Below are 115,343 nucleotides of genomic sequence, written 5' to 3' on the forward strand. Positions count from 1 at the left end.
CAGAGGTCTAAGCCTCGCCGCACCAACACCGTGCAGCCAAGGCTACCTGTCGCGGGGTGGAGCAGCCCGGTAGCTCGTCAGGCTCATAACCTGAAGGTCGCTGGTTCAAATCCAGCCCCCGCAACCAATACTAACCGAACTCGATACGCCGCCCTCACGGGCGGCGTCGTCGTTTCTAGCAAGCCGCGTCAGGTTAGACAGGGCGGCAACCACGTTGGGGCGATCTACCGCAGCAATTGGGTGGGGCGAATCGCTGGTTGCGGGCGTGATCGTTAGCCGAGCGTTGCAACGGACTTTCACATCGGTAGCGTAACGGGATGGAGGCCAGAGCCTCGTTACGCGTTCCTACATCCGCCATCTCCGCGAGTTGATCATTCGCGAACACCGGCGCTGCGTTAGTCTGGCGAACACGCTGAGTATCAAGCCCGTCGAGGCGCCAGCGTTTGCGCTTACGCCGACCATGCATCGCCGTAGTAAGGCGCTAGGCAATCCCTCGCTTGGCCATGGGGTCGCTATTGTCCGAAGATTGATAGGCCTAACCTATCTGTGTGCCGTCCTCGCGGCTAGGAATGGGCTATCTTCTGCGACCGATGCACCTTGAGCCAACGCCCGAACTGCGTCAGGTCGGTCGGTAGCCGAACCGGCGCGTCTCGCCGGTGAGATTACGTGCGCGACGCCATCCATAGGAGACTGACCATGAAGACCGCGATCGTCACCGGTGCGACCTCGGGAATCGGTGCCGCGACCACACGGGCGCTCGCTGGGGCGGGGTGGCGGGTAATCGTCACTGGACGCCGCGCCGACCGGCTCGACGCGCTGGTGGAGGAACTGGGTGATGTCATCCATCCGGCGGTGTTCGACGTGCGCGACGATGCCGCGGTTGAGTCTGCGCTCGCCTCCTTGCCCGATCGGTTCCGCGCGATCGACCTGCTCGTCAACAATGCCGGACTGGCGCTCGGCACCGCGCCCGCGCAGAAGGCCGATCTGGGGCAGTGGCGTACGATGATCGACACCAATGTCACCGCATTAGTCGCGATCACGCATCACCTGCTGCCCGGATTGATCGCGCGCAAGGGCGGGATAGTCAACATCGCCTCGGTCGCGGGCACCTACCCCTATCCCGGCGGCAACGTGTACGGCGGGACCAAGGCGTTCGTGCAGCAGTTCACGCTCAATCTCCGCTCCGATCTGCACGGCACCGGCGTGCGCGTCAGCGCGATCGATCCGGGGATGGTCGAGACCGAATTCACCCTCGTGCGCACCGGGGGCGACCAGGCCGCGTCCGACACGCTTTACGCGGGGGCCGAGCCGATGACGGCCGAGGACATCGCCGCCACCGTGCTGTGGATCGCGACGCTGCCGCCGCACCTGAACATCAATCGGCTCGAACTGATGCCGGTCAGCCAGTCGTTCGCGGGCTTCCAGGTCGCGCGGGGAGATGGCTGAGATACGCCCGCTTGGCGGGTTGATCCCGCCGAGCGGGGTGCCGGCCGGCTGGATAGCCGCACGTCGACGCATCTGCTGAAGGGCGGATGCGATCATGGCAACGATCACGTTGCTGATATTCGCGACGCGGTTCGGATGCAGGTGTGAAAAACGTTGCGCTTCCACCGCGACGACGCCGTGCCCGTCGTGAGAGTATGGCGGGGTCGATATCGTCGTTTTCCGAACGGCTGACCCGGGTTTAACCGCCGCACTGCTTCTCTGCCGCGGCATCCATCGCGCTCCGGGCCCGGCTTCCTTGCTGCGACCGTGGTCCAACGCCGAAGCGATCCACGCGCCATCGATACGGTAAAAGTGCGGCTGTGGGATTACCCGATAATTAATCAACGCATGTGATTAATGCCTCATATCATTGAGGAATTTCGACAGCAACCGTTCCCCATATCCCCAAAGCCGCTGCCATCGCGATGCCGGATGCAGCAGCTAATCCGAACAGCCGAAGTCACGACCCGTAGCTGATCGACGCTACAATCCATCCAGAGATCCCATCCATGTCAGCGTTGACGTCTGCCAAAACAGTGACCCCGTCGGCGGCGATCTTTGCCCTGTTGCTGGGCTTTGCCGGTCTGACGACATATGCGAACGCCCATCGGCAGGCGGCCGTCGACGATTACCGGCAATCCTCCGTGATCAACGAGAAGAGTCGCGATGCGATCACCGCGCTGGCGTCTCAGGCGCGCGGTTCCGCGACCGGGACTGCCCAGATTGATGATGCCCACGATCCACGCGACGCGTCGCATCCTTCACTGACCGCCGTCGACGAACTGAGCCTGCTGCCGTCGCAACACGTCGAGATCACGCGGCGTATCGATATGATCGAGCGCGAGGCGGGGCGCTTCAAATCCGCGGCGGGGGCCGGTTTGGTGGACGATGCGCGCCGCGATCGGTTAATCGATCAGCTGGTCAGGCTCGCACGGGCGGCAGACGCGCGGCGGGCCGAGGCGGCATCGCGCGAGGATGCGGCAGTGGCGAACCTGGGCTGGGCCGCCGTGCTGGCGATTGTGCTGGCCGCGGTGATCCTCGCCTGGTCGGCGTCCCGCACCTATCTGTACGTGGCACGTCCCCTGAAGACGCTGGCACGCCGTGCAAAGAAGCTCGCCGACGGGGGGCGCGGGCTCGAATTCCCGGAGGCGCAGCGGTCGGACGTCATCGGCGAACTCGGTCGCTCGCTCGCACGCCTCCGGCAGGTGTCCGATGACAACGGCGATGCGCTGACGCTCAAGTCGACCTTGTCCGACCTGATGATCGCGGTGCAGCGCGAAACGACGCTGCCCGCTTTTGCCGCGGCGTTCCTGCAACACCTCGCGCCGCGCGTGAACGCCGGGGTGGCGACCTTCTACGTTCGCGACGATGCGGGCGTGCTGACGATGGTCGGGAGCTACGGCTATCGCAATCGCCGTCATGACGCGACGAGCTACGCGCCCGGTGAGGGGCTGGTCGGGCAATGCGCGATCGAGGGCAAGCCGATCATCCTCTCGCCCGTTCCCGACACCTACGTCTGCGTTCATTCCGGCACCGACGAAGCGTGTCCCGACGCCGTCATGATCGCGCCGGTCCGCGTGCTTGACCGCACCATCGGCGTGATCGAGCTCGCCGGGTTCGGCGCTTTCTCCGCACTGTCGCAGCAGATCATCGAGGAAGCCGGAGCGACCTGCGGCCTGCCACTCGACAATCTGCAGCGCACCCTCGGCGCCGCGCGGATGCTCGACACCGAACGCCAGCAGCTCGAGGATATCCGCGCTGCGGAGGAGGAGTTGCGCGCGCAGCAGGAAGAATTGCGCGCGACCAACGAGGAGCTCGAACTGCAGACGCAGCGGCTCGCCGCATCCGAGGAGGAACTGCGCGCGCAGACCGAGGACCTGCTGCACGCGAACGAACAATTGCACCAACGCTCGGAGCAACTGGTGCAGCGCAGTGCCGAACTGGAGGTGTCCGAACGCGCGACGCAGGCGCGGGCGGAGGAGCTCGAGCGGGCGAACATGTACAAGTCGCAGTTCCTCGCCAACATGTCGCACGAATTGCGCACGCCGCTCAACAGCATGCTGATCCTCGCGCAGGATCTGGCGGAGAACACGGCGGGGCATCTCGATGCCGGCGAAGTCGAGGCGGCGGGCGTCATCCATTCGAGCGGCACCAACCTGCTGCGGCTGATCAACGACATCCTCGACCTCGCCAAGGTGGAGGCGGGCAAGAGCGAGGTGAGCGAGGAGCGCTTCCTGATCGCCGAATTCCGCCGGCGGCTCGAGCAGGTGTTCCGGCCCATCGCGCAGCAGAAGGGCCTGACGCTACGGTTCGAGGTCGATCCCCGCCTGCCGACTGCCGTCATTGCCGACGAGGGCAAGCTGGAGCAGATCGCGACCAACCTCGTCGGCAATGCACTGAAATTCACCCCGCATGGTTCGGTCGACGTCGCTTTCGGTAACGCCGATGGTCGTCCCGACTTACTGGTGATCGCGGTGCGCGACAGTGGCATCGGTATCGCCGCCGACAAGCTCGATACCGTGTTCCAGGCGTTCGAGCAGGCGGATGCCAGCACGCGGCGGCAGTTCGGTGGGACCGGACTGGGACTCGCGATCTCGCGCGAACTGGCGCAGACGATGGGCGGCACGATCGACGTGGTCAGCGTTGAGGGGCGGGGTACCACCTTCACGCCGACGATCCCCGTCAAGGCGGACGCGACGCCGCGCGCGTCTGCGGCGGATGCTGGAACGCGCGTACCCACCACGCCAGCCGCCGCCGCGGCGATCGACGACGATCGCACGTCGGACGGCAGCACCGCGGCTTTCGTGCTCGCGATCGACGACGATCCGACGATCCTGCGCTCGCTGGTGAAGATCATCCGGCGCTGCGGTTACCGCGCGCTGGCGGCAGCGGACGGCGAGGCGGGCTTCGCGCTCGCACTCGCGCATCGTCCCGCGGGCATCCTGCTCGACCTGATGCTGCCCGGCACCGATGGCTGGGGCGTGCTCGACCGCCTGAAGCAGCACGACGCGACGAAGGGCATCCCGGTGCATCTGATCTCGGCGGCTGACGAATCGGCTGATCGCGCGGTCGCCGCCGGTGCGCAGGGGTTGTTGTGCAAGCCCGTCGACGACGATGCGCTCGCCTTCGCGGTGCGGTCGCTGGTGACGCGCGACGACGCGCGCTCGATGGGCGTCCTGCTGGTTGAGGACGACGAAGGCTCGCGGCTCGCGGTTAGCCGATTGCTCGCGCGCAACGGCGTTCAGGCGATCGCGGTCGGCAGCGGCGAGGAGGCGCTTGCCCGGATCGCGGACCCGCAGATCGACTGCATGGTGCTCGATCTGGGGCTGCCGGGTATTTCCGGGCTCGAGGTGCTGCGCGAGATCCGCGCGCGCAACGCGCAGCTGCCGATCGTGATCTATTCCGCGCGCGACCTGAGTACGGAGGAACAGGCCGTGCTCGACGAGGGGGCAGACGCCGTCGTGCTGAAGGGCGAGCGATCGCACGAGCGGCTGTTCGATGAAGTGTGGCTGTTCCTCAACCGGTTGAAGATGCGCCCCGGCCGCGCCGATGCCGCGGGCGACGATCTGCGCGGGCGACGCGTGCTCGTCGTCGACGATGACATGCGCAACACCTACGCGCTTGCCAAGGTACTTCGCGCCAAGGGACTCGAGGTGCAGATCGCGCAGGACGGTGCCCGCGCGATCGCGATGCTGGAGGATCACGCACCCGGCAAGCGCGCCGAAGTGGTGCTGATGGACATCATGATGCCGGGCATGGACGGCTATGAAGCGACCGCGCGGGTCCGCGAACTCGGCGGCGACCTCGCGCGCCTGCCGATCATCGCGCTGACCGCGAAGGCGATGGCGGACGACCGCGACAAATGCCTGCAGGCCGGGGCGAACGATTACATGACCAAGCCGGTGGATGTGCCGCGATTGTTGTCGCTGCTGCGCGTCTGGCTGTCGAAATGACGCCCGCCGCATCCTTGGCCGACGCCCAGTCGGTGGGCGGTTTCCAGCGCGCGCTGCGCGACCGCTATGGCATCGATTTCACCGGCTATCGGCCGGCGTCGTTCACCCGTCGGCTGCACTCGCTGACCCGGCATCTGCGGCTGGAGACGATCGACGACGCGACCGCGCTGCTGATCGATCGGCCCGACATGGTGCAGGCGGCGGTCGATCATATCCTCGTGCCGGTGTCCGAACTGTTCCGCGAGCCTGCGACGTTGCGGGCGCTGCGCGACCACGTCTTTCCGACATTGGCGGGTCGCGACCGCGTGACCGTCTGGCACGCGGGATGCGCGCGCGGCGAGGAAGTGTTCTCGCTCGCCATCCTCCTGCACGAGGCCGGGCTGTATCCACGCTGCCGCATCGTCGCGAGCGACCTGTCGGCGAGCGCGCTCGACGCGGCGCAGCGCGGGATCTACCCGATCCAGGACATGCAGGCGGCGAGCGGCCGTTACGCCGACAGCGGCGGCCGACACAGCCTGTCGCTCTATTATCACGCCGGATACGACGGGGTCCGGTTCGATCGTGATCTGCTGGCGAACGTTGAGTTCCGGCGCACGAACCTCGCGGACGCCGAACCGTTCTGTACCGCGGACATCATCCTGTGCCGCAACGTGCTGATCTATTTCGATCGTCCGCTGCAAGCGCGCGTCTACGACCTGTTCGCGCGCTCGCTCGCACCGCACGGCGCGCTGTGCGTCGGCACGCAGGAAACGCCGCGCGGGCACGATCTGCCGTTCGTGCGCAGCGCGTACAACCACTCGATCCTCTTTCCTGACGCCCCCCTCGCGCACCGATCAGCGGTGCGCATTGCCTGCCGGAGTTCGCGATGACGCTTGCCCAGCCTTCTGCCCCCGCGCGTGCGAAGATCCTGGTCGTCGACGATATCGACGCGAACCTGTTCGCGATGAACCGGCTGCTGTCGCGCCTCGACGCCGACCTGTACCTCGCCAATTCGGGCAATGCCGCATTGGGGCTAGCGCTCGATCACGACTTCGCGGTCATCCTACTCGACGCGCACATGCCCGAGATGGACGGGTTCGAGGTCGCCGCGATTCTGCGCGAGAGCGAGTGCGCGGCGCTGACGCCGATCATCTTCGTCACCGCGGCGCATACCGATGAGCTCGCGCGCCGTCGGGGCTACGGGTCGGGCGCGGTCGACTATGTCGCGAAACCCGTCGACGAGACGATCCTGCTGTCGAAGCTGAAGATCTTTCTCGAGATGCACGCGCAGCGGCGGCAGCTCTCCGACGCGCTCAACGAGGTCCATCGCCAGCACGAGCTTCTGAACGCGACGCTCGCCTCGATCGGTGACGGCGTCATCCTGACCGACGCGGCGGGACGCGTACAGTGGATCAACCCCGCGGCGGAGCGGCTGACGGGTTGGCAGCGCGCCGATGCCGAGGGGCAGGGGGTCGATACCGTCTTCAACGTCGTCGATGCCGGGCAGATGCCGCTCGCCAATCCGCTGCTGCGCGCCTTGCAGCAGGGCACGACGGTGTTCCTCGAGCGCGACGCGTCGCTGATCCGCAGCGACGGCGTGCTGTTGCCGGTGAGCGATTCCGCCGCGCCGGTTCGCGATCGCCACGGCGACATCACCGGCGGCGTGCTAGTCTTCCAGGATGCGAGTGCGGCGCGCGCCAAGAGCAGCGAGTTGAAGGATCTGGCCGAGACCGATGCGCTGACCGGCCTCGTCAATCGGCTCGGGTTCGAGCGGCGTCTGCCCGAACTGCTCGCGACCACGTGCGACGCGGGCCGGCAGGTCGCGGTGCTGTTCTGCGACCTGGACGCGTTCAAGCCGGTCAACGACCGCCTGGGTCACAAGGCGGGCGACATCGTCCTGCAGGAGATCGGCCAGCGTCTGCGACAGGTGACCCGCGCGCAGGATCTGAGCGCGCGCTGGGCGGGCGACGAATTCGTCGTCGCGATCCCTTGCGACGACCGCGGCGACGCGGTCCAGCTCTCGAACCGCCTCCGCGCGGCGGTGCGCGCGTCGATCGACATCGCGGGCAGTGACTGCAGCGTCCATGTCGGGATCAGCATCGGTCTCGCTTATGCCGCGGATCACAACTGGGACCCCGCCGTTATCCTTCCGGCGGCGGATGCAGCGCTCTACCGGGTGAAAAACCGCGGCGGGAACGATGTGCAGATCGCAGCCTGACTGCGGCGGGGGATTGGTGTCGTCTGCTAGAGCTCTTGTTCGGTGAGAATAGCCCCGTTCCCGGCTGGTCGCCTTCGTGAAGGGTTTGCGCAAGCGAGCCTGCCGATAGGGATATCCCATGCTGCGGCTGTTTAAGCGCTCGCCAGCCACGCCGGCTTCGGGTGCAAACGCGCGGTCGGCACCGCGCACGTTGACGAGCATCCCTGCCACGTTGGATTTCGGTGGCGCACGGTTCGAATGCACGATCGTCGATATCGCGACCGGGGGTGCGCGAGTCCAATTTCCTTCCTCGCACAATGCGATACGGCCCTGTTTCGGTCAGCAATTGCTGGTGACCCCGCTCAACGCCCCGCCGATTGCCGCTATCCTGCGTTGGGCTGAGGGGTCGTACTGGGGGCTACGTTTTCTGGCGCCGATCGCGGGTGACCCGATCAGCGCGATCACCCCCGTGACCGGCCCGGTGCTGCGTACCCGGCCGAGCCGCGCGAAGATCGGGATGCTCGCCGAGGCCCACATCGGCGCGCGCCAGCACAAGCTGTTGCTGATGAACCTGTCGGCGGGGGGCGCGATGCTGAAGGGCGCGCCGCCGGTGGCGATCGACGATCCCTTGTTCCTGCATTTCACCGGGATACGTCCGACCGCGGCTTACGTACGCTGGATCGACGGCGACTTCGTGGGCGTGATGTTCAACCGCCTGCTGCCGGTCGACGACGCAAGACACGTGGCGGAGCGCTGCGCGATCGGGCCGGCGTGGCTGACCGAGATCGTCGACCAGCACGCGGCGAGCGGCGGCCAGCGCTAGCGCCGGGTCTGCGACCCCGCGGCGGTCGCGTCACGCGCCAGCAGCAGCGCCGCGGTGATGTTGGCGACATCCAGCTTTCGCAGGATGTTGGCGCGGTGCATGTCGATCGTGCGCGCGCTCAATTGCATCAGGCTGGCCGCCTGCTTGGTCGAATTTCCCTGACCGAGAATGTCGAGCACCTCGCGTTCGCGCGTGGAAAGTGCCCGCAGCGGTTCATAGCGCGCCGCGTCCTTTCGGCGACGCTCGCATTCGACCACATAGGCCTCGGCGCGATCGAGTAGATCGAACAGCTCGGCCCGCTTGTACGGCTTGCGGATGAAATCGAGCGCGCCCGCGCGCATCGCGGTCACCGCGTCGGGGACGTCGCCGTAACCCGTCAGCAGCGCGACCGCGTGACAATGATCCCTCTGCGCCAGCGCAGCCTGAATCTCCAATCCGTTCTGAAGCGGCAGCAGCAGGTCGAGCAGCACGCATCCCGCCGCGAGATCTTCGCAGACGTTCAGGAATGCCTCGCCGTTTGAGAAGTGAACCGTCTGGTGGCCGGCATTGCGGAGCGTGAGGGCGATCGTCTCCGCCAGATCCCGGTCGTCGTCGACGATATAAACGAACAAGCGTGCGACTCCTCTCCGGCTTTCCGAACGATCACAACGACCGGTTTTTATTTCGGTTGCGTAACGATCCTTCCAAGCGGAAATAACGGCTCGACCGTCCAACCTGGGGTGTAATCGCGACCCCCAGATGGCACCAGATAGCGAAACTACCGTGCGCGCCGGTACGGATCGTTCAGATCCTGCCGCGTAGACTGCACCCAAGACGAAGCCGGGATTCGGTATGGATGTAGGTCAAGGTACAAGCGTCGTTCCGAATGCCGGGGCAGATTCGGCTGCCGGACCGGGCGCGGACGCGTTCGACGAGATGCTCGTCGCCGCGCAGTTCAGCGCGCTGCGTCACCAAGTGCCGAGCCTGCACCTCATCCTTCTCGTCAACGTCACCTTTCTCGAATTCATCACGTCGAAAGCGGGGTCGATCATCAGCTATCTGCCCTCGGTCCTGCTCGCCTTCGCGAGCGGTTCACGCGTGCTCAAATGGCAGCGGATGCAGTTTCCCGGCATCGAGCGCGCCACCGCGATGTTCGGGTCGACGATCCGTACCTCGATCGCGTTCGGGATGGTCCTGTCCGCGTGGAGCATCTGGGTATTGTTGTCGAGCAAGCACGAGGCCGGGCCGTTCGTTCCATTCTTCGCCGCCTTGTCGACGATCGCCTGCGCTGCGTGCATGACGTGTCTGCCGCGCGCTGCCTACGCGGTCATCTGGTCGGGCACCGTGCCGATGGTGCTGGCGATGCTCGCCTCGGGCGATCGTTCGCTGACCGCGGCGGCGATCAACCTTTCGGTGATCGCGGTGCTCCTGTTCGGGTGGATGCGTCGCCAGCATCAGCAGTTCCGGAGCATCGTTCACGCGCATGCAGAAACGCTCGACAAGGAACGCGAGGTCGCCGACCTCGCCTTTCGTGACCAACTGACCGGGCTCGCCAACCGGCGCGCGTTCGTGTCGGCCCTGACCGATCGTCAGCGCGACGCGGACGCGGCGCACGACACGACGGTGCTCCTGATCGACCTCGACGGGTTCAAGCTGCTCAACGACAAGCTCGGCCACGGTGTCGGCGACGCATTGCTGCGCGGGGTGGCGGCGCGGATGATCGCCTCTGCGCCTGCGGACGCCTTGTGCGCGCGGCTGGGCGGGGACGAGTTCGCGATCCTGCTTCCCTACGCCAAGCCGGCTACGGTCGAGGCGTCGGTGGGCCGGATCGCGGCATTGTTCGACGAACCGCTCCAGATCGACGATGCGCAACTGACGATCCGCGGCTCGATCGGCGTGTCGTCGGGCGCCGTCCGCGCCGATGAGCCGATGCTGCTGATTCGCGAGGCCGATCTTGCACTGTACGAGAGCAAGCGATCGGGTAGCGCCGAGCCTTATTACTTCCACGACGAACTGCAGGCGCGCAGCGACCGGCGGCGGATCATCGAAACTGCCTATCTCGATCCCGCCGCACTCGACGCGCTGGAGGTGTACTTCCAGCCGATCGTCCGTGTCGCGACCAACCATGTCATGGGGTTCGAAGCACTGGCACGCTGGCGTCACCCAACTCTCGGGCTGGTGCCGCCCGACGAATTGTTCGAGGTCGCTGACCGCGCGCACGTCGCGCCGCATTTCACCGCGCATCTGCTCCGGCGCGCGTTGACGACGGCGGTGGGGTGGAAGGGGGACACGGTGTTGTCCTTCAATGTAACCGCGGGCGAGGTGGACGAGGGGTTGTGTCCGCTGGTCGCGACGCTGTGCGCGGAGGCGGGTTTCCCCGCCAGCCGGTTGATCATCGAGATCACCGAGTCCGCGTTGCTGCGCGACCTGTCGATGGCGCAGCGCGTGGTCGAAGGGTTGCGCGCGATGGGTGCGCGGGTCGCGCTCGACGATTTCGGCGCGGGGTTCGCCTCGATCGGTTACCTGAAACAGATCCGTTTCGACGTGATCAAGATCGACGGCGGGCTGGTCCACGCGATCGCCGATAGCGCGCTCGCCCGCCAGCTGCTCGCCGGGGTCGTGCAATTGTGTCGCGCGATCGGCACCCCGATCGTCGTCGAGCAGGTCGAGACCGAGGCGCAGATGGCGATCGTGACATTGCTGGGCGTCGACAAGGTGCAGGGCTATCTGGTTGGACGGCCCGCTGCCACGCCGTGTTTCCAGTCGCAGTGGGCGGGGTTGCCGCTGGTCGCGACCCCCGCGGGCGTCGTCGACCAATTCGGCGCAATCGCGCGCTTCATTTAGGTACTCGATCAGAAGTGTGCAGAAGATATATTTGCGCACAACCAATTCGGACAAATATAGCCGGCGTATAACATCCGGTCCGAAGGTAGATAAGTCGAATGCGTATCGTCGATTACTGCCTGAGCATCTTGCGTCGTCGCGACATCGGCCGACAGGCCGACATCGATGCGCTGCCGCGCACGCAGGCGATCGAGATCCTGCGCCGCGCCTATGCCGGCATCCACGACATGGTCGTGATCTATTCGGCGACGGGCGAGGCGCTGTACGCGAACGACCGCGCGCTCGCCGTTCTGGGACTGCGCGATCTGGGCGAGCACCCGATCTTCCGCACCGGGCTGATCGTCCACGACCTGGCGGGCAACCGGATCGAGCAGCCCGACTGGCCGATCTTCCGCGCGCTGCGCGGCGACGATGTCGTCGATGCGAACCTGATCGTGCGGATACCGCATTTTCCCGAAGGGGAGGCGGTCCGGCACGCGCGGGTCAGCGCGATCAGGACGACGTTCGACGGGCTGTCGCGCGAGCCGATGGTCTTCGTCAGCATCAGCGACACGACGCACTACATCGAGACGCAGCAGCGGCTGCGCGACAGCGAGGCCTCGGCGCGGCGCGACGAGGCGTTGCTGTCGGCGGTGATGGATGCGTTGCCGACCGCGGTGACCGCGTGCGACACCGATGGTCGCGTCCTGCGCGCCAATGCCGCCGCGCGCGAGCTGTGGGAAACGCTCGACGATGCGTGCGAGGATGCACGCACCGTTACGCTGACGGGCGTGTCACCCGAGACGGGCGAGGCGGTCGAGGGCACCGACTGGCCGCTGATCGGCGCGATGCGGCACGGCGCGCGGATCGTGGGCAAGCGGATCGACGTGCGCGCGCGCGACGGCGCGTGGCGCAATCTCTCCTTTTCCGCCGCACCCGTGCGTGACGAAGCGGGGGCGATCATGGGCGGGGTCGTCGCGTGCGAGGACGTGTCCGATCTGGTCCAGGCGCGTCAGACGGTCGACGATCAGGAAAATCGCCTCCGCCTGCTGATCGACGGCGCGCGCGACCACGCCTTTTTCATGCTCGACCGCGACGGGCGCGTCGCGACCTGGAGCATGGCGGCGAAGCGTCTGAAGCAATATGACGAGGCCGATGTGATCGGACAGCCTTGGTCGATCTTTTTCACCGAGGACGATGCCGCGGGCGGCCTGCCCGACAAGCTGCTCGCGACGGCGCGTGCCGCGGGCACCGCCTATCATCAGGGATGGCGTCGACGCCGCGACGGCAGCTATTTCTGGGCCGATGCCGCGATTAGCGCGATCTTCGAGCAGGGCGTGCATGTCGGTTTCGCCGAGGTGGCGCGCGACCTGACCGAGCAGCGTCAGTCGGAGAGCGACCTGCGGCTGCGCGACGAGGCGCTGCGTGCCGTGTCGCAAGGCATACTGGTGGTCGATGCGCGCGACGCAGCGCAGCCGATTATCCTCGTCTCGGGTGGGTTCGAGGCGCTGACCGGGTACCGCGCCGACGAGGTGATCGGGCGGAACTGCCGTTTCTTGCAGGGCGCGCGGACCTCTGCCGACGACATCCGCCGGATACGCGACGCGATCGTCGCCAAGCAGCCGTGCTCGGTCGAGATCCTGAACTACCGCGCCGACGGATCGACGTTCTGGAATGCGCTGTCGATCAGTCCGATCCTCGATGAACACGGCGAGGTCGAGAAATTCATCGGCGTGATGGCCGACGTGACCGAGCGGCGCGATCTGGAAGATCGGTTGCGGCAATCGCTCAAGATGGACGCACTCGGTCGATTGGCCGGCGGCGTCGCGCACGATTTCAACAACATCTTGACGATCATCAACGGCAACGTCGAGGAATTGCGCGACGACTGGCCGGTGGGCTCGGTGTTGCGCGATCGGCTCGACCTGATCGGCAAGGCGGGCAGCCGGGCCGAACTGCTCACGAACCAGTTGCTGACCTTCGCGAAACGCTCGTGCGTCTCCGCGGCGGCGGTCGATCCGGCCGAGGTCGTCGCCAACATGCGGTCGCTGTTCACGACGCTGATCGACGAGCGCGCCGAATTCGACGTTCGCATGGCGGACGGGCTTCACGCGATCGCGATCGATCGCAGCCAGCTCGAGCAGGTGCTTCTCAACATCGTCATCAACGCGCGCGACGCGCTGGGCGACGGGGGACAGATCTCGCTCGCGCTCGAAAACGCGCCCAGCCGGCTTCGGGTCGGCGGCGGGAGCCGCGACGGCGTGTCGATCCGCGTCTCCGACACGGGGATCGGGATGTCGCCCGAAGCGAGCGCGCGCGCGTTCGAGCCGTTCTTCACGACCAAGGGCGAGAACGGCAGCGGTCTGGGCCTCGCGACGGTGTTCGGCATCGTCACGCAGGCAGGCGGGACGATCGACCTCGAGAGCGAGCCCGGCATCGGTACGCAGGTCGAGATTATTCTGCCCGCCAGCGACAGCACGCCCTCGACCGAGGTGCAGCCCGCGGCGCCCGCGAGCACCGTCTTCATGGACGAACTGGTCGTCGTGCTGGCCGAGGACGACGATGACGTCCGTCTGCTGATCACGCGCACGTTGCAGCGCGCGAACATGCGCGTCCACGCCTTCGCGAACGGGCTGGAGGCGAGCAACTTCATCCGCAACGACGCGGGGCCGATCGATCTGCTCATCACCGACGTGATCATGCCCTCGATCGGCGGCGTGTCGCTGAGCGAGGTCGCGCGCAAACATTATCCCGACATCAAGACGCTGTTCGTGACCGGGTACAGCCACCGGCCGATCGCGCTGAAGGAATCGATGCAGCTGCTCGAGAAGCCGTTCACGGGGCGAAAGCTGGTTGCGTCGATCAAGCGGCTGATGACGCTCAAGCCGTCCCCGGCCCCCCGCGAGAATACGCCCAGCGCGTAGTTGCCCGTCAGTCGGTCGCCTTGGTCAGATTGGCGATGATCGTGTCCAGCAGCGCATTGAGCAGCGCCATGTCGGCGTCCGACAGCCCCAGCAACGCGCGCTGGTCCTCGCGGTCGGCGAGGAGCCCCAGCGCGCCCAGCACCGGCATCGCCGCGTCGGTCGCGTAGAGGCGGCGCAGCCGGCGGTCGGACCGATCGGGACGTCGCTCGACCCAGCGCGACTCCTCGAGGCGATCGATCGTCTGCCCCGCGGCGACGGGGCCGATCTCCAGCCGCTCGGCAACCTCGCGCTGCGTCGAGCCGGCGTTCAGGTGGATCGTCGCCAGCATCCGCCACTGCGCGCGCGTCAGCGTCTCGCCGCTCGGCAGCGCCAGGCCGCGCGCGCGCTCGTCGAAGCGTTTGCGCAGCAGCCGCGTGATGAGCGCCACTTGCGACGCGAAGCTGCGTGGGCTGGCGGGCGGCTGCGTCGCGGCCGTCGTGTCGGATCGCTGTGCCGTCATCCTGTTCGTCTCATCGTCACGCAACGCAGACCCGCCCGTCCCTTCAGCAAAAGATAAGGTACCGCATTATGCGGTTGCTTTTCATCATGCATCGGCCGATGGCGATGTGCAATGACCAACGGGCGACCATCCTCCATGCGCGACCATCGGACCATGCGACGAGCGGGGCGGGCATGAGCCTCGACGATCACGCCGATCGCCACGACCGCGCGCCCGATTACCCGCATCTGGAGGATTCGGTCCCGGTCGACGATCCCGCGCCGGTGGTCGGCCCGCCGGCGGATCAACCGCGCGCGAGGCGGCGCTGGCGCACGCCGTTGCTGCTGCTCGCCCCCGTGGTCGCGATCGTCGCCGCGCTGTATTTCTACCTGAGCGGCGGACGGTTCGAGGATACCGACAATGCGTATATCCAGTCCGGGCTGACCGCGGTCAGCGCGAACGTCAGCGGACCCGTCATCGCGGTCGCGGTGCGCAACAACCAGCGCGTGAAGGCGGGCGACATGCTGTTCCGCATCGATCCCGCGCCCTATCAGGCCGCGGTCGACGAGGCGGCGGCGCAGCTCGCCAGTGCGCGGACACAAGTGTCGGCCCTTAGGGCCAATTACCGCGAGGGCGAGGCATCGCTCCAGGCCGCGCGCGACCGGCTCGCCTATGCCGAGCGCGAGGCGGCGCGGCAGAAGTCGTTGCTGGCGGAAGGAATCTCGTCGCAGAACCAATATGATCAGGCGGTGCTAGAGGCGCAGACCGCGCGGCAGGCGATCCAGACATCGGTGCAGCAGAACGCGGGCGTCGCCGCTAACCTGACCGGCGACGCCGCCGCGCCGACCGCCAGCCAGCCCGCGGTGCAGCGCGCGCAGGCGGCACTCGAGCGCGCGCGGCTGAACCTTGGCTATACCGTGGTGCGCGCGGCGCAGGACGGTGTGGTGACCAAGGTCAATCAGCTACAGGTCGGCAGTTACGTCTCGGCGGCGAAGCCCGTCTTCACGCTCGCGGGCACCCGCCTGTGGGTGGAGGCGAACTTCAAGGAAAACCAGCTCGACCATATGCGGATCGGGCAGCCCGCGACCTTCACGGTCGACGCGTTTCCCGACCTGAAGCTGACCGGGCGGCTGACGAGTTTCAGTCCCGGCACCGGCAACAGTTTCTCGCTGCTGCCGGCGGAGAATGCGACGGGCAACTGGGTCAAGGTCGTCCAGCGCCTGCCGGTCGAACTCAGCATCGATCGGCTGCCGCCGGGGGTGCCGCTCCACGCCGGGCTGAGCGTCGAGGTGAGCGTCGACACCGGCCACCGGCGCCACCTGTTCGGCGGTGCGACGCCCGCGCGATGAGCGCCCGTCCCGAGCCCGCGCGATGAGTGCGTATCCCGAACCCGCGGTCCGCAATTTCATCACCGCATCGGTGATGGCGGCGACCGTGATGAACTCGCTCGACAGCACGATCGCCAACGTCGCGCTGCCGCACATTCAGGGCAGCGTCTCGGCCTCGGGTGAGGAGATCACCTGGGTCCTGACATCGTACATCGTTGCGGCGGCGATCATGACCCCGCTGACCGGCTGGCTCGCCGGGCGGTTCGGGCGCAAGCGGTTGATGCTGTGGTCGATCATCGGCTTCACCGCCGCATCGGGGCTGTGCGGGATCGCGAACAGTATCGGTGAACTGGTCGGGTTCCGGTTGCTCCAGGGCGTGTTCGGCGCCGCGCTGGTGCCGATGAGCCAGGCGATCCTGCTCGACATCAACCCGCCCGAGCGTCACGGCCCGGCGATGGCGGTGTGGGGCATGGGCGCGATCCTGGGGCCGATCATCGGCCCGGCGCTCGGCGGCTGGCTGACAGACAATCTGTCGTGGCGCTGGGTGTTCTACATCAACCTGCCGATCGGCGCGCTCGCCTTTGCCGGGCTGTCCGCGTTCCTGTCCGAGACGAAGGATGCCGAGAAGCCGCGGCTCGACGTGTTCGGCTTCGCGATGCTCGCGCTCGCGATCGGGTCAATCCAGGTGATGCTCGACCGCGGCCAGACGCAGGACTGGTTCAGCTCGCTCGAGATCTGCGTCGAGGGCGCGCTGGGGTTGTTCTTCGGCTATCTGTTCGTCGTTCACACGCTGACCGCGCGGCGGCCGTTCATCGACATCGGACTGTTCCGCGACCGCAATTTCCTCGTCGGATCGCTGTTCGGCTTCTTTCTGGGCACCGTGCTGTTCGGGGTGCTCGCCTTGCTGCCGACGATGCTCGAGCGGTTGATGGGCTATCCCGTGGTGCTGACCGGGCTCGTCACCGCGCCGCGCGGCATCGGCACCTTGATCTCGATGATCGTCGTCGGGCGGCTGATCAAGCGGGTCGACCCGCGGTTGCTGATCTTCGTCGGTTTCTGCCTCGCCGCCTGGTCACTCCACATGATGGCGGGTTTCTCGCTGGAGATGGGGCAGGACCGCGTGATCGTCTCGGGCTTCGTCCAGGGGCTCGGCACCGGGCTCGTGTTCGTGCCGCTCACCACGATCGCGTTCGCGACGCTCGACCCGAAATATCGCAACGAGGGCGCGGCGATGTTCACGCTGACGCGCAACATCGGCTCCGCGGTCGGCATCTCGGTATTGCAGGCGTTGACGATCCGCAACGGCGCCACCGTCCACGCACGGCTGGTCGAGGGCGTCAGGCCCGACAATCCGGCGCTCGGCGCGACGCTCGGCGACGGGTTCGACTTCGACCTGCCGAGCGCGGTCGCCGCGATCAACGCGCAGATCAGCCGACAGGCATCGATGGTATCCTACGTCGATGCGTTCTGGTTGCTGTTCCTCCTCACGCTCGCGGTCATCCCGCTGCTGCTGGTGATGCGTGCGCCGCGCGCCGGAGCAGGCGATGGCCCCGCGATCCACATGGATTGATCGAATGCGTCAGTTCCTCCTCCTGACTGCGGGTGCGGCCGCGCTCGCCGGATGCACCGTCGGCCCCGATTTCGTCCCGCCGCAGCCACCCGCGGCGACCGCTTATCTCGCCCCCGGCGACACGCGTCCGCCCGCGGCCGGCAGCCCCGCGGCGCAGTTCGGCGACGGTCCCGCCGCGCGCTGGTGGACCGCGTTCGGCTCGCCCCAGCTCGACGCGCTGGTGATGCGTGCGCTCGCCAACAACCAGAGCCTCGCCGCGAGCAATGCGACGCTTGCCGCGGCGCGCAACGAGCTGCGCGGGGTCGAGGGGCTGCGATCGGTCCAGGTCGACGCCAACGCGCGCGCCGACCAGCAACAGGTCAACCTCGCCGCGTTCGGCTTTACCGGCAGCAACCCGCTCGCGCCCGCGGGCAACCCGGAATTTCACCTCTACACGGTCGGCGGCGGCGTCAGCTACGACCTCGACCTGTTCGGGGGGCTACGTCGGCAGGTCGAGCAGAGCGCGGCGCAGGTCGAGGCGCAGCAGCGCCAGACCGAGGCCGCGCATTTGTCAATCGCGGGGCAGGTGGTGAACCAGGTGCTGACGGTCGCCGCACTGCGCGCGCAGATCGCGACCGCCAACGCGCTCGTCGCCGACGACCTGCGCAACGTCGATCTGACGCAGAAGCGCCAGCGCGGCGGCGAGGGAACGCTGGTCGAGGTGCTGAACGCGCAGAGCCAGTACACCGCCGACCGCGCCGACCTGCCGCAGCTCGAACAGCAACTCGCGGAAGCGCGCCACCTGCTCGCGACGCTGGTCGGGGTCGCGCCCGCCGATCTGGAGGCGACCGACATCGAGCTCAGCCGGCTGACGCTGCCGCGCAGCATCCCCGTCGCGCTGCCTTCCGCACTCGTCCACCGCCGCCCCGACATCCTGCAGGCCGAGGCCGATCTGCACGCCGCCGCGGCGGGTGTCGGCGTCGCGACCGCGCGGCTCTACCCCGACATCACGCTCGGCGCGACGCTGACGCAGGCGGGGCCGAACACGGGCAGCCTGTTCCGCAATGCGTTTCGCGGTTACGACCTGTTCGCCGGGCTCACCGCGCCGATCTTCCACGGCGGCACGCTGAAGGCGCAGCGCGCGGCGGCGATCGACCGCGCGCGCGCCAGCCAGGCGACCTATCAGCAGACCGTGCTCGACGCGTTCGGGCAGGTCGCCAACCTGTTGTCGGCGATCGACACCGACGCGCGTTCGGTCGCGACGCAGCAGGAATCGGTCTCGGTCGCCGCGCGCTCGCGCCGGTTGTCGCGGCGCAGCTTCGAGGTCGGCAATTCGGGCATCCTCCAGGTGCTGGAGGCCGAGCGGCTGTATCAACGGTCGAGCAACGGGCTGGTGGTCGCGCGCACGCGCCAGTTCCTGAACGTCGCGCGGCTCTATGTCGCGACCGCGGGCGGCTGGACCGGGACCGCGGAGAACGCGCTACCCCCAACTATCCCGGCAGCGACGCCCGCGGGCTGATCGCTCACCGCGCTGCCGCGTGCGTGCGGTGAGCGCGCTGACTAACCCGCGCTCGCCGGTCCGGGCATTACCGCCCGGACCGGCTCCGCGTCGCGATCAGCGCGCGGGCGTACCCGCCGCCGCGACCGCCGCGGTGATCGCCGCACCACGCGCGTCGCGCAAGCTACCGCACAGCCGGATCGTCTCCAGCGTCCGCTCATAAGCGAGCAGCCCGGTGTTCGCGCGCCGGATCGCGGGGCCGACCTTGGCATCGATCGCGGCCGCGCGGTCGGCACCGCATTGCGATGCGAACGCATTGGGCAGGCGCGTGGTGATGAACACGCCGTTCGCGCCCGCGATCAGCCGGGCGTAGTTGGCGAGCACCCAGTCGGTGCCGAGCTCGCGCGTCTCCGGCGCTCCGACCACGCCGAAGATCAGGCTGACACGGTCGAACCCGCGCATCCGCGGATCGTCGAGCCCGAGCAGATACTTCGCGACGTCGCTGCGCCCGCTCGACGCCGCCGCCGACAAGGCGCTCGACCGGAGCGTCGGGTCCTCGCTCGACAAGGCGCGTTCGACGAGCGTCTTCGCGACCGGCAGCCCGCCGTCCTGCGCCAGCACGGCGAGGCCATTGAAGAGGAACCCGGGGTCGAGCGCAGCGGCGTCGCCCGCGAGATAGCGCGTCGCCGCCGCCTTCAACGTCGCGCGCGTGCCCGCGTCCTGCGCGTCGTCCGCGACCAGCCCGACCAGCCGGTGACGCAGTTCCTGCTGGCGCGGATCCTCGTTGCGATACGCGCCGACCGCGGGGTCGAAGCCGAGCTGCTTGAGCCGGGGCGTGTAGATCGCGTTCATCAGCGCGCGATAGGCGGGCAGCGCGCTCGCCCCGATCAACCCGCGCGCGCGCAGCCCCGCGATCCGCTCGCCCGGATCGACGCTGGCGGTCGGATCGGGGTTCGCGACCATCGCGCGCGCCTGCGTGATCAGCATCTCGGGCGGTGCCTTGCCGGCGCGGAACGACGCCCACAGGCTGTCGGTCGACGCGATCGCCTCGCCGCCCGGCAGCGTCGCCGATGTGGCGATCAGCGCCTGCCAGTCGGCGGGCGCGAGATCGAAGCGGTAATAACCCGTGCCGCCGACGTTGGGCATCACCACGCGCCCCGCGGGCACGGTCATCGTCGAGCTTTTCTGGTCGAGCAGGCTGCACTGTTTCGTCGCGTCGACGCGGACGCAGAACGGGATCGTCCAGTTCTGCGGCTTGGGCGACGACCCGATAAAGGCGTAGCGCGCCTGCGTCGCGGTCAGCGTGGTGCCCTGGCGGCGCACGTCGACGACCGGCACTCCCTGCTGATCGACGAAGCTCGTCAGCGCGGCGAGCACCTTGGGATCGTGCGCAGCGTCTGCGATCGAGCGGAAGAACTGCTCGGACGAGGCATTGCCGTAGGCGTGGCGTTTCAGGTGGAGCCGCACGCCCTCCTTGAACTTGTCGTCGCCCAGATAGGCGGCGATCATCGCGACGACCTGACCACCCTTGCCGTAGGTGATGCTGTCGAACGCGCTGTCGATCTGGCTGTTCTCGGTGATCGGCTGGTGGATCGGGCGCCCGACCTCCAGCGCGTCGGTGTTCATCGCGGCGAACCCTTCGGCGAGCGCGCCGACGCCGATGCCGAGCTCGGGCTTCCACTCGTTGGCGATGCGATAGCCCATCCAGTTGGCGAAGCTCTCGTTCAGCCAGATGTCGCTCCACCATTCGGGAGAAACGAGGTCGCCGAACCATTGGTGCGCCAGCTCGTGGCTGACGACCATGCCAAATTCCTTCTTGTCGCGGGTGGTCGCGTTGCGATCAAGGAAGATGATGCCGTCGCCGTAGGTGTCCGCGCCCGCATTCTCCATCGCGCCGGGCATGATCGGCGACCCGATCTGGTCGAGCTTGGGGAAGGGGAAGGCTTCGCCGAAATAGCGCTCGAGCAGCGCGACGATCGGCGGCGTTTCCGCCATCGCATAGGCCATCTTGGCCTGCTGCGCCTGCGTCGCGACCACGCCGTAGGGCATGGCTTTCGCGCGCTCGGGCGTCGGCGGCACGGTGCCGGCCTGGCGGACGAACGGCCCGGTGTCGATCGCGACGAGATAGGTCGGCAGCGGTTTCGTCGGCGCGAAGCGGTGCAGCTCCATGCCGTTCGCGGCCTTTTCGACGCCGGTCGCGGGGCTGTTGCTGACGACGGTCATTCCGGGTGCGGTCGTCACGCTGATCGTGAACGGCTGCTTGAAGCCGGGTTCGTCGAACGAGGGAAAGGCCGCGCGCGCGTCGATGCTTTCGAACTGGGTCCAGCTGTACCAGCGGTCGGCGACCTTGACGTGGTAGAGCCCCGACGCGTCGTTGCCGAACTTGCCCGAATAATCGAACACCAATGTCGCCGCCCCCGCGGGCACCGCGCGCGCGAAGTCGAGCCGCGCGGTGCCGGTCGCGTCGACCTGCGTGAAGGTCGCGGGCACGACCGTCTTGCCCACCCGCGCAACCACTTTGGCGACCGCCAGGTCGCGGCCGTGGAGGTACAGGCGCTGCGTCGCGCGTTTCAGCACGACGTCGATCTCGCCGTGGCCGGAGAAGCGGTCCTGCTCGGGCATGATGGTGAAGTCGAGCCGGTACGCCTTGGGCAGCGCCGCGTCGGGCAGGCGGCCCTTGGGCGAGGCGGGATCGGCGACGAAGCCCGCGGCGGGCGCGCCCGCCTGCGCCGCGCCCGTGCCCGACTGCGCGAACGCGGAGCTCGACAACAGCGTCGCCGCGGCCAACAGCATCATCCTCTTGCGCACGATTATTTCCTTTTTGTTTCCGCTCCTTCGCTAGAAGCAAGGCGCACGCGGGGCAAGCCGCGCCTCACGGGATCAGCCGCTCGGCGCGCAGCCGTTCGAACAAGGCGAAGAACGCATCGTCGGTCGGCTGATAGGCGGTGAACCCCAGCCGCCGGCTCTTGCCCATGTCGGTCACCACCTCGATCGGGCGGCCGAGATCGGCGTCGGTGTGCCACGGCGAGGCGAGGCGGGCGAGGTCGGGCTCGGCCAGACCCTCGCGCGCCGCGATCTCGCGCCACACGCCGGCGTCCCCCGCCATCTGCTCCTCGAGCGGGCGCACCACGCCGTCGAACGGCACCGGCTCGAGCCCGAACCATTCGGCGATCCGGCCCCACATCCACTGCCAGCGAAAGACGTCGCCGTTGACGATGTTGAACGCCTCGTCGTGCGCGGCCTCGGTCTCCGCCGCCCACAGCAATTGCCGCGCGAGCTGCCCCGCATCGGTCATGTCGGTCAGCCCCGACCATTGCGCCGCCGAGCCCGGAAAGGTGAACGGCCGCCCCGTCTCGCGGCACAGGGTCGCATAGACCGCCAGCGTCGTCCCCATGTTCATCGCGTTGCCGACCGCGAGGCCGATCACCGTGTGCGGGCGATGCACGCTCCACGTGAAGCCGTCGCGCGCCGCGGCGGCGAACAGCTCGTCCTCCTGCGCGTAGTAGAAGTTCTCGACATCCAGCCGCCCCTGTTCCTCGCGGAACGGCGTCTGCGGCAGCGTGCCCTTGCCGTATGCCTCGAACGGGCCGAGGTAGTGTTTCAACCCGGTCACCAGCGCGACGTGGCGCGGCGCGGTCGGCCTGGGCAAACCGTTCAGCAGGTTGCGGACCATCGCCGCATTGACCCGGATGTTCTCCGCCTCGCTGTCTTGCCGCAGCCACGTGGTGATGAACACCGCGTCGGGGTTCAGGTCGGCGAGTGCCGCCGCTGTCGCGTCCGCGTCCTGCAGATCGGCGACGACCGGTTGCACCCCCGCCTGCTCGACCGCGCGGCGCGCGAGCCCGTGGAGCGTCCAGCCTTCCTCCGCCAGCAACGCCGCCGTCGCGCTGCCGACGATCCCGCTCGCGCCCACCACCAATGCCGTCTTCGTCATCACCGACCTCCGTTGTCGCGCCCGAGCTAGGAACGGCTGGCATGTGCCGCCAGACGGCACCATCTGGTGCCCTGGCCACCCGGAGGTACCCACATGCAACCCGGCTCACCCGACGACCAATGGCGCGAGGATTGCGCGCCGCGGCGCGTGCTCGAACTGTTCGCGACCAAATGGACCAGCATGGTGCTCCACACGCTCCACGCCCGCCACGACGGTGCCGCGCGCGCGGGCGTGCTGCTGCGCAGCCTGCCGGGTATCTCGAAGAAGATGCTGACGCAGACGCTGCGCGAGATGGAGGCGAGCGGGCTGATCAGCCGGCTCGTCCACAGCGCGATCCCGCCGATGGTCGAATACCGGCTGACCGACCTCGGCCAGCGCTTCGTCGAGCCGGTCGAGCTGCTTTATGCCTGGGGTCGCGACAATGCCGACGCGCTCGACGGGCTCGTCCCGCGCGCGCGGTCACGGCGCGCGTGATCGGCCGGCGGTCGCGCGCTCAAGCCCGCGCGGTCACCGCGATCAGCGGATCGCCCGCGGCACCGTCAGCGAGCAGCAATGCCTCGACCGCGTCGTAGCCCGCGCACGTGCAATAGCGGGCGATCAGCCCCGCCTGACCCTGCATGTCGAGCGCGCGCCACACCGCCACCGCCTTGGTCGGGAAACAGCGGTTGGAATAGCTCGCAATCAGCACCCCACCGGGCCTGAGCACGCGGCGCAACTCGCGGAACACCGCCAGCGGTTGTTGCAGATACTGCACCCCGACGCAGATCAGCACCGCGTCGAACGTCGCATCCGGTTCGGGCAGGACCGAATCGCGGTTCAGATCCTGGACGAACCAGCGCGCGAGCCGCGGGTTGGCGGCAAGCTCCTCCGCGTTCATGCCGTGCCCGACGACGTCGAGCGGCAGGTCGTCGGGCAGGTGACTGACCCAGCTCGACATCAGGTCGAGTACCCGGTCACCCGGTCTGAGCAGCGTCGCGTAGGAGCGCGTCAGTGCCGCCACCGCACCCTCGTCGATATGCGTTACCAACCGCGCGGGCGCGTAAAAGGCGAGATCGCCGCCCTCGTCCTGTTTCGCGAATGCCGTCGGCGGCAGCCCGAGTTCGTCCGCGTCGCTCATCCCCGCCCGACGCGCGGTGCGGTGCCTGTGTTCCGCCGCCGCGGACGCTGTTCAGCCGATCGCGCCGCCGGGCAGCCGCAGCGACACGCACAACCCGCCGCCCGCCGCCTCGTTCAGCGCCAGCGTGCCACCGTACAATTGCGCCAGTTCGACCGCGATCGCGAGGCCGAAGCCGTGCCCGTCGCGTTGCTCGTCCAGCCGCGTACCGGCCTGCGCGGCGCGCGCGCGGTCGGCGGCGGGGATCCCGGGTCCGTCGTCGCTGACCGTTATCGTGACGAAGCGCGCGTCAGTGTCGGCGCGTACCCGAACGACGACACGGCGCGCCGCATTCTTCGCGGCATTGTCGAGCAGGTTGCCGAGCAATTCGTCGAGGTCGCGCGGGTCCATTGCCGCGGCGAGCGGGGCAGAGGGCAGATCCTGCTCGATCACCACGCCCGCGTCGCGGTGGATCGTCGCGATCGTGTGCGCCAGATCGGCGAGCGCGGGTGCGATCGGCGTGCGCGTGCGCGTATCCGCCACCTGCGCGCGGGCGCGGGCGAGATGGTGGCGGATCGTCTCGTCGATCCGGGCGACCTGCGCCGCCAGCGCCGGATCGCCGCGCAGCGCGAGCGACAACGCCGCGACCGGTGTCTTGAGCGCATGCGCCATGTTGGCGGCCGAACGCCGCGCGGTGTCGAGCGCGGCGGCATTGTCGCCGGCGAGCGCGTTCAGTTCGACCGCGAGCGGACGAAGCTCGCTCGGCTGATCCTCGTCGACGCGCGCGCGTTGCCCGGCGCGGATCGCCGCCACCTGATCGCGCAGCCGGCGGACGGGACGAAGCCCGACGCGCAACTGCACCAGCGCGACCGCGCCCAGCAGCGTGCCGAGCGCGGCGAGGATCAACAGCAGCGGCTCCACCGCGTCGCGGATCGGACGCCGGATCACGTCGCGCGGCGCGGCGGCGGTGATCGTGACCGGCCCGCCCGCGGTGCGCAGCGTGACGCGCCGCGCGTGTAGGACGCCTCCCTGCGCGTCGACGCCCTCGACCGGCTGGAGGTCGGAGAAGGGTCGCTCTGGCCGCTCCGGCGGCGCGGCGGGGCCGGGCGGCGGGTGCAGGCCGGGCGGGGCGGGGGGGGCGGGCGCGTCGCCGAGCGGTGGCAGGTCGCCCGAACCCAGCGTTCCACGCTGCGTCACGATCTGCCAGCGCCAGCCGCGCTCGCGCTCGAGCACGCCGGCCTGTTGCCGGACGCGGTCGCGGTCGATCTCGCCGCGCGCCGACACCGCACCGGCGAGCAGCGCCACCTCGCTGTCGAGCCGCCGGTCGATGCCGGCGACGACGAAGCGTTCGAGCACGCCCGCGATCAACCAACCCGCCAGCGCCAGCGCGATCAGCGTCGCCGCCGCCGACAGCGCGAGCATCCGCGCGTGAAGCGATCGGGGCAGCCGCACGGCGTTCATGCCGCGCAGACGAGGCGGTAGCCGCGCCCGCGCACCGTCTCGATCAAGGTCGCGCCGATCTTCTTGCGCAGCCGCCCGACGATTACCTCCAGGCTGTTCGAATCGACGTCGGCGTCGCCCTCGTACACGCGTTCGAGCAGCTCCAGCCGCTCGATCACCGCGTTGCGGCGCAGCATCAGTTGCGACAGCACGCGCCACTCGAACGCGGTCAGCCTGAGCGGCAGGCCGTCGAGTTCGAACTGCCCGGTCTGCGTCTCGAACGCGAGCGGCCCGCAGGCGATGCGTGGCTGCGCGTGCCCCGCCGCGCGCCGGACGAGCGCGCGCAGCCGCATCACCAGCTCCTCGACGCGGAACGGCTTCACCAGATAATCGTCCGCGCCCGCCTTGAACCCCGCGACCTTGTCCGACCAGCCGTCGCGCGCGGTCAGGATCAGCACCGGCAGCGTCCGCTGCGCGGCGCGCCACGCGTTCAGCACCGCGACCCCGTCCATGCCGGGCAGGCCGAGGTCGAGCACCGCGGCGTCGTACAGCTCGGTCGTGCCCAGATGCGCCGCGTCGATGCCGTCGTGCGCGATATCGACCGCGAAATGCTCGTCGCGCAGCGCGCGCGCGATCGCGGGACCGAGAGCGAGGTCATCTTCGACGAGCAGGATACGCATGCATGGGGCTCCTAGGTGCGCTCCTTAAACCGAAACTGAACCGCGAGGTTCAGCCGGGGTGGCGCCGTGCGCGGCTAGACGGTGATTCGTTCATTGCAACGGAGAAGGAAATCATGCCTCGTATGACGACGCCGCGGATCAGCCGCGGACAGAAGATCGGGCTCGCCGGGGCCGCGTTGCTCGGTATCGGTGTCGCGGGTGGAGCGGGCGCGGTGTCGCTCACGCGCCCCACGGTCGAGATGGCGCCGACGGTGCCGACCGCGATCGCGCGGCTGCCGCAATCGAGCGGCGTCGTGACCGTGAAGGGCCGCGTGGCGGAGGTCTATGGCAACCGCTTCGTGGTGCAGGACAACAGCGGCCGCACGCTGGTCGACGCCGGCCGCGAGGGGCAGGGCGCGGTCACCGTCGGCAGCCCCCTCCTGGTCCAGGGACGATATGATCAAGGTCAGCTCCGCGCCCGCTATCTCGTGAATTCGGCGGGTAACGTTCAGGAAGTCGGTGCGCCGCCCCCGCCCCCGCCGCCTCATGGTCCAGGTGCCCCGCCGCCCCCGCCGCCGGGCGCCGGTGCCCCTCCGCCGCCGCCGCCGGGTGCGGGCGCCCCGCCGCCGCCTGCGGCAGGCGGCGCGGTTCCTCCGCCCCCGCCGCCGCCCGCTGCTGCGGGATCGCGGGCCCAGGGTGCCGACCTGCCCGCGCCCCCGCCGGGTGCCGGCGCACCCCCGCCGCCGCCGCCGGGTGCTGCAGCAGCCGCCCCGACCAATCTTCGTGCACCCGACCGCCGATGATTGCCAAGGACCGGGAGCGCCGGGCGCTCTCGGTCCTTCCTGATTTCGACGCCGCGATGGTATCCTAACGCCAGACGACGCAGGCCGAAAGGCGACACGTCGCCGCTGCAGAAGGCGCCGCCCGGAACATTCGGGCCGGGGTGCTTATCGCAGTCATCACAACGGTTGAGCGGCGCGCAAGAGTCGCTATAAGCCCGCGCTCTGCTGGGGCGTCGCCAAGCGGTAAGGCACCGGTTTTTGGTACCGGCATTCGTAGGTTCGAATCCTGCCGCCCCAGCCAGATCCTGACACGATCGATGCCTACCGCGCGGCCGACGCGATCGCGGTGATTTGACCACGAGGCGGGGCCGTGGTTGCGCCTGCCGGCTGTCGATCCGCTTCACATATTCGGTGATCAGGGTGCCGCGGCACCGACCCGCCATCCCGTCGCGGGCTTGCCGCTGATCACGCCGCTATCTAGGCGGGCGCGATGACGGATCGGTCGTCTCATCCCTCTCCACGCGCGGGCGGCGTTCGCGCGGTGCTCGCCAATCTCGGCTGGTTGCTCGCCAGCCGGGGCGTGCTGGCGGTGTTGTCGCTGCTGTATCTGGGGATCGCGACACGCACGCTGGGGCTCGCCGATTTCGGCCGCTTCGCACTCGTCACGGGCGCGGCGCAGGCGCTCGCGACGCTGGTCGGATTCCAGACGTGGCAGGTCGTGGTCCGTTTCGGGATCGATCACCGGGCGCGGGGTGACGAGGCGGCGCTCGGGCGGTTGTATCGGGCCTGCATATGGCTCGACGTCGCGAGCGCCGCCGTCGGACTGGGGCTGGCGGCGCTGATCCTCCTCGTCTGGCGCGAACGGCTGGGGATCACCGCGCCATTGCTGCGCGACACGATCATCTTCACCGCCGCGCAGCTTCTGTCGATCCGCTCCGCGGCTTTGGGCGTGCTGCGGCTGACCGATCGCTTTCGCGCCGCGGCGGCGGCCGACAGCGTCACGCCCGCGATCCGGTTCGTCGGTGCGATCGCCGCGGTCGCGTTCATGCCGACCTTGCACGCATTTCTATGGGCATGGACCGCGGCCGAACTCGCCACGGCTGCGACCTACTGGATCACGCTGGGACGCAGCGGCGATCTGGCGCTCGCGCGGCGCGCCCGCACGAACTGGCGTGAGCTGTTTCGTGAAAACCCGCGACTTTTGCGCTTTCTGGTCAGCAGCAACGTGGTGTCATCGCTCGGGCTCGCGACCAAGCAGATCCCGTTGATGTTCGTGGGGGCGTTCGGTGGCCCGGCGGCGGCGGGCGCGTTCCGGCTGGCGCTGCAACTCGCGCAGGCACTCACCAAGCTGTCGCAGCTGATCTCGCGCGCTGCCTTTCCCGAGGTGGTGCGCACGATCCGCGACGTGGCACCGCGCGAGCTGGGGCGGGCGCTGCGCCGAATGTTCGTGGCGAGTGCGGGCGGCGCGCTCGTCATCCTCGTGCTGGTCGCGCTGATCGGACGGCCGGTGCTGGTCGCGGTCGGCGGCAATGCGGCGTACGCCGACGCATATCCGCTGCTGCTGTGGCTCGCGGCGGCGGGTTCGATCGATCTGGCGGTCGTCGGGTTCGAGCCGGTGCTCCTCGCCGGTGATCGCTCTGCCTCGGCGATGAGCGCGCGTGCGATCGGCGTCGCGGTGCAATTCACGCTGATGATCGTGCTGTTGCCGCGGATCGGCGCGGCGGGGGCGAGCATCGGCGTGTTCGGTGCGTCACTGGTCAGTGCGATGCTGATGGTCCTGCTGGTGTGGCGTTACGTCCGCGCGGTCGCGCGCGCCTGATCGAGGTGCGCGCGCACGAAATCGAGATCGGCGGGCTTGTCGACGTCAACCGCGGCGAGCCCGTCGGTCGCGGCGATCACCACCGCGTTGACGCCGGCGCGTTGTCCGAGGTGCGCGATCGCCGACGATAGCGGCAGCCGGCCGAGCAGATAGCGCAGCAGCAAACCGGGGCCGAGCCGGCGGACGATTCGCCACGGTCGCTTGCGATCACGCTCGACCTGCTGCCACAGCGCGATCACGCGTTCGGCGCGCGGCGTCGCGAGATAGAACAGGTTGCACCCCGACCACTCTCCGTCGGCGAAGCGCAGATAGGTGCGGCGGGATCCCGGTGCCGCGGCTTCGACCGCATCGCGCCGCGCGAGCAGCACCGCGACATCCGCCTCCGCGGGCACGCGCGCGACGAAATCGCGGATCCAGGCGGGGTCGAGCAGCGCGTGATCGCCCGTCGTGACCAGCAGCGGGGTGCCGAGCAGGCGCAGCGCGTCACCGGCGCTGGCACTCGGCCCCGCGGCGGCATCGAGCGGCGTTGCCCCCAGCCGCTCGGTCTCGTCGCGCACGGCGGGACTGTTCGCGGATACGCCGATCCTCGCGAAGCCGGCAGCGCGCACGGCGTGCACGACGCGCGCGAGCATCGTCGTCTCGCCGAGCGCGATCAGCGCCTTGTCCGACACGCCCGCATCGCGCGCGACCGGATCCTCACCACCGCGCGAGCCGGCGAGGATGAGGGCGGCACCGCTTTGCATTATCGCACCGCCTGATGCTGCCACAATTGCCAGAGGACGCCGGGCGCGGCGAGCACCGGATGCCGCTCGCGAAACGGGGTCAGCGGCAGCGCCAATCCGGTATGACGCTCGATCTTCCACAGCGCGTAACGGGTCGCGCCGTCGAAGGTGAAGGCTGCCTTGAACAGCCGCAGCACGTTCAGCTTCTTGCCCCAGCGTCGCGCGCGCGCCCACCTGCGCGACAGCGCCTGACGCTGCGCGGGGGTGAGCGTTGGGTGCAGCGCGTCGCCCCGCGCGACAAATCCGATCTCGCCGGCGGTCCACGCCAGCGGCAACAGCGTGTCGTAGCGCGCGCGGTCGTATGCGAGGATCTGATCCTCGCGCCCGGCCGCCTCGACGCGAAATTCAGTGGCATAGGTCGCGCGGAACAACGCGCGCCAGTAATCGCCCGGCGGGCCGTTTGCCGGTCCATGCAGCGCGGCGAAGCGGGCCGCGGTCACCGCGGCGTCGGCGATCGCCCGGACAATCGCGTCGTGAACGTCTGCGCCCGCGGTCCAGATGAGCGCCACGGGCTGGACGAACCGTGCCCAGATCGTCGTATCGCGGGTGTCGCCGGCCGCGGCGCGCGCGAAGGTGTCGCGGTCCATCGTGGCGACCTTCGCCCGGATCAGACGCCCGCCGACCGCCACTTCATGATAGCTGACGTCGGGCCAGATGTGGCGGCTCGCGCCCGACGCGGTTCCGGGCGGGCGCAGGACGTAGAAGTCGAGCACGCCGTCCATATCCGCGGTGCGCAGGACCGAGCCGTAGAACAGCACCGCCTCACCCGATTGCGATGCGGCGATGCGGCGTGCCGCCTCGACGATCGCGGGGGGAACCGGGCGCGCCAGTTCCGCGGTGACGAAGGCGCACAGTTCATCGGCGCCTGCTGCGGCGCTCACGGCGTGACGAAGGTGACGGGTGCGCCCGCGCGCACATCGTAACTGCCGCCGGGATAGCGTTCGCCATCGAGGACGAACCCGCCCGGAAGCGTCAGGCGCGTCGGCTTGACGTCGTGGCGATGGTGATAGCCCGCACGCGCGAGCCAGCCACCCTCTCGCCCGGCGAGGATTGCGGGAACGGCGAGCGGCAACAGACGTGGTGGCGCCTCGATCGCCAGGATGTTGAGTGCATCGCCGGGGGTGCCGAGTGGCCGCATCCCGATCGGCATGCGTCGCAACGTCGATCCGAACAGCAGGTAAAGGTCGTGTTCGGCCGTGTTGCCGTCGTCCAGATCGGTGATCCCGATACGCTCTCCCGCGCGCCAGGCGTTGTTCGTGCCCGCAAACATCGTCTGGAGCAGCGCGCCCGCGACCGACAGCCCGACCGCGGCGCCGCCGAATGCGCCGATATCGTGGGTGCGTTGTGCAAGATCGGTCGCGCGGGTGAAGGCGCTGGCGCCGAACAGGAAGCCGCGGTGGGTGATACCGTCGGCGCCGGTCAGCTCGATCGGGGAACGCGTGGTCGTGCGGCCGGCAGTCAGCGCGGCTTGCGCGGCGACCGCCGACCAGTCCCACGGGATGCCGAGGTCGAGCGCGAGCGCGTTGGTCTTGCCCGAGGGAATGACCGCGATGGGCGGCAGCGTGGAGCCGAAGACCGCCGGCGCGGCGCTCAGCACGTCGCGGACGGTGCCGTCGCCGCCATCGACGACGATCAAGGCGACGCCGCGCGCCTTGAATGTGGCGAGGGCGGCGGACAATTCGTCCTTGGTACCCGGCTCGAGCACCAGCATGTCCGCCGTCGCCCCGGCGCGGCGATGGACCGGATTGCCCTGCCGGTTCCGGCGGCTGCGCGGATTGCTGATGATCCCGATGCGCGACGCGTCGATCGCGCCGTCGGACGTGACCCGCGGAAAGGGAATGACCCTCGGTTCCCGACCATCCGCGACCCGCGGCAAGGTGAGGGGCGGCGCGAGCACCGCTGCCTCGTCAAACGCGAGGGCAGTATTTTTAAAGCAGGAATTCACTCGATCGGCGCTCCACACGCGACTGTAACAATCGACGTGTACCAGCGATCCGGCGAAATTGTGTCCCTTGCGCGCGGCAAGAGGGCAGCGCTTTGGCATCGCCCGTCAGATCAACGCGAATAACGGGTGCGCACGGGGATAGCGCTGCCGCTCGCCGGCACCGGAAAGCGCACCCGTGCCAGACTGGGCAGACCCATGGTGGTGGGGGCGTCGTTGGAGAAGCCGAAGCCTTCCTTGATCGTGAACAACGTGCGGTTGAAATCGTGGTCGCCGTTTTCGTCGTGGTAGGTCGCGACCGCGTAGGAGCCGGGGGTCACCCAGAAGCACGCCGCGGTGGCGGGTGCTTGCGCCGGCGTGCGGACGCGCGCGAGCTTGCCGCCTTTCGCAAGGAAGCGGCGCGAGTCGTCGGGGTAGAGCGTGAAGACCATGTCGCCGTGCGCGTTGCGGACGTCGGTCGCGGTGACCGACAGGCGGACTTTCCCCGCGCCGGGCGTACCCGCGCACGATGGCGTCGCCGCTGCCGCTGCCTCGGGCGCGAGCGCCGACCCGCCCAGCAACGCGGCCGCGGCGGCGATGTAGAAGAAACGTCGTGTCATGGGTGCGATATGGGTCAGCGACGCTGCCCCGCAAGCCGGCTGTTCAGGCAAGCCAGCTCGCCAGCCGCTCCCCGCCGCGCGCGCGCCAGATCGCTTGCACCAGCCGGACGCCGTGGACGACGAGCGACAGCATCGTCCACACCGCGACCGCGACGATCCCCCAGTCGGGCCGCGCGACCAGCAGTGCCGCGAACAGGATCACCATGTTGGGGTTACGCCGGGCGGTGACCAATCGGAAACGGCTGTCGAAGCGTTCCCAGACGTGGATGTGCATCCCGAAGCGGACGATGAACGCGCCCTCGATCAACCGCTGCACGACGTAGCCGAACAGCATCGCCGCCATCACCGCCCAGAAGGTCTGGTCCGACAGCGGGCGACCATAAGGCGCGCAACCCGCCGCCCAGGCCCACCACCAGATCGGCGGATGGACGAGGTCGACGCCGTGATCCCACGCATTGCCGAGCTTCGACGAGGTGATCGTGCAGCGCGCGAGTTTTCCGTCAACGGTGTCGAGCACCATGAAGACGAGCCCGGTCAGAAGCCCGGTCCAGAACCAGCCGTACCAGAAGGCGATCGTGGCGACGATGCACAGGACCGAGCCGATCGCGGTGACGCCGTTGGGCGACAGGCCGACGCGCGCCGCCAGTCTGGTCAGCGCGAGCGCCCATTCGGGCCAGAGATACTTGGTCAGGAGGTCGGTCACCCCCTTGTACGCGCCGACGTAGCTGGCGCGCTCGATCGCGGGCACCGCGGCGGGCACCAGCGCCTCGGCAAAGGGGCGCTCGCGCTTGCGCAATGCCTCGTTGAAGATGCCTTCGTCGCGCTCGGTCGCGACCTGTTCGAGGTGCGGCGGGAGCGCGGCATCGCCGGTGATCGCGCGTTCGCACGCGGCGCGGTCGGCGGCGGCGACGTGCGCGAGCACGATCTCGCCGCGGCGCGTCAGCACGGTGCCCGGGCGCGATTGAAGCCACGCGATCCAGGCGGGATCGAACACAAAGGCGAGGTTGGAGAGGATGACGGTGTCGCTCGCGCTCCCCTCGCCGAACGGCAGCGCGCGCGCGGCGGCGATGCGGCGCAACCGCTCGTGCCCGGTCATGCCCCAGAGGAGCACGGGATTGTCGCCCAGCGGCACCACCGCGGGCTGAAGGGACTCGGTCGGCTGCATCGGCGGGCCTTTAGCGGCGGGGTCGGGGGTTGGCGAGGACGCGCAGCACCGCGTCGGCCGCGCGGCGCGCACCGGCGCCGCTCGCGTCGCCGAGTGCTGCGCCGGCGATATCGCGCTGGGTCGCGGCAAAGCAGGCGTGGCGCGCGGGCGCGCGCGCGATCGCGGGGATGAGGTCGGCGAGATCGTCGACAACCTCGCCCGCGCGCCACATCGCGTAAGCGGGATCGTCGGCCCAGGCGCGGCCGAGCGCATTGAGAAAGACGGCGGGGCGCGGCCGCGCGAGGAACTCGATCAACTGGCTAGACGTGTCGCCGAGGTAGAGATCGGCCGCCGCGGTGTAGCTGCCGTCGACGGTCGCGAAACTGTCGAGATCGACGTGGACGTGCGGCAGGTCCGCGACGCGGGCGAGCGTCTCGCGCAGCTCGGGCGCACGCTCGATCAGGCGCTGATGCGGGGCGAGGATGACGTTCCAGTCGCGTTGCGCGGCGAGGTGCTCGACCACCTGCGGCCCCCAAGCCGGCCACGACGAGCGATGCGCCTGCCAGTGCGGGGTGTAGAGCAGCACCGGGCGGTCGTCGGTGAACAGCGCGCGCGCGGGCGTGCGCTGGCGGAACGCGGCCTTGACGTAGCCGGTCGCCTCGATCCGGTCGGGCGCCATGCCGCGCGCGAGATAGGTGGCGCGTTCCTGCTCGCTCGGCACCAGGGTGTAGGCAGCGGCCATGCGCCGGCGGTCGTCGCGCGCGCTCATCGAGCCGACGCCGTGCGAGGTCTTGACGAAGCGCGTGCGCATCCACGGGAAAGCGCGCGGCAGCCACAGGCTGGTCTGTTCGGCGCAGACGACAATGCTGGTGCGTGCGAGCCGGGGCGCGAGGCGCAACAGCATCGGCAGCTTGGGGGGCAGCACCGGGCGCTCGCCGGGCGTGGTCGCGGCGAGGCGGCGGAAACCCGGCGCACGGCGGATGCGGACTTGCGGCATATCCGCCGTCCAGCCGGCGAGCAGATCCTCGTGGGTCGAGGTCGACACCCACAGGTCGAGCGGCAGATCGGCGCGCGCGTCGGCCAGCGCCTCGACTACGGGGAAGAGGTGCGGGATCAGCAGCGTCTCGCCGAGGAACAGGAAGGCGACGGGTGCCGCGGTCATCGCGCGCGCGCGTTCCAGCGCTCGACATCCTCGGGCCGGTCGATCTCGACCCAGCCGCCGCTTTCCTCGACGATCGCGTGGACCGCGCCCTGGCGTGCGAGCGCGGCGACGACGTCGTGGTGATAAGCGTTGATCCCGTCGCCCGCACCCTCGGGCCCCGCGATCACGCGGTCGAGCACGGGGCGGTAGCCGCTCTGCGCGCCCGCGACGACGACGCCGAGCGAGCGGTGCGTCGCCTGCTCGGGCGGCAGCGCCTTCGACACCGCGGTGACGCGGTCGCCCGCGACGTGGACGAGCATGTCGTCGGTGTCGGCCCGCGCGATCGGTTCGACCACCAGCCCGACGCCGGCGCGGTCGTATTCGCCGTCGTGCGCCAACGCGCGCGCGAGGATCGTGCCCGTCAGTGTCGTGTCGCCGTTCAGGAGGCAGAAGGCGTCGCCCAGCATGTCGCGTGCCGCCCAGACGCTGCCGATGCTGCTCGACACCGCCCAGAACGGATTGAAGCGCAACGTGACGGCGAGCGGCGGGCGATGCGTGGCGAGGTGCGCGCCAACCTGATCGTGGCGATAGCCCGCGACGACAACCGCCTCGCGCACCCCCGCTTCGGCCAAAGCGCCCAGCTGATGGTCGAGGATCGCGCGCCCGCCGACGGGCACGAGGCATTTTGGCATCAGATCGGTCAGCGGCAACAGCCGCGAGCCGCGCCCGGCGCTAAGGATGATCGCGCGCATCAATGTGTCCAGTCAAGGATCGGCCAGCCGTTCGCCCGTGCCAGCGTTCGCAGGCGGCGGTCGGGGTGGACCGCGAAGCCTTCGTCGGCGAAGGCGAGGCAGGGGGCGTCGGTGGCGTGGTCGGTGTAGAAGCGGACGTGCTGGCGCGCGCGCGGCTCGCTACGATGCCCAAGCCAGTCGGTGATCGCGGCAAGCTTGGCCGCGCCGTAGACGTTGGCGCCCGACAGGCGGTGGGTGACGGCACCGTCGGGCGCGGACGCCGCCTCGGTCGCGATCACGTCGGCGATGCCGAGCCGGCGCGCGATGTGCGCGGCGTAGAAGCGGTGCGCGGCGGTGGCGAGGACGACGCGGTAACCCGCGGCGCGATCGGCGGCGATGCGTGCGCGCGCACCGGCGCGGACGTTGCCGCCCAGCTGTCGTTCGGCAAAGGCATCGGCGATCCGCGAAAGGTCATCGGCGGGGATCGCGCCGCCGATCAGCAGGCGGTGCATGACCTCCTTCAGACGATCGCGCTTCATCACCCCGGCCTTGTGCGCCACCGCAGCGAGCGCGGCGGCGGGGACGAGCGCCAGCCGCCACGGCGCGCGGCGCATCGCCGCGTGGAGCAGGAACGCGGACCAGGTCGGCGCCCGCGTGATCGTGCGGTCGAGGTCGTAGAACGCGTAGCGCGTCATCCCGGGCGTCGCGGGCAGGGGGCGTAAGCAGGGTTGGGGGGCAGGCGTCATCGGCGCGCCGGTTTGGCGGCGAAGCTTGGCAGCAGCAAGGCAGCGGCGTGGCGGCCGGGGGCCGGCCCGGCCCGCCGTCAGCGTTCCAGCCGGGTGACGTGCCCCATCTTGCGCCCCGGCCTTGCCTCGCCCTTGCCGTAGAGGTGGAGATGGGTGCGCGGTGCGGCGACCAGCTCGCTCCAGCGCTGCCACTCGTCGCCGATCAGATTCTCCATCACGATTGCGGGCGCGGTCAGCGCGGTGTCGCCGAGCGGCAGGCCGCAGATCGCGCGGACGTGGTTGGCGAATTGCGAGGTTTCCGCACCTTCGATCGTCCAATGGCCCGAATTGTGGACACGCGGCGCCATCTCGTTGAAGACGGGGCCGTCGGAACCAGCGAAATATTCGCAGGTGAGCACGCCGACGTGACCCAGCGCGTCGGCGATGCGGCCCGTCAGCGCCGCCGCCTCGGTCCATTGCCGCGCGATCTCGGGCGGCGCGGGGACGCTCGAGCGGTGGAGGATCGCGTCGCGATGCTCGTTCCACGGCGGGGGATAGCTGGTGATCGTGCCGTCGATGCCGCGGACGAGCAGGATCGAAAACTCGTGGGTGAAGGTAACGAACGCCTCGAGGATCGCGGGGCCGCCGATCGACTCCCACGCGGCGTCGGCATCGGCGGCGTCGTTGATCCGCGTCTGGCCTTTCCCGTCATAGCCGAAGCGCGTGGTCTTGAGCACCGCGGGCGTGCCGATCGCCGCGAGTGCGGTGTCGAGCTCCGCGCGCGAGTTGACCGCCTGCCAGTGTGCGGGGCGGCCACCGACGTCCTCGACGAAGCGTTTTTCCGCCACGCGGTCCTGCGCGACCGCGAGGCTTTTGGGGGGCGGATAGACGGGGACCCGCTCGGCCAACCACTCGACGGGGGCGACCGCGATGTTCTCGAACTCGTAGGTGACGACGTCGCATTGCGCGGCGAAGTCGGCGAGCACGACCTTGTTGTGATAATCGGCGCGCGTCAGGCTGGAGGCGGTCTGCGCGGCGACGCTCTCGCGGTCGGGGGCGAGGACGTGGGTGCGGTAGCCGAGCTGCGCGGCGGCAACCGCGATCATGCGTCCCAACTGCCCGCCACCCAGGATGCCGATGGTGCCGCCGGGGGCGAGCGGGCGGTCGAGCTGGGCGAGCGGCATGATACGTTCCGTTTGCGGAAGGGTCAGGGAGCCTCGGCGACGCCCGCGGTCTGTGCCGCGCGCCAGGCCTGGAGACGGAGCGACAGCGCGTCGTCGGCGAGCGCGAGGATCGCGGCGGCGAGCAGCGCGGCGTTGATCGCGCCCGCGCGGCCGATCGCGAGTGTGCCGACGGGAATGCCGCCGGGCATCTGCACGATCGACATCAGGCTATCCATGCCCTTCAGCGCTTTGGATTCGACGGGCACGCCGAGCACGGGGAGGTGCGTCATCGACGCTGCCATGCCGGGCAGGTGCGCCGCGCCGCCCGCACCCGCGATGACGACCTTGAGGCCGCAGTCGGCGGCGCCGGTCGCGTAATCGTACAGCCGCTGCGGGGTGCGGTGCGCGGAGACGACGCGGACCTCGTGCGCGACGCCCAATGCGTCGAGCGTCTCGGCCGCGTGCCGCATCGTGTCCCAGTCGGACGTCGAGCCCATGATGATGCCGACCTGCGTCATGCGGGCGGGCGTAACCGCGCTGGCGCGGGAGGGCAATGCCCTCCCGGTCGGTCAGGCGGCTTGGCGTAACTCCGCCATCGCGTCGGCGGTGAGCGTGAGCGAATGCTTGCGCGCGTCATGATCGTGGATCGCGCTGGTTAGCATCACCTCGTCGACTTGCGTGCGCTGAACGAAGGCGGCGATGCCGCGCGCGACCTCGTCGCGGGTGCCGATCGCGGAGCAGGACAGGACGTTGTCGAGCATCGCGGCGTGGGCGGGCGGCAGGCTGGCGCGGTAGTTCGCGACCGGGGGCTTCATCAGCCCGGGCGTGCCGGTGCGCAGCGCGATGAACGACTGCTGCTGCGAACTGGCGAGGTACTCGGCCTCGTCGTGGGTGTCGGCGGCGAAGACGTTGAACCCGGCCATCGCATAGGGCCGCGCGAGCTGGGCCGACGGGCGGAAATCGCGGCGGTAGATCGCGAGTGCGGCATCGAGCGCGTCGGGAGCGAAGTGCGAGGCGAAGGCGTAGGGAAGCCCCAGGATCGCGGCGAGCTGCGCGCCGAAGGTGCTGGAGCCGAGGATCCACATCTCAGGGGTAGCACCCGCGCCGGGCGTCGCGGAGATGCCGGTGCGGCCGTCGTCGGCGAAATAGCTTTGAAGTTCGACCACGTCGTTGGGAAACTGATTGGCGTCGCTGGCGAGGTTGCGGCGCAGCGCATGCGCGACGCGTTGGTCGCTGCCGGGCGCGCGCCCGAGCCCCAGATCGATGCGGCCGGGGTAGAGTGCGTCGAGCGTGCCGAACTGTTCGGCGATCTGCAGCGGCGCGGAATTGGGCAGCATGATGCCGCCCGCGCCGACGCGGATGTGCTCCGTCGCGCCCGCGACATGCGCGATCACGACCGCGGTCGCGGCGGAGGCGATCCCCTTCATCCCGTGGTGTTCGGCCACCCAGTAACGGTTGAAGCCGAGCGTCTCGGCGTGGCGCGCGAGATCGGCGGCGTTCGCGAGCGACTGCGACACGGTGCCGCCTTCGACGACGGGGACGAGATCGAGAAGCGAATATAGGGTCATGGAAAAGGAGATGGGGTCGCCGCCGGCGTCGCGCCAGGCAGGTGAGCTTGGTGCGCGCACAGCCCAGCTTGGGACAGGCTTTGACCTGCCGGCCAACCAGACTACAGCCGCGGCGATGCCGCCCGAACTCGTCCATATCGACACGTGGTTGTTCGACCTCGACAACACGCTTTATCCCGCCTCGGCCAATCTGTTCGCGCTTATCGACCGGCGGATGACCGCGTTCATCGCCGACCTGCTGTCGCTCGATCTCGTCGAGGCGCACCGCGTGCAGAAGGCCTATTTCCTCGGCCATGGCACGACGCTTGCCGGATTGATGGCGGAGCATGAGGTCGATCCGGCGGCGTTCCTCTCCTACGTCCACGATATCGAGATGGACGTGCTGGAGGCGAACGCGCCGATGGCGGCCGCGCTCACGAAGCTGCCGGGGCGCAAGATCGTCTTCACCAACGGCGACAAGCCTTACGCGCTGAAGGTGCTCGACCGGCTGGGGCTGGGGGAGAGTTTCGAGGCGGTCCACGACATTCACGCGATGGATCTGGTGCCCAAGCCCGCGCCCGCGGCCTATGCCGGCATCTGCGCCGCGCTCGATATCGATCCGACCACCGCGCTGTTCGTCGAGGACATGGCGCGCAACCTGAAACCCGCCAAGGCGATCGGCATGACGACGGTGTGGGTCGACAATGGCAGCGAGCAGGACCACGACGCCGACCGCAGCTACGTCGACATCCGCGTCACCGACGTGACCCAGTGGCTCAACCAGATCACGGAGACCCTATGACCGACCCGAGGACCGATCTCGCGCAGACCATCGACACCGCGTGGGACAACCGCGCCGAGATCGGTTTGACCACCACCGGCGCGGTGCGCGAGGCGGTGAACGAGGCGCTGGCGCTGCTCGACGCCGGCACCGCGCGCGTTGCAGAGCCGGACGGTAACGGCTGGCGCGTCAATCAGTGGTTGAAGAAGGCGGTGCTGCTGAGCTTCCGCCTGAACGACAATGCGCTGATCGACAACGGGCCCGGGCAGGGTCACTGGTTCGACAAGGTGCCGTCGAAATTCTCGGGCTGGAGCGAGGAGCAGTTCCGCACGGCCGGCTTCCGCGCAGTGCCGGGCAGCGTGGTGAGGCGCGGTGCCTATGTCGGCAAGGGAGCGATCCTGATGCCGAGCTTCGTCAACATCGGCGCCTATGTCGGCGAGGGCACGATGGTCGACACCTGGGCGACCGTGGGAAGCTGCGCGCAGATCGGCAAAAACGTCCATCTGTCGGGCGGGGTCGGGATCGGCGGCGTGCTCGAGCCGCTGCAGGCCGATCCGGTCATCATCGGCGACGGCGCGTTCATCGGCGCGCGGTCCGAGGTCGCGGAGGGCGTTCGCGTCGGCGAGGGCGCGGTGCTGTCGATGGGGGTGTATCTGGGCAAGTCGACGCGGATCATCGACCGCGCGACCGGCGAGACCTTTTACGGCAAAGTGCCGCCTTATTCGGTCGTGGTCGCGGGGTCGGCACCGTCGTCCACGGGCCAGGGGCCGAACCTTTATTGCGCGGTGATCGTCAAGCGCGTCGACGCGCAGACGCGCGAGAAGACCGGGATCAACGAGCTGCTGCGCGACTGAAGCGATCCGATCGACATGACGGTTGATCGGGGTTTGACGCATGACGGCGACGAAGGTGTGAGCTGATGGGGGCAGTGGAGCGGCGCGCGCACTGGTGGTCGACGGTGGGGGCGGTGGCGGTCGTGTCGCTGGGGTGCGCGACGCCCGCGATCGCCGCGGCGCAGCAGGTCGACGTCGGCGCGCCCGCACCCGCGCCCGATGCCAACAATACGCAGGTGCCCGCCCCCAAGGCCGCCGACGATGCGGTGACCGAGCAGGCGCCGACCGGATCGGTGACCGACACTCAGCACCGCGTGCGCAGCCGCGTCGGCCCGGTGCGCGACACGTCGCCGTCCGCGCTGATCGGCGACACGCAGGGCAGCCCGCCCCCCGGGCTGATCGGCGACTGGCAGAAGATCCGCTCGCGACTGGGCGAAGGCGGCATCGGCCTGTCGGCGCGCTACGCCTCGGAAAGCGGGTATAATGTCGCGGGCGGTGAGCGGAAATTGTGGCGCGAGACGGGGCAGCTCGACGCGGGCGTGCTGCTCGACCTCGAGAAAGTGGCGGGATTGCAGGGCGGCGCGTTCCAGGCGACCGTGACGTGGCGGCGCGGGCGCGACCTGGGGGCGGACGCGGGGCTGGGGACGCTGCAACAGGTGCAGGAAGTCTATGGCCGCGGGCAGACGGTCAGGCTGACGCAATTCTGGTACGAGCAGCGGATCGGCGAGCGCGTGGAGGTGAAGCTCGGGCGCACCAACCCGGGCGAGGATTTCGCGGTCTTCTCGTGCCATTTCCAGAACCTGAGCTTCTGCGGCGCGCAGCCGGGCAATCTGAACGGCGATTACTGGCAGAACTGGCCGGTCGGGCAATGGGGGGCACGCGTGCGCGTCGATCTGCCGGGCGACCTGTACGTCGCGAGCGCGGTGTACGAGGTCAACCCGCGCAACCTCGACGACAATTTCTTCCTGTGGCGCCTCCACGGTGCGACGGGGGTGCTGATCCCCGCCGAGCTCGGCTGGGTGCGCGGCGGCGATGGCGGGTCGGTGGGTTCGTACAAGGTCGGCGGCTGGCTCTCGACCGCGGACGGTGACGACGTGCTGCTCGACCGCAACCGCGGCGCATCGGTGGTGACGGGCGTCTCGCCGCTGCGCCGGTCGAGCCGGTACGGCGTCTATGTCGCGGTGCAGCAGCAGGTCACCGGTCAATCGAAGGATGGCAAGTCGCTGGCCGGGTTGAACGTGTTCCTGAACGTGACGCAGGCCGACCGGAAGACCTCGGTGACCGACAACCAGGTGTCGGCCGGATTATTCTACAAGGGGCTGTTCCCCGCGCTGCCGGGCGACGTGCTGGGGTTCGCGGTGGCGCGCACCAACGTCAACGGGCGCGCGGCGCGGGGCGACACACTGATCCCCGGCACGCCGGTGCGCGACGCGGAATATGCGAGCGAGCTATACTACAGCCTGCACCCGCTCGACTGGCTGGAGCTGCAGCCCAACGTCCAGTACATCCACCACCCCGGCGGCATCCGCGCGGCCGACGACGTCGCGGTGCTGGGGCTGAAGGCGGCGCTGGTGCTGTAAGGGGCGCTGTAAGGATGCGCCGCATCGGTGCGGCACCGTGCCTCGACACCGTCACGCAAGCCCCCTATCGCGGCGCAAAGATTAGGTAAGGGGATATACATGACGGCTGCCTCCAAGGTGCTCGACCGCGTGCTCGTGCTCGAGATGGTGCGCGTGACCGAGGCGGCGGCGATCGCCGCGTCGACGCTGACCGGGCGCGGGGACGAGAAGGCGGCCGATGCCGCCGCGGTCGAGGCGATGCGCGCGGCGCTGAACGAACTCGACATGGACGGCACCGTGGTGATCGGCGAGGGCGAGCGCGACGAGGCGCCGATGCTGTTCATCGGCGAGAAGGTCGGCAGCGGTACCGGTCCCGCGATCGACATCGCGCTCGACCCGCTGGAGGGGACGACGATCTGCGCGAAATCGGGGCCGAACAGCCTTGCGGTGCTGGCGATTGCGGAGGGCGGCGGGCTGCTCAACGCGCCCGACGTGTACATGGACAAACTGGCGGTCGGCCCCGGGCTGCCCGACGGCGTCATCGACCTCGACCGGACGCCGACCGAGAACATCGAGGCGATCGCGGCGGCGAAGGGCGTGAAGCCCGCCGACATCATCGCATGCGTGCTCGACCGTCCGCGCCACGAGGCGCTGATCGCGGAATTGCGCGGGATCGGTTGCGGCATCGTGCTGATCGGCGACGGCGACGTCGCGGGCGTGATCGCGACCACCGACCCCGACACGACGATCGACGTCTACATGGGGTCGGGCGGCGCGCCCGAGGGTGTGCTGGCGGCGGCGGCGCTGCGCTGCGTCGGCGGGCAGTTCAAGGGGCGGCTGTTGTTCCGCAACGACGACGAGCGCGCGCGCGCGGCGAAATGGGGTGTGACCGACCTCGACCGGCAATACGACCTGACCGATCTGGCGAAGGGCGACTGCATTTTCGCGGCGACCGGGGTGACCGACGGGTCTTTGCTCGCAGGCGTCAAGCGCCGCGGCAAGGTGATGACGACCGAGAGCGTGGTGATGCGCGCCTCGTCGGGCACGGTGCGCTGGGTCAAGGGCGAGCACCGGCTGGAGCGCTGACGACGCGCGCGTGCGGTGAGCGGGTGCCGCGCGGGCCGGCGCCGGATGCGTCGGCCGCGTGTCGCGTGAACGCGCGGATGGCTGATCGCGGCCGCGGCCGGCGGGCATGATCGAGCGGTTGTTCGCCGCCGTGCTGCTCGCACTCGCGCTCGCCGCGTTCGTGCATTTCGCGCGCGGGGGCGAGGTGGGCTTCCCGCCGCCGCACTGGCCGAGCGGGCGCGCGCGCTATTTCACGCGCGCGGCGTCGCGGATCGCGGTGCTGTTCGGTGCGACGTCGATCCTGTTGCTGGCGGTCGCGGGGCGGATCGACGCGCTGCGCGCGATGCCGCGCGCGTTCGCGCCACTGCGGCAGGTGACGGGCGCGGTGCCGCTGGCGGGCGAGACCGCGATGCTGCTCGCGGCGGCGGTGCTGGGCGGGGCGGCGATCGGCGCGATCGGCGCGCGGCTGCTGCGACGACGGCTGCAGGTCGGGCGGATCGGCGCGGTGCTGCCACGCGCGCGCAGTGAACTGGGCTGGGGGGTGCTGCTGTCGCTGGTCGCGGGGGTGAGCGAGGAATTGTTCTTCCGCCTGCTCGTGCCGCTGCTGGCGACGGCGGTGACGGGATCGCCGCTGATCGGTTTCGCGGCGGCGACATTGCTGTTCGGCGCGGCGCACCGTTACCAGGGGTGGACGGGGGTGGTCGCGACGATGCTGGTCGGCGCGTTGCTCGCCTACGCGTATCTGCTGACCGCCAGCTTGTGGGTGGCGATCGCGCTGCACGTCTTCATCGACCTGAACGCGTTGGTGCTGCGCCCGGTGCTGAGCGGGCAGGTCCGCCTGCGCAGGTAAGCGACCAAGTCGCCCCGCCCCGCCGACGAGGGCGGAGCGGGGCGACCTGCTGTCCGTGGGACGCGGATGCGCCCCGATTCGCAGCCATACACGTCGAAGGTGGATAAAAGATGGCGGGGAGACGGCTCCACGTCCGTGCACGTGTCATGCGCCGACGTGGAGCGTCCCCCGTAGCACCCGAAGCAAAGGGCGTCCGGGTCGGATGCGACTGTTCCCGAAAGCCGGCAGCAATACAAGGAAACATTCGACCAAGATTTGAGCGGTGCGTGCCACGCCGGGTCGACGGCTCGCGCCCGATATCGGGGATTGGGGCAGTGCTGCTGACAACGGTGGCATCGCGCGGCGCATCGGCCTAGACGCGCGGGCGATGACCCGGCCCGACGCTTCCGCTTCTCCATCCACTTCCTCCGGCGCCGGCCAGCCGCCGCGCGCGACGATGCACCCGGGCGAATTCGTCGCCTTCGTCGCGGCGCTGATGGCGGTCAACGCGCTGGGCGTCGACCTGATGCTGCCCGCGCTCGCCGATATCGGGCAGCAACTGGGCGTCGCCACCGCGAACCACCGGCAATGGATCATCACCGCGTACATGCTGGGCTTCGGTGTCGGGCAACTCGTCTACGGTCCGCTCGCTGACCGTTTCGGGCGCAAGCCGGTGCTGCTCGTGACGCTCGCGGGGTTCGTCGCGGCGAGCGTGTTCGCGGCTGGATCGCCGACCTTCGCCGCGTTGCTCGGCGCGCGCGTGCTGCAAGGGTTGATGTCAGCCTCGACGCGTGTCCTCGCAGTCGCGATCGTGCGCGACCGGTTCCACGGCCGGCAGATGGCGCGCACGCTGTCGGTCGCGCAGATGATCTTCTTCCTCGTGCCGATCATGGCACCGACGCTGGGGCAGTTGCTGCTGTCGACGCTGGGGCCGTGGCGCTACATCTTCTACGCGCTGGCGAGTTTCGCCGCATTCGTGCTCGCCTGGGCGCTGATGCGGCTGGCCGAGTCGCTCGCGGTCGAGCGGCGGCGCGCGCTGTCGCTCCCGACGCTCGCGCACGCGTATCGCGAGACGCTGACCAACCGTTTTTCGGCGGGTTACGCGGTGGCGGCGGCGATGACGTTCGGCGGCATCATCGCGTTCGTATCCTCGGCGCAGCAGATCTTCGTCGAGGAGTTCGGCATGGGCGACCGCTTCACCTATCTGTTCGCGGCCTGCGCGTTCGCGATGGGGGTGGCGTCGTTCGCGAACAGCCGGCTGGTCGAGCGATTGGGCACGCGGTTGATCTCGCAGGCGGCGGTGCTCGGGCTGATCGCGCTGTCGGCGGCGCATATCGCGGTGATCCTGGGCGGGGTCGAGACGCTGTGGACGTACGTGCTGTTCCAGGCGCTGAGCATGACGTGCATCGGGCTGTGCGGATCGAATTTCGGCGCGATGGCGATGGAGCCGGTCGGGCATATCGCGGGCACCGCCTCGTCGATCCAGGGGTTCATCACCAGCGTCGGCGCGGTGATCGTCGGATCGCTGATCGGGCAATCGTACAACGGCACCACGCTGCCGCTGCCGCTGGCGATCGGCTATCTGTGCATCGGCGTCGCCGTGCTGGGGGTCGTGCTGGTGGTGGAAGAGGGCAAGCTGTTCCACGCGCGTCAGGCGGCCTGATCCGCGCCGCTGCATTCGCGGGCGAGGGTTAATGGTGGTTAACGCCGCAACCCTTCGCGCGCGGACGGGTCGGCACTCTTCTATGTCGTTCGATTTGCTCGATATCGCGTGCCGTATCCGGGGAGAGGCGCGCACGCTCGCCTCCCGCTACGTCACGCGCTACGGCGCGGACGCGCTCGTGCTCGCGCGTATGGCGCGGGCGGACGTGAGCGAGCGCGGGCGCGCCGACCGCGCTTTGTTATACGACTCAGCGATCACGCTGCTGTCGATCCGGGGCGCGCACGACGGTTTGAGCGCGAGGCGCGATCTGTATCCGCATGTGGCGATCGCCGAGGTGTTCGCGTCGGGTCGGCAACACTTCGCGTATGATCATCGCCGGATGATTGGACTTGCTTCGTAGCGTTCATCATTGCGGCGTGACGGTCTTGATCGTCTCGGCGGGCGCGCTGTCTCCCGCTGACGTGTCGGTCAGCTGTGCTCGCGCTGGGGGAGCGGGGTGCGGGCGTGGCGGTTGCGCAGCGTGAGGTAGATCGTTGCGCCCGCGGCCACGGTCACTTGCAGCACCCACGCCCCGAGCAGCGCCCATAGCATCATATAGATTGCCATCATGATCATTGGTGAGCGCCTCCCTTCACCAACGGTTCATACGCTTCGGCCCGGGGCGGCACCAACGGCGTTGCTTACAACGGTAGCTCTTTTGTCCCATCGAGGAACGGCGCGGCGACGTCCGCGCGGATGCGGACGAGCCGGCCGGTCGCGCGGTCGATCATCGCCCAGGTCGTCACGCCCTCGACCCGGACGCGGCCATCGCCGCCGGTGAAGCGAAAATGGCGGTCGAAGCGGGCGCCGCGCGGCGGTTCGGGGACCCAGGTAGCGCCGGTGACGTGCTCGCCGACGCCGACGTTGCCGCGATAGTCGATCTCGTGGCGGGTCACGACCCAGACAAAGGCGTCGCGGTGTTCCGCAGGCGCGACCGCGTGCCAGTGCGCGACCGCCAAGTCTTGGATCCAGCGGACCCAGACCGCATTGTTGACGTGGCCAAGTTCGTCGATGTCGTCGGGCTGCGCGGTATATTGCTGTTCGAAGGTCATCGTCTGCGTCCCCGCCACCAGTGGATCGCGGCGACGATCAACCCCGCCGCGACGACGCCGCCGACGATCCACCACAGGCGCGTGTCGTGGCGCAGGCGGCCGACGAATTCCTCGACCGCGTCGCCGAACAAATAGCCGACCCCGGTGAAGACGATCGCCCAGATGATCGCGGCGATGAGGTTGATCGCGAAGAACTGCCGCTGCGAGATGTTGGTCGTGCCGACCGCGATCGGGCTGACGGTGCGCAGCCCGTAGAGGAAGCGGAACACGAAGATGAAGCTGCGGGGATGCTTCTCGAGCTGTTCCTGCGCGCGCGCGAAGGCGGCGGTGCCGCGCAGTTTCACCACCCAGCGCTGGTCGCGGAAATGGCGCCCGAACGCGAACCAGCCCTGGTCGGCGAGGAACGACCCCGCCGCCGCCGCCGCCGCCGCGCCGGGCAGCGACAAGAGCCCCTGATGCGCGAGGAGGCCGCCCGCGATCACCGCCGCCTCGCCCTCCAGCGCGGCACCGGCGAACAGGGCGGCGAGCCCGTATTGTGCGACCAGCGACTCGATCGACATCGGGCTAGGCTTCGGCGCCCAATTGCCACAGCACGAAGGCGTGTTCTTCCGCCGCCTCGCGCAGGCTCTCGAACCGGCCAGACTTGCCGCCGTGGCCCGCGCCCATGTTGGTTTTCAGCAGCAGGACGTTGTCGTCGGTCTTGGTCGCGCGCAGCTTCGCCGCCCATTTGGCGGGCTCCCAATAGGTCACGCGCGGGTCGTTCAAGCCACCCGAGATGAAGAGCGGCGGATAGGCCTGCGCGCGCACATTGTCGTAGGGGCTGTAGCCGCGGATCAGCTCGAACGCCGCCTTGTCCTCGATCGGGTTGCCCCATTCGGGCCATTCGCCCGGCGTCAGCGGCAGCGTGTCGTCGAGCATCGTGTTGAGTACGTCGACGAACGGCACGTCGGCGATCACCGCGCCCCAGAGTTCGGGGTCGGAGTTGACGATCGCGCCCATCAGCTCACCGCCCGCCGAGCGACCCGCGACCGCGATCCGTCCTTCGCTTGTCCAGCGGCCCGCGATCAGCCCGCGCGCGACATCGACGAAATCGTTGAAGGTGTTCTCGCGCTTCTCGAGTTTGCCGTCGTGATACCATTGCTGGCCGAGATCGTCGCCGCCGCGGATGTGCGCGATCGCGTAGGCGAAACCGCGGTCGAGCAGGGAGAGGCGGCCGGTCGAGAAGCCGGGCGGGATCGCGTGGCCGTAGGCACCGTAGGCGTAGAGGAACAACGGGCGGCTGCCGTCGCGTGGGAAGCCTTGCGGGTAGACGATCGAGACGGGCACCTGCGTCCCGTCGCGCGCGGTGATGTGGAGCCGCTCGGTTGCGTAGCACGCGGCGTCGTAGCGCGAGGGGATTTCCTGCACCTTCAAGGTGGTGAGCTCGCCCGTCGCGACGTCGTAATCGTAGACGGTGCCGGGCGTGACCATCGATTCGTAACCGAGCCGGATCACGCGCTGATCGTATTCGGGATTGTCGCCGGTGCCCGCGGCGTAGCTCGCCTCGGGAAAGGTGATCCGCTTCGGCTCGGCGCCGTCGTAGGAATGGATGGCGATCTGGTCGAGCCCATCCTCGCGGCCCTCGACGATGAAGAAGTCGGCGAAACACTCGACCCCGGTCATGTAGAAATGGGCTGAGGGCGCGATCAGTTCGGTCCAGGTGCCGGGTGCCGAGATCGGCGCGGTGACGAGCCGCCACATCGGGTCGGTGTCGTTGGTGTGGATGAACAACGTGTCGCCGTGCGTGTCGACGTCATATTCGCGGCCCGTCTGGCGCGGCGCGACGAGGATCGGTTCGGCGAAGGGATCGTCGGCGGGGAGCAGGCGGATCTCGCTGGTGACGTGGTCGCCGGTGCCGATCACGATCCAGCGCCGGTCGCTCGTCTCGCCGACCGCGACGCGGTAGCCCTCGTCATCCTCGTGGAAGAGTTCGACGTCGTCGGCGGGATCGTCGCCCAGCCGGTGGAAGCGCGCATTGTCGGTGCGCCATTCCTTGTTGGCGAGGCCGTAGAGGAACCCCGTATCGTCGGCAATCCAGACGATGTCGGACAGCATGCCCTCGATCACGTCGGGCAGCAGTTCGCCGGTGGCGAGGTCCTTCACCCGGACGGTGAAGCGTTCGGAACCGTTGTCATCGATCGCGTAGGCGAGCTTCGTCGCATCGTTGGAGATCGAGAAGCCGCCGAGCCGGAAATATTCGTGTCCCTCGGCGAGCGCGGGTTCGTCGAGGATAAGCTCGTCGGCCGAGCCGTCGGCGGGTGCGTCGACCGGGCGGCGCCACCATTTGCGATACTGCCCGCCGGTTTCGAACGCGGCCCAGTAGAGATAGTCGCCGTCCTTCTGCGGGACCGAGGCGTCGTCCTCCTTGATGCGCGCCTTCATCTCTTCGTAGAGCCGGTCGGTGAGCGCCTGGTGCGGCGCCATCTGCGCCTCGAAATAGGCATTCTCGGCCTCGAGATAGGCGAGCACGTCGGGGTCGTTCACTTGCGGGTAGTTCGGGTCCTTGAGCCACGCCCAGGGATCGCTGATCGTGATGCCGTGCGTGGTGAATTCGTGCGGGCGCGTCGGCGCGACCGGCGGGGTCAGATTGTCAGGTTGATCGGTCATGCGCGCGTCCTAACGTGCGACGCGGTGTTTAGTCACGCGGATGGTCCGCAATCCGCGACCTTTGGCCATCATGGACAATCGCGCGCCCAGATCATAACTGCCGTCCGCCGCTGCTCTGCGCGGCATCGGCGCAGCGCCTCTTTCGGGTTTCCGGCGGCTGTGCCCTTCGCAACGAGCCCGTGAGTGGAGAAAACCCGATGGCGTGGGTCATTCTGGGCGTGGCGGTCGTGACCGAGATCATCTGGGCGCTGAGCCTCAAATGGGCGGCGGTGCAGGGGAGCTGGGCGGCGTCGGCGGTGCCGGTGACACTGAGTTTCGTCAACATGGGGCTGCTGGCGATGGCGATGCGCGGACTGCCGGCGGGGACGGCGTACGCGGTGTGGACCGGGCTGGGCGCGGTCGGGGTCACGATTTTCGGCGTGATCCTGTTCGGGGAGAAGCTCAACATGGTGCAGGTGGGGTTCATCGCGCTGATCATCGTCGGCGTGGTGGGGACGAAGTTCTTCGCGCAGGCGTGATCCCTTGAGCGGTGGGGTTGAGCGACGCTGCGCGCGCGCACATGGGTGGCGCGATGATCACCTCCCGCTTCGCGCCGTCGCCGACCGGGCGGCTGCATCTGGGCCATGCCTTTTCCGCGATCCGCGCGCACGATCTGGCGCGTGACCGGGGCGGCGCGTTCCTGCTGAGGATCGAGGATATCGACGGCACGCGCAGCCGGCCCGAGCATGCCGAGACGATCATCGCGGATCTCGCGTGGCTGGGGCTGACGTGGGATGCGCCGGTCGTCTTCCAGTCCGAGCGGCTGGAGGTATATGCGGCGGCGCTGGCGCGGTTGCGCGCCGACGGTCTGCTCTACCCGTGTTTCTGTACGCGCGCGGAGATTGCGGAGGCGATGAGCGCGCCGCACGGAGCGACTGCGGTCTATCCCGGCACGTGCCGCGGCGTGGATGCGCGCGACCGGATGAACGAGCCGCATTGCTGGCGGCTCGACATGGCGGCGGCGGTGTCGGCGGCTGGAGCGCGCGCGGGGCCGCTCGACTGGAACGACGCTGGCGTGCGCGTGCGGGCGGTGCCCGAGCAGCAGGGCGACGTGGTGCTGGCGCGTAAGGACGCGCCCGCAAGCTATCATCTGGCGGTGACGATCGACGACGCGGCGCAAGGCGTCACCGACGTGGTGCGCGGGCGCGACCTGTTCGAGGCGACGCACATCCACCGGCTGCTGCAGGCGCTGCTCGACCTGCCGACGCCGCGTTATCATCACCATGAATTGCTGCTTGGCCCCTATGGTGAGCGGCTGGCGAAGCGCCACGGCGCGCCGACGCTGGCGAACCTGCGCGAGGACGGCGTGGACGGACCCGCGCTGGCGGACGATTTGCGGCGCGGTCAGCTTCCAAAAGGCGCGTTTCGTACCTAGATTGCGCGCATGAACACCTTTCTCGTCATCCTGCTCGTCGCGGCGATGCTCGCCACGGTGGTCGCGCTGGTCCGCGGCATCATCTCCTTTCTTCAGGAGCAGTCGGCGCAAGTGCGCGGTGGCGGAGAGGGCCCGACCGCGGGACAGCTCAAGTCGAACCGGATGATGCAGCAGCGCATCATGTTCCAGGCGGCAGCGATCCTGGTGTGCGTGCTGCTGCTCGCCGCGGCCGGGCGTACCTGAGACTTGGTCAAGCTCAACCGCATCTACACGCGCACGGGGGACATGGGCGAGACCGGGCTGGTCGACGGCAGCCGCGTGTCGAAGGCCGACGCGCGGTTGCAGGCGATGGGCGACGTCGACGAGGCGAACAGCGCGATCGGGGTCGCGATCGCCACGCTGGCGGACGCGGACGTACGAGCGGCGCTGACGCGCATCCAGAACGACCTGTTCGATCTGGGCGCCGATCTGGCAACGCCGGGGGACGATTTCAGTCCCAGCGAAATGGTGCTGCGGATCGTGCCCGCGCAGGTCGCCCGCGTGGAAGCGGAGATCGATGTGCTGAATGCCAATGTCCCGCCGCTGACCAGCTTCGTCCTGCCCGGCGGTGCGGCGGCGTCGCTCCACCTCGCGCGCGCGATCGTGCGGCGGGCGGAGCGGTCGGTGGTCGCGATGGGGGCGGCGGCGAACCCGCAGGCGATCGCTTATATCAATCGCTTGTCCGATTTCCTGTTCGTTGCATCGCGCGCGGTGAACCAAAGTGCCGGTGGCGACGTTCTATGGGTTGCAGGGGCAAACCGTTGACATAGCCTAGTCCGGCTCCCGGTACGGCTTGTTGGCGGCGGGGAGTGGATGATGGAACCGCAACGCCAATCAATCGGCACGGCCGGCGAGCTCGCGCGGCGGTTCGCAGCGGTGCGCGGCTTGAGCGAGGCGCTGGTCGCCCCCTTGTCCGACGCGGATGCCACGGCGCAGTCGATGGACGACGCCAGCCCGGCAAAATGGCACCTGGCGCACACGACCTGGTTCTTCGAAACGTTCGTCCTGCGCGATCACGTCGCGGATTACCGGCTGCACGACGAACGCTTCCCGTTCCTGTTCAACAGTTATTACGAGGCGGAAGGCCGCCGACACGCGCGCGGACGGCGCGGCATGGTGACGCGCCCGACGCTGGACGAGGTGCTGGCGTACCGCGCCGCGGTGGATTCGGCGTTGCTGGACGCGCTCGACCACCTGCCAGCTGATGCGCGCGAGCTGGTGGCGCTCGGCTGCCATCACGAGGAGCAGCATCAGGAATTGCTCGTCACCGACGTGCTGCACCTGATGAGCGAGAACCCGCTTGAGCCTGCGGTGTGGCCCGCGGCGCGCAAGGTGCCGGTCGCGATGCCGGGGCCGATCGGCTGGATCGAGAGTGCGGAGCGCGTGGTCGAGGTGGGTCATGGTGGCGAGGGCTTCGCGTTCGATTGCGAGGGGCCGCGCCACCGCACGCTGATCCCCGCGCACGCGATCGCGGACCGGACGGTCACCAACGGCGAGTGGCAGCGATTCATCGCCGACGGCGGCTACCGCGACCCGCGGCTGTGGCTGTCCGACGGATGGGGCTGGGTGCAGCGCGAACATGTCGAGGCGCCGCTTTACTGGGAAGAGCGCGACGGTGTCTGGACGCGCTTCGGCCTGGACGGGCGGCGCGCGGTCGACCCTGCGGCGCCGGTGACGCACGTCAGTTTCTACGAGGCGGATGCCTATGCCACCTGGGCGGGTGCGCGGCTGCCGACCGAGTTCGAGTGGGAAGCCGCGGCGGCAGCGCATGACGCGAGCGGCGGCAACCAGATGGATACGGGCGGCGCGGTCGAGCCGCGTCCGGCGGCGGAGGGCCCGGCGTTCTTCGGTGACGTGTGGGAATGGACCGGCAGCGCCTACCGCCCCTATCCCGGTTTCCGCGCGGTCGAGGGCGCGGTCGGCGAATATAACGGCAAGTTCATGAACGGGCAGTTCGTGCTGCGCGGCGGCAGTTGCGCGACCCCGCGCGGCCACGCGCGCGCGTGCTACCGCAATTTCTTCTATCCCCATCAGCGCTGGCAGTTCACCGGCGTGCGGCTCGCCAAGGATCTGTAAGCATGCTGAAGCCCGAAATCGAGGACGGTCAGGCGAGCCTCGCCGATCCGCAATTCCGCGCCGACGTGCTGGCGGGGCTCGCGCGGCGCCCGCGCGCGATCCCGGCTCGCTGGTTCTACGACCACCGCGGGTCGGAATTGTTCGAGGACATCACCGACCTGCCCGAATATTATCCGACCCGGACCGAGGTCGCGCTGCTCGAGGGATTGTGCCCCGAACTGCACCAGCTGACCGGCAAGGGCCGCGCGGTGGTGGAATTCGGATCGGGTTCGTCGACCAAGACCCCGACGCTGCTGAAATGCGTCGAGCCGTCCGCCTATGTGCCGATCGACATTTCGGGCGATTTCCTGCGCGAGAGTTCGCGTACATTGTCGGCGGCGTTCCCCGAACTGCTGGTGCTGCCGTTCGAGGCCGATTTCACTCGGCCGCTTAACCTGCCGCACACGATCCAGGACGCGCCCAAGCTGGGGTTCTTTCCGGGGTCGACGATCGGCAATCTGATCCCGCTCGCCGCAGTCGACCTGCTGCGCGCGATGCGCGCGTCGCTGGGGGAGGGCGCGATGCTGTTGATCGGGATGGACCGGATCAAGGACCCGGGCGTGCTCGTCCCCGCCTACGACGATGCGCAGGGCGTGACCGCGGCGTTCAACATCAACGTGCTCGAGCGGATCAACCGCGAGCTGGACGGGACGATCCCAGTCGACGCATTCCGCCACCGCGCGATCTGGAACGACGACCGCGCGCGGATCGAGATGCACCTGGAGGCGACGCAGGACGTGTCGTTCACAGTCGAGGGGCGCGCGTTCGAGATCACGGCGGGCGAGACGATCCATACCGAGAACAGCCACAAATACGGCCCGCGCGATGCGCGCATCCTATTGCGCAGCGGCGGGTGGACGCCGATCCGCGAATGGACCGACGACGAGGGCAAGTTCGCGGTGATCCTGGCCGAAGCGCAGGCGGAGCGACCCGCGCCCTAGTCGCGGTTGCCGATTGCGTCAGGGGCGTTCGACGCGCGCAGTCCAGGTGGTGATGAGATTGGGATTGCCGCGGCACTCGCTCATTTCAGCCTGCGCGATCAGGCGCAGGCGCGTGCCGTCCCATGCGAAGCGTTGCGACACCCCGCAGTCGCCGAGGCCGCGGCCCTTCGCGTAGCTGTTGAGGATGCCTTTCTCGACCGAGCCGTTGACGACACTCGGGACGCGGGTTTCGTGGTCGGCGCCGCTCGCCTCGAACCCGGCGGGGGCGTCGGTCTGCGCAGGGTCGACGCGGGTGCCGCGGATCACGAACAACGCGCCGATCACGTTGTACGCGCCCGCCGAGCAGGGGACCACCGCGAGCGAGGTTCCGCCGCCGACGGGCGACACGACAGGGCTCCAGTCGACATCGGCGCTGGGTGGCGCGTCGCAGCGCGCGGTGCGGTTCATCGCGGTGATCTGCGTCTTCGATAACCGGGCGGGAGCCCCGGTGAGCGCGGGCGCGTGGACGACCGGGACGGGCGGCGCGGCGGGGACCGCGGACGCGGGCGCACGGCCCTTCGCGACCGCGGCGGTGACGGTATCGACGCGGTGCTGGACCGCATCAGCGTAGCGCAGCGCCGCCGACAGCCCCGCGAGCGAGAGCGTGCCGAGCGGCTTTCCGTCGCGGCCGATGAGCGTCGCCACGCGCGCGATGGCGAGCGCGGCGACGATCTGTTGCGCACGCCTGCCCACGAGCGCGTCGCCGGCGAGGGCGTAGCGCGCCGCACCGACGCGAAGCGCCGCGGGTGCGGGGCCATCGCCTTTATTGTCGAACGCGAGCTCGAACCCGCCGGCCGGTCCCGCCGCGCGCGTGATCCGGGCCGTGTAGCCCGGGCCCGCCGCGGTCTCGAGTGCGAGCGAGGCGATCGTGCAGCGGTGGACGTTGTCGCACCCGACCGCCCAGTCGCCAAAGGTCTTGAGCGCGCCGGGCGTCGCCGCCGACGGCGTGGCGGCGGGGGTGGCGGCAATCAGCGTGGCGGCAACGATCGGGTGCATGTCGGCACCGATAGCGTGGTGGCGCGGCGGCGGCAAAGCGGGCTAGAGCGCGCGGCGACCATGAGGATGAGGAACGAAGCGATGCAGACGATTGGCGTGATCGGCGCGGGACAGATGGGCGCGGGCATCGCGCAGGTGTCGGCGGCGGCGGGGTACCGCGTGATCCTGAGCGACGTCGATCAGGCGCGCGCCGAGGCGGGCAAGGCGGGGATCGCCAAGCGGCTGGCGCGCAATGTGGAAAAGGGCAAGATCGACGGGCAGGCGCGCGACGCGCTGCTCGGGCGGATCGAGCCCGTGGGCGACGTGGCCGCGATGGCGCCGTGCGCGCTGGTGATCGAGGCGGCGACCGAGCGCGAGGCGATCAAGCGGCAGATCTTCGAGCGCGTCGGTGCGGTGCTGGGCAAGGATGCGGTGCTCGCGTCCAACACCTCGTCGATCCCGATCACGCGACTGGCGCAGGCGGCGCCCGATCCGGCGCGCTTCATCGGCGTCCACTTTTTCAATCCGGTGCCGGTGATGGGGCTGATCGAGATCATTCGCGGTCTGGCGACGAGCGACGAGACGGTCGCGACGATCGAGACCTATGCTGCTCAGCTCGGCAAGCAGGTGGTGCGCGCTAACGACGCGCCGGGGTTCATCGTCAACCGCGTGCTGATGCCGATGCTGAACGAAGCGTGCTTCGCGCTGGGCGAGGGCGTGGCGACGATCCCCGACATCGATCTCGCCTGCCAATTGGGGCTCAATCACCCGATGGGGCCGCTGACGCTCGCCGATTTCATCGGGCTCGACACCTGCCTCGAGATCACGCGCGTGTTGTTCGAAGGGACGGGCGATCCGAAGTTCCGCCCCGCGCCGCTGCTCATCAAATACGTCGAGGCGGGGTGGTACGGGCGCAAGAGCGGGCGCGGCTTCTACGATTATTCGGGCGAGACCCCGGTGCCGACGCGGTGAGGGGCGGCCGCGCCGTTCGGTCTTGGACGGCGCGGCGCGGGGGCGACGGCGAAGCCGCCGCCTGACGTCGGACGGGATCGCCTTACGGGCGACCCGCCAGCCGATCCCGGCGTTGCGCGGGCGCCCCCGCTCATTGCCGCCGTCGCTTCGCCGAGGCGGCTATGCCGGGATTTGCTGGCTGATGCAGTGGAAGCTTCCGCCACCCGTCAGGATCGCGTCGGCGCGCAGGCCCACCGCGCGGCGGTTGGGGAACAGCGCCTGCACCCCGGCGACGCCGGCCACGTCGTGTTCGGTGCCGTAGACCGGCACCACCACCGCTGCATTGCCGATGTAGAAATTCATGTAGCTCGCCGGGATCACCTCCTCGTCGCGCAGCACGCGGCCGGGCGAGGGGATGTGGACGACCTCTAGCCCCGCGGCGCGCGCGCGGTCGGCGGCGTCCTGATAGACGCGCCAGTTCGGGTCGTTCTCCGCCGCCTGCGGCAGTGCCAGGCGCCCTTCGCCGACGAAGCGCGCGAGATTGTCGACGTGGCCGTCGGTGTGGTCGTTGAGCAGCCCGTCGCCGAGCCAGACGACGCGGGTATAGCCGAGGTCGCCGAGCAGGCGGCGTTCGATCTCGGCACGCGAAAGCGACGGGTTGCGGTTTGGGTTCAGCAGGCATTGCTCGGTGGTGACGACCGTCCCGGTACCGTCGCCGTCGATCGCGCCGCCTTCGAGTACCCAGTCGTGCGTTTCGGCCGACAGGCCACGCGCGGCGGCGAGGCGTTGTCCGACATCGTCGTCGCCGGGCAGATCGTATTTGCCGCCCCAGCCGTTGAACGCGAAATCGTGCGCGACCCCGTCGCCGGTAATGATCGCGCCCGTATCGCGCAGCCAGATGTCGCCGAAGGGCTCCACGACGACCTGCGCGAAGGGGGCGAGTTCGCGTGCGGCGGCGGCGGCCTCGTCGTCGGCGGCGACCAGGATCACGGTTTCGCCCGCACCGTCGGCGTGGACCGCGGCGGCGAACGCGACGACCTCGTCGCGCGCCTGATCGAGATCCTCCTGCCAGAGCTCGGGATGGCTCGGGAAGCCGATCCAGACCGCGGCGTGCGGTGCCCATTCGGCGGGCGGGGTACGCCCGGTGTTCGTGTCGACGGTCATTGTGCTGCTCCTGCGCGCGAGCGGTCGCGGATGCTGCGGAACTCGGCGGTCTTATACCAATTGGGCCAGGCGTTGCTGTCCGCGAGTGCGCGGCCGAGCTGATAATAGATCGTCAGATCCTGCACCGCGCCGTCCCAGTTCCAGTCGGGGCGGTATTCGTCCTGCGGCTTGTGATAGCGGTTGGCGGTGTAATCCTCCGCCGCGGCCTTCCCCGCAGCGAGCCCGTCGTCGACGAGATCTTCGCCGCTGCCGCCCGCCAGCATCGGCACGCCGAGTTTCGCGAAGGAGAAATGGTCGGAGCGGAAATAATGCCCCTTCTCGGGCGTCGCCTCGGGCGTGATGCGGCGTCCCTGCGCGGCGAGCAGCGGTTTGACCATGTCCTCGAGCTCGCTCTTGCCCGCACCCGTGATCTCGAAATCGCGCGTCGCGCCGTTGACGTTCAGCACGTCCATGTTGATGCCGCCCACCGTGCGCGCGAGCGGGAAGACCGGATGCTCGGCATAATAAGCGCTGCCGAGCAGCCCCGATTCCTCGGCGGTGACCGCGAGGAACGCGACCGAGCGGCGCGGGCGCGGCGCCTTGGCGAACGTCTCCGCGAGCGCGATCAGCCCCGCGGTGCCCGAGGCATTGTCGACCGCGCCGTTGCAGATGTCGTCGCCGTTCACCGGCTCGCAGTGGCCGAGGTGATCCCAGTGCGCGGAATAGAGCACGTAATCGTCCGGCGCGCCGCCCTGCGCGGCGGGCTTGCCCGGCAGCACCCCGATGACGTTGTGCGACAGCGATTTCTTGATCCGGTTGTCGAAGCCGACCGACATGGTGACGCCCAGCGGAACGCTGCGGAACCCCTTGGTCGCGGCGGCGCGCGAGAGCGCGGCGAAATCCTTGCCGGCGCTGGCGAACAGCGCCTTGGCCTGGGCGAGCTGCATCCAGCCGATCGCCTGGCTCTGGTCCATGTGGTTGTTCGCGGCGTCGAGTTCGTACTGCTCACCGGTCCATGACGATTGGACAACCGCCCAGGGGTAGGCGGCGGGTTCGGTGTCGTGGACGATGATCGCAGCGGTGGCGCCCTGGCGGGCGGCCTCCTCGAACTTGTAGGTCCAGCGACCGTAATAGGTCATCTCGCGCCCGTTGAACGTGCCCTTGGTCTCGGGCGTCGACCAGTCGGGGTCGTTGGAGAGGATGACGACCGTCTTCCCGCGCACGTCCAGCCCGGCATAGTCGTTCCACCCCTTCTCCGGCGCGTTGACGCCGTAACCGACGAACACGACGGGCGAGTTGGCGATGCTGACCGATGGCACGACGCGGTAGGTGCCGACGACCATGTCGCTCTTGTAGGCGAGCGACAGCGGGGTCGTGCCGCCCGAGAAGACCATCGGGCGCACGTTGGTGGCGGTGCTGGCGACCATCGGCACGTCCTGCGTCCACTTGCCCGCGTTGCCGGGTTTGAGCCCAGCGGCCTTCATCCGCTTGACGAGATAGGCGATCGTCTTCGTTTCGCCCGCGGTGGTCGGTGCGCGGCCCTCGTACGCATCCGACGACAGCTCGCGCGTCACGTCCTTCAGCGTCTGCACCGGAATGGCGGGGGTGGGCGCGGGAGCCGTTTGTGCGAGCACGGTCGAGGCGGTCAGCGTGGCGACGAGGGTGGCGGCAAAGAGGCGCATGGAAACTCCGACAAGCGAGTGCGCGCCTTGTGCCAAGCGGCAGCGGGACTGTCCATTGCGCGGGTGAGATCGATCGAACGAGAAAGGGCGGCCCCGCGGGACCGCCCTTTTCGTGTTTCCGGGCCGGGGAGCGCCGCGAGCGAAGCCCGCGTCGTCGGTCCTCGCGTGGGCGAGGCCGGCCGGCCGAATTTTGTGTTCGCTACTCGCTTAACGCGAGTAGAACTCGACCACCAAATTCGGCTCCATCTTCACCGGATAGGGCACCTCGTCGAGCGTCGGTACGCGGATGAAGGTCACCTTGGCGTTGCCGTCGGGTGCGACGTAATCGGGCACTTCGCGCTCGGCGAGCTGCTGCGCTTCGAGCACCAGCGCCATTTCCTGCGCCTTCGAACCCAGCGTGATCTCGTCGCTGACGTAGCAGCGGCGCGACGCGATGTTGCACTTCACGCCGTTGACGCGGACGTGGCCGTGGCTGACGAGCTGGCGCGCGGCCCAGATCGTCGGCGCGAACTTCGCGCGGTAGACGATCATGTCGAGGCGACGCTCGAGCAGGCCGATCAGGTTCTGCGAGGTGTCGCCCTTCATGCGCGCGGCTTCCTCGTAGCAGTGCTTGAACTGCTTCTCGGTCACGTCGCCGTAATAGCCCTTGAGCTTCTGCTTGGCGCGCAGCTGGATGCCGAAGTCCGACACCTTGCCCTTGCGGCGCTGACCGTGCTGGCCGGGACCGTACTCGCGCTTGTTGACCGGGCTCTTGGGGCGGCCCCAGATGTTCTCGCCCAAACGGCGATCGAGCTTGTGCTTCGCGCTATGACGCTTCGACATATCAAATCCTTGGCAAATGCTAACGACGTGGCCCGCGCTTCATCGTGGATGATGGATTGCAGGGTTCTTCCCGGTCATCGCGCCGCCCGATGCCTTGAGGCACGGGCAGGCCCACCGCTTCACCGGGGTGCAGGGGCAATTGCGAAGGCGCGCGCTTAGCGGGGGGAGGGCGTGCGGTCAAGTCCGGGGTGGCGTCGCGTCGCGCGATCGCCTGGCGGTATGACGCGCTGCGGTCGAACTGGACAGCGCGCCCGCTGCTCGGCACAGGCACGAGGATGAGCATCAAGCCCGGACCCGAATGCACCAATATGGCGGAGGTCCGCGCGGGCGTCGATGCGCTCGACCGCGAGATCGTCGCGCTGCTGCGGCGGCGGTTCGATTACATGGACGCGGCGGCGAGGATCAAGCCCGAGCGCGGCGCGGTGCGCGACGAGGCGCGCAAGCAGCAGGTGATCGCGCAGGCGCGCGCGGCCGCGGCTGCGGCAGGGCTGCCCGCCGACGCGGTCGCGGCGATGTGGGAAACGCTGGTCGAGGCATCGATCGCGTATGAATTGGAAGAATTTGACGCGCGCCGCGTAACGCCGCGTTAGTTCGGTCGGGCGCAAGGCGGCAGCATGGACCTGCCGCTGATCGTTCCCAATCCGCCGCGCCTGTCGCAGATGGCCGACGCGCTGGCGCGGATCGAGGCGAGCGGCATCTACAGCAATCACGGGCCCGAGGCGCGTGCGCTGGAGCGTGACGTCACCGCGCAATTGTTCGGCGGGCGCGGCGCGACGCTGGCGGTCAACAACGCCACCAACGGATTGATGATCGCGCTAACCGACGCGGTCGGGCCGGCGGGGCGCGGGCGCATGGCGATGATGCCGGGCTTCACCTTTGCCGCGACCGCACAGGCGGCGTGGTGGGCCGGGCTGGTCCCGCTGGTATGCGACGTTGATCCCAACGACTGGGGGGCATCGGCGCGCGAGGAGGAGCGGCTGCTCCAGCGCCACGGCGCGGGCATCGCGGTGATCGTGCCGTACGCGACGTTCGGTCGCGCGATCGATCTGGAGCGCTATCGTTGGCTCGCGGCGCGCCACGGCGTCGCGGTGGTAGTCGATGCGGCGGCGTCGCTGGGTACGATTGACGCCGATGGCGTGAATTTCGGCGCGGGTTCGCCGTTCCCGGTTGTCTTCTCGATGCACGCGACCAAGCCGTTCGCGGTGGCGGAGGGCGGGCTGATCCACTGCGGTGACGCGAGCACGATCGAGCGGCTCCGCGCGGCGGCCAATTTTGGTTTCACGCACCCGCGCACCGCGACGGTGCCGGGATTGAACGCCAAGCTGCCCGAGGTGCTGGCGGCGATGGCGCGCGCGAAGCTGGCGACATTTTCGGCGACCTGCGCCAGCCGCGACGCGGTGGTGCGGACGTACCGCGCCGCGCTCGATCCGCGTTTCACCGTGCAGGCGGAGTCAGGGCAGGCGGAATCGGGCGGTGCGCAGGCGCATGGCTTCTTCCCCGTGCTGCTGCCGCGCGACTGCGACCGCGCGAACGTGATCGCGGCGCTGGCGCACGAGGGGATCGGTGCGGGGGCGTATTTCAGCCCGCATCTGGGCGAGCAGCCGTGGGTGCGTGAGGTTGCGATTCTCGAGCCGACCCCGGTGTGCGACGATCTGTCCGCGCGCGTGCTGTCGTTGCCGGTGACCGATGCGATGACGCCGGCGGACGCACGCACCGTGGTCGAGGCACTGGCGCGCGCCGTCCCTGCGGTGCGATTGGCCGCGCCCGCGCGCGCGGCGTCTTGTCACGACACCCTGATCGTCGGCGGCGGGCCCGCGGGAACCGCGATGTTGACCGCCGCCGCGAAAGCGGGCGTGCTGCCCGCTTTGTCGCGCGGACTGGCGGTGATCGAGGCGGGGCCGACGCTCGGCAGCGGGCGGTTGGGGCAATATGCGATCACGAGCGATTCGAGTGCCGAGACGTTCCTGACCGCGCTGACGGACAATCCGCATCCCGAGATCGCGGCGCTGGTCGATCATCCCGCGACCGCGCGGGTGGCGGCGCGGCGCGACGGGCTTGGCGTGCCGCTGGTCGAGGTCGGCCCGATGCTCGATGCGCTGGGCGACCGGCTGGGGCAGATCGTGGCGGCGCACGGTGGTCAGGTGCTGACGGGGCGGCGCGCGCTGTCGACGCGGCAGGACGGCGGCGGCTGGTGCACCATGGTCGAGGACGTGACGAGCGGCGCGATCACGCATCATCGTTCGCGCAACGTCGTGATCGCGACCGGCGGGCATCAACCGATCGATCGGCTGGCGGTGCAGGAGGTCGCGGGCGCGTCGCTGTCCTCGCTCGCGGGCGGGCGGTTGATCCAGTCGGATGCGGTGTTGAGCGTCGGGGGCACGCAACTGGTCGCCGATCTAATCGCGGGGGTACGCGCGCCGCGCATCGCGGTGGTGGGCGGATCGACCAGCGCGATGACGACGGTGGCGGCGCTGCTGCGTGCCGGTCTGCCGCTGGGGGCGGGGGCGATCACGCTGCTGCATCGCCGCGCGCTGCGGCCGTTTTATCCCTCCATCGCGGCGGCCGAGGCGGAAGGATATCGAGATTTCGGCGCGGACGACATCTGCCCGGTGTCGGGGTTCGTTTATCGCCTCGCGGGGTTCCGGCTCGAGGCGCGCGAACTGGCGCTGCGGATGTTGCGGATCGACGGGCGCGAGCCCGACCCGCGCGTGCGCCTGCACCGGATCGCCGTCGGGGGGGACGCCGCGGCGCAAGCGATCGTGGCGGAGGCCGACGTGGTGATTGCGGCGCTGGGTTACCGCCCGCACGCGCTGCCGGTGTTCGCTGCCGGGGGCGAGGCGATGACGCTGTCGGCCGATACCGGCGGCGCGATGGTCGATCGTCACTGCCGCGTGCTCGATGCCGTGGGCATGCCGATCGCGGGGCTGTTCGGGATCGGGCTCGCGGCTGGGTTCGTTCCGTGGGGGACACTGGGTGGCGAACGAAGCTTTCGTGGGCAGGCGAACGGCCTGTGGCTGTGGCAGAACGACGTCGGCATGATGATCGTCGATCAGGTGCTAGGCGCGGATGCGCGGCGGGCGGCGGGATGACGCCCGCGCCGGTCGTCAGCGTCGTGATGGCCGCGTACAACGGCGCGCGGCTGATCGAGGAAACGCTGTCCAGTCTCTCGCGTCAGACGATGGGCGCGTGGGAAGCGATCGTCGTCGACGATTGCTCCACCGACGACACGCGCGCGGTGGTGGCCGGGTGGCACGATCCACGCGTGCGGCTGGTTGCGCTGCCACGGAACGGCGGGCCGGTTCGCGCGCGCAATCAAGCACTTACCCACGCGCGCGGCCGGTATATCGCCGCGCTCGACCAGGACGATCTGTGCCATCCCGACCGTTTCGCGCGGCAGGTCGCGTTCCTCGACGCGGCACCCGAGGTGGCGTTGCTGGGAACCGCGACGCAGGTGCTGAGCGAGACGGGGCTCACGCGTGCGCGCCATACGCAGGTGACGACGCCGGCGCTGGTCGGGTGGCAGTTGCGCTTCTCCAACCCGCTGGTCTGGTCATCGGTGATGGTTCGCGGCGAAGTGGCGCGTGCGCTCGACCCGTTCACGCGTCCCGACATGCTCTATGCCGAGGATTTCGACCTCTACCACCGCGTCGCGCAGCACGGGGCGGTGGCGCGCATCGACGAGCCGCTGGTCACCTATCGCAGCCATGCCGACGGCTGTTCGCAGCGGTACGAGGACGTGATGCTGGCGAGTGCGGAGCGCGTCCTGTCGGGGGCATTGCACGAGACGTTCGGGGGCATGGCGACCGATGCGGCGCGGTTGTTTGTGCGGCACCTGATGCACGGTGCGCCGGTGCCCGACGGTGCGACACTCGGGCGGCTGGCGGCGCTGCTTGATCACGCGCGGCTGCGCTATCTGGCGACGACGCGCGCCGACGCGACCGATCGCCGGCTGATCGCGCGCGAGACGCGGCGGGTGTGGGCGAACGTCCTGCGCGCCGGGCTGCGGCACGCGACGATCGGGCTGCGCGACGCGATCGCGGCGGGGCCGGTCGCGAGCGTGGCACGCGTCGACCGGCTGGCGTGGAGCCGGATGATCGGTCAGGTGCGCCCGTGGCTGGCGGCGGGCTGAGCAGGGCGCGTACGTAGGTAACGGGCGGCGCGGCGGCGGTCCGCCGTCACTGCGCCAACGCGTCGGGGACGATCAGACCTTTGCCGCGTAGATCATGCGGCCCGGCCCGAGCCGCTCGAACACCTCGGCGAGCTCGTTCTCGCCCACCGCAAAGCAGCCCTGGCTGCGACCCAGCATCCCGCGCTCCGCCACCATCTCGCGATTGGCGTACCACGCGGCGTGGACCACGATCGCGCGATCGAGCGCGTTGCTGTTGGTGTGATCGAGTCCGATCAGCCGCTGCGACTTGCCGTGCTTGCCGACGTAATAGTCGCTCGTCAGGAAGGCGCCCTCGCACGACGCGTTCGAGCCATTGGCGTTCGAGAAACGCTGCAGATAGCCGGTGTGCGCGGGATCCGAGCCCGAGCCGTGCGCGACGAGCTTCGAGGAGGTACGGCCGTCCTCGAGGTTGACGAGGTGGAAGCGCGGCGTGCCCGACGAGGTCGCGAAATCGGCGATCGCGATGCGGTCGTGGCGCTGTACGCTGCTGCCGTGCTGCTGGAGCGCGGCGAGCGCGCGGCGCATCAGCGTCGGGCGAACGGTGCCGAGGCTGTTGGCGCTGTCGGCCGGGAACGAATCGGCAGTGAAGCCGCCAGCGCTGTGCCCCTCGTACAAGCCGTTCGGGAGCAACGATTCGGGCGCGCGACGCATGCTGGCCGACACCGCCGAGGGGATCATCATCGCCCCCGCAAACAGGCTGCCCGTCTTCAACAAGGCGCGCCGCGATGGCATCGGTTCACGCGTCAACTGCATTTCGTCGGATCATCCTTATCAGGTAGGTCCGCTTGGTACCATGATTCGGCTTAATGATCTGCAATCTTTTCCGCATCTTAGGCGCGTGTTCTGACATTCTGGCGCGGAATCCACACGATTCATCGGCGCGGCACCAAAATCGCGGTAACGAGTTATCAACCACGACGACGCTGCCGGGAACCGGCGAACAGACAACCTGAGGACCACGATCATGCTGCGACGCGCCCTGTTGCTGGCCGCGCCGGTGCTTGCCGGCGCATGCTTCTCGTACCCCGTGCAGGCGCGCGTGATGGACGGTCTGGCGTTGACCGAGGCCGCTGCCTCGCTCGCGCCCAACCGGTATTTGTGGAGCGACGATCAGGCGACCGGGCCGGTCAGCATCCTGATTTCGATCCCCGATCAGCGCGCCTACGTCTTTCGCGGCGAGACGCTGGTCGCGGCCTCCACCGTGTCGACCGGCAAGGCGGGCAACGACACGCCGACGGGCAGCTTCACGATCCTGCAAAAGAACGCGCGGCATTTCTCCAACCGCTACGACAATGCGCCAATGCCGTACATGCAGCGGCTGACGTGGGACGGGGTCGCGCTGCACGCGGGCGCCAACCCCGGCTTCCCCGCGTCGCACGGGTGCATCCGGCTGCCGACTGCCTTTGCCAAGAAGCTGTTCGAGATCACCCAATTGGGCGCGACGGTCGAGGTGACCGACGAAGCCTATGTCAGCGGGATGGATGCGCCGGTCTACACGCCGGCGGCGGTCTCGCGCGATCACGAGGTCGGCGAAACCGCGCGCGCGAACGAGCGCGAGGGGATCGCGCAGGCGATGCGCGCCGATTGATCGGTCGCCTCCCGGCCGACGCGCGGCGGGGAAGCGACCGTGGGTTCAGCGCGGCAATTGCCAGCGGACGCGGTCGTCGTAGCTGGTCGCGATCGCATTGCCCGCATCGTTGCGGGCGGGTTCGAAGCGCGCGCGGCGCTGGTACAGGCGACACGTCGCGTTATCGAGCGTGGCCGAACCGCTCGACGCGGTGACCGAGCAGCCGGTGACGCGCCCGTCGCTGCCGACCTGGACGGTCAGTGACACCACCCCCTCGTCCTCGGCGCGGAGCGCGGCGGCGGGGTAATCCTCGGTGGTGATCCAGCTGCTGCGATTGCCGAGCGCGCGAACGCCGCTCGCCTTGCTGATGACCGGCGGGGCAGGGGGTGGCGGCGCGACGTCGATCCGCGCGGGCGGGAAGGACAGCGGCGGCGCGGGCACGAGGTCGACGGTCACGGTCGGATTGTCGGTCAGCGTCGGCACGCGCGGCACGACCGTCGTGATCACGGTGGCGCTCGACGGCGCGGTGGCGGTCTGCTGCGGCGGGGGCGGTGTGTCGGGCGGCGGTGGCACGTCGAGGGGGACGTTGGTGGTCGTCAGCGTATGCGACACCTCGCGGACGAAGTTCGTCGCCATGCCGGTGACGAAGGCGAAACCGAGCAATCCGTGGATGGCCGCGACGCCGGCGATCGTCGCGATACGCCGGCTGCCGGGTGCCTGATCGGAATAGGCCATGTGACATCTCTCCTTGCCCGGAGGTGTCGCGGCCGTAGAACCGCCCGTCGACGAACTCCGAACGGAGAAGCTGCGCCTGTCGGCCCATGTTGATCAAGCGACTTAACCGAGGGGTGCTACAGGTGTGTGCGAACCTGCCAGAGTTCGGGGAACAGCTCGACCTCTAGCATGCGCCGCAGATAGCCGACGCCGCTGGTGCCGCCGGTCCCGCGCTTCAATCCGATCACCCGCTCGACGGTGGTGACGTGGTTGAAACGCCAGCGGCGGAAATAATCCTCGAGGTCGACCAGTTTCTCGGCGAGTTCGTACAGCGGCCAATGAGCCGCGGGATCGCGGTAGATCGTCGCCCAGGCTTCGGTCACCGCCGGGTCGGTCGCACGCTCGCTGCGCCAGTCACGCGTCGGGTCGCCGAGCAGGTCGTGCCGGTGGAGCAGCAGCAGCGCGGCGTCGTAGATGCTTGGCTGCGAGAGGATGTTCTCAAGCGCGGCGAGCGTGTCACTGCGGTGGCGATGGGGGGCGAGCATCGCGTGGTGGCGGTTGCCGCACAGGAATTCGATCGCGCGATACTGCCACGACTGGAACCCCGACGACTGGCCGAGCGCGTCGCGGAAGGTGGTGTATTCGCTGGGCGTCATCGTACGCAGCACGTCCCACGCGCCGTTCAACTGTTCGAGGATGCGGCTGACGCGCGCGAGCATCTTGATCGCGTGGGGTAGTTCGTCGCGCAGGATGGCGTCGCGCGCGCTGGTGAGCTCGTGGACCGCGAGCTTCATCCACAATTCGCTGGTCTGGTGCTGGATGATGAACAGCAGCTCGTCGTGCGCGGTCGAACGCGGGTGCTGCGCGTCCAGCACGCGGTCGAGCGCGAGGTAATCGGCGTAGGCCATCTTGCCGGCGAAGTTCAGCTCCGCGCCGGCATGGGGTGGAGGCGCGTCGTCGCTCACGTGACGGCCGCGCGCTGCTGATATTCGGCGGCCTCATAGGCGCGGGTGTCGATCACGTCGGCGAGGATCGTGGCGGCCTGCACCACCTCGGCCTCTGAGAGGTAGAGCGGGGTGAAGCCGAAGCGCAGGATGTCGGGCGCACGCACGTCGCCGATCACGCCGCGCGCGATCAACGCCTGCATCACCGGGTAAGCGTGGTCGTGGCGGAACGACACCTGGCTGCCGCGCGCATGGGGCGCGCGCGGGGAGGCGAGTTGCAGGCCACAATCCTCCTGGGGGCAGCGACGCTCGACTTCGCGGATGAACGTGTCGGAGAGGTGGATCGAGGCAGCGCGCAAGCTCCCCAAGTCGACACCCTCCCAAGCGTCGAGTGCGGCATCGAGGATCGACAAGGCGACGATCGGCGGGGTGCCGACGCGCATCCGCTCGATACCGGCCGCGGGGCGGTAGGCACGCTCAAACGCGAAGGGTTCGGCGTGACCGAGCCAGCCCGACAGGATCGGTTGCGCGACATCGGCGTGGCGCGGGGCAACGTAGATGAAGGCGGGGCTGCCGGGACCGCCGTTCAGATATTTGTAGGTGCAGCCCACCGCAAAATCGGCGTCGGCCCCTTCGAGGTGGACGGGGATCGCACCGGCGGAGTGCGCCAAATCCCAGACGGCGATCGCGCCAACATCATGCGCGCGTCTGGTGAGCGCCGCCATGTCGTGGAGCCGGCCGGTGCGGTAGTCGACCTCGGTCAGCATCGTAACCGCGACCGTCTCGTCGATCGCGTCCGCGACTTCCTCGGGTGCGACGACCTTCAGCTCGCGCCCGCCAAGTGCTGAGAGCAGGCCGTCGGCGATGTAAAGGTCGCTCGGGAAATTGCCGCTGTCGCTCAGGACCACGCGGCGGTCGGCGGGCGCGAGCGCGAGCGCGGCGGCGAGCGCTTGGAACACCTTGATCGACAAGGTGTCGCCGGTGACGACGCTGCCCGCAGGCGCACCGATCAGCCGCGCGATGCGATCGCCGACGCGCGAGGGCAGTGTCATCCAGTCGCTATCGTTCCACGCGCGGATAAGCTGATCGCCCCATTGCTCGCGCAGCACTTGCCCCACGCGCGCCTCCGCCGCGAGCGGCAGGGGGCCGAGCGAATTGCCGTCGAGGTAGATCACGCCCTCGGGCAGGTGGAACAGCGCGGCGGTCGCGGCGAAATCGGTCATGTTCGCCGATGTAGCGACGCGACGCGCGAACACCTAATCGGCGGCGACCCTAATCGGCGGCAACGACGTGCCCCTCGGGCGGGGTCGGGCGGCGGCAGAACCAGACGATGACGAGCAGCCCGGCGCACAGGTACGAGCTGATGCGGAACAGATCGGTTGAGGCGAGCAGATAGGCCTGCCCCACCATCTGCCGCGTGATCGCCGCCGCGGCCTGTTGCGCGGTCAGCCCCAGTCGCATCAATTGCTCGGTCGCCATCTGGACGGGCATGTTGTTGCCGACCGCTTCGGTCAGGCGGGTCTGGTGGAGCGCCTCGCGCCGGTCCCACGCGGTGGTGATGATCGAGGCCGCGAACGACCCTGCGACGATGCGGGTGAAGTTGGAGATGCCGGTCGCCGAGGGAAGCCGTTCGGGCGGGATGCGGTCGATCGCGATCGTTAGCATCGACAGGAAGAACGTGCTCATCGACACGCCCTGCACTAGGAGCGGCAGCATGAAATCGGTGAACGACGCGGTCGTCGTATAGCCCGAGCGCATGTAATAGCTGATCGCGAAGCCGATGAACGCGACGCTGGCGAGCAGCCGCGCGTCGAACTTGCCCGATAGCCGCGCGACGAACGGGGTCAGCACCACCGCGACGAGCCCGCTCGGTGCGGCGACCAGCCCCGCCCAGGTGGCGGTATAGCCGAGCTGCGTCTGGAGCCAGAGCGGCAGGATCAGGATGTTGGCGAAGAAGACCGCGTAGCCGAGCGAGAAGGCCAGGTTGCCGATCAGGAAATTGCGACGCGCGAACAGCGACAGGTCGACGGTCGGGTTGGCGTCGGTGAGTTCCCAGATCACCCAGGCGACGAAGCCGACCGCGGCGACGATCGTCAGCACGACGATGGTTGGATCGTTGAACCAGTCGGCATTCTTGCCGAGGTCGAGCATGACCTGGAGCGCGCCGACCCAGACAACGAGCAGCCCCAGGCCCATCGCGTCGATCGGCAGTTTCGCGGTCGGCGTCTCGCGCGATTTCAGGTTCGACCAGCAGATGAACGCGACGAAGATGCCGAAGGGGACGTTGATCAGGAAGATCCACGACCAATGGTAATTGTCGGAGATATAGCCGCCCAGGATCGGCCCCATGATCGGCGCGACGAGCGTCGTCATCGACCAGATGCCGAGCGCGGTGGCGCGTTTCTGCGGGGGGAAGATCGAGATCAGCAGCGCCTGGCTGCCTGGCATGATCGGCCCCGCGGTCGCGCCCTGGAGCACGCGGAACAGGATCAGCGAGGGAAGATCCCAGGCGATGCCGCACAGGAACGAGGCGAGCGTGAAGAACGCGACCGCGGTGCAAAACACGCGCACCACGCCGAAGCGCCGCATCAGCCAGCCGGTCAAGGGGACTGCGATGCCGTTCGATACCGCGAAGGCGGTGATGACCCAGGTCGAATTGTCGCTGCTGACGCCGAGATTGCCCGCGATCGTCGGCAGCGACACGTTCGCGATCGTCGAATCCAGCACCATCATGAAGGTGCCGAGCGCGAGCGCGAACGAGGTCAGCGCGAGCTGCCCGCCGATCATCGCCGGAGGTCCGCCGGGTGCATCCGCCGCGCGCGCGGGGTTGGCGGCGGGGCGGATCGGGGCGTTCGCCTGCGCCTGCGCGGGGGCCGCCTCCGCTAGCCTGCTGGCGTCGCTCTGCTCGGTCATGGCGCGCGTTTACCTGTTCGCGGCGATGATCTGGCGGATGTTGGCCTCGACCTGTGGGTCGCTGCCCGCGACCTCGCCCTTGTAAGGCGCGGCGGCCACCGCCGCGAGGCGTGCGCCCGACTTGCTGGCGGTGTCGACCACCGTCTTCACCGACAGACCGATGCGCAACGGATTGGCGGCGAGTTCGCGCGGGTCGAGCGCGATGCGCACCGGCACGCGCTGCACTATCTTGATCCAGTTGCCGCTGGCGTTCTGCGGCGGCAGCAGCGCGAAGGCATTGCCGCTACCCGCGCCGACGCCCGCGACGCGACCGTGGAAGACGAGGTCGTCGCCGTAGGTGTCGGCGGTGACGCGCACCGGCTGGCCGATGCGCAGGTCCTTCAACTGCGTTTCGCGGAAATTGGCGTCGACCCAGACACGCGTGAGCGGGACGACCGCCATCAGCGGCGTACCGGCGGCGATCTGCTGTCCGACCTGCACCGTGCGCTGCGCGACGACGCCGTCTACGGGTGCGACGACGTGCATGTGGCTGCGCGTGATCGCGGCGCGGTGATAGGCGGCGATGGCGGCGAGGACGGCGGGGTTGGTGTTGACGTCGGTGCCTTGAACGGTGCTCTGTGCCTGCGCGCGCTGCTGCTGCGCGAGGCGCAGGTTGGCGGTGGCGACCTTTACCGCGTCGGCAGCGTGAGAGAGTTCCTCGCCGGAGACGGCGCCCTCCGCGGCGGCACCGCGGCGGCGCCCGTAATCGTCACGCGCGCGGGCGAGTTCGGCCTGCGCCTGAACGATCGTCGCGTCCGATTGTCCGACGCGCGTGATGTCGGCGCGAGTGCTGCGCACCGCCTTCGCCAGCTCGGCGGCGGCGGCGGCGACGTTCACGTCGGCGGTGAGCGGATCGAGGTCGATCAGCGGCTGTCCCGCCTTCACCGACTGCGTGTTGTCGGCGTGGAGCGCGAGCACCGTGCCCGGATCGCGCGCGGTAATCGCGACCACGTCGCCTGCGACATAAGCGTCGTCGGTTTCCTCCTCGGGCGGGGCGAGCAGGAAGTGGAACACCGCCCAGACGACCAGCGCGACGAGGACGACGACGCCCAGGATCGCGAAGGCGCGGCGGCGCGCGCGCGGCTTGCCCGCGGGTGTTTCGAGTGCGGTGTCGGTCGCGCTATCGGTCATTGGGTGGTCACGTCCTGAGCAGGGTCGAAGCCGCCACCGAGTGCGATGGCGAGTTGCGCGCGCGCGAGCAGCGCGTCGATGGAGAGGTTGGCGGCGGCGAGTTCGGCATCGAGCAGCCGCACGTCGTTGTCGACGAGGTCGAGCCGGCTATCGAGCCCGCTTCGCACGCGGATCGCGTTCAGGCGCCCGGTCTCGGCGAAGCCCGACACGACCTGCTGCTGGCGCGTGCGTTCGAGGTCGGCGGCGCGGACCTGCGCGATCGCGTCGGCCGCTTGGCGCGCCGCGTCGATCACCGATTGATTGTACTGCGCGGTTGCAACATCGACGAGCGCGGTCGCGCCCTCGAGCTCGGCACGCAGCCGGCCGTTGTCGAACAAGGGCAGGTGGATCGCCGCACCGCCCCCCGCGGTGCCGGCGTCGAGGTCGAGGAAATTGCCGAAGCCGATCGCCTGCAGGCCCACAAGCGCGGTCAGGTTGACGTTGGGGTAGAAGGCGCGGCGCGCGACCTGCCGGCCGGCCGATGCCGCCTCGACCCGCGCGCGCGCCGCCGCCACGTCGGCGCGCCGCGCGAGCAGATCGGCGGGGATCTGCGCGGGGATCGGAAGCGCCGCGTCGGCGGGCAGGCGGGTCGGGCCGATCTGCGCGGCGTAATCGCTGCCGCGGCCGGCGAGTGCGGCGAGCGCGTTGGTCGCGAGCATGCGCGCCGCCTGCGCCTGGACGAGCACGAGCCGCGCCTGCGCGAGAAGCGTGCCGGCGGCCTGCTGGTCGAGCCGACTGGCGAGGCGGTTGCGCACGCGCGCGTCGATCAGCCGCACGCTCTGTTCGCGCGCGGCGATGGTGCGCGTCGCGATCGCGGCCTGACGCTCGGCGCGCGCGACCTCGGCGTAGCTCCCCATCACCGAACCCGCGATCATCAGGCGCGCGGCGGCGATGTCGTACTCAGCCGCCTGCAGCGTGGCGCCGGCCTGTGCGATCGCGGCTTTTTGTCGCCCGAACAGGTCGAGATTCCAGTCGAGCCCGGCTTGCGCGGTGCCGATCGCGCGGATGGTCCCGGCATAGGGCGGCGGAATGGTATAGCGGCCCGACAGCCGCGACCCCTGCACCTGCGCGTCGAAATTGACGTTGGGGCCGCGCTCCGCGCCCTGGCGTGCGAGGACCGCCTGCGCCTGCCGCGTCCGTGCGAGGGCGACGTCGAGCGACGGATTGCCCGCCAGCGCGTCGGCGACCAGTCGGTCGAGCTGGCGGTCGCCGACGACCGTCCAGAAATCGGGCGCGAGCTGCACCGACGGCCCGACGAGCGCCAGATCGGCAGCGGCCTTGGGCGTCAAGCTCGGGCGCGTGTCGGGCGGGGTGCAGGCTGCGAGTCCCAGCGTCATTGACGCGAAGGCGGCGAGCAACGCGGCGGCGCGGCCGCGCGTGACGGACGAGCGGGTCATTGGGCGGCGTCCTCCAGCGTGCGGCGCAGTTTCTGGAGCTGCGCGATGAAGCTGGCGGTTTCGTCCGCGCTCCAGTCGGCGAGTACGGTGTTCCATACGTCGATCACCTTGTCGCGACAGCGCATCGCGACCGCGCGCCCTTCGTCGGTCAGCGACAGATTGATGAGGCGGCGGTCGGCATCGTCGCGGTCGCGCAGCACCAGCCCCTTCGCCTCGAGCACGTCGATCATCCGCGTCATCGCGCCCTTGTCGTGCGCGAGGTCGCGCGCGAGCGCGGCGCAGGTCGTCTGCCCGAAATGGATCGCGATCAGCGCCGACCATTGGATGCCAGTCAGCCCTTCGTCCGAGCACGCCGCGTCGAGCCGCGCGTAACCGAGCTGATGAATCGCGCGGACGAGATAACCGATCGAGGTGTCAGGAAAAAACGTGTCCCGCGTGTAAGCATTCATGACCATTGCTATGGCAACGGTTGCTTCGGCAGTCAATGCGCTTGCTTACATCCGTGAAGATAAGTGATGCCGGGGGCATTGCCGCCCGCCCGGCCGCTGCTATGCTCCGGCAAAACACCACAGGGAGCGTGCCAGTCTTGACCTTCAAGTCGTTCCTCGCGGCGAGCGTCGCGCTCGCCGGTCTCACCCCCGCTGCCTGGGCACAGATCGCCCCGCCGGGCGCGACGCGGGCGCCGGCCGCCGCACCCGTGTCCGCGCTCGTCAGTGCGATCGACATTCCGTATCAGCAGTTCACGCTCAAGAACGGGCTGCGCGTCGTTGTCCACACCGACCGCAAGGCGCCCGTCGTCGCGGTGAGCGTGTGGTACGACGTCGGATCGAAGCACGAGCCCAAGGGCAAGACCGGGTTCGCACACCTGTTCGAGCATCTGATGTTCAACGGCAGCGAGAATGCGCCGGGCGACTTCTTCGAGCCGTTGCAGCAGGTCGGCGCGACCGACTCGAACGGCACGACGTATTACGATCGCACCAACTATTTCGAGACGGTGCCGACCGCCGCGCTCGACCGCGCGCTGTTCCTCGAATCGGACCGCATGGGATACCTGACCGGTGCGATCACGCAGGGTGTGCTCGACGAGCAGCGCGGCGTCGTCCAGAACGAGAAGCGCCAGGGCGACAACCAGCCCTACGGGCTGCTGCGCTACAAATTGAACGAAGGGCTGTTCCCCGCCTCGCACCCGTACGGGCACGAGACGATCGGGTCGATGGCGGATCTCGACGCGGCGACGCTGACCACGGTCAAGGACTGGTTCCACGATCACTACGGGCCGAACAACGCGGTGCTCGTGCTGGCGGGCGACGTCGACGTTCCGACCGCGAAGCGGCTGGTTGAGAAGTATTTCGGCGCGATCCCATCAGGGCCCAAGAGCGTCGCGCCCGCGGCGGCGATCCCGACTGCCTTGCCCGGCCCCTCGAGCGAGGTGATCAAGGACAATGTGGCGGCGACGCTGATCGTCAAGACCTGGGTGGTGCCGGGGTTGAACGATCAGGCCGCCGCGGCGCTCGACGTGGCGGCGGGCGTGCTCGGCGGGCTGGAAAGCTCGCGCTTTGACAACGAACTGGTCAAGCGCGAGAAGCTCGCGGTGCAGGTGTCGGCAGAGAACGAGAGCTTCTCGCAGGTCGGCACGTTCAGCATCTCCGCGGTGGTGCGCCCGGGCGCTGACCCGGCGGTCGTGTCGCGGCGGATGGACGAGATTTTGGCCGAGTTCTTGAAGAACGGGCCGAGCGCGGACGAGGTGAACCGGTACGTGACGCAGACGGTGTCGCGACGGATCGGCGGGCTCGAATCGGTCGGCGGGTTCGGTGGCAAGGCGGTCGCGCTCGCCGAAGGCGCGCTCTATTCGAACGATCCGGGCTACTACAAGAAACAGCTCGCCCAGCTGGCGGCGCAGACGCCTGCGAGCGTGAAGGCGGCGGCGGACCAGTGGCTGTCGCGGCCGAGCTATTCGGTGTCGGTCGTGCCGGGCAAGCGCGACGCCTATGCCGAGGCAAAGGTGCCGCCCGCGGTCGCCGTGCAGGCCGCGCCCGAGCAGGCGCCGAAGGGCACGCGTGGCCCGCTTCCCGCGGTCGGCCAGGTCGCAGGATTGAGCTTCCCCAAGGTAGAGCGTGCGCGGCTGTCGAACGGGATCGAGCTCGTCTACGCGCAGCGCGCGACGGTGCCGATGACGCAGGCGGTGCTTAGCTTCGACGCGGGCGTGGCGGCCGACGTCGCCGACAAGCTCGGCACGCAGCAATTGACGCTCGCAATGATCGACGAGGGAACGCAGAACCTCAACTCGGTCGCGCTCGCCGAGGCAAAGGAGCGACTGGGGGCGTCGATCGGGACGGGCAGCTCGGCCGATCGGACCACGCTCTCGCTGCGCGTGCCAAGCGCGAACCTGGCCGCGGCGTCGCAAATCTGGGCCGACGTGGCGCGCGCGCCCGCCTTCCCGGAAAGCGAGCTGGGTCGCGTGAAAACGCAGCAGCTGACGCAGATCCAGCAAGAGCTGACCAGCCCCGACGGGCTTGCCCGCCGCGTGCTGCCCAAGCTGATCGCGCCCAATTCGCCTTATGCCAAGGCGCAGGGGTCGGGCGATCCGCGCGCGGTGCAGGCGTTGACGCGCGCCGATCTGGTCGCGTTCCAGCAGACGTGGCTGCGCCCCGACAAGGCGAAGATCTTCGTCGTCTCCGATCGCCCGCTTGGCGAGGTGCGGCAGGTGATGGAGCAGCGCTTCGGCGACTGGCGCCCGACCGGGCAGGCGGGGACGAAGGTGTTTCCGCCAGCAACCCAGGCGAGCCAGCCGCGCATCGTCCTGATCGACCGGCCCGACAGCCCGCAGTCGCTGATCGCCGCGGGTGCGCAGACGGGGCTGAAGGGCACCGACGAGATGCTGCCGGTCGAGGTCGGCAACGACGCGCTCGGCGGCAGCTTCCTCGGGCGGATCAACATGGACCTGCGCGAGACAAAGCATTGGTCGTACGGCGCGTTCGGCGGTTTCCGTCGCAATGAGATGGCGGCGCCTTATTCGGTGCAGGCGCCGGTGCAGGCCAACCAGACCGGTCCGTCGATCGCGGCGATGCGGCAGGACATCGCAGGCTATGTCGGCGCACAGCCGATGACGCAGGCGGAGTTCGACCGCGCGATCAACGGCGCGACGCGGTCGCTCTCGGGCGATTTCGAGACGTCGAACGACGTGCTGAACGCGATGCAGGCGAACGACCTTTATCGCCGGCCGGACGATTATTACGCCACGATCACGCAGAAATACCGCGCGCTGACGCTCGCGCAGGTCAATGCCGCGACCAAGGCGGCGATCGACCCGAACAAGTTCGTCTGGGTGGTGGTGGGCGATGCCAAGCAGGTCCAGCCGCAGCTCGGCACGGTAGGCCTGCCGGTCGAATTGATGTCCGCCGCCGCGGTCGTCGCGCCCTCGGCGTCTGCCACGCCCGCGCCGGCACCGAACGCGCCGCCGGCGGCGGCGAGCCCACGCGCAACGCCTGCCAAGACGCGGCGTTGAGCCCGTTCACACGACCTCAAAGGAGAGCAATATGGCCAATCTCGACGGTACCTACGATTGCACGGTGAAGTCGCCGCTGGGTGACCAGAATTTGACGCTGACGGTGAAGACCGAGGGCAGCACCTTCACCGGCCAGGCATCGGGCGCGATGGGCGCTTCCGACGTGTCGGGCGAGGTCGACGGCGACACGCTCAAGTGGAAGCAGCAGATGACCTCGCCGATGCCGATGACGCTGGATTGCAGCGCGACGGTCGACGGCGACACCGTGACCGGACAGGTCGGCGCGGGCGCATTCGGCAGCTTCCCGCTGTCGGGTACGCGCAAGGGCTGATCCATTCGCCCAGCTTGAAAAGGCGCGTCGCCTGGGCATGGGCGGCGCGCCTTTTTCTATGACCTGACCACGCGGCGGGCGAGCCCGCGACGCTAGATCGACGTACCGACGAAGCGGCCGATCACCGCGGTCACGCCCATCGCGGTCGCGCCCCAGAACACCACCCGCGTCATCGCGGGTACGATACGCGCGCCGCCGACGCGCGCGCCGAGTGCGCCGAGCAACGCCAGCAGCAGCAGCGCAGCGGCGAAGACCGACACCGCAATCAGCCGGTGCGGCGCAAGGACTGCGACCAGCAGCGGTGGCGCGGCACCGGCAGTGAAAGCGGCGGCGGACGACAGGGCGGCCTGGATCGGCCGCGCCGCGAGCTCGTCGGTCAGCCCCAACTCGTCGCGCATGTGCGCGCCGATCGCGTCGTGCGCCATCATCTGCTCGGCTATCTGGCGTGCGAGATCGGCGCTCACGCCGCGCGTCTCGTAGATGGCGGCGAGTTCGGCGGTTTCCTGCTCGGGTGCGCGCGCGAGTTCGCGACGCTCGCGCGCCAGATCCGCCTGCTCGGTGTCGCTCTGCGAACTGACCGAGACATATTCGCCCGCCGCCATCGACAGCGCGCCGCCGACGAGCGCGGCGCTGCCCGCGAGGAACACCCCCGACATCGTCGCGGACGGCGCAGACGCGACCCCGACGAGCAGGCTGGAAACGGAAATGATGCCGTCGTTCGCCCCCAGTACCGCGGCGCGCAGCCAGCCGCTGCGATGCACCAGATGATGTTCGCCAGCTGCAACTGATGGTTCGGGCTGGGTAGGAGTGATTGGTTCGTTCATCGACCTTGTTTCTCGATCCGCTCGTCCAGTCGCGCGACGACGATGCCGAGCTTGCGGATCGTCAGGCGGTTGAGCGCGATCCGACCGCCCGGTTGCAGGTACAGATGCTGCTCCACCGACAGACCGTGGCGCATCGTGAACCGGATATCGAGCCTGTTGCCGTGCGTCTCGGCAGAAACGGGGCCAACCGCGTCGGTCAGCGTGCCGGTGTAGCGCATCGGAGCGACGGGATGCAGCTGCCATCGGCGATGCCTGGGCGCAGCGCTTCCCTGAATAACGTCTTGATCGAGTACGATCGTGCCCGCGGCATTGACGCGGCCGGTCCCGCGAACGTCGGTCGTCGTTGGGCGGTGCAGCACGACGCGCAACGTGCCGGTGCCGTGGGTCGCGCCCGCAAAGAACGTCGCAGGGTCGAATAAAGGCGCGGGCGCGGTCCGGGGTGCGGGGCCCGACCCCGTCACGCAACCGGCCGCCCCGAGCGGGACGGCCAGTGCGACGATTAATCGAGCGACGATCCGACCACGGTCAGCCGCCATTGCCCGCGCCCGGCGCCGCGACCGGGCGGCCGCCGTTCAGATCGGCGCCGGTGTTCTGATCGGTCGGGGTCGGCTGGATCATCGCGCGCATCTGCCATTGATATTTGTCGATCGCGTGCTGGACCTCCTGCAGCAGGTTCGACGTCGTCGGATCGCCGTCCTCGGTCGCCTTGATCCCCTGGCCAATCTCGTCGCTCACCACCTTGTAGTTGTGCGCGAACCAGCCGATCACCTGCGCGTCGTCGGTGAAGCCGCCGGGATATTCGGGTACGCGGCTGGTGCGGACGATCGTGTTGGCGCGCCCGTCCGCCGAAGCACCGATCGCGAGCAGCCGTTCCGCCACCTCGTCGGCGTATTTGCCGACGCCCTCGTAATGATCCTGCAGCAGCTCGTGCATCGGGTAGAATAGTGTGCCCGACACGTTCCAATGCGCCTGCTTGGTCTGCAACTGGAGCTGCTGAAGTTCGGTCAGCGTCTGCTGGAGTGCCTGGATCGAGGCGCGCTGCGCACCGGCCTGCGGGCCACCGTGTTCGCGGGTGGTGACGCTGTTGGTCGGAAAGCCGCCGGCGGGTGCCGCGGTCTGCGCGAGGGCAGGGGGCGCGAGCGTCGACGCGGCCAGCATCATCACGGCGAAACGGGGATAAACGCGCATCAATCACCTCGGGCTGTTTTAGGGCCGGCACGGGAGTGTGACGGCAAACTGATCGAGGAAACGAACGCGCGGTCATCCGCCCGGTTGTCTAAATTCGCGTTCAGCTTTGCCGCAGTGGCGCGACCAGCGACACCGCGCTGCCCGTGTCGGCGAAGCGCAGCGCGAAGCGGTGCATGTCGGCGATCGCCTTGACTAGGCTCAAGCCCAGTCCTGCGCCGTGGCAGTCGCGACGACCGCGGTAGAAACGCTGCGTGACGAGGTCGCGTTCGGCGGCGGGAATGCCCGCGCCCTCGTCGGCGACGGTAACGACGACCCCCTCGTCGGACTGGCGCGTCGTCAGCGTGACGCGGCCACTCGCGGGGCCGAACTTGATCGCATTGTCGATCAGATTGGCGATCGCCTCGATCAACAGGCTGGCATCGCCGTCGACGGGGCCGACGGGCTCGATCGCGCAGTCGAGCAAGACTCCGCGGTCCTCCGCGGTCGGGCGGTACAGATCGCACGCGTCGGCCGCCACCTGCGCGAGATCGACCGCGGCGAAGCGGCTGCGACGCTCATGGTCGCCCAGTTCGCGGATGCGCAGCAAGGCCGCGACGATGCCGAGCAACTGATCGATCTCGACCAGCGCGGCATCCGCCACCGCCTGAAAGCCGGCGGAATCGCTCGCCTCGCGCATGCCGCGCTCGATCCGCGCGCGCAGCCGGGTCAGGGGCGTGCGCAATTGGTGCGCGATATCGTCGCCGACCCCGCGGACGTCCGCGACGAGCGACTGCAACCGGTCGAGCATCGCGTTGATGTGCGCGGCGAGCAGATCGAAACTGTCGGGGCGGCTCGAGACCGGCAACCGCTCGTCGAGTGCGCCCGCGACGACCCGTTCGGTCACCTGGCGGACGGTATCAACCTGTCGCGCCGCGCGGCGTCCCGCGATCAACCCGAACCCGATCGCGAGTGCGAACCCGGGCAGCAGGCCGATCAGCAGCGCGTGTTCGGCGGTGCGCAGCGCCTCCTCCGCATCGTCGAGGTCGAACCCCGTCAGCAATTGCTGCCCGCCCGGCAGCATGCACAACGTGACCCGCGCCTCGTCGCGCTGCTTGCCCGGCAGCTCGGTCGGGGTGAGCGTCGCAGTGAAAAACCGCGCACGATCGGCGGGCAATGCGGGGCGTCCCGCAACGTTGCCCTCGATCAGCCGGCCCGACGCGTCGAACAGGGCGAGGAACCGCTCGCGGTGGATGTCGCGCGTCAGCATCTCGCGCAGTTCCTCGGTACGCTCTGCGATCGGCGTCTGGGCGAAGAAGCGGCAGTCGCCGGCCATCGATTGTTCGAGGTCGCGCGTGTGGCTGGCGTTCAGCAGCGCCCAGAAGATCGCCGCCGCCACCAGCGATTGCACGATCAGCAACGCCGCGATCGCGCCGCCCCAACGCAGCGTCGCGCGGGTGAGCGGATCAGACGGGAACATCGAAGACATAACCTTGCCCGCGCACGTTGCGGATCATCGGGGTGTCGCCGTCGCCGTCGACCTTGCGGCGGAGGCGACCGATGTGAACGTCGACGACGTTGCTGTTCGGCTCGAACGTATAGCCCCATACGTCGCGCAGCAACAGCGAACGGGTGACGATCTGCCCGGGTCGGCGGGCGAGATATTCGAGCAGCTTGAGCTCGCGCGGCAGCAGATCGAGCGCGCGGCCCGCGCGCGTCGCCGACCCTGCGAGCAGGTCGAGGTCGAGCGGCCCGACGATCAGCCGCGTCTCGCGCGTGTCGTTGGGACGCCGCAGCAACGCCTCGACGCGCGCGACGAGTTCGACCAGCGCGAACGGCTTGGGCAGATAATCGTCACCGCCGGCGCGCAGCCCACGCACGCGGTCGTCGAGGCTGCCGAGCGCGCTCAGCACCAGCGCGGGGGTCCGGCTGCCGGTTGCGCGCAGCCGCGCGATGAGGTCGAGCCCCTCGCCATCGGGAAGCTGGCGATCGACGATCAGCAGGTCGGCGGCGTCGCCGCGAGCCGCTAGCGCGTCTGCGATCATCGTGAAGTGCGTGACCGCGTGGCCGTTGCGACGCAACTCATGCGCGATCTCGTCGGCGGTACCCCGGTCATCCTCGATCAGCCGTATGTGCGCCACGTCGTCTCGCTTTTCCCGGCAATCAATGCATCAATCAAGCCGTGGTTCAGAGTGTGAATTGGGATTTAGTCGTGCGACGTGAGACGCGCGGTTAAGGCCCGAAGACGGTCGCGTGGAACGAGCATGATGACGAAGACGAGTTGGCTGTTCGCAACCGTGGCGCTTCTGTGCGCGGTGCCCGCCTCGGCGCAGACGACGCAGGCCGTATCGCTCGACCGGCTCGAGCAGGAAGTGATCGCCAACAACCCCGAGCGGCAGTTCTACCAGAAGCAGATCGAGACCGCGGGGATCGAACGCGACGCCGCGGGCCGCTGGGCCGATCCGGAGGCGGTGGTCGAGTTCGGCGAGCGTCGCGCGAGCGACCGGGTAACCGGCGCGCCGATCGGTGACGGGCTGACCTACGCCGTGTCGGTGGTGCAGCCGATCGAGTTCGGCGGCCGTATCGCGCTGCGCCGCGCGATCGCGGAGCATCAGATCGCGCTCGCACGCATCGGGCTCAGGCAGTTCGACGCGACGCTGGCGGCGCGCGCGCGTTCGCTCGGCTACGGCCTGTTCGCCGCCGACGAAAAGGCTGACGCGGCGCGGACGGTCGCGACGCGGATGCGCCAGCTCGCGCGCGTCATCGTGTCGCGCGATCCCGCCGGGCCCGCGCCGCAACTGGAAGCTGCCGCGCTCCAGGCCGCCGCGATCAGCGCGGAGCGTACCGCGGCGACGAGCGACGCCGACGCTAATTCGATCCTCTACGAGCTGAACCAGCTGCGCGGGACGCCGTTCGCCGCGCGGATCCGCATCATCCGCCCCGACATGACGCTGCCCGATCTGCCGTCGGGTACGACGCTCGCAGCGAACGCCGCGGCGAACAATTTCGAGCTTCAGTCGCTGCGCGCGCAGTTCGAGCAGCAGGGGCTGCGCGTCGACCTCGCACGGCGCAATCGCATTCCCGTCGTCAGTGTCGGGCCTTATTACGACCACGCGCGATCCGACATCCGCGAAACCAATTACGGCGTGCGGCTGTCGACCACGCTGCCGCTGTGGAACCGGCAGGCGGGCGAGGTCGCGGCCGAGCAGGGGCGGCAGGCGCAGGCGAATGCGACTCTCGTCGCCGCCGAACGCCGCATCCAGCGCGACGTGTTCGACCAGGCGGCGCAATATGAGGCGAAGCGCCGCGCGCTCGGCCAATGGGACGGCGAAAGCGCCCGCCGCTTCGCCAGCGCGGCGGTCGATGCCGATCGAAACTACCGGCTCGGCGCGATCCCACTCACGACCTACACGCAGATGCAGCAGGCCTATGTCGATGCGACGGTCGCGATCCTCGACACGCGGCGCGAGGCGATCGAGGCGCTGCTGCAATTGCGCGCGCTGAACGGGGGCAACGCGCTTACCCGATGATCGCGCGGCTGCTCGATCTCGTCACGCGCCACCGGCTGGTCGTGGCGCTGGTGACCGCGCTGGTCGCCGCGGTCGGCATCTGGTCGTTCGCCACGCTCAAGATCGACGCGATCCCCGACATCACCGGGGTGCAGGTGCAGATCAACACCGCGGTGCCCGCGCTCGCGCCCGAGGAGATCGAGCGGCTGGTGACGCTGCCGGTCGAGCGCGCGATGGCGGGGCAGCCCGGGCTCGACGAGACGCGCTCGCTGACCAAGACGGGCCTCAGCCAGGTCACGCTCCTCTACAAGGACGGCACCGATCAGTTGCGCGCGCGCCAGCTCGTGACCGAGCGGCTGAGCGCGGTGCGCGATCAATTGCCGAGCGGGGCGACCCCGCAGCTCGCGCCGATCACGACCGGGCTGGGCGAGATCTTCTATTACACGCTCGAATGGCGCCGCGCGCCCGCCGGGCTCGATGCGCAGCGACAATTGATGGAGTTGTACGAGGCGCAGGAATATACCGTTCGCCCGATGCTGCGCGCGGTGACGGGGGTCGCCGACGTCAATTCCAACGGCGGGCTGGAGCAGCAATTCGTCGTCGAGCCCGATCCCGTCCGGCTGACGATGCACGGCGTCACCGCGCGCGAACTGGCGCAGGCGGTGGCGAAGAACGTCGAGAATGCGGGCGGCGGCATCATTGCGCAGGGGCCGCGCCGGTTGACGGTGCGCACCGACGCGCGCGTCATGGACGCGACGCAGATCGGGTCGATCCCGGTCAAGTTCGCCGCCGGCGTCCTGCCGCTTCAGGTCCGCGATCTCGCCGACGTCGCGATCGGATCGGCGCCGCGGCAGGGTGCGGCGACGCAGAACGGACGCGAGACGGTGCTGGGCACGGTCATGATGCTCGTCGGGCAGAACAGCCGCGAGGTTGCGCTGCGCGCCGAGCAGGCGCTGCCCGACATCCAGGCGGCGCTGCCCAAGGGCATGGTGATCCACCAGCAGTACAGCCGCTCCGACCTGGTCGATCGCACGATCTCGACCGTCGAGCATAATCTGGGCGAGGGCGCGCTGCTTGTCGCGCTCGTGCTGCTGTTCGTGATGGGGAATTGGCGCGCCGCATTGATCGTCGCGATCGTCATCCCACTCGCGTTCCTCGTCACCGTCAGCGGGATGAACGCGATCGGCGTATCGGGCAATCTGATGAGTCTGGGTGCGCTCGACTTCGGGTTGATCGTCGACGGGTCGATCGTGGTGGTCGAGAACAGCCTGCGCCTGCTCGCCGAACGCCGCGCGGCGAAGGGCGAACCGCTCGATGCCGAGGAACGGCGGCGGACGATCGCGGAGGCCGCGCGGATGGTCGCGCGCCCGACGCTGTTCGGGATTGCGATCATCGCGCTCGTCTACGTCCCCGTGCTCAGTTTGGGTGGGGTCGAGGGCAAGCTGTTCCAGCCGATGGCGCGGGCGGTGATGCTCGCCATCGGCGCGGGGCTGGTGTGGACCTTCACCATCGTCCCCGCGCTCGCAGCCTGGCTGCTGCGCGCGCCCGACCGCGCCGACGACGGCGCCGACGCCGACGCCGACAGGGGCGTGATCGGCGCGGCACAGCGCGGCTATGCTCCGGTGCTGGAACGCGCAATCGCGCACCCCGTCTGGCTGACGCTGGCGGCCGCGATCCTGCTAGCGGTGACCTTCCTCGTCTTTCGTACGCTCGGCTCGCAATTCACGCCGCAGCTGGATGAAGGCGCGATCACCGCGATGGTCTATCGTCCGGTCGGCATGTCGCTGGAGAGGAGCCTCGCGATCGAGGAAGCGACCGAGCGCGAGATCCGCCGCCAGTTGCCGCAGGTCACGCATACCTTCTCGCGCATCGGCACCAGCGAGGTCGCGACCGATCCGATGCCGCCGAACGAGAACGACCTCTACATCTTCTACGCCCCCGAGAAGGACTGGCCGCACGGCGATGGGCAACCGCGCACCAAACAGGCGCTGGTCGACGCGATCGGCAGGATTGGTCGCCGTGTCTACGCCCAGCAGACATTCGAGTTCGCGCAGCCGATCGAGATGCGCTTCAACGAGATGCTGGAGGGCGTCCGCGCCGATGTGTCGGTCAAGATCTTCGGCGAGGATTACGACGTGCTCGAACGCGCCGCCAAGCAGGCGAAGGCAATCCTGGAGAAGCAGGCGGGTACGGAGAGCGTCGAATTCGAGACTGCGGGCCGCCCCGAAAGTCTGGTCGTCGAGCTCGATCACGCCGCGATGCTGCGGCTGGGGCTGGGCACCGCGGAGGTCAACGCCGCGATCAGCGACGGCGTCGCGGGCGCCGAAGTCGGCTTTATTCCCGAGGGCGAGGCGCGTCACATGATCGTGATCCGCATGCCCGAGGCGCTGCGGGCCGACCCGGCCGCGATCCTCGCGCTCCCCTTGCGCGTCGGTGAATATGGCATGGTGCCCCTGTCACGCGTTGCGCGGCTCCACCGCATCAACGCGGTCGAGCCGATCCTGCACGACGGTGGCAAGCGGCGTGCCGCGTTAATGGTCAATCTGTCGACCAGCGACCTCGCGGGCTACGTCGAGCAGGCGAGCGCCGCGGTGACGAAGGGCGTCAAACTGCCGTCCGGCTATCGCATCGAGTTCGGCGGGCAGTTCCACCAGCTGGAGGCGGCGCAGAAGCGGCTGTCGATCGTCGTGCCCGCCGCGCTGCTGCTGATCTTCCTGCTCGTCTACGCAGCGCTCGGCAGCGTCAAGGAGGCCGCGATCGTCTATACCGGCATCCCCTTCGCGGTGACGGGCGGGGTGCTCGCGCTGTGGCTGCGCGGGATGCCGTTCTCGATCACCGCGGCGATCGGGTTCATCGCGCTGTCGGGGATCGCGATGCTCAACGGACTGGTGCTGATCGACCATATCAACGCGCTGCGCGAGGGACGCGACGGCGGCAAACCCTTGTCGACCGACGACGCAGTCCGCCGCGGCGCGCGCGACCGTCTGCGCCCGGTTTTGTCGACCGCGCTCGTCGCCTCGATCGGCTTCGTGCCGATGGCGATCGCGACCGGCGCGGGTGCGGAGGTGCAGCGCCCGCTCGCCACCGTCGTGATCGGCGGCATCGTCACCTCGACGATGCTGACGCTGCTGCTGCTGCCGAGCCTTTACCACTGGTTGATCGGGGATGATCGCTCGCTCGCGACTGACGCGGCGCCTGCCGCCTGACCGCGACCGAGCGCGGGCGGATCAGCGCAGGTTCGCCGCGAGGTAATCGACAAACACGCGGACGCGCGCCGGCGTGTTCACGCCCCCGACGAAGACGGCGTGGATCAGTTCGACGTCGCCGGGATTGTACGGCTCGAGGATCGGGACCAGCCGCCCCGCCGCGATCTCGTCCGACACGCTGAATGCGCCGACGCGTGCGATCCCGACACCCTCGGCGGCGAGCTGGCCCAGGGTTTCGCCGTTATTCGCTTCGATGTTTCCCCGCACCGACAGCGTGAAGTCGCGACCGTCACGGCGGAACGGCCACACCGGTTCGGCGCGGCGGAAGTTGAAGTTCAGGCAATTGTGGCGGTGCAGATCCTCGGGCGTCGCGGGCATCCCGTTGCGCGCGAGATAGTCGGGCGCGGCGACGATCACGCGTCGCGTCTCGCCCAGTTTGCGTGCGGTCAGCGTGCTGTCGGGCAGTGGCCCGAACCGCACCGCGACGTCCGCCTGACCCGCGGCGATGTCCACCAGCGTGTCGGTCAGCGCGATGTCGACAAGGATGTCGGGATAAAGCGCGCTGAACGAGCCCAGCAGCGGAACGACGCGCAGACGACCATGCGACAGCGCCGCGGTGACGCGCAACCGGCCGCGCGGGCTTCCCTGATCGGCAATCTGCTGTTCGGCATCGTCGAGATCGGCGAGGATGCGCCGCGCCGCCTGGAGGTAGCTTGTCCCTTCCGCGGTCAGTGACAGCGCGCGGGTGGAACGCAGCAGCAGGCGCACGCCCAGACGCGCCTCGATCCGGTCGATCGCCCGCGCCACCGCGGACGGGCTCATGTCGACGATGCGGCCGGCGCCCGAGAAACTGCCTTGCTCCACCACCGCGACGAACAGGTTGAGCGCCCGCGCGCGGTCGATCCCGCCATCCAGCTTTGCGTTCGACACAAAGATCCTCCGCTTTGGTCCGCGGTACCGGGGCTAGAGCCGACGGTCCATCTATGCGTCAATAATAGATCAAGGATCGATGATGGTTTGCCAATTATTGGGACATTCAGTCGGGCTCTGCCTCCCACGCAGCCGCGCTTCGTTGAGGAGGGGGTGATGAAACTCAATTCCGGCCTGCTCGCGCTCGCCGTCGGTGCCTTCGGCATCGGGGTGACCGAATTCGCACCGATGGGACTGCTGCCCGTCATTGCGGGCGATCTGCACGTCTCCATCCCGACCGCGGGGCTGCTGATCAGTGCCTATGCATTGGGGGTGGTGATCGGCGCGCCGCTGATGACGTTGACCACGGGGCGCGTGCCGCGGCGCGCGCTGCTGATCGGGCTCGCGGGCATCTTCACCGCGGGAAATCTGCTGGCGGCGATATCGGACAGCTACGGGATGTTGCTCGCCGCGCGGCTGCTCACCGCGCTCAACCACGGCGCCTTCTTCGGTGTCGGGTCGATCGTCGCCGCGGGCCTCGTCGCGCCGGAGCGGCGCGCGAGCGCGGTTGCGGCGATGTTCATGGGGCTGACGATCGCGAACGTGGTCGGCGTGCCGCTCGCGACCTGGGCCGGCGAGCATCTCGGCTGGCGCGCGTCCTTCTGGGGCATCGCCACCCTGGGGCTCGCAACGATGGCCGCGCTGCGGCTGACGCTGCCGCCGCTTCCCGCACCGCAAGGGGGCAGCGCGATCGCGGAACTGCGCGTGCTGACGAAGCGCACCGTGCTGGGCGCGCTTGCGCTGACCGTGGTCGGTTCGAGCGCGATGTTCACCGTTTTCACCTATATCGCGCCGATCCTGCGCGAGGAAACGCACGCCTCGCTGGGCTTCATCACCGCGATGCTCGTCACCTACGGATTGGGGCTGACGGTGGGCAACTGGCTGGGTGGCCGCTTCGCCGACCGCGCGGTCGACCGGACGCTGATCGTGACGCTCGCCGCGCTGACGATACTGCTCGTCGCCTTCGCTGCCGCGATGCCGTTTGCGGGGCCGAGCGTGGTGGTGATCTTCCTGTGGGGCGTCGCGAGTTTCGCGCTGGTGCCGCCGCTTCAGGTACGGGTGATGACCGCCGCGGCGGATGCACCCAATCTCGCCTCGGCGGTCAACATCGGAGCCTTCAACCTCGGCAATGCGCTGGGTGCCGCGCTCGGCGGCGGGGTGATCGCAGCGGGGCTGGGTTATCCGGCGGTGGCGCTCGCGGGCGCGACGACCTCGGCGATCGGACTGGTGGCGCTACTGATGACGCGGCGGCCGGCGCGGGTCGCCAACCCGATACCGTGTTTCGAATGACACGGTAACGCGCAGCGATGCATCGCGACGTCGTGAACGTCGCGATGCATCATTCTCTTTTGGCGCAAACAGTCATCGAACGGTGACAATTTCGCAACAATCGTAAACATAAATTTGTAATGCTGTTTGACATGTTGCGTTCGCGGCATGCCGGAGCGCAGCATCCCGTCTGAAGCATGGTCCGCCTTTGAGGGGGGGGGTCAGATGACGAGATTGTCCGTTCGTGCCGGTCGGGTTTCGCTGGGTGCCATCGCGCTCGCGACGCTTGCTCATCCGATCCAGGGGTTCGCACAAACCGCCGACCCGCAATCGCAAACGACCAACTGCCCGACCGGAACACTGCTCGACGCGACGGGGACGTGCCAACCAAGTGCCGACGCACCGGCCACGACCCCGGGCACCGATCAACCCGGCACGGCGGCCGGGTCGACGCCGACCGACGGCGACATCGTCGTTACGGGCTCGCGCATCGCACGCCGCGGAACCGAAACGACGTCGCCGATCCAGGTGATCGATTCAAAGCAGCTCGACACGCGCGGCTTCTCGACCGTCGCGCAAGCGTTGAACGAGCTGCCGGCGTTCGGCGTGCCGGGGGCGTCGCCGGTCGGGGCCGGGCAGTCGAGCTTCGGCGCGGGCCAGAGCTACGTCGACTTTCTCGGTCTGGGATCGCAGCGGACGCTGACGCTGGTCAACGGTCGCCGTTTCGTGTCGTCCAACACACCGTCGATCTTCGGCCCGACCGGGTCGGGCGGCAGCCAGGTCGATCTCAACACCATCCCGACGAAGCTGATCGACCGCGTCGAGACCGTCGCCGCGATCGGCGCGCCGATCTACGGCTCCGACGCGATCGCGGGCACGATCAACATCATCCTCAAGAAGGATTATCAGGGTCTCGACCTCGACGCCCAATATGGCATCTCCGAGCGTGGCGACGCGCCCGACTACCGTTTCCGCGCGCTCGCGGGACAAAATTTCGCCGATGGTCGCGGCAACATCACGATCGCGGGCGAATATAACGAGGCCAAGGGCCTGCTCTACACCGACCGCACGTTGACGACGAGCGACGACCGCTTCGCGCGCAGCCGCGCGACCACGGGCGCGAACCAGGCGCTGTACCGCGACTTCCGCGTCCCCTCGATCGCGACCACGGGTATCCCGCTCGTTGGCGGCGGCGCCTTCGGCCTCGATTTGCCGCTCAGCCCGCAGCAGGCGAACCTGTTCCTCGGCGATCCGACCGCGAGCTTCGGCGTCGCGGGGGCGGGCAACACGCAGCTGCGCTTCGCCCCCGACGGGTCGCTGGAGGCGATCAACTTCGGATCGACGGTCGGACGCGACACCGCGTTCAACGTCTTCACGAGCGGGGGCAACGGTTTGTCGCTGCCGAGCGTCCAGAACCTGCTGACCGACCTCAAGCGCTACAACGGCAACCTCAACGCGACGTTTCAGGTGACGGACAAGGTGCGGTTGTTCGGCGAGGGTTGGTACAGCGTCAGCCAGGGGCGCAATCTGGCGGCACAGCCGGTGTATAATACCGGGTTGTTCGGTGCGGCGGGGACGCGCGACGGCAATCTGATCATCCCGCTGTCAAACCCGTTCTTGAGCGCGGCGGCTCGTACCGCGATCCAGCAATCGATCGCGAACAACCCCTTCTCGGACCAGAACCAGGGCGTCGATTACGCGGGCAATCCGCTGGTGGGGGGGGCAGAACTATTTCTACCTCGGGCGCGCGAACACCGATCTGTCGCCCGGCGTCTCGACCGCGAAAACCGAACTGGCGCGGGGCGTGATCGGACTGGACGGTAATTTCACCGTCCTGCCCGGGCGCGAGTGGCGGTTCGAGGCGAGCTTCAATTACGGCCGGTCAAAAACGACGAGCCGCAACCCCGAAGTCAACCAGATCAATTTTCTGAACGCGCTGAACGCGACGCGCGACGCGAGCGGCAACATCGTCTGCGCACCGGGCTACACCAATTCGCCCGCGGCAACGATCTCGAGCACGTGCGCGCCGCTCAACCTGTTCGGTCAGCAGATCTCGAGCGCGGCGCGCGATTACGTCACCACGATCGCGACGCCGTCGTCGGTCAACGAGCAATATGACGGCATCGTCTCGATCTCGGGCCCGTTGTTCAAGCTGCCCGGCGGCGATGTCGCCTTTGCGCTCGGCTACGAACACCGCCAGGAAAGCTCGCGCTTCAATCCCGGGACCTTCTATTTCGGGTCGCCCGATCCTGATCCGACCCGCGATTCGAACGGGGACGGCGATCCGACCAACGATCGCGGCAGCTACGGCCGCTCGACCCCGATCGATCCCGTGTCGGGCAAGTTCAACACCGACGAAATCTTCGGCGAGTTGAACGCCAGCATCATCTCGGCGGAGAACGACGTTCCCTTCATCCACGAACTCAGCATCCAGACCGCGGGTCGATACGTCTGGAACTCGCTCGCGGGTGGTGATCCGACCTATACGCTGGGTGGTCGTTACGCCCCAATCCGTGATCTCACCTTCCGCGGCGCCTACACGCGTGCGATCCGCGCGCCGGCGATCACCGAGGCGTTCAATCCCACCTCGACCTCGTTCGTCTTCGCGGTCGACGTGTGCGATCAGGACCAGCGCGGCAACGGTCCGGCGCCCGCGACGCGCGCCGCGAACTGCACCGCGGCGGGGCTGCCCGCGAACTTCACCGCGCTGTCGAGCCAGCGGTCGTTCCCGGGCTACGTGTTCGGCAATCCCAACCTGCGAAACGAGAAGTCCGACAGCTACACCGTCGGCGCGATCCTGACGCCGCGCTTCCTGCCGGGCCTGAGCGCGACCGTCGATTACGTCGACATCACGCTAAAGGACGCGATCAGCCAGTTCTCGACCGATCAAGTGGTCGCGGCATGCTATGATTCGACCAGCTACCCGACCAACCCGTTCTGCTCGCTGATCACGCGTGACGGCACTGGGCAGCTCAGCCTCGTCGGCACCAGCTACTTCAACTCCGCGCAACTGCGGTACAAGGGCATCCTCGCCGACATCGCCTATCGGTTCCGCACCCCGTGGCTGGGCGCCGAAAGCGGCATGTCGGCGAGCGTGAGCTACCAGTATCTCGACACGTTGACGACGCAGGTCACCGCAGGGGACGAGCCGACGATCACCGACAATTCGATCGGTTATTCGCGGCACAAGGGCGTGGCGACCGTCACCTACGACAATCCGTCGTTCAGCTACCAGATACAGGCGGCATATGTCGGCAGCGCCAACATCGCCAACAACATCCCCGCCAATTATTACCCGTTCAACCGCGTCAACCCGGTCGTGTTCGTCAACACCGCCGCGACGCTGCGCGTGGCGCAGCAGTTCAACCTGCGGCTCTCGGTCGACAACCTCTTCGACCAGGCGCCGCCCTATCCCTATCCGGCGTCGGGCGGGACAACGACCTATTTCCGCGGGATCCTGGGGAGGTACTTCCGGGTCGGCGCCGCCGTGCATTTCTGATCGTGGCGACATCGGGCCATGGGGATCGTCCTGGCCGGATAACTGGCCGGGCGGCGTCGACAACTTTGAGGCAGGATCTGGCGGTGAGGTAGACCATGCCGAGAAAGCTCTTAACCAACTGGTCGTGGCGGGTGGTGACGATGTCGCCGATCTTGAGGTGACCGGACAAAGGCTCGATGCGATTGCGTTGCTTGAAGAGAGTGCAGCCGTATCCATTCTCTTTTCGGCGACTTGAGCGGACACGGATGATGGGTTCAATGTGCCGCTCCGTCAGATGCAAGGCGAGCGGTTGCCCGGAAACATTGGCCGGCCAGCGTAACTTACTGACGAACCGACCCCGCGAGCGGCCAACGTCGCGCTGATGAACCCCTTTTTTCTACCGCTGCCAAGACGTGGGCACGGACGGTGATTACACTAGCCGATGTCCGCCATGAACTTGGCCAGCGTCATTGCCACGATCTGCCAGACCTTGAATTCGCTCCGTCGTCGAACCGGCGATCGATGATTTTCAGTTCCCGTAGTTTGGCGGGCACGTCAAGCCACGGAGCACCGCATCGTAGTCGCCAACGTATGCTGTCGATGATCAACCGGCTCTGGTTTGCGCTTTTTGTAATGGAACCGCGCCAAGCGCCTCGCGTCCCGCGAGGATCGCGCATAGCCGTTGTCCACGCCGCCTAGGCTATGCGGTGCAGAACGCGCTTCCGATGGCAAGCAGCAGACCTGCCGCGGCGAGCGCGAGAACCACGAACCGCCGGGCGCCAGGCCTCTTGGGGTTCGACAGCACAATCATTCCCGGCTCCTGCTGCTCGATGGCGCGTAGGGCGGAGGCGTAGCTCTCCTCTTGTGCATGCAGACGATGCGCCACGAGTGCCGTCCCGAGCAGGACCGGCCCTGCCAGCAGACCCGCCGCGGCCAACCAGAGCGGTCGATTGATGGCGACGGCCGTCAACACGCCCGTGACGAGCGCGAGGTTGAGGCCGATCACTTGAAAGTAGAGGCGTCCGAAATGCAATCGATGGTCGGCCAACGCCTGATACTGCACTAAAGTCGCGTCGCTTGTCTGCACGGATTTGCCTCGGCCTCTTCACGTTCCCTTGACCGCGCGGTGCGATGACGGTCTGGCGATGGCAGCGGGATAGTCGATGTGCGTATTCTTCTGGTGAACGTTCCACATCCGGCGATCGGCAGTCGCATTCCCAAGGAGCAACTGCCCCCATTTGGGTTGCTCTGCGTCGGCGGCCCGCTGATCGACGACGGCCATGACGTGGCGCTCATCGACGGCGAATTCGGGCCGATGCCGCTTGGGGAACTGGTCGCAGAGATCGTCCGCCGCGCGCCGGGTGCAATATTATTTGGCCATTCGGGGTCATCGTCGGGTCATCCCATCATCGCCGAAGTGTCCAAAGCCGTGGCGCAAATGCTACCCGAGGCTCGCATCGTGTACGGCGGGGTCCACCCGACCTATTTCTGGCGCGAGATCCTGCGGGACGAACCGCACGTTCACGCGATCGTGCGCGGTGAGGGCGAGGAGACCGCTCGGAAATTGATGCGTGTGCTCGAGCAGGGTGACATGCTCGATGACGTACCGGGGATCGCATTCCACCGCGGCGGCGAGGCGATCGGGACACCGCCCGCGCCCGTCATCACCGATCTCGACGCTTATCGGATCGGCTGGGAACTGATCGACCACCGCCATTACAGCTACTGGGGCGGCAAGCGGGCGGTCGTCATCCAGTTCTCCCGCGGCTGTCCGCACCTGTGCAACTATTGCGGGCAGCGCGGTTTCTGGACGCGCTGGCGTCATCGTGATCCGGTCAAATTGGCCAAGGAGATCGCTCACCTGCACCGCGAGCACGGGGTGGAAGTGTTCAACTTCGCCGACGAGAATCCGAGCGCCGGCCGCAAGCCCTGGCGGGTCTTTCTGGAGGCGCTTATCGCCGAGGACATCTCGGTTACGTTGGTCGGCTCAACCCGTGCGGACGACATCGTGCGCGATGCCGACATCCTGCACCTGTACAAGCGCGCCGGCTTCGAGCGCTTCCTGATGGGAATGGAGAACACGGACGAGGCGACACTCAAGCTAATCCGTAAGGGCGGTGCCGTCGCCAAGGATCGCGAGGCGATCCAGTTGCTTCGCCAACATGGCATCCTTTCGATGGTGACCTGGGTAGCCGGGTTCGATGACCAGACCGACCGAGACCTGTTCCGCGGCATGCGGCAGCTTATTTCCTACGATGCCGATCAGATCCAGGCGCTCTACGTCACGCCTCATCGATGGACCCCTTTCTTCCGTCTGGCTGCGGACCGCCCTGTGGTGCAGGCGGACCAGACGAAATGGGACTATAAGCATCAGGTGCTCGGACTCACCCGGATGCCGCCCTGGCGTCTGTTTCTCTGGGTCAAGCTGATCGAAGCGGTCGCGCAGCTCCGGCCGCGCGCGTTCCGACGCTGGGCGTGGCACCCAGACCCGAAGATCCGGCATGCGATCCGCTGGTATTACCGGATGGGCAGGCGGGTATGGCTGCACGAAATCACGGATTTCCTGTTCCGTGATCGACGCAGCAACGATGGCCGAACGGTCGCCGACCTTCTCGGCGCGGCTCAGGATCATGAGGAAGAGGCGTCACGTGTAGCGGCTCGGCGGAAGGTCATACCTCCCGCTTCTGCTTCAGCCGCATAGGCGGGCATGTCGTCTGTGCGGTAAGTCCGCACGCGATCCCTCGCGCGAGGCCGAACGTCGTGGACCGTTACCGCCTGGTCGGCGGCTGCTTGGCAGGCACGATGACGCGGCCGATCATCCGCGCGCCTTTTTCGTCGCGCTTCAACTCGATATCGACGCTGTCGACCGTTTCGTTCGCGCGACCGAAATTGCGGAACAGGTGCGCGGTCAGAATGGTCGCCCCATTGGGATCGATCCGGTCGGGCGCGAAGACATTGGCCTGCGCGGTGTAGATGCCCGCCGGCGCCCGGTGGACCATATATTCCTCCGGCCCGTACCCACGCGTCATGTCGTTCGACAGCCGTCCACCGATCACGGTGCGATTGTTGTTGTAGATCGCCCGTTCGCGGGTCGGTTCGTCGACCCAGAGGTCCATGTCCGAGCCATCGCTGGACCAGTCGATGACGACGCGCACATCGACGTCGAGCAGTCCGACCAGACGCGGGTCCATGTCGACGGTGCCACCGAGCGCGCGCAAGCGTGGGAGCATCGCATTCGCCTCGTTGAGCGAGATCAGCGCGATGCCATTCCAAAGTGCGGACTGCGGCGTGACGGCGACGTCGTACAACAGCGTGATCGCGCGGGTCAGGTCGGCGCGCGCCGTGGCGGGCTGCGCCTTGGCCCGGCGGGCGAGCGTCAGTGCCAGCAGACGGCGCGGCTGCGGCCGATCCGGATCGAGCGCCGCCTGCCGCTCGCGCAGCTCGACCGCGCGGTCCCAGGCGCCGTAGCGCTCGAGCCGGTCGGCGACCATGCCTAGCGTCGTGTCGTCAGCGGTCGGCAGCTCGAGCGCCGACAGGACCATTTCCTGCGCCTCCGCGATCCGCCCGCGCTTCGCCAGCCAGGCGGCGGTGTCGAGGTAGAAGATGGGCAGCGTCCCATGCCGCGCCTCGGCCTCACGGAAGCGTTCGGCGAAGTCGGCGGGTTTGCCGTCATACAACTCGAGATAGGGGCGGTCTGGCTGCCACGCATCGATCTGAACCGACGGCGCGGCAGGGCCGGCCTCGGCACCCGCGCTGCGGCTGGTCACCACGATGTTGCCCGTCGCAGGGCTGCCCTGCGGGGCCGGGGGTGCGCCCGGAGGAACGGGTGAGTAAACAGCCGGGGGTGACGGCATCGTTGTTGCGACCGCCGGTGGCGGTGGTGGTGGTGGTGGTGGCGGCGGCGGTGGCGGCGGTGGTGGTGGTGGTGGTGGGAATGCCTCACTCGGTGCTGTCCGGTCGAAGCTGTGCGAGGTAGCGACCCGCTTGGGCACTGCCGCGGGATCGAACTTCGTCTTCCACCAGGCGACCTGTTCCTGCCATTCCTTGACGAGGTTCTCGCGGCGAGTTTGTGCTTTTGCGGCGTCGTTGCTGTCCGCCGCCTTGCGGGCTCGCGCATAATCGTCGCGCCATTCGGCGGGCAGGGTGGCCGGCGGGTCGATCTTCGCTGCTAGATAGTCGTTCACGCTTTCCAGGACGAGAAACGACAGACTAGGGCTGGCGATGCCGTACCGGCGGCTGAGCGCAACATAGGCCTCGCGCTGGTCGGTGCCGCCCAACTCGGCCAATTGGTCTCGCGCTAGCAGCGCACCGGGGCCGTCAAACGCGATGCTATCGCCCTCGACTGCGCGGACGATCGTCTGCCCGCTGCCCAGTCTGACCGTGACCGGCCCAAAACCGGGCGCACGGGTCAGGATCGACCAGCGTCCGGCGGGAGCGGACAGCGGCACGAAGGGGATAGGCCGTCCGTCGGGATCAACCACCGCCGTCACGCCGGTACCCGGCACGCGCAACTGCGCCATTGCCGCGATCGGATCGTCGCCGAGCAGGATCAGGCGTCCGCCATGCGTTCGAGCCAGATGCCCGGCCCAGGCCCGGTCGTCACCGCTCGCGCTGCTGACCACGTCAATCGGGCAGGCCGCGCCGATCGTCGCTCCGCGGTCGATCGTCGCGCGGCCGTCGGTGAACATCAGGCAGCGATCGGCCGGACCTTCACGGCTGATCGGTGCAAAGCTCGTCGCGCCCCGATAGGACAGCGCGGCCAGCCACGCAGCGGCCTCGTCGGCGTTGCGGACCGTCTGGCGAAACGCCCCGCTACTATTGAAGGCGACCAGCTCGATCGTAGCCGGCCGCCAGTCGGTAATTGCCGCCTTGACCAGCGCGATCTCGCGCGCGGTGTCGGCATCCAGCCGAGAGCGTGAGCGATCCCAATAGATGCGCAGCCGCGCCGGCGCCGCACTGGCGGCGGCGGGAGGAAGGTCGCCGCCGAGCTGGACGTCGCGCTCGCCATTGCGATGGGTGCTCGCGATCAGATCGGCGACCCGCGTAGATGCGATCTTCAGTGCGCCAGGCGGCAGCGCGCCCTTGCCCGCGCGCTCAGCCCGAAAGGCGTCGCCCTGCGCCGTCATTGTCAGCGCCGTATCACCCAGCGTCACGACGGGCGCACCTGTCATCCCTGTCGCATGCACCCGTACCGACCATCCCTCGGCCGGCGCATCGAAGCCCACCGGCAGGCGCCAACCCTCGGCGCCGACAGGGGCGACGAAGCTCACGCGGATCGTCCGCCCGGACCCCGGCCAGATCGGAAAGACACGGGTCGAAAAGACATTGTCCGGGCTGACTTCGGCCAGGCCGGGGTCGACGCGCTGGCGGACCCGAGCCTCGTACACCGCCTTGGCACGGGGCCGGTCGACCAGAACACCATCGACCATTCGTCCGCCGACGTCCAGCGCATAGCCGGTGACGACCGCACCTTCGGGCAAGGTCAGGCGAAAATCACCTTCCTGCTGTTCGCGCTCCGGATTGGCGAAGACGGCGGTGACGGTCGTCTCCACCACACCACCGCGCTGCTCGACCGACAGGTCCAGCCGCCGCAATTGCAACGACCGGGTATGAGCCTCGTCCCGGATGCCGTTTGCCCGCGCGGTCAGCACCGGATTGGCGATCTGTGCCGACGCCCCCTGAGCGGCGATCAGGGCAAAGCCCAGCGCCACGAGTCCCGACCAGCGTGCCAGCATATCCGCCCCCTTGTATCGCGGAGAGGCTAACCCGCCCCCATGCCCGGAGCAACCGCCATACCCGACTATCCCAAGCAACGTCACGCCGGTGTCATCGGCAAACTGACCGCGCCGCGCCGGAATCCGGCGAGAGGAGGATCAAACTCGCAATCTAAGCCCAACGACTGAAACAACTCGGACCCGATATCGGGAAATAATCCGCTCGCTCACAATCCTCCTACGATGTCGGATTTGAGAGGTCAGTCGATCAGGACATTTAGGGGATAACCAAATGGGCCCGCGCCATGCGCGCGGACCATCCGGGTGCGGGATCGGTGTAGCGGGCTCGTCACGCAGCACGCCATGCTGCTGTGGCGGCGGAGCAATGGCCTGATCCGTCCCATATTCACGAACCGGGCGAGGTAACCGGCGCGCGGCCATGTCGGCATCCCGCATCTTATCCTGCCAGCCATCTCGCTCGCGAGGAACGAGGCGTTGATCGCCGCATAGTTGTAGGCGATCAACCACGCGCCGGCGAAGCGCCGAACTGCCTGCACCAACAGGATGCGGAAGATGCCGGCATCGCGAAAGCGGCCATGCCGGGTTTCGCGGAATGTCGAATGATGCGGCACCCGCGCGTCGACCGGCAATCGGCAAAACCGCGATAAGTGAGGTTAAAGCAAACTCCGCACACAGCCGGCGCTACGACGTGATGCTCCTGGGGCGAATGGTCGTGTCATGCAAACTAGCAATTTGTGCTCAATTGAGGGACGCCGACTGTGGTGCGGCGCGAGCGCGTCTGGCGGTTCTCCCGAGCCGGTCAGCCTGTCCATCCTGAGCAGGAAATGATAGGCGAGAATTATCGCCCGCTAGCTCCCGCCAATTCCCGCCAGTGTGTGTCCGTGCCGCCTCGGTGTTGCTTGCCCATCATGGCTGCTGCCTCCGATGGGTCGAAGTAGGAAACCCGTCAGGAACGCGATCGGATTGCCCCGCCTCTTTCAATAACCCCGATCGTGTTCTGACACAGATATCGCACGGGCCGACCCCGCGGGTGCGGGGGAGCCAAACTGGAGGAAAAGACCCAGCAGTCCAGCGAGGGTCGATCCCCGCGGATGCGGGGGAGCCCCGTGCACAGGCGATTGATCGCGGCGATAGTGGGGTCGATCCCCGCGGATGCGGGGGAGCCCCAAGCGCTATGAGATGATCGGAACCAAATAAGGGTCGATCCCCGCGGATGCGGGGGAGCCATGGCGGCGGTGGCGGTGCGGCCGATCAGGGCGGGTCGATCCCCGCGGATGCGGGGGAGCCGGTGTAGTACGCCCCCTGTGGCAGCACCCCCAGGGTCGATCCCCGCGGATGCGGGGGAGCCTCCTCGGGCACATCGAGGTCGACGACACCGCCGGGTCGATTTCCGCGGGTGCGGGGGAGCCCGGTTCGTTGACGACCACCAATCGCGCGAATGGGGTCGATCCCCGCGGGTGCGGGGGAGCCGCCGTCGTTCGATCATGTCATGCCTCGATCGCGGGTCGATCCCCGCGGGTGCGGGGGAGCCTCCACCCGCGTCGGCGCGCGCGATGCGACGCAGGGTCGATCCCCGCGGGTGCGGGGGAGCCTGGGCGACAGCCGCCGCTTCGCCGCCGCGACCTGATCGGTCGACACGCGCGAGGTGAGCTCCACGGGTTCGCCGAGCGCGCGGTCGCTGAACGGCTGGTCGGCGGGCTCGGCGCGGCGGCGGCGCGTGCCGTAATGCGCCAGCCGGTTGGCGACCTCGTCCTCGACGATGCGGCGCGCGCCGCCTAGTTCGCGCAGCGCGTTGAAATAGCACAGGGCGGTCAGATAGGCGTCGGTGTCGTCCGCTTGCGCGTGCTCGCCCACGTGCGTCAGCCCCTGTGCCGCGCCCAGCAGCGTGACGAGCGCCTGGAGGAACACGAGTTTGGGTCCGCGCCCCGCTGCGGCGATCCCGACGTACCAGCGCGCCGGGTCGGCGTCGCTTTCCGCCCGCGTCAGCGCGAAGAAGCTGTCGCGGCGGTCGATCCCCGGCGGCGGGAAGATGCGCGTGTCGGGGCGGTCGAACAGGCTCATGATCTGGTCGCGCGCGCGGCGCACGGTGGCGGTCGAGGCGACGATCTTGGGGCGCACGCGCTCCCCGCCGACGTGCCTCGTCGCGAGCGCGTCGATCGCGGCCTCGTACAAACCCGCGATCGTGCCGAGCGGCCCCGAGATCAGGTGCAGTTCGTCCTGGATGACGAGGTCGGGCGGCGCGAGCCGGTGTCCCCCGTCTAGTGGCCGTCCGATCCCCGGCTCGGCCGCGCCGTAGAAGCCGGTCGCATCGGCGCGGTCGACGTGGCCGAAGAACGCGCCGGCCTGCCCGACCCAGGGCAATGCCGCGAACTTGTCGACCGTCGCGATCAGGAAGGCGGGCAGGCGGCGGTAGATCGCCTCGTCGACGGTGACGATCGGCAGCGCGCGGTCACGCGCGGGTGCGGGTTACGGTGATCCGGCGGGAGGGGATGTCGATGACGATCACGCTGAACGGTCCGTGGGCGAAACTGGCGCGCGACGCCGACGGTCGCGTAAACGCGGCATTGCCGCTGGTCGATCACTGCCTCGACGTCGGAGCGGCGATGGCGGTGGTGGTCGAGGCGTGGCGGCGCCCGCTCGAGGCCGCCGCGGGGCGCGCGCTGACCGCGCAGGATATCGCGCGGCTGTGCGCGCTGGCGGCGCTTCACGACATCGGCAAGGCGAACCGAGGTTTCCAGGCGCGGATCGACCCCAGGGTGAAGGACAAGGTCGGGCATACCGGTCAGGTCGCGGCATTGCTCAACCATTCGGGGCTGAGCAGGAGTGACGCGGCCCGCACGTTGCACGCGACGATCCGCGACTGGGGTGCCGGGGATCACTTCGCCGCGGTGATGGCGCATCACGGACGACCGCGGCCAGAATTCGGCCCCGCGCCCGGTATCGGCCCGGCGTCGTGGGTCGGGCATGTCGGATATTGGATGCCCGAACGCGGCACCGATCCCGCGTCGGATGCCCTCGATGTTCTGAACGTGATCCGCGCGCGCTGGCCGCTGGCGTGGGCGGCGGGGCCCCCGCTGCCGAATGCCCCGCGGTTGGTTGCGCTGTTCGCCGGGTTGGTGACGCTCGCCGACTGGCTCGGCTCGGACACGCGCCGCCTGCCCGTCGGTGCCCCGCACGGGACCCCGCGCGACGCGCTGCGCGGTGCTGAGGTCCGCGCGGCGGCGCACGCGCGCGGATTTCTGCCGCTCGGCACGCCGCCGGGCGATTTCACGCACGCGTTCGACTTTCCGCCGCACCCCTTTCAGACCGAGGCGGCGCGCGACGACCTCGGAGCGGTCGCGCTGATCGAGGCCGAAACCGGCTCGGGCAAGACCGAGGCGGCGTTGTGGCGGTGGCTCGAACTCAGGCGGCGCGGGCAGGTCGACGGGCTGTTCTTCGCGCTGCCGACGCGTTCGGCTGCGGTGCAGTTGTACACCCGCGTCAATGATATGTTGAAGCGGGTGTGGCGTGACGACGCGCCCGAGGCGATGCTGGCGGTTCCCGGCTACCTGCGCGCGGGCGACGCCAACGGGCAGGCGCTGCCCGGATACGAGGTCCGCTGGGACGACGATGCATCGGGGCGACACGCGCCCGACGCGCGTTGGGCAGCGGAGCGGAGCCTGAACTTCCTCGCCGCGCGCGTCGCGGTCGGCACGATCGATCAGGCGCTGCTAGGGATCCTGCCGGTCAGGTACGCACTGTTCCGCACGGGCGTGCTGTCGCGCAGCCTGTTGGTCGTCGACGAGGTCCACGCGTCCGACCATTATATGTCGGCGCTGCTCGCACGATTGCTCGATCACCATGTCGCCGTCGGCGGCCAGGCGCTGCTGCTGTCGGCGACGCTCGGCGCGGCGGCCCGCGCGCGCTTGCTCGGGACCGCCACGCCACCGCTCGCCGAGGCCGAGGCGCAGCCGTATCCCGCACTGTCGGGCAGTGCTTCGCCACTCCGCGAAGCCGCGGGCGCGGCGCGCGCGGCGAAGCACGTCACGCTCGAGATTGCCGCGCTGATGCACGACGCCGACGCGGTCGCCGCGCACGCGGTTCAAGCGGCGCGCGAGGGTGCATCGGTGCTGGTGGTGCGTAACAGCGTCGCCGGCGCAGTGGCGGTGGCGCAGGCGGTGTCTGCTCTCGCGCCCGACGTCGCGTTCCGCGTCGAGCGCACCGCGACGCTCCACCACGGCCGCTTCGCGCGTGACGACCGCGAACGGCTGGACGACGCGGTAACTGCCGCGTTCGGCAAGGGCCGGCTGGCGCGCGGGCAGGTGCTGGTCGGCACACAGACGCTGGAACAATCGCTCGACATCGATGCCGACTCCCTCGTCACCGATCTGGCGCCGATCGACGTGCTCCTCCAGCGGATCGGGCGGCTGCATCGTCACCCGCGCGAGGATCGCGGCGCGTTCGCGCACGCCCGCGTGCTCGTGCTTCGCCCGCCCGAGCGCGACCTGTCGACGCTGCTCGGCAAGATGAGCGGCGCGCGCCACGGGCTCGGCAGCGTTTACCCCAACGTCGTTCAGCTCGAGGCGACGCTTCGCCTGCTGGAGGGCGCACCCGAGATCGTCATCCCGCGCGATAATCGCCGGCTGGTCGAACGCGCGCTGCATCCCGAAGCGCTCGCTGCCGTCATCGCGGGCAACCCTGCGTGGCGTAACCATGCGAACGAACGCGCGGGCGGCGACCACGCCGCGGCCGAGACGGCGCGGCGCGTCGCGCTCGATCTGTCGCAACCGTTCCGCACGCTGACCTTCGCCGATGTCGAGGAGGAGGCAGCGACCCGGCTCGGCGCGCGCGACCTGCTGGTCGATCTGCCCGGGCCGCTCGCCAGCCCGTTCGGGGGCACGATCACGCGCATCGCGATCCCGCATCACATGGCGCGCGGCATCGGCGCACGAGACGAACCGCAACTGATCAATGCGCGCAGCTTCCAGATCGGAGACAGGCGGTTCGGCTATGACCAATGGGGCCTGCGCACGCTTACCTGACGCCGCGGCTTGTGGCATCGCGCGCCGATGACGATCAGCGATCAATGGCAGGTCAGCGTCACCACGCACGGCAGTGAGGAACAGCCCGTCGTCGTGATCGACGCGTTCGCGCCCGACCCGCACGGGCTGCGCGAGGATGCGACGTTTCTCGCCTTCACGCGGATCGGCGACCATTATCCCGGCGTCCGCGCGATCATGCCCGAGGCGGTGCTGCGCCCCTTCGTCGCGGCGCTCGCGCCCGTTGCGCGTGACGTGTTCGGGTTATCCGATCTGAGCGTCGTGGACAGTTTCTACTCGGTCGTGACCACGCCGCCTGACGCGCTGGCGCCGATCCAGCGGCTGCCGCATTTCGACGAAGTGTCGCCGACCCGGCTCGCGCTGCTCCATTATCTGTCGCGCGACGAGGCGAGCGGCACCGCTTTCTATCGTCAGCGCTCGACCGGCTACGAATCGGTCGATGCCGCACGCCTGCCCGCCTATCGCGCGGCGCTGGCCGAGGATCTGACGCGCCACGGGATGCCGGGCGAGGGGTATATCGGCGCCAAATCGCCCGTGTTCGAGCAGGTCGCGCGGCACGGCGGCCGCTTCAACCGCGCGATCCTCTACCGGTCCAACACGCTCCACTGCGCCGACATTCCAGCGGGCATGTCGTTCAGCGCCGACCCCTACGACGGGCGGTTGACGGTCAACACCTTCCTCGACGCGCGCGGTTGATCGCGCGAATGTGACATCGCTGCCACAGCGGAGACGATCAGCGCGCTCGCATGCGGCTGAATACGTATGTGGCTTTCTTGTGACTACGACCCCATCGGGCCTAACCCACCGTCATCACGCCGGATAAGCACCTCGCACGCGTCGTGCGGAGGTGTGGCTTGGGGGAGGTTACGTTGTCCAATTCGCATCACCTGTCGTTTTCCGCGCGCGCCCAGCTCGGGCTGCGCGCCAGTGCGCTGACCATCGCGGGCGTCATGCTGCTCGGCAGCGGCACCGCCTTCGCGCAGGAAACGCCGCCCGACCCCAACGCGCCGACCGCGAACCCGACGGGCGCGATCACCGCGACGCAGGCGACCCCGCCCGCCGATCCCACCCCGGATGCCAACGCCAACCCCGATCCCACCACGACGGGCGTAGGTGAGGGCACCGACATCGTCGTCACCGGCATCCGCGCCGGCCTCGCCAAGTCGGCGGACATCAAGCGCCGCTCGACGCTGATCGTCGACTCGGTCTCCGCCGAGGACGTGGGCAAGCTGCCCGACGTGTCGATCGCCGACTCGCTCGCACGTATCCCGGGCGTCACCGCGCAGCGCCTCGAGGGTCGCGACCAGCGCCTGTCGATCCGCGGCCTCGGCCCCGATTTCTCGACCACGCTGCTGAACGGCCGCGAGCAGGTAACCGTCGGGGACAACCGCGGCGTTGAATACGACCAGTATCCCTCGGAATTCTTCCGCAACGTCAACGTCTACAAGTCGGCCGACGCGTCGCTGATCGCGGCGGGCATCTCGGGCACGGTCGACCTGCGCATGCTGCGCCCGCTCGACCAGTCGCAGCGCGTCTTCGCGATCAACGCGCGCGGGCAGATGAACGGCATCGACAACCTCAACCCCGAGCTGTCGCGCTACGGTTATCGCGGCTCGGCGACCTACGTCGACAAGTTCGCCGACGACACGTTCGGCATCGCGATCGGCGTGTCGGGCACGCAGGCGCCAACGCAGAACGAGCGCTACAATGCGTGGGGCTATGCCGGCACGGGCACCGCGGCCGACCCGTACGTGCTCGGCGGCGCGAAGCCCTATGTCCAGTCGAACGAGCTGAAGCGCTACGGCGCGGTCGCGACGCTCGAGTGGCAGCCGTCGGACAATTTCCACTCGACCTTCGACGCGCTGTATTCGAACTTCAAGGAAACGCAGTATCTGCGCGGGATCGAATTCCCGCTCGGCTTCTCCGATCCGGTGCGCAGCGGCATCACCGTCAATAACGGTTTCGCGACGACCACGACGTTCACCAACGTCTACGCGGTGCAGCGCAACGACTTTAACCAGCGCAAGGCGGACAACATCTCGCTCGGCTGGAACAACGATTTCAAGATCGGCGAGACGACGCACTTCAACGTCGACGCGAGCTGGAGCCGCGCGACCCGCACCGACTTCCTGCTGGAAACGAACACCGGCACCGGCTTCGCGAAGGGCGGCGTGGCCGACACGGTCACGGTCACGCAGAACGGCAACGGCACCTATTCGTTCAAGCCGACGCTCGACTACACCAACACCAACATCTTCAAGCTGACCGACCCGCAGGGCTGGGGCAACAACGGCACGCAGCAGGTCGTCCAGTCGGGCTTCCTCAACCGGCCGAAGTTCAAGGACGACCTGAAGTCGCTGCGCGCCAGCCTGAACGGCGAGTTCGAGGGCAGCGTCGTCAAGGGCTGGGAAGTTGGCGCCAACTACAGCCAGCGCGAGAAGACCAGCGCGTTCGCGTCCTACTTCCTGTGCCCGAAGGGTGCGGGCACCAACTGCACCGTCGCGAGCGGCACGCCCAAGGTGGCGAACGTTCCGGCCGAAGCGCAGCTGGGCAGCAACATTCCGCTGACCTACCTCGGCATCCCGGCGATGCTGACGCTCAACCCGCTGTACCTGTACAACAACTCGCTCAACGCGGCGTTCGATGGGCGTCCGGGGTCGCTGGTGCGCGACAACACCGTGACCGAGAAGGTGTACACGGGCTATGCCAAGCTGAACTTCGACGGCGACGTCAGTGGCAAGGCGATGAAGGGCGCGCTGGGCGTCCAGGTGATCCACACCGATCAGAATTCGGACGGCCAGATCGCGGGCCTCGTCGGTGGCGTGGTCACGATCTCGCCCGCCAACGATACGGTGCGCTACACCCGCGTGCTGCCGTCGGCGACCTTCTCGGTCGAACTGGTCGACGGCGGGTACGTGAAGCTCGGTGCGTCGCAGACGATGGTGCGCCCGCGTCTCGACCAGGAGCGGATCACGCAGGACGTCAGCATCAACCCGGGCAACATCGGCGTGCGGCCGTTCGCGGCCAATCCGGTGTTCAGCTCGAACGGCGGCAACGTCGGCCTGCGTCCGTATCAGTCGACCAACATGGACGTGTCGTTCGAGAAGTATTTCGGCAGCGGCGGCGGCTATGTCGCGCTGTCGGGTTACTTCAAGCACCTGACCGACTTCGTGAACCCCGCGACCGTGATCCCGTTCGACTTCACGCCGCTGCTCAGCTCGCTGACCGCCGCGCAGCAGCAGCAGGTCATCGCCAACGGTCAGCAGATCGGTACGATCAGCCGCCCGGACAACTCGGGCCGCGGTGAGATCCTGGGTGCGGAGGCGACGCTGTCGCTGCCGTTCCGCATGATCACCCCCGCGCTCGACGGCTTCGGCGCGTTCGTGACGGGCAACTACACCGACTCGACGATCCGTTACGCCAACAACCCGGCGCCGATCACGCTGCCCGGCCTGTCCGACTGGACCGGCAGCGGCACGATCTATTTCGAGAAGTGGGGTTTCCAGGCGCGCGCCAACTACCGCTACCGCTCGTCGTTCCTCGCCGAGGTCGCGGGTCTGTCAGCCAACCCGACGTTCCGCACCGCGAAGGAGGAAGCGATCCTCGATGCGCAGATCGGCTACGAGTTCCAGGACGGCCCGCTGCGCGGTCTGTCGATCCTGGCGCAGGGCAAGAACCTGACCGATCGTCCGTTCATCACCTACAACACGGGCGATAAGCGCCAGGTGATCGACTATCAGCGCTACGGCCGCGATTACTACGTCGGGATCAGCTACAAGTTCTAATCGTTGCCGATGTGATCCGATGATCCTCGCATGAAACTGGCCGCCGACGTCACCCGACGCCGGCGGCCTTCTCTTTGAAGTGCGCATGGGCGCGGGGTAGAAGGTGGCATGACCCAGACTGACATCGTCATCGCCGGTGGCGGCAGCGCAGGGTGGATGGTCGCGGCCGCGTTCGCGCATTTCCTGCCGTCCAACGCGTACCGCATCCGGCTGATCGAGTCCGAGGCGATCGGGACGATCGGCGTCGGAGAGGCGACGATCCCGCAGATCCAGTTGTTCAATCAGGCGCTCGGCCTCGACGAGGACGCGTTTCTGCGTGCGACCGGCGGCACCTTCAAGCTGGGGATCGAATTCGCCGGCTGGACCCGCCCGGGCGAGCGTTACATGCATGCCTTCGGCGACGTCGGGCGCGAGTCAGGGTTGCTCGCCTTCCATCATCGCTGGTTGCGCGCGAACGGCGAGGGGGCGGTCGCACCGCTCGGTTCGTTCTCGCTCAACGAAGTGGCGGCGCGCGCGCTCAAGATGCAGCGCGGGCCCGCGCGCACCGCAGCGATGCTGGGTGCCATGCCCTACGCATTCCACTTCGACGCCGCGCTCTACGCCCGGCTGCTGCGCCGCTTCGCCGAGACGCGCGGGGTCGAGCGCGTCGAGGGGCGGATCGTCTCGGTCGAACGGAATGGCGAGACGGGTGACGTCGATGCGCTGACGCTCGAGGGTGGCGCGCGCGTGTCGGGTGACCTGTTCGTCGACTGCACCGGCTTTCGCGCGCTCCTGATCGGCGAGGGCCTAGGGGTCGGCTACGACGACTGGACGCGCTGGTTGCCGTGCGACCGCGCGCTCGCGGTACCGTCCGCGCGCGTCGCCGAGTTCACGCCGTACACACGCGCGACCGCGCACGCGGCCGGATGGCAGTGGCGCATCCCGCTGCAACACCGCACCGGCAACGGCATCGTCTATTCCTCGGCGCATCTGTCCGACGACGAGGCGGCGGCGCACCTGCTCGCCAACCTCGACGGCGCGGCGGAGGCCGATCCGCGCCCGATCCGTTTCACGACGGGCAAGCGGCAGGAGATGTGGCGCGGCAACGTCGTCGCGGTCGGGCTCGCCTCGGGTTTCATGGAGCCGCTCGAATCGACCAGCCTCCACCTCGTGCAGACCGCGATCGCGCGGTTGCTGAAGATGCTGCCCGGCCGCGCGTCGGCGCAGGCGCAGCGCGACGAATACAACCGGCAGGCGGATTTCGAATATGAGCGTATTCGCGACTTCCTGGTCCTGCATTACCACGCCAACGCGCGCGACGAGCCGTTCTGGCAGGAGCGCCGCACTGCCGATCTGCCCGACACGCTGCGCGAGAAGCTCGACGTGTGGCGCGAGCAGGCGCACGTCACGCGCGAGCACGAGGAACTGTTCACCGAGGTCGCGTGGATCCAGGTGCTGATCGGGCAGGGCGTCATCCCGCGCGGATACCACCCGATCGCCGACGCCGAGACGCGCGCCGACAATGACGAATATCTGGGGCTGATGCGTCAGTTGATCGCGCGCGAGGCGGCGCAGATGCCGCGTCACGACGCTTTTGTTGCGCAGCATTGCGCAGCACGCGCGCCTGCCTGACGGATCGGACTAGGCGGAGGCGCGAACCACCAGACGTGAGGGCAGCAGCAGGTCGTGCGTCGCCTCGCCCTCGATCTGGCGGATCAGCGTGTCGACGAGTTCGGCACCGCCGCGACCGTAGTCCTGTGCCACCGTCGTCAGCGGCGGATGCGTGTGGCTAGCCGCCGGGATGTCGTCGAAGCCGACCAGCGCCACGTCGCCCGGCACCGATCGCCCCGCCTCGTTGAGCGCGCGCATCGCGCCCAGCGCGATCAGGTCGGACGCGCAGAATACCGCGTCGAACGTTATCCCGCGCGCGAGCAGCCGCTGCACCGCCTCATACCCCTTCTGCTCGACCGACAGGGCATCGACGTGGAGCCTCGGATCGACCGGCAACCCCGCGGTGCGCAGTGCCTGAGCAAGACCAGCATAGCGGTCGCGGAACTCGGGGTAATGGTGGCTCGCCTCGCCGATATAGGCGATGCTGCGGCAGCCGCGTTCGATCAGATGCTCGCCCGCCGCGCGTCCGCCCGCGACATTGTCGCAGCCGATCGTCGTGCCGACCCCGCTCGGCGCGCCCCAGCGCACGAACCGCGTCCGCTGCGCGACCAGTTGCTCGACGCGCGCGCGATAATCTTCCCAATCGCCGTAGCCGAGCAGGATCAGCCCGTCGGCGCGGCGCGCATCCTCGTAATCGACGTGCCAGTCCGCCGACCAGCGCTGGAACGAGGTCAGCAGGTCGTAGCCGCGCTGGCTGCACGTTTTCAGGATCGAGCCGAGCATCGCGAGGAAGAACGGATTGATGTTCGACCCGTCGGGCAAAGGGTCCTCGAAGAACAGGAGCGCGAGCGTCTTCACCTCGCCGCGTCGAAGCGACGAGGCGGCGCGATCGACCTTGTAGTTCAGCTGCTGCGCGATTGCCTCGATCCGCATCCGCGTGCGCTCGCTGACCGTCTTGTCGCCGCGCAGCGCGCGCGAAACGGTCGGCTGCGACACGCCGGCTAGCTCGGCGATGTCGAACGAGGTTGGGCGATCGCCGGCGGAAGGGCGGGTCGGGCGCGCCATGACGGCGTCGATCATTCCTTTCAATGTGTTGCCCGCAGTGTAGGCGCGTGGCGCGCGCGTGTGAATACGTATGCTGCGCGCTTGGCAATCCTTCCGGCACGCCGCAAACCGCCGCACAAGCCGGGAGGGGTATTAATGACACGGGGTGGGATGATACGGGCGATGCTCGCGGCGACGGCGCTCGGCGTCGCGGCGCCCGCCATGGCGCAGGCGAAGGGCGGGGACACCGCGCTACAGTCACTGCGCGCGCGATTGCCGCAGGACGAGGTGATCTACTTCGCGCTGCCCGACCGGTTCGACAATGCCGACCCGACGAACGACCGTGGCGGGCTGACGGGCGATCGCCTGCGCACCGGCTACGATCCGACGTCGAAGGGCTTCTACCACGGCGGCGACCTGAAGGGGCTGATGCGGCGGTTGCCGTACATCCAGTCGCTCGGCGCGACCGCGATCTGGGTCGGCCCGATTTTCAAGAACAAGCCCGTCCAGGGCCCGCCGGGTCAGGAGAGCGCGGGCTATCACGGCTATTGGATTACCGACTTCAACCACGTTGACCCGCATCTGGGGACGGACGCGGAGTTCAAGGCACTGGTCGATGCCGCGCACGCGCGCGGGATCAAGGTGTACATGGACATCATCGTCAACCACACCGCCGACGTGATCCAGTATCGCGAATGCGGCGCGTGTGCCTATCGCAGCCGCGCCGACTATCCTTACCAGCGCCGCGGCGGGGTGAACGGCCCCGCGATCAACGCCGGCTTCGCTGGCGACGCGGTGCAGACCGCGGATAATTTCGCGCACCTGACCGACCCGACCTACGCCTACACGCCCTATCTGGCGAAGGGGGACGAGCACGCCAAGTCGCCCGACTGGCTGAACGACATCCGCCTGTACCACAATCGCGGCAACACGACGTTCGAGAACGAGAGTTCGACGCTGGGCGATTTCGTCGGGCTCGACGACCTGATGACCGAACACCCGCGCGTCGTCTCGGGCATGATCGACATCTTCGGCGGCTGGATCGACCGGTTCGGGATCGACGGCTACCGCATCGACACCGCGCGCCACGTTAACCCCGAGTTCTGGCAGGCGTTCGTCCCCGCGATGCTCGCCCGCGCGAAGGCGAAGGGTATCCCGAACTTCCACATCTTCGGCGAAGTGTCGCACGGCTCGGTCGACGCCGGCGCGCTCGCCGAGCACACCCGCGTCGACAAGCTGCCTGCGGTGCTCGACTTCGCCTTCCGTCAGGCGGTGATCGAGACGGTGGCGGGAAAACGCGGCACCGACGCGTTCGAGGTGCTGTTCAAGGGTGATCCGCTGTACGAGGGCGGGGCGGATACCGCGCAGCAATTGCCGACCTTCGTCAGCAACCACGACAACGGCCGCTTCGCCTTCTACGTCCGTCAGGCGTTTCCGCAGGCGAGCGACGACGAGGTGCTGCGCCGCGTGATGCTCGGCAACGCGATGCTGCTGTCGCTTCGCGGCGTGCCGACGGTCTATTCGGGCGACGAACAGGGGTTCACCGGCGACGGCAACGACCAGGACGCGCGCGAGGACATGTTCGCGAGCAAGGTCGCGAGCTACAACGACAATCGCCTGCTCGGCACGACGACGACCACCGCCACGGCGCATTTCGGCCAGGACAATCCGCTGTTCAAGCAGATCGCGGCGCTCGCGCGGCTGCGCGTCGTGACGCCGGCGCTGACCCGCGGGCGACAGGTGCTGCGCGCGCGCGAGGAGAAGCCGGGGCTGCTCGCAATCTCGCGCTTCGACCCAACGACACAGGCCGAGGTGCTGCTCGCCTTCAACACGAGCGCGACGCCGATCAATCGGTTGATCGAGGTCGAGCCCGCTGCCGCCGCCGCGCGCGTGCTGGCGGGCAGCGGGTGCACCACGCACGTCGCCGCACCCGGATCGCTGCGTGTCACTCTGCCCGCGTTCGGCTACGCGGTGTGCGCGCTTGAGGGAACGCGGTGACCGATACGATGATGAACAAGACGAGCGACCCCTGGTGGAAGGGCGCGGTAATCTATCAAATCTATCCGCGCAGCTTCGCCGACGCGAACGGCGACGGGGTCGGTGACCTCGCCGGGATCACCGCGCACCTCGATTACGTCGCCGCACTCGGCGTCGACGCGGTGTGGATCTCGCCGTTCTTCACCTCGCCGATGGCCGATTTCGGTTATGACGTGTCGGATTACTGCGACGTCGACCCCGTGTTCGGCACGCTCGCCGACTTCGACGCGCTGGTCGCGCGCGCGCACGCGCTGGGATTGAAGGTCCTGCTCGATCAGGTGTGGGCGCACACCTCGGACCAGCATCCGTGGTTCAAGGACAGCCGCAGCAGCCGGACGAGCGCGCATTCCGACTGGTACGTCTGGCGCGACGCGAAGCCCGACGGCAGCCCGCCGACCAACTGGCAGTCGGTGTTCGGCGGCCCGGCCTGGACGTGGGATGCGCGGCGAGGGCAATATTACCTGCACAATTTCCTGAAGGAACAGCCACAGATCAACGGTCACAACGCGCACGTGCAAGCAGCACTGCTCGACGTGGCGCGCTTCTGGCTGAACCGCGGTGCCGACGGCTACCGGCTCGATGCGCTCAACTTCCTGATGTACGATCCCGCCTTCCCGGACAATCCGCCCGCGACCGACAAGGGCGCGCGCACGCGTCCGTTCGATTTCCAGGAGCACAAGTACAACCAGAGCCACGCCGACATTCCGGCCTTTATCGAGCGTATCCGCGCGGTGTTCGACGAATATGACGAGCGCTTCACCGTGGCGGAGGTGGGCGGACCCGACAGCGACCGCGAGCGCAAGCTGTTCACCGCCGACGACCGGCGTCTGAACAGCTCCTACGGTTTCGACTTCCTTTACGCGCCCGCGCTGACCCCGGCAGCGGTCGTCGACGCGGTAACGAAATGGCCCGACGAGACCGGGGTCGGCTGGCCGAGCTGGGCGTTCGAGAACCACGATGCGCCGCGCGCGATCTCGCGCTGGGCCGCGCCCGAGCACGCCCCCGCCTTCGCGCGGATGAAGATGCTGCTGCTCGCGGCCTTACGGGGCAACCCGATCCTCTATTACGGCGAGGAACTGGGGCTGACGCAGGTCGACGTGCCGTTCGAGCTGCTGCAAGATCCCGAGGCGATCGCGAACTGGCCGCTGACGCTGAGCCGCGACGGCGCGCGCACCCCGATGCCGTGGCGCCGGCACGCGCCCCAGCTCGGCTTCTCGACCGCGCAGCCGTGGCTGCCGCTGGGTGACGATCACGCGGACCTCGCGGTCGACGTGCAGGAAGCGGACGCGGACTCGCTGCTTAACTGGACGCGGCGCGTGCTGGCGCTGCGCCGCGACGAGGCAGCGCTCAGGCTGGGCGATTTCGAGGTGCTGCACGCCGACGACGCGCTGCTCGTCTTCGCGCGCAATTATCACAACGACCGCGTCGTCTGCGCCTTCAACCTGTCGGCCGAGCCGCAGGTCTGGGCGGATGCCGCCGACCTCACTCCCTTGTGCTCGATCGGCGTCACCAGTGCCGATCTTGCCCCCTATGGCGCGCTGATCGCGCGAAAGGACTGACCTCGATGAAGACCATGCTGCTGGCGCTCGCCGCCGCCACCGCACTGACCCCCGGGATCGCGCTCGCGCAGGATACGCGCGCGGGCGTGCCCTCGCCCGGTGACAATGTCGTCGCGCGCGGCACCTCGCCCGATGGCTCGATCACCGTGTCGGTGGCGATCGACGGCGACGGGCGCGCGACCTACGCGGTGGCGCGCCGCGGCAAGCCGGTGATCGCGCCCAGCGCGCTCGGCTTCCTGTTCACCGACGCGCGCAAGATCGACCGCAGTCTGGCGCTCGTCTCGACGTCGCAGACCAAGAGCGACACGTCGTGGACGCAGCCGTTCGGTGAGTGGAAGACGATCCGCGACAATCACAACGAGCTGGTCGTCCGCCTGCGCGAGACGAAGAACCTCAATCGCGAAATGGTCGTGACCTTCCGCATCTTCGACGACGGCGTGGGTTTCCGTTACTCCTTCCCCGACCAGCCCAATTTGCATCACGCGAACATCGCGGAGGAGCTGACCCAGTTCGCGCTCGCGGAGGACGGCACCGCGTGGTGGAAGCCCGCGTTCGAGTGGAATCGCGAGGAGTATCTCTACAACAAGACGCCGATCAGCGCCGTCGGCACCGCGCAGACCGTTTTCACCGCGAAGCTGACCGATGGCACGCACGTCGCGATCCACGAGGCCGCGCTGGTCGATTATTCGGCGATGAACCTCGCCAAGGTCGCGGGTTCGACCACGCTGCGCGCGGTGCTCACCCCCGGTTCGGGCGCGCCCAAGGTCAGCCGCGACGCGCCGTTCGCGACGCCGTGGCGCACGATCATCATCGCCGACGATGCCCCCGGCCTCTACATGAGCCACATTGAGCTCAACCTGAACGAGCCCAACAAGCTGGGCGACGTGAGCTGGATCAAGCCGGGCAAATTCGTCGGCGTGTGGTGGAACATGATCAAGGGCGACTGGACCTGGGCGACGGGGCCCAAGCACGGTGCCACCACCGCCAACGTGAAAAGCTACATCGACTTCGCCGCCGCCAACAAGATTCCGGGCGTGCTGGTCGAGGGGTGGAACGTCGGCTGGAACGGCGACTGGTTCGGCGACGGCAACGGCATGGAATTCGACCAGCCGACCCCCGATTTCGACGCGGCCGAACTGGCGCGCTATGCCAAGTCGAAGGGCGTCTACATCATCGGCCACAACGAGACCGGCGGCTCGGCGAGCCATTATGACGCGCAGCTCGACCGCGCGTTCAAATACGCGCAGGATCACGGCATCCCCGCGATCAAGACCGGCTACGTCACCGACGCGGGCGAAATCGAGCGCGTCGACCCCGACGGCTCCAAGCACCGCGAATGGCACGAGGGGCAGTGGATGGTGAACCATTATACCCGCGTCGTGACCACCGCCGCCAAATACCGCGTCGGGATCGACAGCCACGAACCCGTCAAGGATACGGGGCTCCGCCGCACCTATCCCAATTGGCTCAGCCGCGAGGGTGGCCGCGGCATGGAATATAACGCCTGGCCGGGGAAGAACCCGCCCGAGCATGAGGCGAACATGTTCTTCACCCAGTGGCTGGGCGGCCCGATGGACTTCACGCCCGGCGTGCTGAGTCTGACGGGATCGGAGGGTAGCCCGCTGCAATCGACCGAGGCGAAGCAGCTTGCGCTCTACGTCGTGATCTATTCGCCGGTCGCGATGGCGGCGGACACGCCCGAGAATTACGCCAAGCACATGGACGCGTTCCAGTTCATCCGCGATGTGCCCGTCGACTGGTCCGACACGCGCGTGCTGAACGGCGAAGTCGGCGATTACGTGACGGTCGCGCGCAAGGATCGCGCATCGAACGACTGGTATCTGGGCAGCATCACCGACGAGAATGCGCGCACGCTGACGGTCGCGACCGACTTCCTCGACCGCGGCAAGACCTACACCGCGCAGGTGTACCGCGACGGCGACGACGCCGATTACAAGACCGAGGCGCGCCACTCGATCAAGATCGAGACGATCAAGGTGCGCGGCGGCGACACGCTGACGATCAAGCTGGCGCCGGGCGGCGGGCAGGCGATCCGCTTCGTCGCACCGGGCGGGCGTATCCGTCGCTGATGGACACAGCGCCGCCTCTCTCCCCCACGGTCGTCGTGCTGGGCGGCGGCACCGCGGGGTGGATGGCGGCGTGCCTGTTTGCAGGCGAATGGCCGCGGGCGCGCGTGACCGTGGTCGAGGCGCCCGAGATCGGCATCGTCGGGGTCGGGGAGGGATCGACCCCGCAGCTCCGCGCGCTGTTCGCGCGTCTCGGCATCGCCGACGATGCGTGGATGCCCGCGGCGGACGCGACCTACAAGACCGGCATTCGCTTCGACGGTTGGTCGGCCCGCGCTGGCTATTCCAGCTATTTCCACCCCTTCGCGAGCGCGATCGACCTGCATACCGCGGGCGCGTTCCACGCCAGCGCGCTGGCGCGGCGGACGGGCCGCGCGGTCGACGCGCATCCCGACCGCTTCTTCCTCAACACGCGGCTCGCCCGGGCGCATCGCGCGCCGCTCGCGTCCGCGAGCTTCCCGTTCGAGGTCGGCTACGGCTATCATTTCGACGCGCACAAGGTCGGCGCGGTGTTGCGCGATCATGCGCTGGCGCGCGGCGTGACCCATGTCGCGGCGCGCGTCGACGCGGTCGACGTGGATGATGGCGGCGACGTCGCGGCGCTGATGCTCGCGGGCGGTGAGCGGCTGGCAGGCGACATCTTCGTCGACGCGAGCGGGTTTCGTTCGGTGATCGCGCAGCGCGCGCTCGGCGTGCGCTTCGTGCCGTTCGCGTCGAACCTGTTCTGCGATCGCGCGGTGACGCTGCCGACCCCGCGGGCGGCGGACGCCCCGCTCGATGCACACACGACCGCGACCGCGCTGTCGAATGGCTGGGCGTGGAAGATCCCGCTGACCGCGCGGACGGGCAACGGCTACGTCTATGCGTCGGACTACCAGTCGCCGGACGCGGCGGAGATTGAACTGCGCCACCATCTGGGGCTGCTCGACGCCGATGTCGCGGCGCGCCACCTGACGATGAAGGTCGGCCGGGTCGAACACGCGTGGCACGCCAACTGCCTCGCGATCGGGCTGGCGCAAGGCTTCATCGAGCCGCTGGAGGCGACCGCGCTCCACCTGACGCAGACGACGGTCGAACGGTTCATCGAGGCGTACGGCGACGGCGGCGGCACGCCCCGTCACCGCGACACGTTCAATGCGGGGATAGCGCGACGCTTCGAGGGTGTACGCGATTACATCGTCGCGCATTATCGGCTGAACCAGCGCAACGACACCGACTTCTGGCGCGCCAACGCCGCCAACGATCACCTGTCCGATGATCTGAAGGCGATCATGACCGCGTGGTTCACAGGCCGCGACGTCGCCGCCGAGGTGACGCGGCGTGATCTCGCGGGCTATTATTCGCCGCTGTCGTGGGAAGTGCTGTTCGCGGGCTACGGCACCTTTCCCGATGACGCACGGCTCGCGCCGGCGCAATCGCCGATCGACGCGGCCGGCATCGACCGGTTGCTCGACGGCTGTCTGCTCAATTTCGGCGACCACGCCGCGGCGCTCGCGCGCACGTAACGGAGAGAATGTATGGCCAGCGTAGCGGCAGCGATTGAGGCGGAGGGCGCGCTCGACCGGCGCAAGCGGCAGAGCCTGCTGGGACTCCTCAACATCTCGTTCGGCTTCTTCGGAATCCAGATCGGCTTCGCGTTGCAGAATGCGAACATGAGCCGGATCTTCCAGTCGCTCGGCACCAGCCTCGACGATCTGCCCGCTTTATGGGTCGCGGCGCCGCTGACCGGACTGCTGGTCCAGCCGGTGATCGGGCATCTGAGCGACCGGACGTGGTTCGGACGGCTCGGGCGGCGGCGGCCGTACTTCCTCGCCGGCGCGCTGCTCGCCGCGATCGCGCTGTTGCTGATGCCCGAGAGCCCGGTGCTGCTGTTCGCCGCGGTGATGCTGTGGGTACTCGACGCGTCGCTCAACATCTCGATGGAGCCGTTTCGCGCCTTTGTCGGCGACATGCTCGACAAGGATCAGCACGCCGCGGGTTACGGGGTGCAGACCGCGTTCATCGGCGCGGGCGCGGTCGTCGGGTCGATCTTTCCCTGGGCGCTCGAGCAACTGGGCGTGTCGAACGCGGCGGCGGCGGGCGCGCTCCCCGATTCGGTGCGCTACGCCTTCTGGTTCGGCGGCGCGGCGCTGCTCGCCAGCGTGCTGTGGACCGTGGTGTCGACGCGCGAATATTCGCCCGACGAACTTGCGCGG

At 68.6% G+C, this 115,343-nt stretch carries 94 protein-coding genes, 2 tRNA genes and 1 CRISPR repeat array (1 of these 97 running past the window's edge); of the genes, 52 read left to right on the plus strand and 44 right to left on the minus strand.

Annotated elements, in window-relative coordinates:
- Positions 1 to 50 precede the first annotated feature (50 nt).
- The 6 genes from KZ810_RS15305 to KZ810_RS15330 all read left to right on the plus strand — a co-directional run bounded on the left by KZ810_RS15305 (position 51) and on the right by KZ810_RS15330 (position 8,437).
- Positions 51 to 127, plus strand: a tRNA-Met gene (locus KZ810_RS15305).
- 569 nt (positions 128 to 696) lie between these two features.
- Positions 697 to 1,446 (plus strand): SDR family NAD(P)-dependent oxidoreductase, encoded by a 750-nt coding sequence (locus tag KZ810_RS15310; protein WP_219769997.1) that lies wholly within the window; start codon positions 697 to 699, stop codon positions 1,444 to 1,446.
- 548 nt (positions 1,447 to 1,994) lie between these two features.
- Complete coding sequence (locus tag KZ810_RS15315) at positions 1,995 to 5,438, plus strand: response regulator (RefSeq protein WP_219769998.1); 3,444 nt, start codon at positions 1,995 to 1,997, stop codon at positions 5,436 to 5,438.
- On the plus strand, positions 5,435 to 6,307 hold the full coding sequence (locus KZ810_RS15320) for a CheR family methyltransferase (RefSeq protein WP_219769999.1): 873 nt from the start codon (positions 5,435 to 5,437) through the stop codon (positions 6,305 to 6,307). The genes KZ810_RS15315 and KZ810_RS15320 overlap by 4 nt, the downstream gene beginning before the upstream one ends.
- Positions 6,304 to 7,635, plus strand: coding sequence for a diguanylate cyclase domain-containing protein (locus KZ810_RS15325; RefSeq protein WP_219770000.1), 1,332 nt, complete (start codon positions 6,304 to 6,306; stop codon positions 7,633 to 7,635). The genes KZ810_RS15320 and KZ810_RS15325 overlap by 4 nt, the downstream gene beginning before the upstream one ends.
- 118 nt (positions 7,636 to 7,753) lie before the next feature.
- Positions 7,754 to 8,437, plus strand: a complete 684-nt coding sequence (locus tag KZ810_RS15330) for a PilZ domain-containing protein (RefSeq protein WP_219770001.1) — start codon at positions 7,754 to 7,756, stop codon at positions 8,435 to 8,437.
- On the opposite strand, the gene KZ810_RS15335 is transcribed toward KZ810_RS15330, so the two are convergent.
- Entirely contained in the window at positions 8,434 to 9,048 is a 615-nt protein-coding gene (locus KZ810_RS15335) for a response regulator transcription factor (protein WP_219770002.1), read from the minus strand. The genes KZ810_RS15330 and KZ810_RS15335 overlap by 4 nt on opposite strands.
- A 220-nt stretch (positions 9,049 to 9,268) precedes the next feature.
- Here KZ810_RS15335 and KZ810_RS15340 point away from each other — a divergent pair, with 220 nt between their 5' ends.
- A complete protein-coding gene (locus KZ810_RS15340) occupies positions 9,269 to 11,260 on the plus strand; it encodes a putative bifunctional diguanylate cyclase/phosphodiesterase (protein WP_258045000.1) in 1,992 nt (663 codons plus the stop codon).
- 98 nt (positions 11,261 to 11,358) lie between these two features.
- Positions 11,359 to 14,163, plus strand: coding sequence for a PAS domain S-box protein (locus tag KZ810_RS15345; protein ID WP_219770003.1), 2,805 nt, complete (start codon positions 11,359 to 11,361; stop codon positions 14,161 to 14,163).
- Positions 14,164 to 14,170: 7 nt separating this feature from the next.
- Here KZ810_RS15345 and KZ810_RS15350 read toward each other — a convergent pair whose 3' ends face one another.
- Positions 14,171 to 14,662 carry a MarR family winged helix-turn-helix transcriptional regulator gene (locus KZ810_RS15350; RefSeq protein WP_219770004.1) on the minus strand — a complete coding sequence of 164 codons (492 nt, stop codon included), beginning with the start codon at positions 14,660 to 14,662 and terminating at the stop codon, positions 14,171 to 14,173.
- A 173-nt stretch (positions 14,663 to 14,835) separates the two neighbouring features.
- On the opposite strand from KZ810_RS15350, the gene KZ810_RS15355 reads away from it, so the two are divergent.
- From KZ810_RS15355 to KZ810_RS15365, 3 genes are read left to right on the plus strand one after another with little or no spacing between them, the layout of a single operon-like run.
- On the plus strand, positions 14,836 to 15,990 hold the full coding sequence (locus KZ810_RS15355; RefSeq protein ID WP_219770005.1) for an HlyD family secretion protein: 1,155 nt from the start codon (positions 14,836 to 14,838) through the stop codon (positions 15,988 to 15,990).
- Between the two features lie 22 nt (positions 15,991 to 16,012).
- Positions 16,013 to 17,539, plus strand: coding sequence for a DHA2 family efflux MFS transporter permease subunit (locus tag KZ810_RS15360; RefSeq protein WP_219770006.1), 1,527 nt, complete (start codon positions 16,013 to 16,015; stop codon positions 17,537 to 17,539).
- 4 nt (positions 17,540 to 17,543) lie between these two features.
- Positions 17,544 to 19,037: an efflux transporter outer membrane subunit gene (locus KZ810_RS15365; RefSeq protein ID WP_219770007.1), complete on the plus strand. Its 1,494-nt coding sequence runs from the start codon at positions 17,544 to 17,546 to the stop codon at positions 19,035 to 19,037.
- 96 nt (positions 19,038 to 19,133) lie between these two features.
- On the opposite strand, the gene KZ810_RS15370 is transcribed toward KZ810_RS15365, so the two are convergent.
- Together KZ810_RS15370 and KZ810_RS15375 are read right to left on the minus strand one after the other, a co-directional pair.
- Positions 19,134 to 21,824, minus strand: a complete 2,691-nt coding sequence (locus tag KZ810_RS15370) for a M1 family metallopeptidase (protein ID WP_308461575.1) — start codon at positions 21,822 to 21,824, stop codon at positions 19,134 to 19,136.
- 64 nt (positions 21,825 to 21,888) lie between these two features.
- Positions 21,889 to 22,950, minus strand: a complete 1,062-nt coding sequence (locus KZ810_RS15375; protein WP_219770008.1) for an SDR family oxidoreductase — start codon at positions 22,948 to 22,950, stop codon at positions 21,889 to 21,891.
- Positions 22,951 to 23,043: 93 nt separating this feature from the next.
- Between KZ810_RS15375 and KZ810_RS15380 the strand changes: the two genes are divergently transcribed.
- A complete protein-coding gene (locus tag KZ810_RS15380) occupies positions 23,044 to 23,424 on the plus strand; it encodes a winged helix-turn-helix transcriptional regulator (RefSeq protein ID WP_219770009.1) in 381 nt (126 codons plus the stop codon).
- A gap of 19 nt (positions 23,425 to 23,443) precedes the next feature.
- On the opposite strand, the gene KZ810_RS15385 is transcribed toward KZ810_RS15380, so the two are convergent.
- From KZ810_RS15385 to KZ810_RS15395, 3 genes are read right to left on the minus strand one after another with little or no spacing between them, the layout of a single operon-like run.
- Positions 23,444 to 24,067 (minus strand): class I SAM-dependent methyltransferase, encoded by a 624-nt coding sequence (locus KZ810_RS15385; protein ID WP_219770010.1) that lies wholly within the window; start codon positions 24,065 to 24,067, stop codon positions 23,444 to 23,446.
- A 51-nt stretch (positions 24,068 to 24,118) separates the two neighbouring features.
- Positions 24,119 to 25,504 (minus strand): ATP-binding protein, encoded by a 1,386-nt coding sequence (locus KZ810_RS15390; RefSeq protein WP_258045002.1) that lies wholly within the window; start codon positions 25,502 to 25,504, stop codon positions 24,119 to 24,121.
- The gene (locus tag KZ810_RS15395) at positions 25,501 to 26,163 is read right to left on the minus strand and encodes a response regulator (RefSeq protein ID WP_219770011.1); all 663 of its coding nucleotides are present in this window, start codon (positions 26,161 to 26,163) and stop codon (positions 25,501 to 25,503) included. The genes KZ810_RS15390 and KZ810_RS15395 overlap by 4 nt, the downstream gene beginning before the upstream one ends.
- Before the next feature lie 113 nt (positions 26,164 to 26,276).
- Between KZ810_RS15395 and KZ810_RS15400 the strand changes: the two genes are divergently transcribed.
- From KZ810_RS15400 to KZ810_RS15410, 3 genes are all read left to right on the plus strand, one after another.
- Positions 26,277 to 26,945: a hypothetical protein gene (locus KZ810_RS15400; protein ID WP_219770012.1), complete on the plus strand. Its 669-nt coding sequence runs from the start codon at positions 26,277 to 26,279 to the stop codon at positions 26,943 to 26,945.
- Positions 26,946 to 27,150: 205 nt separating this feature from the next.
- Positions 27,151 to 27,225 (plus strand) — tRNA-Gln (locus tag KZ810_RS15405).
- Between the two features lie 189 nt (positions 27,226 to 27,414).
- Positions 27,415 to 28,743: a lipopolysaccharide biosynthesis protein gene (locus KZ810_RS15410; RefSeq protein ID WP_219770013.1), complete on the plus strand. Its 1,329-nt coding sequence runs from the start codon at positions 27,415 to 27,417 to the stop codon at positions 28,741 to 28,743.
- Here KZ810_RS15410 and KZ810_RS15415 read toward each other — a convergent pair.
- The 11 genes from KZ810_RS15415 to KZ810_RS15465 form a co-directional block, all read right to left on the minus strand.
- Positions 28,716 to 29,486, minus strand: coding sequence for an NTP transferase domain-containing protein (locus KZ810_RS15415; RefSeq protein WP_219770014.1), 771 nt, complete (start codon positions 29,484 to 29,486; stop codon positions 28,716 to 28,718). The two genes, KZ810_RS15410 and KZ810_RS15415, sit on opposite strands and share 28 nt — an antisense overlap.
- Positions 29,486 to 30,406 (minus strand): hypothetical protein, encoded by a 921-nt coding sequence (locus KZ810_RS15420; protein ID WP_219770015.1) that lies wholly within the window; start codon positions 30,404 to 30,406, stop codon positions 29,486 to 29,488. The genes KZ810_RS15415 and KZ810_RS15420 overlap by 1 nt, the downstream gene beginning before the upstream one ends.
- Positions 30,403 to 31,422, minus strand: coding sequence for a diacylglycerol/lipid kinase family protein (locus KZ810_RS15425; protein ID WP_219770016.1), 1,020 nt, complete (start codon positions 31,420 to 31,422; stop codon positions 30,403 to 30,405). Before KZ810_RS15425 ends, KZ810_RS15420 begins: the two co-directional genes overlap by 4 nt.
- A gap of 158 nt (positions 31,423 to 31,580) precedes the next feature.
- A complete protein-coding gene (locus KZ810_RS15430; RefSeq protein WP_219770017.1) occupies positions 31,581 to 32,066 on the minus strand; it encodes a DUF2141 domain-containing protein in 486 nt (161 codons plus the stop codon).
- Positions 32,067 to 32,109: 43 nt separating this feature from the next.
- Positions 32,110 to 33,231: a CDP-alcohol phosphatidyltransferase family protein gene (locus tag KZ810_RS15435; RefSeq protein ID WP_219770018.1), complete on the minus strand. Its 1,122-nt coding sequence runs from the start codon at positions 33,229 to 33,231 to the stop codon at positions 32,110 to 32,112.
- 10 nt (positions 33,232 to 33,241) lie between these two features.
- Positions 33,242 to 34,372, minus strand: a complete 1,131-nt coding sequence (locus KZ810_RS15440) for a CDP-glycerol glycerophosphotransferase family protein (protein ID WP_219770019.1) — start codon at positions 34,370 to 34,372, stop codon at positions 33,242 to 33,244.
- The gene (locus tag KZ810_RS15445; protein ID WP_219770020.1) at positions 34,369 to 35,103 is read right to left on the minus strand and encodes a phosphocholine cytidylyltransferase family protein; all 735 of its coding nucleotides are present in this window, start codon (positions 35,101 to 35,103) and stop codon (positions 34,369 to 34,371) included. Before KZ810_RS15445 ends, KZ810_RS15440 begins: the two co-directional genes overlap by 4 nt.
- Positions 35,103 to 35,777 (minus strand): HAD family hydrolase, encoded by a 675-nt coding sequence (locus tag KZ810_RS15450; RefSeq protein ID WP_219770021.1) that lies wholly within the window; start codon positions 35,775 to 35,777, stop codon positions 35,103 to 35,105. The genes KZ810_RS15445 and KZ810_RS15450 overlap by 1 nt, the downstream gene beginning before the upstream one ends.
- Positions 35,778 to 35,905: 128 nt before the next feature.
- Positions 35,906 to 36,991, minus strand: a complete 1,086-nt coding sequence (locus KZ810_RS15455; protein WP_219770022.1) for a 5-(carboxyamino)imidazole ribonucleotide synthase — start codon at positions 36,989 to 36,991, stop codon at positions 35,906 to 35,908.
- A 23-nt stretch (positions 36,992 to 37,014) separates the two neighbouring features.
- Positions 37,015 to 37,488 carry a 5-(carboxyamino)imidazole ribonucleotide mutase gene (gene purE, locus KZ810_RS15460; RefSeq protein ID WP_219770023.1) on the minus strand — a complete coding sequence of 158 codons (474 nt, stop codon included), beginning with the start codon at positions 37,486 to 37,488 and terminating at the stop codon, positions 37,015 to 37,017.
- Between the two features lie 51 nt (positions 37,489 to 37,539).
- Positions 37,540 to 38,538 (minus strand): LLM class flavin-dependent oxidoreductase, encoded by a 999-nt coding sequence (locus KZ810_RS15465; RefSeq protein WP_219770024.1) that lies wholly within the window; start codon positions 38,536 to 38,538, stop codon positions 37,540 to 37,542.
- 115 nt (positions 38,539 to 38,653) lie between these two features.
- Between KZ810_RS15465 and KZ810_RS15470 the strand changes: the two genes are divergently transcribed.
- The 7 genes from KZ810_RS15470 (at position 38,654) to KZ810_RS15500 (ending at position 45,647) form a co-directional block, all read left to right on the plus strand.
- Positions 38,654 to 39,319 (plus strand): pyrimidine 5'-nucleotidase, encoded by a 666-nt coding sequence (locus tag KZ810_RS15470; RefSeq protein WP_219770133.1) that lies wholly within the window; start codon positions 38,654 to 38,656, stop codon positions 39,317 to 39,319.
- Positions 39,316 to 40,152, plus strand: a complete 837-nt coding sequence (dapD, locus tag KZ810_RS15475) for a 2,3,4,5-tetrahydropyridine-2,6-dicarboxylate N-succinyltransferase (RefSeq protein WP_219770025.1) — start codon at positions 39,316 to 39,318, stop codon at positions 40,150 to 40,152. Before KZ810_RS15470 ends, dapD begins: the two co-directional genes overlap by 4 nt.
- Positions 40,153 to 40,217: 65 nt before the next feature.
- Positions 40,218 to 41,711 carry a carbohydrate porin gene (locus KZ810_RS15480; RefSeq protein ID WP_219770026.1) on the plus strand — a complete coding sequence of 498 codons (1,494 nt, stop codon included), beginning with the start codon at positions 40,218 to 40,220 and terminating at the stop codon, positions 41,709 to 41,711.
- A 99-nt stretch (positions 41,712 to 41,810) separates the two neighbouring features.
- Entirely contained in the window at positions 41,811 to 42,776 is a 966-nt protein-coding gene (gene glpX, locus KZ810_RS15485; protein WP_219770027.1) for a class II fructose-bisphosphatase, read from the plus strand.
- A gap of 106 nt (positions 42,777 to 42,882) precedes the next feature.
- The gene (locus KZ810_RS15490) at positions 42,883 to 43,605 is read left to right on the plus strand and encodes a CPBP family intramembrane glutamic endopeptidase (protein ID WP_219770028.1); all 723 of its coding nucleotides are present in this window, start codon (positions 42,883 to 42,885) and stop codon (positions 43,603 to 43,605) included.
- A gap of 436 nt (positions 43,606 to 44,041) precedes the next feature.
- A complete protein-coding gene (locus KZ810_RS15495; RefSeq protein WP_219770134.1) occupies positions 44,042 to 45,247 on the plus strand; it encodes a multidrug effflux MFS transporter in 1,206 nt (401 codons plus the stop codon).
- Positions 45,248 to 45,341: 94 nt separating this feature from the next.
- The gene (locus KZ810_RS15500; RefSeq protein ID WP_219770029.1) at positions 45,342 to 45,647 is read left to right on the plus strand and encodes a hypothetical protein; all 306 of its coding nucleotides are present in this window, start codon (positions 45,342 to 45,344) and stop codon (positions 45,645 to 45,647) included.
- A 68-nt stretch (positions 45,648 to 45,715) separates the two neighbouring features.
- Here the strand turns inward: KZ810_RS15500 and KZ810_RS15505 are convergent, their stop codons facing one another.
- The 4 genes from KZ810_RS15505 to KZ810_RS15520 form a co-directional block, all read right to left on the minus strand.
- On the minus strand, positions 45,716 to 45,862 hold the full coding sequence (locus KZ810_RS15505) for a hypothetical protein (protein ID WP_219770030.1): 147 nt from the start codon (positions 45,860 to 45,862) through the stop codon (positions 45,716 to 45,718).
- 65 nt (positions 45,863 to 45,927) lie between these two features.
- On the minus strand, positions 45,928 to 46,338 hold the full coding sequence (locus tag KZ810_RS15510; RefSeq protein ID WP_219770031.1) for an acyl-CoA thioesterase: 411 nt from the start codon (positions 46,336 to 46,338) through the stop codon (positions 45,928 to 45,930).
- Positions 46,335 to 46,898 carry a DedA family protein gene (locus KZ810_RS15515; protein WP_219770032.1) on the minus strand — a complete coding sequence of 188 codons (564 nt, stop codon included), beginning with the start codon at positions 46,896 to 46,898 and terminating at the stop codon, positions 46,335 to 46,337. Before KZ810_RS15515 ends, KZ810_RS15510 begins: the two co-directional genes overlap by 4 nt.
- 4 nt (positions 46,899 to 46,902) lie before the next feature.
- On the minus strand, positions 46,903 to 48,984 hold the full coding sequence (locus tag KZ810_RS15520) for a S9 family peptidase (RefSeq protein ID WP_219770033.1): 2,082 nt from the start codon (positions 48,982 to 48,984) through the stop codon (positions 46,903 to 46,905).
- Between the two features lie 197 nt (positions 48,985 to 49,181).
- On the opposite strand from KZ810_RS15520, the gene KZ810_RS15525 reads away from it, so the two are divergent.
- From KZ810_RS15525 to egtD, 6 genes are read left to right on the plus strand one after another with little or no spacing between them, the layout of a single operon-like run.
- Positions 49,182 to 49,502: a DMT family transporter gene (locus tag KZ810_RS15525; protein ID WP_219770034.1), complete on the plus strand. Its 321-nt coding sequence runs from the start codon at positions 49,182 to 49,184 to the stop codon at positions 49,500 to 49,502.
- A 53-nt stretch (positions 49,503 to 49,555) separates the two neighbouring features.
- Complete coding sequence (gene gluQRS / locus KZ810_RS15530; protein ID WP_258045007.1) at positions 49,556 to 50,398, plus strand: tRNA glutamyl-Q(34) synthetase GluQRS; 843 nt, start codon at positions 49,556 to 49,558, stop codon at positions 50,396 to 50,398.
- Between the two features lie 9 nt (positions 50,399 to 50,407).
- Entirely contained in the window at positions 50,408 to 50,641 is a 234-nt protein-coding gene (locus KZ810_RS15535; RefSeq protein ID WP_174193926.1) for a twin transmembrane helix small protein, read from the plus strand.
- Positions 50,642 to 50,644: 3 nt separating this feature from the next.
- Positions 50,645 to 51,202, plus strand: a complete 558-nt coding sequence (locus tag KZ810_RS15540; RefSeq protein ID WP_219770035.1) for a cob(I)yrinic acid a,c-diamide adenosyltransferase — start codon at positions 50,645 to 50,647, stop codon at positions 51,200 to 51,202.
- A gap of 51 nt (positions 51,203 to 51,253) precedes the next feature.
- Positions 51,254 to 52,513, plus strand: a complete 1,260-nt coding sequence (egtB, locus tag KZ810_RS15545) for an ergothioneine biosynthesis protein EgtB (RefSeq protein ID WP_219770036.1) — start codon at positions 51,254 to 51,256, stop codon at positions 52,511 to 52,513.
- 2 nt (positions 52,514 to 52,515) lie between these two features.
- Positions 52,516 to 53,493, plus strand: coding sequence for an L-histidine N(alpha)-methyltransferase (gene egtD, locus KZ810_RS15550; RefSeq protein ID WP_219770037.1), 978 nt, complete (start codon positions 52,516 to 52,518; stop codon positions 53,491 to 53,493).
- 18 nt (positions 53,494 to 53,511) lie between these two features.
- Here egtD and KZ810_RS15555 read toward each other — a convergent pair whose 3' ends face one another.
- A complete protein-coding gene (locus tag KZ810_RS15555) occupies positions 53,512 to 54,528 on the minus strand; it encodes a DUF1176 domain-containing protein (RefSeq protein ID WP_219770038.1) in 1,017 nt (338 codons plus the stop codon).
- An 81-nt stretch (positions 54,529 to 54,609) separates the two neighbouring features.
- Here KZ810_RS15555 and KZ810_RS15560 point away from each other — a divergent pair, with 81 nt between their 5' ends.
- Positions 54,610 to 55,479, plus strand: a complete 870-nt coding sequence (locus KZ810_RS15560; RefSeq protein WP_219770039.1) for a 3-hydroxybutyryl-CoA dehydrogenase — start codon at positions 54,610 to 54,612, stop codon at positions 55,477 to 55,479.
- Positions 55,480 to 55,638: 159 nt separating this feature from the next.
- Here the strand turns inward: KZ810_RS15560 and KZ810_RS15565 are convergent, their stop codons facing one another.
- The 3 genes from KZ810_RS15565 to rpsD all read right to left on the minus strand — a co-directional run bounded on the left by KZ810_RS15565 (position 55,639) and on the right by rpsD (position 59,105).
- Entirely contained in the window at positions 55,639 to 56,622 is a 984-nt protein-coding gene (locus tag KZ810_RS15565) for an agmatine deiminase family protein (RefSeq protein ID WP_219770040.1), read from the minus strand.
- Positions 56,619 to 58,283, minus strand: a complete 1,665-nt coding sequence (locus tag KZ810_RS15570) for a M28 family metallopeptidase (RefSeq protein ID WP_219770041.1) — start codon at positions 58,281 to 58,283, stop codon at positions 56,619 to 56,621. Before KZ810_RS15570 ends, KZ810_RS15565 begins: the two co-directional genes overlap by 4 nt.
- 207 nt (positions 58,284 to 58,490) lie before the next feature.
- Complete coding sequence (gene rpsD / locus KZ810_RS15575; protein ID WP_093006254.1) at positions 58,491 to 59,105, minus strand: 30S ribosomal protein S4; 615 nt, start codon at positions 59,103 to 59,105, stop codon at positions 58,491 to 58,493.
- A 275-nt stretch (positions 59,106 to 59,380) separates the two neighbouring features.
- On the opposite strand from rpsD, the gene KZ810_RS15580 reads away from it, so the two are divergent.
- Genes KZ810_RS15580 through KZ810_RS15590 form a run of 3 tightly spaced genes read left to right on the plus strand, consistent with a single transcriptional unit; the run spans position 59,381 to position 63,234 of the window.
- On the plus strand, positions 59,381 to 59,695 hold the full coding sequence (locus KZ810_RS15580; protein ID WP_219770042.1) for a chorismate mutase: 315 nt from the start codon (positions 59,381 to 59,383) through the stop codon (positions 59,693 to 59,695).
- 24 nt (positions 59,696 to 59,719) lie between these two features.
- Complete coding sequence (locus KZ810_RS15585) at positions 59,720 to 62,194, plus strand: DegT/DnrJ/EryC1/StrS family aminotransferase (RefSeq protein WP_219770043.1); 2,475 nt, start codon at positions 59,720 to 59,722, stop codon at positions 62,192 to 62,194.
- Positions 62,191 to 63,234, plus strand: a complete 1,044-nt coding sequence (locus KZ810_RS15590) for a glycosyltransferase family 2 protein (RefSeq protein ID WP_219770044.1) — start codon at positions 62,191 to 62,193, stop codon at positions 63,232 to 63,234. Before KZ810_RS15585 ends, KZ810_RS15590 begins: the two co-directional genes overlap by 4 nt.
- A gap of 72 nt (positions 63,235 to 63,306) precedes the next feature.
- Here the strand turns inward: KZ810_RS15590 and KZ810_RS15595 are convergent, their stop codons facing one another.
- Positions 63,307 to 64,026, minus strand: a complete 720-nt coding sequence (locus KZ810_RS15595; protein ID WP_219770045.1) for a murein L,D-transpeptidase catalytic domain family protein — start codon at positions 64,024 to 64,026, stop codon at positions 63,307 to 63,309.
- A 211-nt stretch (positions 64,027 to 64,237) separates the two neighbouring features.
- Here KZ810_RS15595 and KZ810_RS15600 point away from each other — a divergent pair, with 211 nt between their 5' ends.
- Positions 64,238 to 64,861, plus strand: coding sequence for a L,D-transpeptidase family protein (locus KZ810_RS15600; protein WP_219770046.1), 624 nt, complete (start codon positions 64,238 to 64,240; stop codon positions 64,859 to 64,861).
- A gap of 45 nt (positions 64,862 to 64,906) precedes the next feature.
- On the opposite strand, the gene KZ810_RS15605 is transcribed toward KZ810_RS15600, so the two are convergent.
- From KZ810_RS15605 to KZ810_RS15635, 7 genes are all read right to left on the minus strand, one after another.
- A complete protein-coding gene (locus KZ810_RS15605) occupies positions 64,907 to 65,575 on the minus strand; it encodes an energy transducer TonB (RefSeq protein WP_219770047.1) in 669 nt (222 codons plus the stop codon).
- A gap of 116 nt (positions 65,576 to 65,691) precedes the next feature.
- A complete protein-coding gene (gene kynA / locus KZ810_RS15610; RefSeq protein ID WP_308461576.1) occupies positions 65,692 to 66,519 on the minus strand; it encodes a tryptophan 2,3-dioxygenase in 828 nt (275 codons plus the stop codon).
- The gene (kynU, locus tag KZ810_RS15615) at positions 66,516 to 67,721 is read right to left on the minus strand and encodes a kynureninase (protein ID WP_219770048.1); all 1,206 of its coding nucleotides are present in this window, start codon (positions 67,719 to 67,721) and stop codon (positions 66,516 to 66,518) included. The genes kynA and kynU overlap by 4 nt, the downstream gene beginning before the upstream one ends.
- 49 nt (positions 67,722 to 67,770) lie before the next feature.
- Complete coding sequence (locus KZ810_RS15620) at positions 67,771 to 69,285, minus strand: DHA2 family efflux MFS transporter permease subunit (RefSeq protein WP_219770137.1); 1,515 nt, start codon at positions 69,283 to 69,285, stop codon at positions 67,771 to 67,773.
- 135 nt (positions 69,286 to 69,420) lie between these two features.
- Positions 69,421 to 70,581, minus strand: coding sequence for an HlyD family secretion protein (locus KZ810_RS15625; protein WP_219770049.1), 1,161 nt, complete (start codon positions 70,579 to 70,581; stop codon positions 69,421 to 69,423).
- Positions 70,578 to 72,017 (minus strand): efflux transporter outer membrane subunit, encoded by a 1,440-nt coding sequence (locus tag KZ810_RS15630; RefSeq protein WP_219770050.1) that lies wholly within the window; start codon positions 72,015 to 72,017, stop codon positions 70,578 to 70,580. Before KZ810_RS15630 ends, KZ810_RS15625 begins: the two co-directional genes overlap by 4 nt.
- Entirely contained in the window at positions 72,014 to 72,466 is a 453-nt protein-coding gene (locus tag KZ810_RS15635; protein ID WP_219770051.1) for a MarR family winged helix-turn-helix transcriptional regulator, read from the minus strand. The genes KZ810_RS15630 and KZ810_RS15635 overlap by 4 nt, the downstream gene beginning before the upstream one ends.
- Positions 72,467 to 72,603: 137 nt before the next feature.
- Between KZ810_RS15635 and KZ810_RS15640 the strand changes: the two genes are divergently transcribed.
- Positions 72,604 to 75,522, plus strand: a complete 2,919-nt coding sequence (locus KZ810_RS15640; protein WP_258045008.1) for a M16 family metallopeptidase — start codon at positions 72,604 to 72,606, stop codon at positions 75,520 to 75,522.
- A gap of 31 nt (positions 75,523 to 75,553) precedes the next feature.
- Positions 75,554 to 75,853, plus strand: a complete 300-nt coding sequence (locus KZ810_RS15645) for a hypothetical protein (protein WP_219770053.1) — start codon at positions 75,554 to 75,556, stop codon at positions 75,851 to 75,853.
- Between the two features lie 92 nt (positions 75,854 to 75,945).
- Here KZ810_RS15645 and KZ810_RS15650 read toward each other — a convergent pair whose 3' ends face one another.
- The 5 genes from KZ810_RS15650 to KZ810_RS15670 all read right to left on the minus strand — a co-directional run bounded on the left by KZ810_RS15650 (position 75,946) and on the right by KZ810_RS15670 (position 79,982).
- Positions 75,946 to 76,677 carry a VIT1/CCC1 transporter family protein gene (locus tag KZ810_RS15650; protein WP_219770054.1) on the minus strand — a complete coding sequence of 244 codons (732 nt, stop codon included), beginning with the start codon at positions 76,675 to 76,677 and terminating at the stop codon, positions 75,946 to 75,948.
- A complete protein-coding gene (locus KZ810_RS15655) occupies positions 76,674 to 77,213 on the minus strand; it encodes a DUF3833 family protein (RefSeq protein ID WP_219770055.1) in 540 nt (179 codons plus the stop codon). Before KZ810_RS15655 ends, KZ810_RS15650 begins: the two co-directional genes overlap by 4 nt.
- Positions 77,203 to 77,865, minus strand: a complete 663-nt coding sequence (locus tag KZ810_RS15660) for a Dps family protein (protein ID WP_258045010.1) — start codon at positions 77,863 to 77,865, stop codon at positions 77,203 to 77,205. The genes KZ810_RS15655 and KZ810_RS15660 overlap by 11 nt, the downstream gene beginning before the upstream one ends.
- A 100-nt stretch (positions 77,866 to 77,965) precedes the next feature.
- A complete protein-coding gene (locus KZ810_RS15665) occupies positions 77,966 to 79,321 on the minus strand; it encodes a sensor histidine kinase (protein ID WP_219770056.1) in 1,356 nt (451 codons plus the stop codon).
- Entirely contained in the window at positions 79,308 to 79,982 is a 675-nt protein-coding gene (locus KZ810_RS15670) for a response regulator transcription factor (protein ID WP_219770057.1), read from the minus strand. The genes KZ810_RS15665 and KZ810_RS15670 overlap by 14 nt, the downstream gene beginning before the upstream one ends.
- A 126-nt stretch (positions 79,983 to 80,108) precedes the next feature.
- Between KZ810_RS15670 and KZ810_RS15675 the strand changes: the two genes are divergently transcribed.
- Together KZ810_RS15675 and KZ810_RS15680 are read left to right on the plus strand one after the other, a co-directional pair.
- Positions 80,109 to 81,371, plus strand: a complete 1,263-nt coding sequence (locus KZ810_RS15675) for a TolC family protein (protein ID WP_219770058.1) — start codon at positions 80,109 to 80,111, stop codon at positions 81,369 to 81,371.
- Complete coding sequence (locus KZ810_RS15680) at positions 81,368 to 84,556, plus strand: efflux RND transporter permease subunit (RefSeq protein ID WP_219770059.1); 3,189 nt, start codon at positions 81,368 to 81,370, stop codon at positions 84,554 to 84,556. The genes KZ810_RS15675 and KZ810_RS15680 overlap by 4 nt, the downstream gene beginning before the upstream one ends.
- Before the next feature lie 21 nt (positions 84,557 to 84,577).
- Here the strand turns inward: KZ810_RS15680 and KZ810_RS15685 are convergent, their stop codons facing one another.
- Entirely contained in the window at positions 84,578 to 85,486 is a 909-nt protein-coding gene (locus tag KZ810_RS15685) for a LysR family transcriptional regulator (RefSeq protein ID WP_219770060.1), read from the minus strand.
- A 156-nt stretch (positions 85,487 to 85,642) separates the two neighbouring features.
- On the opposite strand from KZ810_RS15685, the gene KZ810_RS15690 reads away from it, so the two are divergent.
- The 3 genes from KZ810_RS15690 (at position 85,643) to KZ810_RS15700 (ending at position 90,293) form a co-directional block, all read left to right on the plus strand.
- Positions 85,643 to 86,815, plus strand: coding sequence for an MFS transporter (locus KZ810_RS15690; protein WP_219770061.1), 1,173 nt, complete (start codon positions 85,643 to 85,645; stop codon positions 86,813 to 86,815).
- Positions 86,816 to 87,019: 204 nt separating this feature from the next.
- Positions 87,020 to 88,618, plus strand: coding sequence for a TonB-dependent receptor plug domain-containing protein (locus tag KZ810_RS15695; protein WP_219770062.1), 1,599 nt, complete (start codon positions 87,020 to 87,022; stop codon positions 88,616 to 88,618).
- Entirely contained in the window at positions 88,500 to 90,293 is a 1,794-nt protein-coding gene (locus tag KZ810_RS15700) for a TonB-dependent receptor domain-containing protein (RefSeq protein ID WP_373369174.1), read from the plus strand. The genes KZ810_RS15695 and KZ810_RS15700 overlap by 119 nt, the downstream gene beginning before the upstream one ends.
- Before the next feature lie 679 nt (positions 90,294 to 90,972).
- Here KZ810_RS15700 and KZ810_RS15705 read toward each other — a convergent pair.
- On the minus strand, positions 90,973 to 91,335 hold the full coding sequence (locus tag KZ810_RS15705) for a hypothetical protein (protein ID WP_219770064.1): 363 nt from the start codon (positions 91,333 to 91,335) through the stop codon (positions 90,973 to 90,975).
- A gap of 102 nt (positions 91,336 to 91,437) precedes the next feature.
- Here KZ810_RS15705 and bchE point away from each other — a divergent pair, with 102 nt between their 5' ends.
- Entirely contained in the window at positions 91,438 to 92,973 is a 1,536-nt protein-coding gene (gene bchE / locus KZ810_RS15710) for a magnesium-protoporphyrin IX monomethyl ester anaerobic oxidative cyclase (protein ID WP_219770065.1), read from the plus strand.
- Between the two features lie 67 nt (positions 92,974 to 93,040).
- Here the strand turns inward: bchE and KZ810_RS15715 are convergent, their stop codons facing one another.
- Together KZ810_RS15715 and KZ810_RS15720 are read right to left on the minus strand one after the other, a co-directional pair.
- Positions 93,041 to 96,007 (minus strand): DUF2135 domain-containing protein, encoded by a 2,967-nt coding sequence (locus KZ810_RS15715; protein WP_219770066.1) that lies wholly within the window; start codon positions 96,005 to 96,007, stop codon positions 93,041 to 93,043.
- Between the two features lie 239 nt (positions 96,008 to 96,246).
- Positions 96,247 to 96,636 carry a hypothetical protein gene (locus KZ810_RS15720; RefSeq protein ID WP_219770067.1) on the minus strand — a complete coding sequence of 130 codons (390 nt, stop codon included), beginning with the start codon at positions 96,634 to 96,636 and terminating at the stop codon, positions 96,247 to 96,249.
- Between the two features lie 446 nt (positions 96,637 to 97,082).
- A CRISPR array of direct repeats spans positions 97,083 to 97,599; the repeat unit is 29 nt; unit sequence GGGTCGATCCCCGCGGATGCGGGGGAGCC.
- A 244-nt stretch (positions 97,600 to 97,843) separates the two neighbouring features.
- On the opposite strand from KZ810_RS15720, the gene KZ810_RS15725 reads away from it, so the two are divergent.
- From KZ810_RS15725 to KZ810_RS15750, 6 genes are all read left to right on the plus strand, one after another.
- Positions 97,844 to 98,269 carry a hypothetical protein gene (locus KZ810_RS15725; protein WP_219770068.1) on the plus strand — a complete coding sequence of 142 codons (426 nt, stop codon included), beginning with the start codon at positions 97,844 to 97,846 and terminating at the stop codon, positions 98,267 to 98,269.
- Between the two features lie 60 nt (positions 98,270 to 98,329).
- Positions 98,330 to 98,482 carry a hypothetical protein gene (locus tag KZ810_RS15730; protein ID WP_219770069.1) on the plus strand — a complete coding sequence of 51 codons (153 nt, stop codon included), beginning with the start codon at positions 98,330 to 98,332 and terminating at the stop codon, positions 98,480 to 98,482.
- A 20-nt stretch (positions 98,483 to 98,502) separates the two neighbouring features.
- A complete protein-coding gene (gene cas3 / locus KZ810_RS15735; RefSeq protein ID WP_219770070.1) occupies positions 98,503 to 101,028 on the plus strand; it encodes a CRISPR-associated helicase Cas3' in 2,526 nt (841 codons plus the stop codon).
- A 27-nt stretch (positions 101,029 to 101,055) separates the two neighbouring features.
- The gene (locus tag KZ810_RS15740) at positions 101,056 to 101,742 is read left to right on the plus strand and encodes a DUF6445 family protein (RefSeq protein WP_219770071.1); all 687 of its coding nucleotides are present in this window, start codon (positions 101,056 to 101,058) and stop codon (positions 101,740 to 101,742) included.
- Between the two features lie 254 nt (positions 101,743 to 101,996).
- Positions 101,997 to 104,831 carry a TonB-dependent receptor gene (locus tag KZ810_RS15745; RefSeq protein WP_219770139.1) on the plus strand — a complete coding sequence of 945 codons (2,835 nt, stop codon included), beginning with the start codon at positions 101,997 to 101,999 and terminating at the stop codon, positions 104,829 to 104,831.
- Between the two features lie 108 nt (positions 104,832 to 104,939).
- Complete coding sequence (locus KZ810_RS15750) at positions 104,940 to 106,442, plus strand: tryptophan halogenase family protein (protein WP_219770072.1); 1,503 nt, start codon at positions 104,940 to 104,942, stop codon at positions 106,440 to 106,442.
- A 9-nt stretch (positions 106,443 to 106,451) separates the two neighbouring features.
- Here the strand turns inward: KZ810_RS15750 and KZ810_RS15755 are convergent, their stop codons facing one another.
- Entirely contained in the window at positions 106,452 to 107,486 is a 1,035-nt protein-coding gene (locus KZ810_RS15755; protein WP_219770140.1) for a LacI family DNA-binding transcriptional regulator, read from the minus strand.
- A 162-nt stretch (positions 107,487 to 107,648) separates the two neighbouring features.
- Here KZ810_RS15755 and KZ810_RS15760 point away from each other — a divergent pair, with 162 nt between their 5' ends.
- The 5 genes in view from KZ810_RS15760 to KZ810_RS15780 are tightly spaced (at most 12 nt apart) and all read left to right on the plus strand, a layout consistent with a single transcriptional unit that may run on beyond the window.
- A complete protein-coding gene (locus tag KZ810_RS15760; protein ID WP_219770073.1) occupies positions 107,649 to 109,463 on the plus strand; it encodes an alpha-amylase family glycosyl hydrolase in 1,815 nt (604 codons plus the stop codon).
- A gap of 11 nt (positions 109,464 to 109,474) precedes the next feature.
- A complete protein-coding gene (locus KZ810_RS15765; RefSeq protein WP_219770141.1) occupies positions 109,475 to 111,061 on the plus strand; it encodes an alpha-glucosidase family protein in 1,587 nt (528 codons plus the stop codon).
- Positions 111,062 to 111,066: 5 nt separating this feature from the next.
- Complete coding sequence (locus tag KZ810_RS15770; RefSeq protein ID WP_219770074.1) at positions 111,067 to 113,151, plus strand: glycoside hydrolase family 97 protein; 2,085 nt, start codon at positions 111,067 to 111,069, stop codon at positions 113,149 to 113,151.
- Positions 113,151 to 114,653 carry a tryptophan halogenase family protein gene (locus tag KZ810_RS15775; protein WP_219770075.1) on the plus strand — a complete coding sequence of 501 codons (1,503 nt, stop codon included), beginning with the start codon at positions 113,151 to 113,153 and terminating at the stop codon, positions 114,651 to 114,653. Before KZ810_RS15770 ends, KZ810_RS15775 begins: the two co-directional genes overlap by 1 nt.
- Positions 114,654 to 114,665: 12 nt before the next feature.
- Positions 114,666 to 115,343, plus strand: partial view of an MFS transporter gene (locus KZ810_RS15780; protein ID WP_219770076.1) — the start only. The gene runs 852 nt beyond the window's last position; 678 of the gene's 1,530 nt are visible here — the first part of the coding sequence; the start codon lies at positions 114,666 to 114,668; its stop codon lies beyond the right edge, outside the window.

This window comes from Sphingomonas citricola (genome assembly GCF_019429535.1).
Taxonomy (GTDB): Bacteria; Pseudomonadota; Alphaproteobacteria; order Sphingomonadales; family Sphingomonadaceae; genus Sphingomonas; species Sphingomonas citricola.

Coding starts and splice junctions, on each gene's coding strand:
- KZ810_RS15310 (WP_219769997.1), top strand. CDS start 697: ATGAAGACCGCGATCGTCACCGGTGCGACCTCGGGAATCGGTGCCGCG.
- KZ810_RS15315 (WP_219769998.1), top strand. CDS start 1,995: ATGTCAGCGTTGACGTCTGCCAAAACAGTGACCCCGTCGGCGGCGATC.
- KZ810_RS15320 (WP_219769999.1), top strand. CDS start 5,435: ATGACGCCCGCCGCATCCTTGGCCGACGCCCAGTCGGTGGGCGGTTTC.
- KZ810_RS15325 (WP_219770000.1), top strand. CDS start 6,304: ATGACGCTTGCCCAGCCTTCTGCCCCCGCGCGTGCGAAGATCCTGGTC.
- KZ810_RS15330 (WP_219770001.1), top strand. CDS start 7,754: ATGCTGCGGCTGTTTAAGCGCTCGCCAGCCACGCCGGCTTCGGGTGCA.
- KZ810_RS15340 (WP_258045000.1), top strand. CDS start 9,269: ATGGATGTAGGTCAAGGTACAAGCGTCGTTCCGAATGCCGGGGCAGAT.
- KZ810_RS15345 (WP_219770003.1), top strand. CDS start 11,359: ATGCGTATCGTCGATTACTGCCTGAGCATCTTGCGTCGTCGCGACATC.
- KZ810_RS15350 (WP_219770004.1), bottom strand. CDS start 14,662: ATGACGGCACAGCGATCCGACACGACGGCCGCGACGCAGCCGCCCGCC.
- KZ810_RS15355 (WP_219770005.1), top strand. CDS start 14,836: ATGAGCCTCGACGATCACGCCGATCGCCACGACCGCGCGCCCGATTAC.
- KZ810_RS15360 (WP_219770006.1), top strand. CDS start 16,013: ATGAGTGCGTATCCCGAACCCGCGGTCCGCAATTTCATCACCGCATCG.
- KZ810_RS15365 (WP_219770007.1), top strand. CDS start 17,544: ATGCGTCAGTTCCTCCTCCTGACTGCGGGTGCGGCCGCGCTCGCCGGA.
- KZ810_RS15375 (WP_219770008.1), bottom strand. CDS start 22,950: ATGACGAAGACGGCATTGGTGGTGGGCGCGAGCGGGATCGTCGGCAGC.
- KZ810_RS15380 (WP_219770009.1), top strand. CDS start 23,044: ATGCAACCCGGCTCACCCGACGACCAATGGCGCGAGGATTGCGCGCCG.
- KZ810_RS15385 (WP_219770010.1), bottom strand. CDS start 24,067: ATGAGCGACGCGGACGAACTCGGGCTGCCGCCGACGGCATTCGCGAAA.
- KZ810_RS15390 (WP_258045002.1), bottom strand. CDS start 25,504: ATGAACGCCGTGCGGCTGCCCCGATCGCTTCACGCGCGGATGCTCGCG.
- KZ810_RS15395 (WP_219770011.1), bottom strand. CDS start 26,163: ATGCGTATCCTGCTCGTCGAAGATGACCTCGCTCTCGGTCCCGCGATC.
- KZ810_RS15400 (WP_219770012.1), top strand. CDS start 26,277: ATGCCTCGTATGACGACGCCGCGGATCAGCCGCGGACAGAAGATCGGG.
- KZ810_RS15410 (WP_219770013.1), top strand. CDS start 27,415: ATGACGGATCGGTCGTCTCATCCCTCTCCACGCGCGGGCGGCGTTCGC.
- KZ810_RS15415 (WP_219770014.1), bottom strand. CDS start 29,486: ATGCAAAGCGGTGCCGCCCTCATCCTCGCCGGCTCGCGCGGTGGTGAG.
- KZ810_RS15430 (WP_219770017.1), bottom strand. CDS start 32,066: ATGACACGACGTTTCTTCTACATCGCCGCCGCGGCCGCGTTGCTGGGC.
- KZ810_RS15435 (WP_219770018.1), bottom strand. CDS start 33,231: ATGCAGCCGACCGAGTCCCTTCAGCCCGCGGTGGTGCCGCTGGGCGAC.
- KZ810_RS15440 (WP_219770019.1), bottom strand. CDS start 34,372: ATGACCGCGGCACCCGTCGCCTTCCTGTTCCTCGGCGAGACGCTGCTG.
- KZ810_RS15445 (WP_219770020.1), bottom strand. CDS start 35,103: ATGCGCGCGATCATCCTTAGCGCCGGGCGCGGCTCGCGGCTGTTGCCG.
- KZ810_RS15450 (WP_219770021.1), bottom strand. CDS start 35,777: ATGACGCGCTACGCGTTCTACGACCTCGACCGCACGATCACGCGGGCG.
- KZ810_RS15455 (WP_219770022.1), bottom strand. CDS start 36,991: ATGCCGCTCGCCCAGCTCGACCGCCCGCTCGCCCCCGGCGGCACCATC.
- purE (WP_219770023.1), bottom strand. CDS start 37,488: ATGACGCAGGTCGGCATCATCATGGGCTCGACGTCCGACTGGGACACG.
- KZ810_RS15465 (WP_219770024.1), bottom strand. CDS start 38,538: ATGACCCTATATTCGCTTCTCGATCTCGTCCCCGTCGTCGAAGGCGGC.
- KZ810_RS15470 (WP_219770133.1), top strand. CDS start 38,654: ATGCCGCCCGAACTCGTCCATATCGACACGTGGTTGTTCGACCTCGAC.
- dapD (WP_219770025.1), top strand. CDS start 39,316: ATGACCGACCCGAGGACCGATCTCGCGCAGACCATCGACACCGCGTGG.
- KZ810_RS15480 (WP_219770026.1), top strand. CDS start 40,218: ATGGGGGCAGTGGAGCGGCGCGCGCACTGGTGGTCGACGGTGGGGGCG.
- glpX (WP_219770027.1), top strand. CDS start 41,811: ATGACGGCTGCCTCCAAGGTGCTCGACCGCGTGCTCGTGCTCGAGATG.
- KZ810_RS15490 (WP_219770028.1), top strand. CDS start 42,883: ATGATCGAGCGGTTGTTCGCCGCCGTGCTGCTCGCACTCGCGCTCGCC.
- KZ810_RS15495 (WP_219770134.1), top strand. CDS start 44,042: ATGCACCCGGGCGAATTCGTCGCCTTCGTCGCGGCGCTGATGGCGGTC.
- KZ810_RS15505 (WP_219770030.1), bottom strand. CDS start 45,862: ATGATCATGATGGCAATCTATATGATGCTATGGGCGCTGCTCGGGGCG.
- KZ810_RS15510 (WP_219770031.1), bottom strand. CDS start 46,338: ATGACCTTCGAACAGCAATATACCGCGCAGCCCGACGACATCGACGAA.
- KZ810_RS15515 (WP_219770032.1), bottom strand. CDS start 46,898: ATGTCGATCGAGTCGCTGGTCGCACAATACGGGCTCGCCGCCCTGTTC.
- KZ810_RS15520 (WP_219770033.1), bottom strand. CDS start 48,984: ATGACCGATCAACCTGACAATCTGACCCCGCCGGTCGCGCCGACGCGC.
- KZ810_RS15525 (WP_219770034.1), top strand. CDS start 49,182: ATGGCGTGGGTCATTCTGGGCGTGGCGGTCGTGACCGAGATCATCTGG.
- gluQRS (WP_258045007.1), top strand. CDS start 49,556: ATGATCACCTCCCGCTTCGCGCCGTCGCCGACCGGGCGGCTGCATCTG.
- KZ810_RS15535 (WP_174193926.1), top strand. CDS start 50,408: ATGAACACCTTTCTCGTCATCCTGCTCGTCGCGGCGATGCTCGCCACG.
- egtB (WP_219770036.1), top strand. CDS start 51,254: ATGGAACCGCAACGCCAATCAATCGGCACGGCCGGCGAGCTCGCGCGG.
- egtD (WP_219770037.1), top strand. CDS start 52,516: ATGCTGAAGCCCGAAATCGAGGACGGTCAGGCGAGCCTCGCCGATCCG.
- KZ810_RS15555 (WP_219770038.1), bottom strand. CDS start 54,528: ATGCACCCGATCGTTGCCGCCACGCTGATTGCCGCCACCCCCGCCGCC.
- KZ810_RS15560 (WP_219770039.1), top strand. CDS start 54,610: ATGCAGACGATTGGCGTGATCGGCGCGGGACAGATGGGCGCGGGCATC.
- KZ810_RS15565 (WP_219770040.1), bottom strand. CDS start 56,622: ATGACCGTCGACACGAACACCGGGCGTACCCCGCCCGCCGAATGGGCA.
- KZ810_RS15570 (WP_219770041.1), bottom strand. CDS start 58,283: ATGCGCCTCTTTGCCGCCACCCTCGTCGCCACGCTGACCGCCTCGACC.
- rpsD (WP_093006254.1), bottom strand. CDS start 59,105: ATGTCGAAGCGTCATAGCGCGAAGCACAAGCTCGATCGCCGTTTGGGC.
- KZ810_RS15580 (WP_219770042.1), top strand. CDS start 59,381: ATGAGCATCAAGCCCGGACCCGAATGCACCAATATGGCGGAGGTCCGC.
- KZ810_RS15585 (WP_219770043.1), top strand. CDS start 59,720: ATGGACCTGCCGCTGATCGTTCCCAATCCGCCGCGCCTGTCGCAGATG.
- KZ810_RS15590 (WP_219770044.1), top strand. CDS start 62,191: ATGACGCCCGCGCCGGTCGTCAGCGTCGTGATGGCCGCGTACAACGGC.
- KZ810_RS15595 (WP_219770045.1), bottom strand. CDS start 64,026: ATGCAGTTGACGCGTGAACCGATGCCATCGCGGCGCGCCTTGTTGAAG.
- KZ810_RS15600 (WP_219770046.1), top strand. CDS start 64,238: ATGCTGCGACGCGCCCTGTTGCTGGCCGCGCCGGTGCTTGCCGGCGCA.
- KZ810_RS15605 (WP_219770047.1), bottom strand. CDS start 65,575: ATGGCCTATTCCGATCAGGCACCCGGCAGCCGGCGTATCGCGACGATC.
- kynU (WP_219770048.1), bottom strand. CDS start 67,721: ATGACCGATTTCGCCGCGACCGCCGCGCTGTTCCACCTGCCCGAGGGC.
- KZ810_RS15620 (WP_219770137.1), bottom strand. CDS start 69,285: ATGATCGGCGGGCAGCTCGCGCTGACCTCGTTCGCGCTCGCGCTCGGC.
- KZ810_RS15625 (WP_219770049.1), bottom strand. CDS start 70,581: ATGACCGATAGCGCGACCGACACCGCACTCGAAACACCCGCGGGCAAG.
- KZ810_RS15630 (WP_219770050.1), bottom strand. CDS start 72,017: ATGACCCGCTCGTCCGTCACGCGCGGCCGCGCCGCCGCGTTGCTCGCC.
- KZ810_RS15635 (WP_219770051.1), bottom strand. CDS start 72,466: ATGAATGCTTACACGCGGGACACGTTTTTTCCTGACACCTCGATCGGT.
- KZ810_RS15645 (WP_219770053.1), top strand. CDS start 75,554: ATGGCCAATCTCGACGGTACCTACGATTGCACGGTGAAGTCGCCGCTG.
- KZ810_RS15650 (WP_219770054.1), bottom strand. CDS start 76,677: ATGAACGAACCAATCACTCCTACCCAGCCCGAACCATCAGTTGCAGCT.
- KZ810_RS15655 (WP_219770055.1), bottom strand. CDS start 77,213: ATGGCGGCTGACCGTGGTCGGATCGTCGCTCGATTAATCGTCGCACTG.
- KZ810_RS15660 (WP_258045010.1), bottom strand. CDS start 77,865: ATGCGCGTTTATCCCCGTTTCGCCGTGATGATGCTGGCCGCGTCGACG.
- KZ810_RS15665 (WP_219770056.1), bottom strand. CDS start 79,321: ATGTTCCCGTCTGATCCGCTCACCCGCGCGACGCTGCGTTGGGGCGGC.
- KZ810_RS15675 (WP_219770058.1), top strand. CDS start 80,109: ATGACGAAGACGAGTTGGCTGTTCGCAACCGTGGCGCTTCTGTGCGCG.
- KZ810_RS15680 (WP_219770059.1), top strand. CDS start 81,368: ATGATCGCGCGGCTGCTCGATCTCGTCACGCGCCACCGGCTGGTCGTG.
- KZ810_RS15690 (WP_219770061.1), top strand. CDS start 85,643: ATGAAACTCAATTCCGGCCTGCTCGCGCTCGCCGTCGGTGCCTTCGGC.
- KZ810_RS15695 (WP_219770062.1), top strand. CDS start 87,020: ATGACGAGATTGTCCGTTCGTGCCGGTCGGGTTTCGCTGGGTGCCATC.
- KZ810_RS15715 (WP_219770066.1), bottom strand. CDS start 96,007: ATGCTGGCACGCTGGTCGGGACTCGTGGCGCTGGGCTTTGCCCTGATC.
- cas3 (WP_219770070.1), top strand. CDS start 98,503: ATGACGATCACGCTGAACGGTCCGTGGGCGAAACTGGCGCGCGACGCC.
- KZ810_RS15740 (WP_219770071.1), top strand. CDS start 101,056: ATGACGATCAGCGATCAATGGCAGGTCAGCGTCACCACGCACGGCAGT.
- KZ810_RS15745 (WP_219770139.1), top strand. CDS start 101,997: ATGCTGCTCGGCAGCGGCACCGCCTTCGCGCAGGAAACGCCGCCCGAC.
- KZ810_RS15750 (WP_219770072.1), top strand. CDS start 104,940: ATGACCCAGACTGACATCGTCATCGCCGGTGGCGGCAGCGCAGGGTGG.
- KZ810_RS15755 (WP_219770140.1), bottom strand. CDS start 107,486: ATGGCGCGCCCGACCCGCCCTTCCGCCGGCGATCGCCCAACCTCGTTC.
- KZ810_RS15760 (WP_219770073.1), top strand. CDS start 107,649: ATGCTCGCGGCGACGGCGCTCGGCGTCGCGGCGCCCGCCATGGCGCAG.
- KZ810_RS15765 (WP_219770141.1), top strand. CDS start 109,475: ATGAACAAGACGAGCGACCCCTGGTGGAAGGGCGCGGTAATCTATCAA.
- KZ810_RS15770 (WP_219770074.1), top strand. CDS start 111,067: ATGAAGACCATGCTGCTGGCGCTCGCCGCCGCCACCGCACTGACCCCC.
- KZ810_RS15775 (WP_219770075.1), top strand. CDS start 113,151: ATGGACACAGCGCCGCCTCTCTCCCCCACGGTCGTCGTGCTGGGCGGC.